Annotated in this window: 126 protein-coding genes and 1 tRNA gene; 29 read left to right on the top strand and 98 right to left on the bottom strand. The window is 44.6% G+C overall.

Annotated elements, in window-relative coordinates:
- Positions 1–131 precede the first annotated feature (131 nt).
- From QY97_RS04170 to QY97_RS04180, 3 genes are all read right to left on the bottom strand, one after another.
- Positions 132–2555: a penicillin acylase family protein gene (locus tag QY97_RS04170; RefSeq protein ID WP_039233131.1), complete on the bottom strand. Its 2424-nt coding sequence runs from the start codon at positions 2553–2555 to the stop codon at positions 132–134.
- A gap of 370 nt (positions 2556–2925) precedes the next feature.
- Positions 2926–3471, bottom strand: a complete 546-nt coding sequence (locus QY97_RS04175) for an HD domain-containing protein (protein WP_039233133.1) — start codon at positions 3469–3471, stop codon at positions 2926–2928.
- Complete coding sequence (locus tag QY97_RS04180; RefSeq protein ID WP_046128483.1) at positions 3468–4058, bottom strand: GNAT family N-acetyltransferase; 591 nt, start codon at positions 4056–4058, stop codon at positions 3468–3470. The genes QY97_RS04175 and QY97_RS04180 overlap by 4 nt, the downstream gene beginning before the upstream one ends.
- 182 nt (positions 4059–4240) lie before the next feature.
- Between QY97_RS04180 and QY97_RS04185 the strand changes: the two genes are divergently transcribed.
- Entirely contained in the window at positions 4241–5182 is a 942-nt protein-coding gene (locus QY97_RS04185; RefSeq protein ID WP_039233138.1) for an aldo/keto reductase, read from the top strand.
- 53 nt (positions 5183–5235) lie between these two features.
- Here QY97_RS04185 and fdhD read toward each other — a convergent pair whose 3' ends face one another.
- Together fdhD and QY97_RS04195 are read right to left on the bottom strand one after the other, a co-directional pair.
- Complete coding sequence (gene fdhD, locus QY97_RS04190) at positions 5236–6054, bottom strand: formate dehydrogenase accessory sulfurtransferase FdhD (RefSeq protein WP_039233140.1); 819 nt, start codon at positions 6052–6054, stop codon at positions 5236–5238.
- Between the two features lie 12 nt (positions 6055–6066).
- Complete coding sequence (locus tag QY97_RS04195) at positions 6067–6411, bottom strand: DUF2294 domain-containing protein (RefSeq protein ID WP_039233142.1); 345 nt, start codon at positions 6409–6411, stop codon at positions 6067–6069.
- A 251-nt stretch (positions 6412–6662) separates the two neighbouring features.
- Between QY97_RS04195 and fdhF (QY97_RS04200) the strand changes: the two genes are divergently transcribed.
- Positions 6663–9590 carry a formate dehydrogenase subunit alpha gene (gene fdhF / locus QY97_RS04200; RefSeq protein ID WP_039233145.1) on the top strand — a complete coding sequence of 976 codons (2928 nt, stop codon included), beginning with the start codon at positions 6663–6665 and terminating at the stop codon, positions 9588–9590.
- 17 nt (positions 9591–9607) lie between these two features.
- On the top strand, positions 9608–10093 hold the full coding sequence (locus tag QY97_RS04205; protein WP_039233147.1) for a DUF1641 domain-containing protein: 486 nt from the start codon (positions 9608–9610) through the stop codon (positions 10091–10093).
- Positions 10094–10151: 58 nt separating this feature from the next.
- Here the strand turns inward: QY97_RS04205 and sspK are convergent, their stop codons facing one another.
- Positions 10152–10307 (bottom strand): small, acid-soluble spore protein K, encoded by a 156-nt coding sequence (sspK, locus tag QY97_RS04210; RefSeq protein WP_039233151.1) that lies wholly within the window; start codon positions 10305–10307, stop codon positions 10152–10154.
- Between the two features lie 166 nt (positions 10308–10473).
- Here sspK and QY97_RS04215 point away from each other — a divergent pair, with 166 nt between their 5' ends.
- The gene (locus tag QY97_RS04215) at positions 10474–11646 is read left to right on the top strand and encodes an MFS transporter (RefSeq protein WP_039233152.1); all 1173 of its coding nucleotides are present in this window, start codon (positions 10474–10476) and stop codon (positions 11644–11646) included.
- Between the two features lie 79 nt (positions 11647–11725).
- On the opposite strand, the gene QY97_RS04220 is transcribed toward QY97_RS04215, so the two are convergent.
- The 3 genes from QY97_RS04220 to QY97_RS04230 form a co-directional block, all read right to left on the bottom strand.
- Positions 11726–11992, bottom strand: a complete 267-nt coding sequence (locus QY97_RS04220; protein ID WP_039233154.1) for a hypothetical protein — start codon at positions 11990–11992, stop codon at positions 11726–11728.
- Between the two features lie 325 nt (positions 11993–12317).
- Complete coding sequence (locus QY97_RS04225; RefSeq protein WP_039233156.1) at positions 12318–12962, bottom strand: hypothetical protein; 645 nt, start codon at positions 12960–12962, stop codon at positions 12318–12320.
- A 41-nt stretch (positions 12963–13003) separates the two neighbouring features.
- A complete protein-coding gene (locus tag QY97_RS04230; RefSeq protein ID WP_039233160.1) occupies positions 13004–13645 on the bottom strand; it encodes a phosphatase PAP2 family protein in 642 nt (213 codons plus the stop codon).
- Positions 13646–13825: 180 nt separating this feature from the next.
- On the opposite strand from QY97_RS04230, the gene QY97_RS04235 reads away from it, so the two are divergent.
- Positions 13826–14656 (top strand): alpha/beta fold hydrolase, encoded by an 831-nt coding sequence (locus QY97_RS04235; protein ID WP_046128482.1) that lies wholly within the window; start codon positions 13826–13828, stop codon positions 14654–14656.
- A 50-nt stretch (positions 14657–14706) separates the two neighbouring features.
- Here the strand turns inward: QY97_RS04235 and QY97_RS04240 are convergent, their stop codons facing one another.
- From QY97_RS04240 to QY97_RS04280, 9 genes are all read right to left on the bottom strand, one after another.
- The gene (locus QY97_RS04240; protein WP_039233164.1) at positions 14707–14913 is read right to left on the bottom strand and encodes a DUF1657 domain-containing protein; all 207 of its coding nucleotides are present in this window, start codon (positions 14911–14913) and stop codon (positions 14707–14709) included.
- A gap of 142 nt (positions 14914–15055) precedes the next feature.
- Complete coding sequence (locus tag QY97_RS04245; RefSeq protein WP_232506240.1) at positions 15056–17251, bottom strand: helix-turn-helix domain-containing protein; 2196 nt, start codon at positions 17249–17251, stop codon at positions 15056–15058.
- A 145-nt stretch (positions 17252–17396) separates the two neighbouring features.
- Entirely contained in the window at positions 17397–18764 is a 1368-nt protein-coding gene (locus QY97_RS04250) for a solute carrier family 23 protein (protein ID WP_039233166.1), read from the bottom strand.
- Between the two features lie 77 nt (positions 18765–18841).
- Positions 18842–19981 carry an acyl-CoA dehydrogenase family protein gene (locus QY97_RS04255; protein ID WP_039233169.1) on the bottom strand — a complete coding sequence of 380 codons (1140 nt, stop codon included), beginning with the start codon at positions 19979–19981 and terminating at the stop codon, positions 18842–18844.
- Positions 19978–20352, bottom strand: coding sequence for a cupin domain-containing protein (locus QY97_RS04260; RefSeq protein WP_052717127.1), 375 nt, complete (start codon positions 20350–20352; stop codon positions 19978–19980). The genes QY97_RS04255 and QY97_RS04260 overlap by 4 nt, the downstream gene beginning before the upstream one ends.
- A 20-nt stretch (positions 20353–20372) precedes the next feature.
- On the bottom strand, positions 20373–21956 hold the full coding sequence (locus QY97_RS04265; protein ID WP_039233171.1) for a long-chain-fatty-acid--CoA ligase: 1584 nt from the start codon (positions 21954–21956) through the stop codon (positions 20373–20375).
- A gap of 111 nt (positions 21957–22067) precedes the next feature.
- On the bottom strand, positions 22068–23246 hold the full coding sequence (locus QY97_RS04270) for an acetyl-CoA C-acetyltransferase (RefSeq protein ID WP_039233175.1): 1179 nt from the start codon (positions 23244–23246) through the stop codon (positions 22068–22070).
- A 12-nt stretch (positions 23247–23258) separates the two neighbouring features.
- A complete protein-coding gene (locus QY97_RS04275) occupies positions 23259–24032 on the bottom strand; it encodes an enoyl-CoA hydratase/isomerase family protein (RefSeq protein ID WP_039233177.1) in 774 nt (257 codons plus the stop codon).
- Positions 24029–24904, bottom strand: coding sequence for a 3-hydroxyacyl-CoA dehydrogenase family protein (locus tag QY97_RS04280; protein ID WP_039233180.1), 876 nt, complete (start codon positions 24902–24904; stop codon positions 24029–24031). The genes QY97_RS04275 and QY97_RS04280 overlap by 4 nt, the downstream gene beginning before the upstream one ends.
- Positions 24905–25103: 199 nt before the next feature.
- Here QY97_RS04280 and QY97_RS04285 point away from each other — a divergent pair, with 199 nt between their 5' ends.
- The gene (locus QY97_RS04285) at positions 25104–25505 is read left to right on the top strand and encodes a potassium channel family protein (protein ID WP_039233182.1); all 402 of its coding nucleotides are present in this window, start codon (positions 25104–25106) and stop codon (positions 25503–25505) included.
- A 75-nt stretch (positions 25506–25580) separates the two neighbouring features.
- On the opposite strand, the gene QY97_RS04290 is transcribed toward QY97_RS04285, so the two are convergent.
- From QY97_RS04290 to QY97_RS04310, 5 genes are all read right to left on the bottom strand, one after another.
- On the bottom strand, positions 25581–26843 hold the full coding sequence (locus QY97_RS04290) for an L-lactate MFS transporter (protein WP_039233186.1): 1263 nt from the start codon (positions 26841–26843) through the stop codon (positions 25581–25583).
- 104 nt (positions 26844–26947) lie between these two features.
- Positions 26948–27505 carry a DUF1641 domain-containing protein gene (locus QY97_RS04295; protein WP_052717126.1) on the bottom strand — a complete coding sequence of 186 codons (558 nt, stop codon included), beginning with the start codon at positions 27503–27505 and terminating at the stop codon, positions 26948–26950.
- The gene (gene fdhF, locus QY97_RS04300) at positions 27498–30455 is read right to left on the bottom strand and encodes a formate dehydrogenase subunit alpha (RefSeq protein WP_039233188.1); all 2958 of its coding nucleotides are present in this window, start codon (positions 30453–30455) and stop codon (positions 27498–27500) included. The genes QY97_RS04295 and fdhF (QY97_RS04300) overlap by 8 nt, the downstream gene beginning before the upstream one ends.
- 211 nt (positions 30456–30666) lie before the next feature.
- On the bottom strand, positions 30667–30945 hold the full coding sequence (locus tag QY97_RS04305; protein ID WP_039233190.1) for a YrhK family protein: 279 nt from the start codon (positions 30943–30945) through the stop codon (positions 30667–30669).
- 59 nt (positions 30946–31004) lie between these two features.
- Positions 31005–31547 (bottom strand): recombinase family protein, encoded by a 543-nt coding sequence (locus QY97_RS04310; RefSeq protein ID WP_039233193.1) that lies wholly within the window; start codon positions 31545–31547, stop codon positions 31005–31007.
- A 185-nt stretch (positions 31548–31732) separates the two neighbouring features.
- On the opposite strand from QY97_RS04310, the gene QY97_RS04315 reads away from it, so the two are divergent.
- From QY97_RS04315 to sda, 3 genes are all read left to right on the top strand, one after another.
- Positions 31733–33196 carry a SulP family inorganic anion transporter gene (locus QY97_RS04315; protein WP_082090124.1) on the top strand — a complete coding sequence of 488 codons (1464 nt, stop codon included), beginning with the start codon at positions 31733–31735 and terminating at the stop codon, positions 33194–33196.
- Between the two features lie 70 nt (positions 33197–33266).
- Positions 33267–33689 (top strand): universal stress protein, encoded by a 423-nt coding sequence (locus QY97_RS04320; RefSeq protein ID WP_039233198.1) that lies wholly within the window; start codon positions 33267–33269, stop codon positions 33687–33689.
- Positions 33690–33968: 279 nt separating this feature from the next.
- Entirely contained in the window at positions 33969–34115 is a 147-nt protein-coding gene (sda, locus tag QY97_RS19795) for a sporulation histidine kinase inhibitor Sda (RefSeq protein ID WP_082090125.1), read from the top strand.
- A gap of 181 nt (positions 34116–34296) precedes the next feature.
- On the opposite strand, the gene QY97_RS04325 is transcribed toward sda, so the two are convergent.
- From QY97_RS04325 to QY97_RS04335, 3 genes are all read right to left on the bottom strand, one after another.
- Positions 34297–35559: a cytochrome P450 gene (locus QY97_RS04325; RefSeq protein WP_039233200.1), complete on the bottom strand. Its 1263-nt coding sequence runs from the start codon at positions 35557–35559 to the stop codon at positions 34297–34299.
- Positions 35560–35695: 136 nt separating this feature from the next.
- Positions 35696–36508 (bottom strand): VOC family protein, encoded by an 813-nt coding sequence (locus QY97_RS04330; RefSeq protein ID WP_039233203.1) that lies wholly within the window; start codon positions 36506–36508, stop codon positions 35696–35698.
- Between the two features lie 176 nt (positions 36509–36684).
- A complete protein-coding gene (locus QY97_RS04335) occupies positions 36685–37470 on the bottom strand; it encodes a dioxygenase family protein (protein WP_039233206.1) in 786 nt (261 codons plus the stop codon).
- Positions 37471–37849: 379 nt separating this feature from the next.
- Here QY97_RS04335 and QY97_RS04340 point away from each other — a divergent pair, with 379 nt between their 5' ends.
- Positions 37850–38107 carry a hypothetical protein gene (locus QY97_RS04340; RefSeq protein WP_125444164.1) on the top strand — a complete coding sequence of 86 codons (258 nt, stop codon included), beginning with the start codon at positions 37850–37852 and terminating at the stop codon, positions 38105–38107.
- A 98-nt stretch (positions 38108–38205) separates the two neighbouring features.
- Here QY97_RS04340 and QY97_RS04345 read toward each other — a convergent pair whose 3' ends face one another.
- The 17 genes from QY97_RS04345 to QY97_RS04425 all read right to left on the bottom strand — a co-directional run bounded on the left by QY97_RS04345 (position 38206) and on the right by QY97_RS04425 (position 57520).
- Entirely contained in the window at positions 38206–39165 is a 960-nt protein-coding gene (locus QY97_RS04345) for a PfkB family carbohydrate kinase (RefSeq protein ID WP_039233210.1), read from the bottom strand.
- Positions 39166–39397: 232 nt separating this feature from the next.
- On the bottom strand, positions 39398–40843 hold the full coding sequence (locus tag QY97_RS04350; RefSeq protein WP_046128672.1) for a sodium:solute symporter family protein: 1446 nt from the start codon (positions 40841–40843) through the stop codon (positions 39398–39400).
- 485 nt (positions 40844–41328) lie between these two features.
- Positions 41329–42396, bottom strand: coding sequence for an ABC transporter ATP-binding protein (locus QY97_RS04355; RefSeq protein WP_039233214.1), 1068 nt, complete (start codon positions 42394–42396; stop codon positions 41329–41331).
- Complete coding sequence (locus QY97_RS04360) at positions 42393–44135, bottom strand: ABC transporter permease (protein WP_039233216.1); 1743 nt, start codon at positions 44133–44135, stop codon at positions 42393–42395. The genes QY97_RS04355 and QY97_RS04360 overlap by 4 nt, the downstream gene beginning before the upstream one ends.
- A gap of 34 nt (positions 44136–44169) precedes the next feature.
- The gene (locus QY97_RS04365) at positions 44170–45201 is read right to left on the bottom strand and encodes an ABC transporter substrate-binding protein (RefSeq protein WP_039233218.1); all 1032 of its coding nucleotides are present in this window, start codon (positions 45199–45201) and stop codon (positions 44170–44172) included.
- Positions 45202–45375: 174 nt separating this feature from the next.
- On the bottom strand, positions 45376–45684 hold the full coding sequence (locus tag QY97_RS04370; RefSeq protein WP_039233221.1) for a 5'/3'-nucleotidase SurE: 309 nt from the start codon (positions 45682–45684) through the stop codon (positions 45376–45378).
- A 375-nt stretch (positions 45685–46059) separates the two neighbouring features.
- Positions 46060–46692 (bottom strand): methanogen output domain 1-containing protein, encoded by a 633-nt coding sequence (locus QY97_RS04375; protein WP_039233224.1) that lies wholly within the window; start codon positions 46690–46692, stop codon positions 46060–46062.
- 108 nt (positions 46693–46800) lie between these two features.
- Positions 46801–48114 (bottom strand): (Fe-S)-binding protein, encoded by a 1314-nt coding sequence (locus tag QY97_RS04380; protein ID WP_039233226.1) that lies wholly within the window; start codon positions 48112–48114, stop codon positions 46801–46803.
- Between the two features lies 1 nt (position 48115).
- On the bottom strand, positions 48116–49525 hold the full coding sequence (locus QY97_RS04385) for an FAD-binding oxidoreductase (protein ID WP_046128674.1): 1410 nt from the start codon (positions 49523–49525) through the stop codon (positions 48116–48118).
- A 19-nt stretch (positions 49526–49544) separates the two neighbouring features.
- Positions 49545–50234 carry a FadR/GntR family transcriptional regulator gene (locus QY97_RS04390; RefSeq protein ID WP_039233229.1) on the bottom strand — a complete coding sequence of 230 codons (690 nt, stop codon included), beginning with the start codon at positions 50232–50234 and terminating at the stop codon, positions 49545–49547.
- Between the two features lie 179 nt (positions 50235–50413).
- Positions 50414–51229, bottom strand: coding sequence for an STAS domain-containing protein (locus tag QY97_RS04395; RefSeq protein ID WP_039233232.1), 816 nt, complete (start codon positions 51227–51229; stop codon positions 50414–50416).
- Between the two features lie 246 nt (positions 51230–51475).
- On the bottom strand, positions 51476–52072 hold the full coding sequence (locus QY97_RS04400) for a phosphonate C-P lyase system protein PhnH (RefSeq protein WP_039233234.1): 597 nt from the start codon (positions 52070–52072) through the stop codon (positions 51476–51478).
- A 305-nt stretch (positions 52073–52377) separates the two neighbouring features.
- The gene (locus QY97_RS04405) at positions 52378–54030 is read right to left on the bottom strand and encodes a CocE/NonD family hydrolase (protein ID WP_039233237.1); all 1653 of its coding nucleotides are present in this window, start codon (positions 54028–54030) and stop codon (positions 52378–52380) included.
- Between the two features lie 73 nt (positions 54031–54103).
- Positions 54104–54766: an ABC transporter permease gene (locus tag QY97_RS04410; RefSeq protein ID WP_039233240.1), complete on the bottom strand. Its 663-nt coding sequence runs from the start codon at positions 54764–54766 to the stop codon at positions 54104–54106.
- Positions 54766–55695 (bottom strand): osmoprotectant ABC transporter substrate-binding protein, encoded by a 930-nt coding sequence (locus tag QY97_RS04415; RefSeq protein ID WP_039233244.1) that lies wholly within the window; start codon positions 55693–55695, stop codon positions 54766–54768. The genes QY97_RS04410 and QY97_RS04415 overlap by 1 nt, the downstream gene beginning before the upstream one ends.
- Before the next feature lie 14 nt (positions 55696–55709).
- Positions 55710–56354: an ABC transporter permease gene (locus QY97_RS04420; RefSeq protein WP_039233248.1), complete on the bottom strand. Its 645-nt coding sequence runs from the start codon at positions 56352–56354 to the stop codon at positions 55710–55712.
- Positions 56355–56365: 11 nt separating this feature from the next.
- Entirely contained in the window at positions 56366–57520 is a 1155-nt protein-coding gene (locus QY97_RS04425) for a betaine/proline/choline family ABC transporter ATP-binding protein (protein ID WP_039233251.1), read from the bottom strand.
- A gap of 244 nt (positions 57521–57764) precedes the next feature.
- Between QY97_RS04425 and QY97_RS04430 the strand changes: the two genes are divergently transcribed.
- Complete coding sequence (locus QY97_RS04430; RefSeq protein WP_039233255.1) at positions 57765–58337, top strand: GbsR/MarR family transcriptional regulator; 573 nt, start codon at positions 57765–57767, stop codon at positions 58335–58337.
- Positions 58338–58485: 148 nt separating this feature from the next.
- Here QY97_RS04430 and QY97_RS04435 read toward each other — a convergent pair whose 3' ends face one another.
- The 16 genes from QY97_RS04435 to trhO all read right to left on the bottom strand — a co-directional run bounded on the left by QY97_RS04435 (position 58486) and on the right by trhO (position 72993).
- A complete protein-coding gene (locus QY97_RS04435) occupies positions 58486–59256 on the bottom strand; it encodes a PhnE/PtxC family ABC transporter permease (protein WP_082090130.1) in 771 nt (256 codons plus the stop codon).
- A gap of 44 nt (positions 59257–59300) precedes the next feature.
- Positions 59301–60086: an ABC transporter permease subunit gene (locus QY97_RS04440; RefSeq protein ID WP_039233492.1), complete on the bottom strand. Its 786-nt coding sequence runs from the start codon at positions 60084–60086 to the stop codon at positions 59301–59303.
- The gene (gene phnC, locus QY97_RS04445; RefSeq protein ID WP_039233260.1) at positions 60076–60864 is read right to left on the bottom strand and encodes a phosphonate ABC transporter ATP-binding protein; all 789 of its coding nucleotides are present in this window, start codon (positions 60862–60864) and stop codon (positions 60076–60078) included. The genes QY97_RS04440 and phnC overlap by 11 nt, the downstream gene beginning before the upstream one ends.
- 37 nt (positions 60865–60901) lie before the next feature.
- Positions 60902–61948, bottom strand: a complete 1047-nt coding sequence (gene phnD, locus QY97_RS04450) for a phosphate/phosphite/phosphonate ABC transporter substrate-binding protein (protein WP_039233264.1) — start codon at positions 61946–61948, stop codon at positions 60902–60904.
- A 129-nt stretch (positions 61949–62077) separates the two neighbouring features.
- Positions 62078–62788 carry a phosphonate C-P lyase system protein PhnL gene (locus QY97_RS04455; protein WP_039233267.1) on the bottom strand — a complete coding sequence of 237 codons (711 nt, stop codon included), beginning with the start codon at positions 62786–62788 and terminating at the stop codon, positions 62078–62080.
- A 41-nt stretch (positions 62789–62829) separates the two neighbouring features.
- Positions 62830–64008: a phosphonate metabolism protein PhnM gene (gene phnM / locus QY97_RS04460; RefSeq protein ID WP_039233270.1), complete on the bottom strand. Its 1179-nt coding sequence runs from the start codon at positions 64006–64008 to the stop codon at positions 62830–62832.
- Positions 64009–64035: 27 nt separating this feature from the next.
- Entirely contained in the window at positions 64036–64881 is an 846-nt protein-coding gene (locus QY97_RS04465; protein ID WP_039233273.1) for an ATP-binding cassette domain-containing protein, read from the bottom strand.
- Entirely contained in the window at positions 64868–65737 is an 870-nt protein-coding gene (locus QY97_RS04470; RefSeq protein ID WP_039233276.1) for an alpha-D-ribose 1-methylphosphonate 5-phosphate C-P-lyase PhnJ, read from the bottom strand. Before QY97_RS04470 ends, QY97_RS04465 begins: the two co-directional genes overlap by 14 nt.
- Positions 65721–66857 carry a carbon-phosphorus lyase complex subunit PhnI gene (locus tag QY97_RS04475; RefSeq protein ID WP_039233278.1) on the bottom strand — a complete coding sequence of 379 codons (1137 nt, stop codon included), beginning with the start codon at positions 66855–66857 and terminating at the stop codon, positions 65721–65723. The genes QY97_RS04470 and QY97_RS04475 overlap by 17 nt, the downstream gene beginning before the upstream one ends.
- The gene (gene phnH / locus QY97_RS04480) at positions 66857–67453 is read right to left on the bottom strand and encodes a phosphonate C-P lyase system protein PhnH (protein WP_039233280.1); all 597 of its coding nucleotides are present in this window, start codon (positions 67451–67453) and stop codon (positions 66857–66859) included. The genes QY97_RS04475 and phnH overlap by 1 nt, the downstream gene beginning before the upstream one ends.
- Positions 67454–67467: 14 nt before the next feature.
- Positions 67468–67893, bottom strand: a complete 426-nt coding sequence (gene phnG, locus QY97_RS04485) for a phosphonate C-P lyase system protein PhnG (protein ID WP_039233286.1) — start codon at positions 67891–67893, stop codon at positions 67468–67470.
- A 165-nt stretch (positions 67894–68058) separates the two neighbouring features.
- Complete coding sequence (locus QY97_RS04495; RefSeq protein WP_039233291.1) at positions 68059–68760, bottom strand: GntR family transcriptional regulator; 702 nt, start codon at positions 68758–68760, stop codon at positions 68059–68061.
- A 118-nt stretch (positions 68761–68878) separates the two neighbouring features.
- Positions 68879–69535 carry a DapH/DapD/GlmU-related protein gene (locus tag QY97_RS04500; RefSeq protein ID WP_039233294.1) on the bottom strand — a complete coding sequence of 219 codons (657 nt, stop codon included), beginning with the start codon at positions 69533–69535 and terminating at the stop codon, positions 68879–68881.
- Positions 69536–69562: 27 nt separating this feature from the next.
- Positions 69563–70420: a PHP domain-containing protein gene (locus QY97_RS04505; RefSeq protein WP_039233297.1), complete on the bottom strand. Its 858-nt coding sequence runs from the start codon at positions 70418–70420 to the stop codon at positions 69563–69565.
- A 188-nt stretch (positions 70421–70608) separates the two neighbouring features.
- Positions 70609–71817 carry an MFS transporter gene (locus QY97_RS04510; RefSeq protein WP_039233300.1) on the bottom strand — a complete coding sequence of 403 codons (1209 nt, stop codon included), beginning with the start codon at positions 71815–71817 and terminating at the stop codon, positions 70609–70611.
- A 207-nt stretch (positions 71818–72024) separates the two neighbouring features.
- Complete coding sequence (gene trhO / locus QY97_RS04515) at positions 72025–72993, bottom strand: oxygen-dependent tRNA uridine(34) hydroxylase TrhO (protein WP_039233304.1); 969 nt, start codon at positions 72991–72993, stop codon at positions 72025–72027.
- 165 nt (positions 72994–73158) lie between these two features.
- Between trhO and QY97_RS04520 the strand changes: the two genes are divergently transcribed.
- Together QY97_RS04520 and QY97_RS04525 are read left to right on the top strand one after the other, a co-directional pair.
- Positions 73159–73857 carry a YetF domain-containing protein gene (locus tag QY97_RS04520; protein WP_039233307.1) on the top strand — a complete coding sequence of 233 codons (699 nt, stop codon included), beginning with the start codon at positions 73159–73161 and terminating at the stop codon, positions 73855–73857.
- 90 nt (positions 73858–73947) lie between these two features.
- Positions 73948–74244, top strand: coding sequence for a DUF6958 family protein (locus QY97_RS04525; protein ID WP_039233311.1), 297 nt, complete (start codon positions 73948–73950; stop codon positions 74242–74244).
- A gap of 37 nt (positions 74245–74281) precedes the next feature.
- Here QY97_RS04525 and QY97_RS04530 read toward each other — a convergent pair whose 3' ends face one another.
- From QY97_RS04530 to QY97_RS04595, 14 genes are all read right to left on the bottom strand, one after another.
- Positions 74282–74884 carry a class I SAM-dependent methyltransferase gene (locus QY97_RS04530; protein WP_039233313.1) on the bottom strand — a complete coding sequence of 201 codons (603 nt, stop codon included), beginning with the start codon at positions 74882–74884 and terminating at the stop codon, positions 74282–74284.
- A gap of 74 nt (positions 74885–74958) precedes the next feature.
- On the bottom strand, positions 74959–75735 hold the full coding sequence (locus QY97_RS04535; RefSeq protein WP_039233315.1) for a sulfite exporter TauE/SafE family protein: 777 nt from the start codon (positions 75733–75735) through the stop codon (positions 74959–74961).
- 50 nt (positions 75736–75785) lie between these two features.
- Complete coding sequence (locus tag QY97_RS04540; protein ID WP_039233317.1) at positions 75786–76013, bottom strand: sulfurtransferase TusA family protein; 228 nt, start codon at positions 76011–76013, stop codon at positions 75786–75788.
- 38 nt (positions 76014–76051) lie between these two features.
- Complete coding sequence (locus QY97_RS04545) at positions 76052–77179, bottom strand: MBL fold metallo-hydrolase (protein WP_039233318.1); 1128 nt, start codon at positions 77177–77179, stop codon at positions 76052–76054.
- Positions 77180–77226: 47 nt separating this feature from the next.
- On the bottom strand, positions 77227–77622 hold the full coding sequence (locus QY97_RS04550; protein ID WP_039233319.1) for a DsrE/DsrF/DrsH-like family protein: 396 nt from the start codon (positions 77620–77622) through the stop codon (positions 77227–77229).
- Positions 77623–77656: 34 nt separating this feature from the next.
- Positions 77657–78229: a sulfurtransferase TusA family protein gene (locus tag QY97_RS04555; RefSeq protein ID WP_039233320.1), complete on the bottom strand. Its 573-nt coding sequence runs from the start codon at positions 78227–78229 to the stop codon at positions 77657–77659.
- A gap of 49 nt (positions 78230–78278) precedes the next feature.
- Positions 78279–78575, bottom strand: coding sequence for a rhodanese-like domain-containing protein (locus QY97_RS04560; RefSeq protein ID WP_039233323.1), 297 nt, complete (start codon positions 78573–78575; stop codon positions 78279–78281).
- Between the two features lie 16 nt (positions 78576–78591).
- The gene (locus QY97_RS04565; RefSeq protein WP_039233326.1) at positions 78592–78951 is read right to left on the bottom strand and encodes a rhodanese-like domain-containing protein; all 360 of its coding nucleotides are present in this window, start codon (positions 78949–78951) and stop codon (positions 78592–78594) included.
- Between the two features lie 45 nt (positions 78952–78996).
- On the bottom strand, positions 78997–79476 hold the full coding sequence (locus QY97_RS04570; protein WP_039233329.1) for a DsrE/DsrF/DrsH-like family protein: 480 nt from the start codon (positions 79474–79476) through the stop codon (positions 78997–78999).
- 64 nt (positions 79477–79540) lie between these two features.
- Entirely contained in the window at positions 79541–79768 is a 228-nt protein-coding gene (locus QY97_RS04575) for a sulfurtransferase TusA family protein (RefSeq protein ID WP_039233332.1), read from the bottom strand.
- 86 nt (positions 79769–79854) lie between these two features.
- Positions 79855–80115 carry a metal-sensitive transcriptional regulator gene (locus tag QY97_RS04580; protein WP_039233335.1) on the bottom strand — a complete coding sequence of 87 codons (261 nt, stop codon included), beginning with the start codon at positions 80113–80115 and terminating at the stop codon, positions 79855–79857.
- Between the two features lie 29 nt (positions 80116–80144).
- Positions 80145–80471: a hypothetical protein gene (locus QY97_RS04585; protein WP_039233338.1), complete on the bottom strand. Its 327-nt coding sequence runs from the start codon at positions 80469–80471 to the stop codon at positions 80145–80147.
- A gap of 127 nt (positions 80472–80598) precedes the next feature.
- Positions 80599–80841, bottom strand: coding sequence for a DNA alkylation repair protein (locus tag QY97_RS04590; RefSeq protein WP_039233342.1), 243 nt, complete (start codon positions 80839–80841; stop codon positions 80599–80601).
- A gap of 74 nt (positions 80842–80915) precedes the next feature.
- Positions 80916–81677, bottom strand: a complete 762-nt coding sequence (locus QY97_RS04595; RefSeq protein WP_039233345.1) for an SDR family NAD(P)-dependent oxidoreductase — start codon at positions 81675–81677, stop codon at positions 80916–80918.
- A 199-nt stretch (positions 81678–81876) separates the two neighbouring features.
- Between QY97_RS04595 and QY97_RS04600 the strand changes: the two genes are divergently transcribed.
- Both QY97_RS04600 and QY97_RS04605 read left to right on the top strand, forming a co-directional pair.
- Positions 81877–82326 (top strand): hypothetical protein, encoded by a 450-nt coding sequence (locus tag QY97_RS04600; RefSeq protein WP_039233348.1) that lies wholly within the window; start codon positions 81877–81879, stop codon positions 82324–82326.
- Entirely contained in the window at positions 82314–82604 is a 291-nt protein-coding gene (locus QY97_RS04605; RefSeq protein ID WP_039233350.1) for a YxcD family protein, read from the top strand. Before QY97_RS04600 ends, QY97_RS04605 begins: the two co-directional genes overlap by 13 nt.
- A 48-nt stretch (positions 82605–82652) precedes the next feature.
- On the opposite strand, the gene QY97_RS04610 is transcribed toward QY97_RS04605, so the two are convergent.
- A complete protein-coding gene (locus tag QY97_RS04610) occupies positions 82653–83897 on the bottom strand; it encodes a benzoate/H(+) symporter BenE family transporter (protein WP_039233352.1) in 1245 nt (414 codons plus the stop codon).
- Positions 83898–84082: 185 nt separating this feature from the next.
- Positions 84083–85012, bottom strand: a complete 930-nt coding sequence (glsA, locus tag QY97_RS04615; RefSeq protein WP_039233355.1) for a glutaminase A — start codon at positions 85010–85012, stop codon at positions 84083–84085.
- A 328-nt stretch (positions 85013–85340) separates the two neighbouring features.
- On the opposite strand from glsA, the gene QY97_RS04620 reads away from it, so the two are divergent.
- Both QY97_RS04620 and QY97_RS04625 read left to right on the top strand, forming a co-directional pair.
- On the top strand, positions 85341–85556 hold the full coding sequence (locus tag QY97_RS04620) for a hypothetical protein (RefSeq protein WP_039233358.1): 216 nt from the start codon (positions 85341–85343) through the stop codon (positions 85554–85556).
- 215 nt (positions 85557–85771) lie between these two features.
- Positions 85772–86341 (top strand): DUF7010 family protein, encoded by a 570-nt coding sequence (locus QY97_RS04625; protein WP_039233359.1) that lies wholly within the window; start codon positions 85772–85774, stop codon positions 86339–86341.
- Positions 86342–86374: 33 nt separating this feature from the next.
- Here QY97_RS04625 and QY97_RS04630 read toward each other — a convergent pair whose 3' ends face one another.
- The 6 genes from QY97_RS04630 to QY97_RS04660 all read right to left on the bottom strand — a co-directional run bounded on the left by QY97_RS04630 (position 86375) and on the right by QY97_RS04660 (position 91338).
- Positions 86375–86548, bottom strand: coding sequence for a hypothetical protein (locus QY97_RS04630; protein ID WP_039233362.1), 174 nt, complete (start codon positions 86546–86548; stop codon positions 86375–86377).
- A 161-nt stretch (positions 86549–86709) separates the two neighbouring features.
- A complete protein-coding gene (locus QY97_RS04635) occupies positions 86710–87600 on the bottom strand; it encodes a cation diffusion facilitator family transporter (RefSeq protein WP_052728921.1) in 891 nt (296 codons plus the stop codon).
- Between the two features lie 54 nt (positions 87601–87654).
- On the bottom strand, positions 87655–88230 hold the full coding sequence (locus QY97_RS04640) for a TetR family transcriptional regulator (protein ID WP_039233366.1): 576 nt from the start codon (positions 88228–88230) through the stop codon (positions 87655–87657).
- Positions 88231–88965: 735 nt separating this feature from the next.
- The gene (locus tag QY97_RS04650) at positions 88966–89898 is read right to left on the bottom strand and encodes a D-2-hydroxyacid dehydrogenase (protein WP_039233372.1); all 933 of its coding nucleotides are present in this window, start codon (positions 89896–89898) and stop codon (positions 88966–88968) included.
- A gap of 23 nt (positions 89899–89921) precedes the next feature.
- Positions 89922–90932, bottom strand: a complete 1011-nt coding sequence (locus QY97_RS04655; RefSeq protein WP_039233375.1) for an LLM class flavin-dependent oxidoreductase — start codon at positions 90930–90932, stop codon at positions 89922–89924.
- 333 nt (positions 90933–91265) lie between these two features.
- Positions 91266–91338, bottom strand: a tRNA-Val gene (locus tag QY97_RS04660).
- A 150-nt stretch (positions 91339–91488) separates the two neighbouring features.
- Between QY97_RS04660 and QY97_RS04665 the strand changes: the two genes are divergently transcribed.
- The 4 genes from QY97_RS04665 to QY97_RS04680 all read left to right on the top strand — a co-directional run bounded on the left by QY97_RS04665 (position 91489) and on the right by QY97_RS04680 (position 93638).
- Positions 91489–91713, top strand: a complete 225-nt coding sequence (locus QY97_RS04665) for a hypothetical protein (protein ID WP_039233378.1) — start codon at positions 91489–91491, stop codon at positions 91711–91713.
- 163 nt (positions 91714–91876) lie between these two features.
- Positions 91877–92602 carry an alpha/beta hydrolase gene (locus QY97_RS04670; protein ID WP_039233380.1) on the top strand — a complete coding sequence of 242 codons (726 nt, stop codon included), beginning with the start codon at positions 91877–91879 and terminating at the stop codon, positions 92600–92602.
- 91 nt (positions 92603–92693) lie between these two features.
- Positions 92694–93209 carry a YjcG family protein gene (locus QY97_RS04675; protein ID WP_039233383.1) on the top strand — a complete coding sequence of 172 codons (516 nt, stop codon included), beginning with the start codon at positions 92694–92696 and terminating at the stop codon, positions 93207–93209.
- A gap of 6 nt (positions 93210–93215) precedes the next feature.
- The gene (locus QY97_RS04680; protein WP_039233386.1) at positions 93216–93638 is read left to right on the top strand and encodes a GNAT family N-acetyltransferase; all 423 of its coding nucleotides are present in this window, start codon (positions 93216–93218) and stop codon (positions 93636–93638) included.
- 60 nt (positions 93639–93698) lie between these two features.
- Here QY97_RS04680 and QY97_RS04685 read toward each other — a convergent pair whose 3' ends face one another.
- From QY97_RS04685 to QY97_RS04710, 7 genes are all read right to left on the bottom strand, one after another.
- Positions 93699–93968: a hypothetical protein gene (locus tag QY97_RS04685; RefSeq protein WP_039233389.1), complete on the bottom strand. Its 270-nt coding sequence runs from the start codon at positions 93966–93968 to the stop codon at positions 93699–93701.
- A gap of 83 nt (positions 93969–94051) precedes the next feature.
- Positions 94052–94309 (bottom strand): stage VI sporulation protein F, encoded by a 258-nt coding sequence (locus QY97_RS04690; protein WP_039233392.1) that lies wholly within the window; start codon positions 94307–94309, stop codon positions 94052–94054.
- Positions 94310–94796: 487 nt separating this feature from the next.
- Entirely contained in the window at positions 94797–94928 is a 132-nt protein-coding gene (locus tag QY97_RS19800) for a YjcZ family sporulation protein (RefSeq protein ID WP_083965782.1), read from the bottom strand.
- 67 nt (positions 94929–94995) lie between these two features.
- A complete protein-coding gene (gene spoVAE / locus QY97_RS04695) occupies positions 94996–95352 on the bottom strand; it encodes a stage V sporulation protein AE (RefSeq protein WP_039233393.1) in 357 nt (118 codons plus the stop codon).
- A gap of 29 nt (positions 95353–95381) precedes the next feature.
- Positions 95382–95858 carry a stage V sporulation protein AC gene (gene spoVAC / locus QY97_RS04700; RefSeq protein WP_039233397.1) on the bottom strand — a complete coding sequence of 159 codons (477 nt, stop codon included), beginning with the start codon at positions 95856–95858 and terminating at the stop codon, positions 95382–95384.
- 12 nt (positions 95859–95870) lie between these two features.
- A complete protein-coding gene (locus tag QY97_RS04705; RefSeq protein ID WP_039233400.1) occupies positions 95871–96323 on the bottom strand; it encodes a YhcN/YlaJ family sporulation lipoprotein in 453 nt (150 codons plus the stop codon).
- Positions 96324–96669: 346 nt separating this feature from the next.
- On the bottom strand, positions 96670–97023 hold the full coding sequence (locus QY97_RS04710; protein WP_039233403.1) for a DUF1360 domain-containing protein: 354 nt from the start codon (positions 97021–97023) through the stop codon (positions 96670–96672).
- Between the two features lie 120 nt (positions 97024–97143).
- Here QY97_RS04710 and QY97_RS04715 point away from each other — a divergent pair, with 120 nt between their 5' ends.
- Entirely contained in the window at positions 97144–97710 is a 567-nt protein-coding gene (locus tag QY97_RS04715; RefSeq protein WP_039233406.1) for a CotY/CotZ family spore coat protein, read from the top strand.
- Positions 97711–97803: 93 nt separating this feature from the next.
- Here the strand turns inward: QY97_RS04715 and QY97_RS04720 are convergent, their stop codons facing one another.
- Positions 97804–98328 (bottom strand): CotO family spore coat protein, encoded by a 525-nt coding sequence (locus tag QY97_RS04720; protein ID WP_039233409.1) that lies wholly within the window; start codon positions 98326–98328, stop codon positions 97804–97806.
- A 171-nt stretch (positions 98329–98499) separates the two neighbouring features.
- On the opposite strand from QY97_RS04720, the gene fabI reads away from it, so the two are divergent.
- Entirely contained in the window at positions 98500–99279 is a 780-nt protein-coding gene (gene fabI / locus QY97_RS04725) for an enoyl-ACP reductase FabI (protein ID WP_039233412.1), read from the top strand.
- 47 nt (positions 99280–99326) lie between these two features.
- On the opposite strand, the gene QY97_RS04730 is transcribed toward fabI, so the two are convergent.
- Positions 99327–101180: a monovalent cation:proton antiporter family protein gene (locus QY97_RS04730; protein ID WP_039233415.1), complete on the bottom strand. Its 1854-nt coding sequence runs from the start codon at positions 101178–101180 to the stop codon at positions 99327–99329.
- A gap of 113 nt (positions 101181–101293) precedes the next feature.
- On the opposite strand from QY97_RS04730, the gene prpE reads away from it, so the two are divergent.
- A complete protein-coding gene (gene prpE, locus QY97_RS04735; RefSeq protein WP_039233497.1) occupies positions 101294–102034 on the top strand; it encodes a bis(5'-nucleosyl)-tetraphosphatase PrpE in 741 nt (246 codons plus the stop codon).
- A gap of 91 nt (positions 102035–102125) precedes the next feature.
- On the opposite strand, the gene QY97_RS04740 is transcribed toward prpE, so the two are convergent.
- The 4 genes from QY97_RS04740 to QY97_RS04755 are packed head-to-tail and all read right to left on the bottom strand — an operon-like array spanning position 102126 to position 104885.
- Complete coding sequence (locus QY97_RS04740; protein ID WP_039233419.1) at positions 102126–103022, bottom strand: RluA family pseudouridine synthase; 897 nt, start codon at positions 103020–103022, stop codon at positions 102126–102128.
- 2 nt (positions 103023–103024) lie between these two features.
- Positions 103025–103819, bottom strand: coding sequence for an NAD kinase (locus QY97_RS04745; RefSeq protein WP_039233422.1), 795 nt, complete (start codon positions 103817–103819; stop codon positions 103025–103027).
- A gap of 29 nt (positions 103820–103848) precedes the next feature.
- On the bottom strand, positions 103849–104481 hold the full coding sequence (locus QY97_RS04750) for a GTP pyrophosphokinase (RefSeq protein ID WP_039233424.1): 633 nt from the start codon (positions 104479–104481) through the stop codon (positions 103849–103851).
- Between the two features lie 26 nt (positions 104482–104507).
- On the bottom strand, positions 104508–104885 hold the full coding sequence (locus tag QY97_RS04755) for a UPF0738 family protein (RefSeq protein ID WP_039233426.1): 378 nt from the start codon (positions 104883–104885) through the stop codon (positions 104508–104510).
- A gap of 149 nt (positions 104886–105034) precedes the next feature.
- Between QY97_RS04755 and QY97_RS04760 the strand changes: the two genes are divergently transcribed.
- The 5 genes from QY97_RS04760 (at position 105035) to QY97_RS04780 (ending at position 108579) form a co-directional block, all read left to right on the top strand.
- Complete coding sequence (locus tag QY97_RS04760; protein WP_039233429.1) at positions 105035–105628, top strand: CYTH domain-containing protein; 594 nt, start codon at positions 105035–105037, stop codon at positions 105626–105628.
- 10 nt (positions 105629–105638) lie between these two features.
- Positions 105639–106301 carry a lytic transglycosylase domain-containing protein gene (locus tag QY97_RS04765; protein ID WP_039233433.1) on the top strand — a complete coding sequence of 221 codons (663 nt, stop codon included), beginning with the start codon at positions 105639–105641 and terminating at the stop codon, positions 106299–106301.
- Between the two features lie 150 nt (positions 106302–106451).
- A complete protein-coding gene (locus tag QY97_RS04770) occupies positions 106452–106850 on the top strand; it encodes a globin domain-containing protein (RefSeq protein WP_039233435.1) in 399 nt (132 codons plus the stop codon).
- A 23-nt stretch (positions 106851–106873) separates the two neighbouring features.
- A complete protein-coding gene (locus tag QY97_RS04775) occupies positions 106874–107704 on the top strand; it encodes a ClpXP adapter SpxH family protein (RefSeq protein WP_046128676.1) in 831 nt (276 codons plus the stop codon).
- Positions 107705–108342: 638 nt separating this feature from the next.
- Positions 108343–108579, top strand: a complete 237-nt coding sequence (locus tag QY97_RS04780) for a hypothetical protein (protein WP_039233438.1) — start codon at positions 108343–108345, stop codon at positions 108577–108579.
- Between the two features lie 64 nt (positions 108580–108643).
- On the opposite strand, the gene pepF is transcribed toward QY97_RS04780, so the two are convergent.
- The 4 genes from pepF to spxA form a co-directional block, all read right to left on the bottom strand.
- Complete coding sequence (gene pepF, locus QY97_RS04785) at positions 108644–110461, bottom strand: oligoendopeptidase F (protein ID WP_039233440.1); 1818 nt, start codon at positions 110459–110461, stop codon at positions 108644–108646.
- A gap of 63 nt (positions 110462–110524) precedes the next feature.
- The gene (locus QY97_RS04790; protein WP_039233442.1) at positions 110525–111670 is read right to left on the bottom strand and encodes a competence protein CoiA; all 1146 of its coding nucleotides are present in this window, start codon (positions 111668–111670) and stop codon (positions 110525–110527) included.
- 105 nt (positions 111671–111775) lie between these two features.
- Positions 111776–112438 (bottom strand): adaptor protein MecA, encoded by a 663-nt coding sequence (mecA, locus tag QY97_RS04795; protein WP_039233445.1) that lies wholly within the window; start codon positions 112436–112438, stop codon positions 111776–111778.
- Positions 112439–112901: 463 nt separating this feature from the next.
- Positions 112902–113297, bottom strand: coding sequence for a transcriptional regulator SpxA (gene spxA, locus QY97_RS04800; RefSeq protein ID WP_039233448.1), 396 nt, complete (start codon positions 113295–113297; stop codon positions 112902–112904).
- Between the last annotated feature and the right edge of the window lie 252 nt (positions 113298–113549).

A 113549-nucleotide genomic window follows, 5' to 3' on the forward strand; every position in this document is an offset into this window, starting at 1 on the left:
AGCGTCTGGAATGGAAATCAACAACCCCGTTTACGGGCAAAATAAAAAGACTGTAGACGCTCGATTTCCATCGAGTTTGTCTACAGTCTGAGAGTACGCCAGTGCGGGCGTACTCTTCCTTTACCTTTCCATTATTCACTAACATTCAAATCAGTGATCGACACAGCTGCTTCTCTCACTTCTTTTCTATCAAATAAAAACGGTTTGAATTCCCAATTTGCAAACATCTGCACTTGATCCTCATAGTGTTCACTCACAGTACCGTCTTTATGGATAAAACCAACTTGGCCTGGCGGTGTAATATTAAACCCTTTCGGACCGCTTGGTGTCATTTCAAGGTAGTGATTTTCACTGCCGCGGTTCATTTCAATAATCGGCGTATCCGATCCGTAACCATGCTGAACACCGATTAATGATGTTTCTCCAAACGTCATCGTATCGATTGGCATGCGCCAGTTTTCCGCTTTCGTCCCCTTCTCTTCATGAAGCTCGGCTAGCGCTTGATCAGCGCTGTTGATTATGATCTGTTCCGCTTCCTCTTTGCTCATCCATGGATAGTTCGTCTCTTCACCAGCTAGAATTTTATAAGCAAGAGTAGCACCGTACCGATGGTCCGTTATTTCTTGCGTTAGGTTGGAGACCGAGCCTAGTGGCTGAGCAAACAATTCATCGTGTGTGATGCTCCACCACTTATCAAAGAAGGCAGCTACTCCGGCATCATATAAGCCGTCTTTATTTTTATCTTCCTTCAAATTATTCCATTGTTCCAGCTGCTTGATTAAATAAGGATAGCTTTCATTGTCTGATTGGTTCTCCTTAAGCACTTCTATTAACAATGGCTTAAAATAATGTGTACGCAGCTGGGCGAAGCTTGCTGTGTAGTTAATCTCATTTAGATCTTCGAGGTCAACCTTCTCTCTTTCTTCCATTCCGTTAATAAACTGCTGAACACGGTTATCTTTTCCCCAATAGAAGCTTCGTTCCCCGTTTCTCCATTCTTGTGATGGCTTGTTATTCCAATTCACTACGTAGCCATTATCAGGATTTACCGCTTGTGGATTCTGCTCGAACGGCTGGAAGCCTTGCCAATCATATTCTCCTGTTCCTGGCGTCGGCAATCTCTCGTCGATCTCTTCGTTCCTCACTGGTTGTTTACCTGCATGGTAATAAGCAATGTTCCCTCTTTTGTCAGCATAATACCAGTTTAGCGACATTGTGTATTCACTGGCTGCTTCCTCGAACTCTTTCAAGTTCTTTGCCCAGTTTGCTTTCATGTACGCCTGCATACTTTGGGCTTCCGTCCCGCGGAATGACCAAGACTTACTGTAAGCTACTCCTCTCTCTTCGTCTATACTAATGACTGGGCCATGAACTGTGCGATAAAAGACGGTCTCCACTTGCTCAGGCTTGCCGTCCTCTCCTCGAACGGTAAATGTTTCTGTTCGTTTCTCCATCTCTCTCCACTCGCCTTTATAAAAGTACTGAGTAGGATCGTTCGGATGAAGCTTCTCTTCAAAGATATCAGTGACATTTCCATAGCCAGCGGTTGCTGTTAGGGCGATATGTTTATTAGCCCCAAACATAATGAATGGATACCCTATAAATCCTGACCCCTCCATGTCAAAGCCGGGGGCGTGTAAACCAACTTCATATAGAAATCCTGGTGCGACAAATCCGACTTGCGGACCGCTAAATAATAAAGCATTTCCCGTCTTGGACTTGTCCTCTCCAACAATCATGGCGTTACTGCCAATCTTCAAAGGCAGACCAAGCTCTTCAGATGACTCTACAAATTCATCTCTTTCTGCTTCAATTTCCTTAGAGGCATTAATAACAGCTGAAGATAATGGCTGAACAGCCTTGTCTCCTTCCTTCTCCTCTTCAGCCTCATCTTCTGCTTGAATACTTGCCGGTGCTTCGGGATCATTTTTCCACACTAAATCATCGAACATTTTCTCTGCCTGTTCCTCACCATATGTCTGTTCTAGCTTGGCTAGAATTTCAGCATTGGTCAGTTCTTGATGATTATCCATGAAATAAGTCATTGACACGAGGTATAGCCGAACCACGTCCGTCGCATCCCATTTTCTAGGAAGGAACTTGTAATCGTGAAACTCTTTAGAAAGCTTTTCATCGGGATTCTTTAGTGCTTCCTGCACATATAACGAGATACCTTCTGCAAATTGTTGAATATATGCTCTCGGCTTATCCTCTAGATCATTGAGCATTTCCTTAATTTCTTCATCGCTATATCCGTCACGCCTTGATTGCTCATCCTTAGCTAAATACTCCTCGCCGAAGACCTCTGATACTGTACCTTCATTTCCCCGGCGAAACATTTCCAGCTGGAACAGACGATCTTTGGCCATTACATACCCATATGCTTTATACAAATCCTGCTTATTTTTAGCATATAGGTGAGGCACGCCGTATTGATCACGAATAACTGTTACATCCCCTGCCTTTTCATATCCTTTTGCCATTCCGACACTTTGCGGAAGAATGAGCACGATCATCATCACGATCGATACTAGCCACTTTTGCTTCTCCATCATCGTATGTCTTCCCCCTTGTTTTATACTACACTTACAAAACGAATTATAATTTCCTAGTTATACAATTTCATTTTATATTTGAATTTTTAGAATGTTTGATCTGAAAGTAAGTTAGCAAGCTAATTACTTCGCCTATCTTTTCCCCTGTTTTTATAGAAAAAGGGGCAAAAACAGGAGAAGGTACCCTAGTTACTTAACACTAGAGTACCTTCTTGCAACTATAAGTTAGAATCGTTATTTTTTTGAATGATATATGCTTCTCTACAATCATCATGTATAACAAAAACAAAACGAACTGTTGAAAACCTGTTCTATGTCACCTTTTAGAAAATCATTTTTTGTGGAAACTTATTCTTATTGAATTATGCTATCAAGACTCAGCAAACAGCTGTTTCACTTCCCTTTCAAGCTCTTCAATCAGCTTGAACTCCGCCTTTCTTGGTGCCAGCTTCTTCAGCACCTCGGAGTAATACCAATGCTGCTGTTTCTTCCCCCGGTTGAACCTCTCCCATACGTTCACGCCAGCCTCTTCTGCCGATTGGCGAATGCTGCGAATGTTGTGCAGTTTATCACATACAATTACCTGAAGCGCTTCTTCTGTCATAAATGGCAAAGCCTCAATTGTTGCCTGCTTTCTCTCCTCCCATGGCAGCGATTTATCCTTTTCAGATACTGCTTGGACAATATCAGCTACCCTCTTGCCAAACTCCTTTGTGAGTTCCTCATATGTTGCCTCGGTATCCTCCAGCGTATCGTGAAGAATCCCCGCTGCAATAACCTCTTCCGTGCTGCCTTCCTTTTGAAGCATCATTCCTACTGTAAAGGGGTGGGTCACATATGGAATGTTCGAACCCTTTCTAACCTGCCCCTGGTGTGCTGCAGCAGCAAATGTAATTGCCTTCTCAACCAATGTCATGACCTTTCCTCCCCTCTTTTGTGTGCATACCCTTTCTTCGATTTTCTCTTCTTCCATTCATCCTTTAGCAGTCCATAGACGACATGATCGACATAATGGTCATATAGCCACTCCGCCTGTCTGATCGTTCCTTCTTCAACAAAACCTAACCTCTCGGGAATCCTTCTGCTTCTCTTATTCTCAACAGCAGCCCGTATTTCTACCTTATTCATGCCCAGCTCCTGGAAGGCATAATCAGTTAACGCACCGGCCGCTTTCGTCATAATGCCTTTTCCTTGATAGTCCTCCCCTAGCCAGTAACCGATATAAGCAATTTTGTTTGCCCAATCGAGAGAGTTATAGCTGGCTACGCCCACAGCCTGCCCATTAAGCAGGATCATTGTCGTCATGCTTTTATTTTCCGCAAGGCCCTTTAAGGCATGCTGAATAAAGGCTTCCGTATCCCCAATTTTCCTTGTCTGGTCCAGCCACGGCAGCCAATTCCGCAAATATGGCCTCGACCGATTGGTTAGCTGGAAAATGCGGCTGGCATCCTTCATTTCTATCAGCTTTAAAGAGATCTCTTCATCAACCGTATAAACAAACATGCTTCTCCTCCTCTTCCCCATTTGCTGTTTATTGTAGCAAACCGTATCCATTCATTTTACATTTTTTCAATAATGCTATATTTTTGAAACTTCTCTTCCCTGCATGTTATTCTTTCCATGGACCGTGCCTCATTTCAACGTTCTCTAAGGCACGTATTATGTATAGAGGAGATGGTGATAACATGGCAGCAAAGCAAGTGCAGCTAGGCAAGACAGATTTATCCGTAAATCCGATTGGTCTCGGCACCAATGCAGTCGGCGGTCATAATCTCTACCCTAATTTGGATGAAGAGGCAGGAAGAGACTTGGTACGAGCAGCGCTTGATAATGGAATGAACTTCCTAGATACAGCGTTCATTTATGGTCCCGGGCGCTCAGAAGAATTAATCGGGGAGGTCTTGAAGGAGAGAAAAAACCGCTCTGAAGCAGTGATTGCTACGAAAGGCGCGCATAAATTTGCTGGTGAAGAGGTCGTATTTGATAACTCTCCCGCTTTCTTAAAGGAAGCGGTTGAAGGCAGCTTACAGCGTCTCCAAACCGATTATATTGATTTGTTCTATATTCACTTTCCTGATGAGAACACACCTAAGGATGAAGCGGTCGGTGCATTGAAAAAGCTGAAGGATGAGGGAAAAATCCGTGCCATCGGCGTATCAAACTTCTCTATAGAACAATTAAAAGAAGCGAATAAAGACGGCTATGTCGATGTTTTCCAAGGTGAATACAACCTGCTCAATCGTGAAGCAGAGAAGGAACTGTTCCCGTATGCAAAAGAGCATAATATCTCCTTCGTTCCTTATTTCCCGCTTGCTTCCGGGCTGCTGACAGGAAAATATGATAAAGATTCTCGATTTGATGACCTTCGTCAAAACCTTCCTTACTTCAAGGAGGGCAATTTTGAAAGAAACTTAGAGAAGGTTGAGCAGATCCGGTCAATTGCAGAAGCTAAGGATGCTGAGCTTGCTCATATTGTCCTTGCCTGGTATTTAACTCGAGATGTAATCGATGTAATCATTCCTGGAGCAAAGCGGTCAGAACAAGTCACCGCCAATCTGCGGACTCTGGATGTACAGTTAACCGAGGAAGAGATTCAGCAGATTTCCCAAGTGTTTCAAGCAGAATAATATCCAAAAAGGTGCCAGCCCCTTAAAGGGAGCTGGCACTTCTCTCACTTGTACTATTTCTCGCTATGCCCCTCATGAACCTGCACATGAATGCGCTCCGGATGTGTATATACATTCATCGACTCGTGACGAATAAAGCCTACTGCTGTGATACCCAGCTGGTCCGCTAATTGAACAGCCAGCTCCGTTGGGGCAGACTTCGTTAGAACAACCTCGCATCCGATTTTTGCTACCTTCAACAAAATCTCCGAGGACAGGCGGCCGCTGAATACGAGCACTTTATCGTTGATGGAAATATCGTGCCGAATGCAATGTCCGTAAATTTTATCAAGCGCATTGTGCCGGCCGATATCCATCCGGCTTAAAATAATGCCTTCCTTATCACACAAAGCGGCGTTATGAACGCCCCCAGTCCCGTGAAATAACTCAGCGGACTGCTGCATCTCGCGCATCAAACGATAGCAATCCTCCGGAGAAAGAGCAACGTGCATACCGGTCATCTTTTTGGCAGTCATTGCATCATTGACAAACACGAAGCCCTGCCGGCTCATACCGCAGCAAGAGGTTACATACCTCTTGCTCTGAAAGTTTTGAGTGTAAGGATTCAGCTTGCTCGCCTTCACATGGATAAAGCCTTCCTCTTCCTGTATCCACATATCCTCGATATCCTCGTAGCGGCGGATCAGCCCTTCAGAGGCCAAATAACCAATCGCCATATCTTCCATATACTCCGGTGTACATACTAATGTGACAAACTCTTCTCCATTGATTTTAATAGTGATCGGATGCTCAGTGACAATACGGTCTTCCGTATACCGCGCCTTTCCGTTCTCCACCCGGAGAATGCTGCGCTTCACCTCTGTCTCCTTCATTTGCCTCCTCCTTTACTCAATATGTTTATCAAAAATAAAGACTGACACGGCGATATCTTCCTCTACCTTAATATCAGAAAACAAATGGATCAGCTTTGCACCGACAAGCTCCTCTAATCCTTCAGGCGGATGGTCATCATAAACATCCTGAATCAGCTTCGTCCGCGCTGCATGAACCATCTCTTTGCCTTCAGGCGTCTTGGCAATAAATTTCTCCGTCGGCGTTAAATTGCCATACAAAGTAGAGATCGCCATATTCTCGACGAACACGCTGTGAATGCGTTCCGGTCCCTTTCCAAGCAATTCCTTTCGAAGCTTGCGGATGATATCATTGAATTCGTGAATTTTTTTAGACATGCTATATTTCTCCCTGCTTCTTTCGTTCTAGTGTTAGTATATCTTGTTTCTTCAGGTGATAACTACTATAATAATAGAAAAGATGGGAACGGGATATTGTCAAATGTTCTGCTCCTCTCGACTACATATAACAGTGGATTGGCTGTTTAGTATGGATTGCTAAAAAACTATTCCACCATGATAGCAAAATGTCTGCCATGCAGACATAGCTTCATGGTGGATTTTTTTATTCTCAAAAAGGAGGAAGACACATGGTTACCATTACGATTAACGGCAAAGAGTATACGGCTCCCTCTGGCTCTACCATTCTGGAGATCATCAATCAGCAGGACATGGCTCATCCTCAAATCTGCTACGTGCCAGAAGTGGACCCTATTCAAACATGTGATACGTGTATCGTAGAAATGAATGGAGAGCTCGTCCGTTCCTGTTCGACAGTAGCGGAAGAGGGAATGAATATTTCACTTTCCTCCCCTCGTGCGAAAGAAGCACAGACAGAGGCAATGGATCGTATTTTAGAAAACCATCTGCTTTATTGCACTGTCTGCGACAATAATAACGGAAACTGCAAGCTGCATAACACAGTTCAACAAATGGAGATTGAACATCAAAAATATCCATACACACCGAAGGCGGCCGCTTGTGAAGTCGATATGTCTCATCCATTTTACCGGTATGACCCTAACCAGTGTATCGCTTGCGGTCAGTGTGTAGAAGTGTGCCAAAATCTTCAAGTCAATGAAACTCTGTCCATTGACTGGGAAGCCGATCGTCCCCGCGTACTCTGGGATAAGGGAAGCAGCATTAATGACTCCTCCTGCGTCAGCTGCGGCCAATGCGTCACCATTTGCCCTTGCAACGCTTTAATGGAAAAGTCCATGCTGGGTGAAGCCGGCTTTATGACGGGCATGAAAGAGGAGGCACTTTCTCCAATGATTGACCTTGTAAAAGAAGTAGAGCCGGGCTACAGCGGCATTTTCGCTGTCTCTGAAGTGGAAGCAGCCATGCGGGAAACACGCACGAAAAAGACAAAAACCGTATGCACTTTTTGCGGGGTTGGCTGTTCATTTGAGGTGTGGACAAAGGGCCGAAAAATATTAAAGGTGCAGCCATCATCTGACGCACCGGTTAATGCAATTTCCACGTGTGTAAAAGGAAAGTTTGGCTGGGACTTCGTTAACTCAGAGGAGCGACTAACTACTCCTCTTATCCGTCAGGGAAATGAATTTGTCGAGGCGACATGGGAGGAAGCACTGCAGGTTGTAGCCGGCCGTCTAGGTAACATCCGTGATCAATACGGCCCAGGTTCTGTCGGCTTTATCTCTTCATCCAAGATCACGAATGAAGAAAACTATTTAATGCAAAAGTTGGCCCGGCAAGTATTCGAAACAAATGATGTCGACAACTGTTCCCGTTACTGCCAGTCTCCTGCAACCGACGGCTTGTTCCGGACCGTTGGCATGGGCGGAGATGCTGGAACCATTCAAGATATCGCTAAAGCGGGACTCGTCATGATTGTGGGGGCTAACCCTGCAGAAGGCCACCCCGTTCTGGCAACACGAGTAAAGCGTGCTCATAAGCTTTACGGGCAGAAGCTGATCGTAGCCGATGTGCGCAAGCATGAAATGGCGGAGCGTTCAGACTTATTTATTAGTCCTAAACAAGGAACTGACCAGGTATGGTTAATGGCTGTAACGAAATACATGATTGACCAAGGCTGGCATGATGAAGCCTTCATTCGGGAAAACGTAAATTTCTTTCATGAGTATAAAGAAGTGCTGGAGAAATATACGCTTGAATATGCCGAGAAAATAACAGGTGTTTCAAAGGCTGCTTTGATCCAAACAGCAGAAATGATCCGGGATGCAGACGGTACATGTATTCTTTGGGGCATGGGCGTAACCCAAAATACAGGCGGATCAGATACATCAGCGGCCATTTCTAACCTTCTGCTGGCTACGGGGAACTACCGCCGCCCGGGAGCTGGTGCTTATCCGCTTCGTGGACACAATAACGTGCAGGGTGCCTGTGATATGGGGACGCTCCCTGGCTGGCTTCCGGGTTATCAGCATATTACGGATGATGCTGCCCGGGCGAAATTCGAACAGGCTTACGGCTCCAAAATCCCCGACAAACCAGGCCTTGACAACATTCAAATGCTGCAATCCATCGATGCCGGCTATATGAAAGCGATGTACCTCGTTGGAGAAGATATGGCGCTTGTCGATTCTAACGCCAACCATGTAGATGAAGTGCTGTCCAAGCTTGATTTCTTTGTCGTTCAAGACGTCTTCTTTTCGAGAACAGCCCAATATGCTGACGTTATTTTGCCAGCCGCTCCTTCCCTTGAGAAAGAAGGAACCTTTACGAATACAGAACGACGTGTGCAGCGCTTGTACCAAGTTCTCCCAACGCTTGGCGAATCGAAGCCGGACTGGTGGATCATCCAGGAAATTGCTAACCGCCTAGGTGCAGACTGGCAATACCATCATCCAAAGGATATTTTCGAAGAAATGGCTAAGCTTACTCCGTTATTCAGTCAAGCAACCTACAATACACTTGAAGGCTGGGGCAGCTTCCTTTGGGGAAGCCATGATGGCGCAAGCACCCCGCTTCTTTATACAGACGGATTCAACTTTCCGGACAAAAAAGCGCGTTTTGCTTTATCTGATTGGGTTCTCCCAGCCGAATTTCCGGCCGAGTATGACCTGCACATAAACAATGGACGGATGCTTGAACATTTCCATGAAGGTAACATGACGAACAAATCGAAGGGCATTCAAGCGAAGGTGCCGGCTATCTTTGTTGAGGTATCACCTGAGCTTGCTAAAGAACGCGGTGTAAACGATGGGTCGCTTGTTCGGCTAATTTCACCGTTTGGCGCTCTGAAGCTCCCTGCTCTAGTCACTGACCGGGTTAAGGAAAAGGAGCTGTTCCTGCCGATGAATTCAGTTGATAAAGACTCTGCCATCAACTTCCTGACAGGACCTGCTGTGGACCAGCGCACGAATACACCGGCCTACAAGCAGACGAAGGTGCGAATGGAAGTGCTTCATGAAAAACGCGCCAACCCGCTGCCGCAAACAAACCCGCGCAATAAAAAACGCCACCCGCAAAACGGGGTTGAAGTAGAGCGGAAATGGGCGCGGCCAGGCTATGTCCCGCTAACAACAAAATAAAAAGGAGTGAAGTTTGAATGGCTGCCCCTATTACTTCTATTCGGAAACGCGAACAAACAGAGGACGAACGTACACAGAAGAAGCTGAATGATCTGCAGGGCCTCCTGGCGGATAATGAAGAAGCTTTGAACAGCATATTCAGCATTATTGGCGAACTGAATAACATGGGTGCGCTTGAAGCCGCTAACTCGGCGCTTCAGGCAAAGGAAGACATCATGGACATTGCTCTGCATCAAGCTTCCCGCGAGCCTGTGACGAATGTGCTGAATCACCTGTTAAATACAGCCGGTATCCTATCAAGCATGGATCCGGAAATGATAAGCAAGCTTGCCTCCAGCATCACAGCTGGCATAGAGGAAGCGAACGAACAGCTCCATAACAATAAGCCGCTTCATATGCTAGACTTGTTGAAGGTGCTGAAAGACCCAGATATCAACCGGGCTGTCCGCTTCGGCCTTCACTTTCTGAAAGGGATGGGCAAGGAGTTAAAAGAGGAGGAATGAAGAATAAGCTGAGAGTGTTCAAGCTCTCAGCTTCCTTCTTTTCCATCAGCGAAGGATATTACGACTCTCTCTTATTGGAAGCTCGCATCCGTTCCTGTGGGTGGGTATTTGTTGTTCCATCAGCCCGCTTGGAAGCGTAGCGTGCTTTTGCTCGTGCTTTTTCCCCTTCTCCTTGCATATTGTCATCAGGAAATCCTTTTGCTTTGTTTCTCATGTATATCCCTCCAGTTCGGTGGATTACGCCAGCTGCGTATTTCTATTATGAGTAGAAAGAGCAAAAGTATGAACAAGAGAACGAGAAATCCTCTAGACAATAATAGTCGGAAAATATACACTATTCATACTTACCTAAGCAATAAAAAGGAAAGGAGGCCATCACTTTGAATAAGAAATGGATTGTCTATATTGTCTCATTTGCCGCTTTTTTCGGCCCGTTTACTCAGACTATTTACACACCGCTTATTCCCGAAGTCCAGCAGCAATTCCAAACCTCTGAATTTGTTATTAATTTAACTATTTCTGTTTTTACCTTTGTGCTGGCCTTAATGCAAATCGTCTACGGTCCTCTTGTGGACCAGCTGGGAAGGCGAAAGGTACTATTGCCAGGTATACTTATCTACATAGCGGCCTCTGTTGGAGCAGCATTTGCACCTTCTGTCGGCCTCTTGATTTTCTTTCGGGCTCTTCAGGCAGTCGGTATTGCTGCTGGTTCTGTAGTTGCAACCACTGTGATCGGTGATTTGTTCAGCGGGAAACAATTGGGCCGCTCTATGGGCACCTTCCAAATGATGGTGTCTCTTGGCCCTGTAGCAGGTCCTGTCATCGGCGGGGTGGTCGGAGAACTCTCTGGCTTTCACGGTGTATTCTGGGTGCTGAGCGCTACTGGTCTGCTGATGTGGTTTGTGAATTACCGCTTTCTTCCCGAAACAAAAACAAATGATGAGCAGGGCAGCCGGGTTTCATTGCGGGACTTCGGCTTCATTTTAAAACATCCGATTGGCTCTTCCGTCATTCTGCTCGGCTTTGTGCAATACTTTTCCTTTTATCACTTTTTAGTATTTATGCCTTATCTTCTTGAAGACTTTTATCACTTATCAGCCAGTGAAAAGGGACTGGTTTTTCTGCCTATGTCGCTCTGCATCGTCGTTGGAACCTTTCTCGGCGGACGTCTGCAGGAGCGTTTTAATGCCAAGAAGTTTCTGTTATTCAGCTCCTCCTTGAATGTAGGGGCCATCCTGCTATTCGTACTGCTCTCTGGCCTGTCGCTCTCTATACTGGTGGCTTGCATTTCTCTATTCGGCCTTTGCCTTGGTGTATCACTTCCAGTTCAAACCACACTGTTGACACTTGCCTTTAGCCGTAACCGGGCCACAGCGATTGGCACCTATAACTTCTTCCGCTACCTCGGTATGGCCGCAGGCCCCATGATCGGCTCCTTCTTTTATGAATGGGGCGACCGGGTGGAATTCATCTTTGCAGCTGTGCTTTTCGGTGCCATTGTACTGTTCGCCGGCCGTCAGTTTATCCGGCAAGCCCAGCAGCTGTCTGCGTAAATATGTATTTGAAAAAAGGGTTCAACAGCTTAGCTGTCGAGCCCTTTTTTCAACCCTTCACCTCATATTGACCTGATTCTTACTGCGGAATTTCTTTCATCCGTTCTGTTACTTCCATGAACCATTCTTTCTGTCCTAAATCAATAGTTAAATTGGCCAAATCAAACAACTCATCTGAGGTTAGCTCATCATCCATCAGTGTCAGCTGATGATAGCTGTATCGGTACTCGCCTGCTGGCTCTCCATTTTTAATCACAAACACCTTCACACCGTGATAGCTCGATTCCAATACATACCCGATCGCATTCCGGTTTTTTACTTTCACCCAAGCCCCTGGTTTGTACATATCAATGCCCCCATATCCCGCTTATGCGGGGTTTGTTTTCCTGTCTCTTCCCCCGGCACAATAAGCAGCACCCTTTCTCTATACTATTATTGTATTCACTTCGTTCTCTCCGTGACTGCTTTTCCTACACTTTTTCAGCCAAAATTTCCTACCCTTTCATTCTCCAATCTGCTATTGATCTTTTTACTATATATATTCACTTTTTTGCCTTTTTTTACACCTGAATAAACAATTCGCATTTTTTCGCCTTTTCACCTTATCATGACATCAACAAGCCTGCTCCCGGCTATGACCGAAGCAGGCTTTGCTTTCCTATACTCATCCTTTATCGTAAGTGCTCTTCACTCAGTTCACTCAGCGAATCGGCATGGCTGGCAATCATGGCAATGATCGTGTTTGCCTCTTCTTTGCTGAAAATAAAATTAGTTTCATCTTCGAGCAGCTCTTCATCGGCTGTCTTTACCCTGTTAATCCGACGAAGAACGCCATCTCCCGTTTCCTCGACAACACCGAATTGATACGTTACCTCGACCTCATCTTCATAAGCATAGGCCGTAACTTCTGGAGTTGTCCACTCTACATCTATCTCCTCTACAGTCTCATCAGCTTCTACATAGAGCCCTTCGTCCTCCCATTCCTCGTCTTCCCATTCATCACTGCCTTCGAGGTATTGATGGAAGCTCTCATGCACTTCATCGATGATATCTTCTATGTCCTGCAGAACAACTTTAGATAAATGTTCAAAATCCATGTCCATCGTTTTAATGTAGAATTCCTCGTTATACGGATCAAAGAATAAAGCACAAAAGTGTTCGCTCTCATCCTCTTCCGTTTCTACGAAAAACTCGATCCGGGGATGCTTGGCCGCTCGGTCTATCGCCATATGGCCTACTTCATCATATTTATCACAAATTGATTCTAGATGATCGTGTAACTCTTCGCTCACTCTGTCAAACCATTCTAATGACATACAGCATCCCTCCCTTTCGTTTGATCAGCTTTAGTATGCATCTAAGCGAGCTTTCTATCCTCTTTCCAGGAGGTTTTCTTACCCGTGAGCCGTTCATACAGCGAAATCAGCAGAAGGACGATCACCAGACCCGCACTTATTCCAGCAATAATATCTGTTAAGTAATGCACACCTAGATACACCCGGCTTAAAGCAATCAGAATAATGACCGTCACTGTCACCACGGTCCAGACAAGGGAATGCTTGCGGCCAAGCTTAAACATATGTATAAGCAAATAAAGCAAGAAAAGGAGGAAGGCAGTTGAATTCATAGCATGCCCGCTTGGAAAGCTGTAGCCTCCCGCTTCAACGACCTGGCCAAAGGAAGGCCGCTCTCGCTCAAACAGTTCTTTCAGTAAACGGTTTGCCCCCCTTACTGTCCAGAAGACAATCATGATAAACAAAGCTTCCCAGTAACGCTTTCTCCACAGACCGATAATTGAAAGGACAAGGGCGAAAGGGAATAATACCTTAAATGAACCAAGCTCCGTAAAAAAGATAAAAAATCCAGTGAGGAACTTCGTTCTGATCGCTTCAAAAATAAAAATAACCTGTCGATCAAATGCTTCGACGGCAGGCAGTCCCGTGACTCCCATCAATATAGCCAAAATCATCAAGCTAACCCCAAAAACGACCGTTCTCATCCCTCAACGCCTCCTGTCGGCCTAGTTTGTTCTCTTTATTTTTAATAGAATCTGTGCTCTTATTCAACTATTAGCTCTTTGGCAGCCGATGAATGAGATGGATAATTAAACGAAAACTATAAATAATATTGCATAATGGCATCATTTTCTTACTGTACTATTAAGCCAGGAGGTGTTTTCATGCCAATACTGCCATTAAACGGAGTGAACCTTTATTATGACACGAGAGGAAGCGGAACACCGATCGTTTTCATCCATCCCCCTCTGCTGACCAGTCAGAACTTTTATTATCAAATGAACGAGCTATCCAGAGAGTTCCAAACTGTTGTATTCGACATCCGGGGACATGGAAATAGCTCATTCTCCGAAAAACCGATCACTTACCCGCTGATCTCACGAGATATAAAGCAGCTGCTGGATCACTTAGGAATACATAAAGCATTTATTTGCGGTTATTCAACCGGCGGAACCATTGCTCTCGATTTCCTGCTTTCTTACCCTGAGCGCTCTTTAGGCGGCGTCCTGCTAGGAGGCATGCCAGGAGCAAACGACCGGCCTCTAAGAAGTCAAATATCACTCGGGGTGACGCTCGCCAGCTGGAAGGCTGTCCATCCTCTCGCTCTATCGATCTCCCGCACCAATTCGGATACTCTCAGCACCTTCAAAAAGCTGTATACGAGTGCGGTAAAGGGACAAGCGGAAAATATCGAACAATATTACCGCCACAGCCTTGAGTACAACTGCACTTCAGGGCTTTCGAATATCAGCCTGCCTGTTTTGCTGTTATACGGGCAGAAGGACAGGCGTTTTCGGTCCTATGCTCGTCTTCTCAGCAAGAAGCTGCCGAACAATGACTATTTCTTAATCGGGAATGTTAAGCATCAGATTCCGACTAAAACAGCTGCAGACGTCAACCGGTTAATCAGGCGGTTCATTCACAGCTGTACAGGCATATCACAGCCTGCCTCTAGCTCTCATTCAATAACACCCAGTAACACAAAGAAGCTCTAACGAATATTAGAGCTTCTTTGTGTTAAGGGCTGGCGAGATTTCTCTTGTCTTTATTGCTGTTTATATTGCGGCTCTTCCTCTTCCATTTGCTTGATGCGGGGAGAAATAGAATCGATAAGCTGCTGAGTCTGCTGAGCTGCATTTTGATATAGCTGCTTCGCTTGCTCGTTCTCTGTTGCAAGCGCGAAGGTTTCAAAGCTTGCCTGTGCGCTTTTTAGTCCTGCCATTGTTTGTTTGACATTGCTGATGACCGTCATGAGCCATTCCTCCTTCTTGATTGTAACAACAGTTTTAGAATGGAGAATTTGCCGCTTGCTTATGCACCTCAAATGTATCCAGTTCGCACAAAAAATTCATCGCTTAATCATCAGCCAATCCCGCATAATAACGCAGGGACCTTTATGACGGAGATATGGTACCAACATCAAACAGACTGTACAGCTTATAAGCCATCATCAGCTCAAACCTTACCTCACCGTTATTTAAATCCGCCTGCAGCAGGTCAGAAATCCGTTCGAGCCGATACTCCAGCGTGCTGCGGTGTATGTACAGCTCTTCTGAAGCTTTTCTGAGATTTCCGTTATGCTGCAGAAACATATAGAGCGTGTACAATAAATCAACCTGGTTATTCTTCGAATACTCCATTAACGGGCCAAGCTTTTTCTTAACGAACAGCTCTGCCGTTACTTGGTCACTTGCCTGGCTTAGTATGCTGTAAGCCCCTAAGTCATCATAGAAGGAATAGCCACCGCTCCGGCGATGCATCGTCACACTCGCCGCCTTTGCCGCTTCCATATAGCAAGCGTAATACTCCTCTATTCGTTTCGCTTTGCCGCCAATGCCTATATAAACCTGAGAAGAGGGGCTTTCCTGCTTCATTAGTTCAATGACCCTTGTATAAATGCCCTGCCAATAAACAGCTGGCGGTGTATCATTCACTTTTACAATCATGATAAATTCGTTATTCTTCCGGGTGAAAATAATGTTAGGATCATAGGAGGTCAACCGGGTCTTTATCTGCTCCCATAGCCACGATTTATATTCCTCCATCATAACCACGTCCCGGTCGTTCTCCTCCATCGAGAATGTCAGCACAGCGACTCGATGAGGCTCCATGATGTTCCAGTTCGTTAAAGCGGCATACTGGATAATTTTCTCTTTATCCTCCATTCGTTCCTCAAACAGCTGATTTACAAAGCTCTCTTTTACCTGCTCTGTTGCATCGAGAACCAGTTTCTGCTTAATGAATTCAATCGCAAAAGTATTCAGCGCATGGTCCAGCGTTAGCCGCCATACCCGATCGACTCTTCTTTTCTTGCTGTTGAGAACGGCATAGCCAAGCACATCACGGCCGCCGACAATCGGCCAAACGACACATGGCGTTTCTTCACTTTCATCAAGCCACATCTCTTTCGACCTCAGCTGCATAACCTGCTTTTTCTGAGCAGCGACCTTTTCTTCTATGATCGGCTGAAGAGAGGATTTCCCCTCCTCAAAGTGATGCGAAATTGGCTGCAAAAAGCGGTCATATAACATGATAGAACTTTCAAGCATAGAGCTGATCGTCTTAGTAATATCACTGATATCTTCCCCATCCACCATCTTCTTAACAAGCTCCTGATGATGGGCCATAATCCGTTCGAGACGCTTCTTTCCTTCTAACTCCTCTTTGTAGAGACGTGCATTCTCGATTTGCATGGAAACAAAGTCAGAGACAAATGTAAGAAATTCCAGGTCTTCATCGGAGAAGGGCTCGTCTTCTTTATAAACATACAAGGCCCCGATGGTCTTCAGATGTACAATTAACGGAACGGTAAGCTTCATCCCGCCTGTCTGCTCTACAAATGGGAAATGGCTGTTCAGCGACATTCCTGCTTGCCATTTTACGTTCTCTAGAAGATCTGCTTTCCCATAAGCCGGCGGATGAAAGATAAATTGACTATTGTTTTCGTCAAACAGATAGACAGCTGCCATGGTCGCCTGTGTGCCTTTTCCCGCTCGCTCTACCACCTTCTCAATAACCTGTTCAATGGAAGAACCCGGAAAGATGTTTTGCTTGATCCACTCCATGCCCTTAATCTTTCGCTTTTGTCTTTCCTTCTCGCGTGCCGCGTGCAGCGCAATGGCTACATCATGGCCAAATTGAGTAAAGATTTCCTCCGCCTCAATAATTAACGGCACAAATCCTCGGAAGCCAATCACGCAAATGCCGAAGCTTTCCTGTTCATTCATTAAAGGAACCGTGAACCAAGTGGATAAGCTCTCTTTTTGCATAGCTTCGTGAAAGGCACAGGTGACCTGCTCTTCTTTATGATTTGGCCACCAAAGCGCGTCCCTCATTAAATTGGGAGAACAACTGTCTATGTCAAGCTGCAATGTCTCTCCTACCTTGAAACCTTCGCCGATCCAGCTTTTAGGGACAAGACGCCCCTCCTCATTCAAAACAACGGCTACTAAATCACAGGTGAACTCTTTATAAAATGAATCAAGTAAATAGTTCAACGTTTCTTGAACGGTATCAAAACTAATCAACTGACGGGTGATACGACGAAGATGCTGATCAATCTTTTTCTTAAGCTTCTCCTTTTTATCCACTATCGACAAAGAAACTCCCCCTTGTTTCCCTTCATTTTCTCCCCAATAAAAAAACACCCTTTTTACTATTGTAGGTGTCTTTTAGCTTTCCTACAATATAAGGGCGTTTTTTCTATCCAAGGCGCCAGATGCACCTGTGAAGTGTTTATCCTGTTTTCTCTATCTCTGTCTTCTCTTGTACTGGCGTCTCTTTCGTTCCCGTGCGCTGAATCAGCAAGTAAAGAACTATGCCGGCAACGATGGCATACGTCGCTCCGTAGGCAAATAAAACAATGGCCATTACTCCGCCTACGCCACGCTCCATAGGACTTCTCAGCTGTTCCATTCCGACGGAAATACAAAGGTAACCAGTAATAATTAATGTTAATGAAAGCGCGATCGGCAATACTGGCTGAAAAAGACTGACAAGCGGCAACAGCAGGTTAGCTAGCAGCATCGCTAGCAGCAAGGAAGCGGATCCCGAATACACACTGTCCATTGCCGTTCTTCCATATTTATAACGCTCTAATACAGACGCCGTTCCAGCTGTAAAGATCGGTCCTGCTAAGCCAGGATGAGGAGCAAATAGTGCATGGATCATGTTTCTGACGAAGGCCAAAATATGCAGACGGCTCAAGTCCAGGTGAACGTTCTCATCATCCCGGGTCTCGCTTGCCTTTTTAAATAACGACTCTCCGACAACAATATCTCCATAGGCAATGATATAGGCAATTAAAGCGGTTGGTAACGCCATCAAAAAGACATCAATACCAGGAAAGCCAACGGTAAATGGTGTGAACTTCCAAAGCTCAGCCAGATCTGGAATAACAATCCCCCATTCTACCTTCGGAGCTGGGTATTCTTTGGCAAGCCAGCCGATAGCAATAGCTGCGATAATAGCCGGCATAATCCCGTAGTTTCCAATCACCTTGGCTGCCTTGCTGGATTGATATAGACGCTGGAATGATTGAGAAAACATAATATAGAAGCAAATAGCTGTACCGATAATTAATGAAATCGGCGTCGATGCCAGCCGGCCGCCGTCAATAATCTCCCCATGTATAGCAGCAATTCCGGCACCGACTAATATACCTCCCTTTAAAGAATGAGGAAGCTTTGTAACAATCAGCTTGCCTAATCCTGTAATCCCCAGCAATAGAAAGATGACGGCTATAGAAATTTGAAGAGCAATGAGAGCTTGAACGGCTCCCGGTCCAGGCTCAAAGTTTCCTAAGAAGATCACAATGAGCGGAATGGCTGCGGTAATAAAACCCGGCACCAGCGGTACACCAAACACGGGGCCCATAAGCATGGTGACGAGATAAAGAATTGCCGCGGCTAATGCCGCTTCATAGGAAAAGCCTACATTGTTTTGCAGCAGAGGGATAATTGATAATCCAATGGAAAACAAAACAAACCCTTGAATGATCTCTGGAGCTTCAAGCCGAAAGTGAATAAAGGGCAGCCTTAATTCAAATGGTCCCAGCTTCCAATACGGCGGCACTTCCCCATGTTTCCGCTTATAAATGGCCATATTCTTTTCTCCTTTTAAAAGAATGATAAGATCTTGCGGCAAGCTGACTTTTCTTTACTCTTGAACTGTCTGCCTGATCAGGAAGAAAGGATTTCCTTTGCAATGACTACTCGCTGAATCTGGTTCGTGCCTTCGTAAATCTGCATGATCTTCGCATCCCGGAAATATTTTTCCACCGGATAGTCGCGGATAAAACCATAGCCGCCAAAGATCTGAACGGCATCTGTGGCTACGCTCATTGCTGTGTCAGAAGCAAAGCACTTTGCGAAAGAGGCATGCTGAGCAGATGGGCGTCCTTCCTGAAGGAGCCCGACCGCTTTGTGGACAAGCAGGCGTGCTGCTTCAATATTCATCGCCATATCTGCCAGCATGAACTGGATCGCCTGCAGGTTGGCGATAGGCTTGCCGAATTGCTTTCGCTCTTTTGCATAATCGATAGAGGCCTCATAAGCAGCCTGCGCAATTCCTAGTGCCTGGGCGCCCACCATCGGCCTTGCATGCATTAAAGCCTTCATGAAGATTTTAAATCCTTCACCTTCGGCCCCAATCCGGTTAGAGGCCGGTACAACGACCTCTTCAAAAATGACAGATGCCGTGTTAGATGACCGTAACCCTAACTTTTTTTCCTTCTCTCCAACCGTCACACCCAAAGATTCGCGGTCTACAATGAAGGCTGTGAAATTTTTGTCTTTGCCTTCCTCCTTGAGGTTTGCTAACACGACGAAGAAGTCAGCGTAACTGGCATTCGTGATAAAGCATTTTTCCCCATCGAGCACATATTCACTGCCGACTCTTCTCGCTGTTGTGGACAAAGAGCTGACGTCGCTCCCGGCTCCCGGCTCTGTCAGTGCAAAAGAAGCGAACTTTCCTTCACGCGTCAGCTTAGTTAAATATTTCTGTTTGAGCTCTTCGCTCGCCCCTACTAAAATCGGATAAGACGATAAGGAGTTTGCCTCTATGCTTGTGGCTACTCCTGCGCATGCTTTCGCAATTTCCTCCACGATGATGGCATGCGACATCTTATCGATCCCAGGGCCGCCATACTGCTCTGGAATCGCCAGATTAGCCAGCCCGTATTCCCGCATTTTCTGAAACAGCTCTACTGGAAAGGCCTCTTCTTCATCATATTTGCTGGCAGCTGGAGCAATCTCATTCGCCGCGAAGTCCCTTGCCATAGCTTGGATAGCTTCTTGTTCATCAATCAATTGAAAGCTCATTGTTTTTCACCTCGTGTATTCTTCTCCTTCTTTAAAAACTCCAGCGCTTTCGAAGAACGAGCAAAGAGAATGCAGCCTTCTCTCGTAAAAGGAGCATGGATCGTCTCTTGCGGCGTGAAAAGGTAATCTCCTTGTGAAAGCTGGTACTTTCCGACGCGCACTTCTCCCTCTATGACATACACCTCTTCGTCAGCAGGATGTGTATGTAAGGGAAAGGAGCTGTTCGGCTCCATTTTGATTAATACTGTACTTCCTCCCTCTTCAAATCGGTAAAGCGTTTTCAAAAACACTCCTTCAAAAGGCAGCGGCTTCCACTCTTTACTTGCTGGCACATAGCGGCTTTCCCGCTGCTGTACAGCTTTTTCGCTCATATTCTCCCCTCCTTTGCTGCTTAACGAAGCTCGGCACTAAGCTGTTTCTTCAGCTGTTCCTGCAGAGCAACCTTTTTAATTTTTCCGCTCGCTGTCATTGGCAGCTCGTCAACGATCAATATACGATCCGGCACTTTATAGTCAGCGACCTGCGGCCTAATGTAGTCCAACAGCTCCTGTTCACTAACAGCAGCCTTCTCTTTCAGCTTGATACAGACACAGGACACTTCTCCAAGGACGGTATCAGGCAGACCGATTACGGCAACCTCCATAACACTCGGATGTTTATAATACAGCTCTTCTATCTCTCGCGGATAAATATTGTATCCCCCCCGAATAATCAATTCTTTCTTGCGTCCGATGATGCGCAAATACCCTTTCTCATCAAGAGTGCCGAGATCTCCCGTATAGAGCCAGCCCTCATGATCAAGATCCTCCGCTGTTTTCTCCGGCATATTATAATAGCCTTTCATTACGCCAAATCCACGGCAAGCCACTTCCCCCACCTCACCTGCAGGGACTTCATTTCTCTCATGGTCTACCACCTTCACTTCTGCGCCTGGAGCGACTCTTCCGACCGTTTCCGCCCGTGTCGCATCATCGTCATCAAAGCTTGTTAGCGTGAAGGTCGCTGATGTTTCACTTAAGCCGTAAGCCACAATGATTTCACACCCCATCTGCTTACGGATTCTCTTCACAATTTCCTCCGGACATGGCGCCGCCGCAATAAGGCCTGTACGCAATGAAGAAAGATCATAGTTCGCAAACTCTGGATGGTTCAATTCAAGAATGAACATCGTCGGAACGCCGTGCTTAACAGTAATCTTTTCCTTTTCTATTATTTCCAGCGCCCTTTTCGCCTTGTACTCCTCCATTAGCACCATACGAGCCCGGGCAGCGATGGTCGTCATAATACTCGGTACCATTCCAAAGACATGGAAGACAGGTACGGCGACTAGAAAGACATCCTGCTCTGTGCATTTCATTTCCTGTGCCGTAATCACTCCTGTTTCCACGAAGTTTGCATGCGTCAGCATCGCTCCTTTTGGGGCACCGGTTGATCCAGACGTATACAGAATGGAGAAGACATCCTGCTTCGGCGTAATTGCCTCCCCTATAAACGGCTCTTTTCTTCCTCTATCTATTAACTCGTCATACCGGGGCAGTCCCTCTTGGTGGAATCGAACGGTAATTAGCATATCCAGTGCGGGTACCTGCTTCTTCGCTTGTATGAATTGCTCAAGATGAGACACTCCGCCAAATTCCTTCGTGAAAAAAGCGGCTTTTGCCTCTGAATTGCGTAGAATATATTCTACTTCCTCCTGCCGGTATCTCGTATTAAATGGCACAATAATCGCACCAATGTGAGCAATAGCTAAGTAAGTAATGACAAATTCATGCCAGTTCGGCAGGCAAACAGCCACTTTATCTCCTTTTTGAATGCCCAGCTGCTTAAGAGATGCAGCCAAAGCAGCGGATTCATCCCAAGCTTCCTGGTAGGTCATTCTACGATAATGGTCGTAGAGGAATTCCTTTTGAGGTTCTTGCTTGCAGGCAGCTTGCATCAACTGGGAAACATTTAAATGACGAAGTTTACTGTACATACACCCTTCCCTCTCCTTTAGATTTGGATAGAAAACCAGAAAGCTAGATTCTCATACTGCGAAACGAACCACCAGCAAAGGACTTTTTCTTTACTGATGGAACGATTCAGCTTACAGCACTTCCCAAATAGCGGCAATGCCTTGTCCGCCGCCGATGCATAACGCAGAGGCGCCAAACCTCTTGTTTCTTCTTTTTAGCTCATAAATGAGCGAAAGGCTGATGCGGGCACCGCTGGCACCGAGCGGGTGTCCTAGCGCGACCGCGCCGCCGTTGACGTTACCAATTTCAGGATTAAAGTCTAACTCTTTCTGACAAGCAAGGTACTGGGCGGCAAAAGCTTCGTTGATCTCAATTAAATCTAAATCTCCAATGCTCATGCCCGCTCTTTTCAATGCCTGCCGGATTGCCGGGGCCGGCCCAATTCCCATGTATTTTGGATCCACGCCAACGACGCCCCATGATACAAGCCTTGCGAGTGGTTTTAGGCCGCGCTTTTCAGCATGCTCACCTGAGGCAAGAACGAGAGAAGCCGCCCCATCATTGATGCCGCTGGCATTGCCTGCTGTCACGACACCGTTTTCCTTGAAGCGGGCCGGCAGTTTGGCAAGTGTCTCGAGCGTGGTCGGGCGCGGATGCTCGTCCTGCTTCACGACGGTTTCTTTCTTGCGATTCTTTACTGTATAAGGAACAATTTCCTCCGAGAAGTATCCTTTTTCGATGGCGTTTAGTGCTCTTTCATGGCTCCGAACAGAAAATGCATCGATCTCCTCGCGGGAAATATTGTATTTTTCGGCAAGGTTCTCTGCCGTTAACGACATCGTGCATTTTCCATACGGGTCGTACAGCGCTTCCCACAAATAATCTTCCATTGGAGCCTTGCCAAGAGGAATTCCCCAGCGTGCACCGCGAATGACATGCGGTACTTGACTCATGTTTTCAGTACCACCGGCGACTGCTACATTTGCTTCGTCCAGCTGGATCATTTGGGCTGCGTTCACGATAGCCTGAAGACCCGATCCGCATAAACGGTTGACTGTTAAGCCGGGTACACTCTCTGGAATGCCCGCCTTTAAGCCGATATGTCTAGCCATATAAATGGCATCACTGCTCGATTGAATGACATTTCCCATAACTACGTGGTCCACTTCCTCGGGATCTACCTTCGAGCGCTTCATTGCTTCCTCCACTGCAGCCGCGCCTAACTCTATCGCTGACACATTGCGAAAGGAACCGCCAAACTCCGTAAAAGCTGTACGGGCTCCGTCAATCACTACAATTTCTTTTGACATCCCTACTCCTCCTTACCTGCCTGTAAACTGAGGCTTTCTCTTATCTACAAATGACTGCATACCCTCTTTGCGATCCTCGCTTGCAAAAGCATTGCCAAAGCACACTGTCTCTAAATCCAACGCCGCCGGAAGACCCATGTCCGCTCCTTTATTGACAGATTTTTTCACCATGCTCATAGCCACTACAGGCTTTTGTGCCAGCTTCTCCGCCCATCTGACCGCCTCTGACATGAGATCCTCGAGCTCGGTTACTTTATTGGCAAGACCGATTTCCTTCGCCTTCTCTGCATCAATCATTTCACCAAAATACAGCAACTCCTTCGCTTTGGACTGACCCACTAAGCGAGGCAGGCGCTGCGTTCCGCCTCCTCCAGGAATAATGCCCAAATTGATTTCCGGCAGACCGAATTTTGTATTCGATGAGCAGATACGGAAGTCACATGCTAACGCTAATTCACACCCGCCGCCGAGGGCAAGGCCGTTCACAGCGGCAATGACCGGCTTGCTGAGCGCTTCCACTTTGTCATAGGCCTCCCTTGATACACGCGACATTTCTGCCATTTCTACATTCGACAGGTTCATCATTTCATTGATGTCAGCCCCCGCTGCAAAGGCACGATCCCCTTTGCCGGTGATGATAACGGCGCGTACCTCCGGATTTTTCTCAAGCTCCTCAAACAAAACAGATAGTTCTTGGTATAACTGCGTATTCAACGGATTATATGGCGGGCGATTTAAATAGACTGTAGCGATATGATTCTCAATAATATAATCTACTGTATTCATTGCTTAGCCATCTCCTTTTCTTTGTTGTAATCGTACCAGCCTGCACCCGTTTTCTTGCCAAGACGGCCAGCTCTGACAAGGTTTTTTAGTGTGAGTGGAGCGGCAAAGCGGGAATCCTTAAATTCTTCATAGAAATAGTCCATCACATGCAGGCCAATATCTACACCGGCGAAGTCCTGAAGTGTAAATGGCCCCATTGGGTAATTCAATCCAAGTGTCACCGCTTTATCAATATCCTCAGGAGAAGCTACCCCTTCTTCCACTAAACGGATCGCCTCTATAAATTGGGGAATCATAATGCGGTTAACAATGAACCCTGGCGTGTCCTTCTTCACTTCAATCGGCTCTTTGCCAAGCTCAACGGATAACTTCTTTAATTCCTCTACTGTCTCATCGTTGGTTTCATAGCCCCTTACCACTTCCACCAGCTTCATTACCTGTGGAGGGTTGAAAAAGTGCATGCCGGCCACACGGCTTGGACGGTTTGTTGCAGCCGCAATATCAGTAATTGACATAGACGATGTGTTGGAAGCAATAATCACTTCTTCAGGTAAGATTCCATCCAATGTACGGAAAACTTCTTTCTTTGCTTCCAGATCTTCAATAATCGCTTCAATGACTACATCGCACTCCCGCATATCTTCGAGGTTTGTTGTGAAGAGAATACGCTCAATTGTTTTATCCTTCTGCTCTGGAGAAAGTTTACCTTTCTGAATGGCTTTATCCATGAACTTCTCCATACGCGCCTGCGCATTCACTAAGAATCTTTCCTCCACATCACGCAATACCACATTGAACCCTGACAGAGCAGCTTGATGAGCAATTGCTCCTCCCATTGTTCCTGAACCTACTACACCGATTGTTTTTACCATGCTTTTCCCTCCAGTTCTTTTTATCCTGATTAAATAGTACAACTTTTCTGAATATTAATTCTACATTAAATGTAAGGAATCTCATTTTCTTTTTCCTTACATTTAAGGAAAAGGTAGAAACATGAGCTGAAATCATGTTTTAAGATTGGCAGTTTAGGAGAAAGTAAAGTAACAGCCTTATACTTGAGGAGGTGTTTTTTTGTCAACGTTCCTCATCGTAGCGGCTCTTATTTTTATCGGGGCGAACGTTTATTATTTCTTCAACAATCAGTCCTATAAAAAGAGTTCGTTTAATCATGCTCTTTTCCTTAAGCTCTTTCTCGTTTTAACGAGCACCGCTTTTGGATTTGCCGTGATTTATTACGTATTATCCTTGGAAAACGTTATTCTCCGAGTCAGTTCCCCAGAAGGACCTCCGGCCAATGATTCCTTTTTAACACTGCTCTACTATAGCGGAGTCAATATCCTGTCTATTGGATATGGTGACTATGTTCCCGTAGGAAGCGCTCGCTTCTTCTCCCTTATAGAAGCTGCTATTGGCCTTTTATTGCCAACGGCTTACTTTATGCAGTCAATGAATTCATCTAACAAAGATAACTAACGAACAAAAAGCATGGCGGCTCGAAAGGAGCCCCATGCTTTTTCGTTTACCCTTTTCTAATATGAAAGTGTGAAACTATGCTTTCACTATACGTTGTTCATCTTGATTTTCGTTTCGGATTTTACGGATATTCATTCTTACAAGAAGGGATACTGCAAGTGCTACAGCGAACGCCCCCGCAAAAATGTAGAGCGTCAATGAATAACTGTTGGTGGCCTCACGGATATTGGACACAACAATAGGTCCAACGAGCCCTGCCGCTGCCCAGGCCGTCAAAATGTAGCCATGAATAGCCCCTAGCTGTTTTGTCCCGAACATATCTCCAATGTAAGCCGGAATAGAAGAAAATCCTCCGCCATAGCAGGACAGAATAATAAAAATCGTCAGCTGGAATAACCATGGATTCGTTAAATTCGGGAGAAGCAAAAAGGCAATAAGCTGAATAACGAAAAAGGTTGTATACACATTAGGCCTGCCGATATAATCAGAGATCGTCGCCCAGCCAATTCGGCCAAAGCCATTGAACAGTCCCATGATCCCCACCATGGTGGCTGCAGCTGTAGCTGTTAAACCGGCGATTTCCTGCCCCATCGGCGAAGCAACGGATATGATAGCAATGCCGCATGTTACATTGATGAACAGCATGACCCAAAGCGCCCAAAAACGAACGGTCTTTATCGCTTCATTCGCTGTCAGCTGGGATAAGTCAGCTGGTCTCCGGCGTTCCTCGCTGCCTTTCTTGCCTGTCCCCTCAGGCTGCCATCCGGCAGGAGGCGGAGCCAAATACAAAGAAGAGAACAGCATAAGCAGAAGATAAATGGTTCCCAATGTATAGAACGTGTTACTAATGCCAACTGCGTTGATGAGCCGGTCAATGATTGGGCTGGCAATTAACGAAGCAAAGCCAAACCCCATAATAGCCAGGCCGGTCGCTAGCCCCCGCCGGTCCGGGAACCACTTTACAAGTGAGGATACCGGCGTGATATAACCGATTCCAAGACCAATCCCTCCCATGACACCATAGAAGAAATACAATAAATATAATGAACCAATGCTATTAGCAAACCCTCCGCCAATCATACCGATAGCAAAAAAAGCGGTCGCGATTAATCCGGATGCACGTGGACCATACTTTTCTACGAAATGTCCCATGAACGCAGCTGACAGACCGAGAAAAAAGATAGCGATGCTGAAGGTTAACGAAACCTCTGTTAATCCCCAGTCATGTTCTTCACTCAACGGGTTTGTAAATACACTCCATGAGTAGACAGAGCCAATTGAGATATGAATACCGACCGCTGCCGCAGCAATGAGCCAGCGGTTCTTCACCTTTTCCATATTTCACTCTCCTTCATGTACCAGTTTCATGAATCGCTGTATTCTTCCTTCAAAAAAGAAGGCCGGTACCCGTATATTCGTGGATACCGGCCTTCCCTTGCCTTCTAACCATTTCTTTTTTTAGCCAGAACCGCAGCACCAGCCAAAGATACTCCTGCAGCGATGGCAAACCATCCTGCTTTTCTTTTAGCAGAGGCAGGTTCCTTGCCTGCCTCACTTGCTCCCTTGAAGAAAGAGAGCAGGAAGAGGAGAGACTCCTTCCAATTGACATCTCCAAAAAGACGAATAATCGAGCGTTCTCCCTCACTCCATTGCACCGCTTTATCCAGCCCTCCGTTCAGCTTCACGATAATCGGTTCCAGCTTCTCCATATCAATCTTGCCGAGCATTCCGATAAGAAGAAGACTATTTCGCAGCATCTTTGTCGCACCAGGCGTGTAGGCAGCCCTCACAAGAACGTCCATTACTTCATCCTTCTGATCAAACAAGCCAGCAGCGAGTTCAATCCCCCCGCTCTTATTGGCTTTATCAAGCATATCGAGAAAGGCTTTCAAAGCTTCTTTATGCTCGATCAGAAGGTTTTCCACCTCTTCCAAATCGCGGCGACGCTGCTCCTCCTCGCTAATCTCCATCGGCCGTATTTTCGTAATCGCTTTAGCCACGTGCCTTCTCCCCCTTCTTCACAAGATCTCCAGGAAAGATGTAATCCGCACGTGCCCATTTTCTCTCTACCTGCACACCAATTTGAGGCTGTGGATTGCCATAGCGATGGTTGATACGCGGCAGCGGATTAATCCCCTCTTTCTGCAGAATTTCCAGCTTAGCTTTAACCTCTTTGTAAGCGGGCGTATCTGTATCCTTGTCCGCCCGGCTGCTCGTTAAGTAGTTAATGGCTGCTTCACCTTGGCTGTTCATCGGCAGATATACTTCTTTCCCTCTTACACGACTCGTCACAACACATGGCGCTTTAACGCTGCCGTACGGCGAAGTCAGGCGAACGACTGTACCGTCTTCCAATCCCCGTTCTGCTGCCAGCTCCGGTGATACCTCTAAAAAGACGCTCGGTGTTTTTGAAGAGATCCCTTCAGACTGGTACGTCATATTACCTTCATGGAAATGCTCCAGCAGCCGGCCATTGTTCACGTGAATATCGTATTCTTCGTCATAATGGATTGGTTCTGTCCATTTCACCGGGAACAGCCTTGCTTTTCCGTCCGGGAATGGAAACTTGTCAATGAAGAGGAGCGGAGAATCTGTTCCATCCGGCGCCACCGGCCATTGCAGGCTGTTATAGCCTTCTAAGCGCTCGTATGTCACGCCCGCATAAAGCGGCATCAAGCTCGCAGCCTCCTCCATAATCTCACCCGGGTGCTCATACTTCCAATCAGCCCCTAAGCGGTTTGCCACTTCCATAATAATTTGCCAATCTGGCTTTGATTCGCCAAGCGGCTCAAATACTTGGTACAGACGCTGGATGCGGCGCTCTGTATTCGTGAAGGTTCCTTCCTTCTCAAATGATGGGGCAGCCGGAAGAACAACATCCGCAAATTGAGCCGTTTTGGAGAAGAAGATATCCTGTACAACAAAGAAATCCAGCTTTTCAAATGCTTCATGCACATAGTTTAAGTTGGAATCAACAAGTCCCATGTCTTCTCCTTTTAGATACATCACTTTCACATCTCCGGCATGAATGCCTGCTACCATTTCGTGGTTGTTCAAGCCTGGCTTCTCTGGGATTTTCACTCCCCAGCCTTTTTCATACTTCGCTCGCACCTTATCGTCTGCTACCTTCTCATATCCAGGGAAACGGTCCGGCATGCTGCCAAAGTCGCTTGCCCCCTGTACATTATTGTGGCCGCGTAATGGATAGCTTCCGGCGCCAGGCTTTCCATAGTTGCCCGTAACGAGCAGCAAATTAGAGATAGCTGTACTCGTATCGCTGCCGCCGAGATGCTGAGTAACGCCCATCGCCCACAATATAGAAGTCGTCGGAGCTTCGTGTACAGCCTCTGCAATCGTGATTAGCTGCTCTCTCGGAATGCCAGTTACCTCTTCGGCGTATTCCATCGTATAAGGATCTAGACTGCTAATATACTCATCTACGCCATTGACACGGTTCTTTAAAAACTCTTCATCTGCCCAACCCTGGTCAATGATGTATTTTGTTATAGCTGAAAGCCAGACAATATCCGTTCCTGCTTTCGGGTGAACAAATAAATCTGCCCTGTCTGCCATCTCGTGCTTGCGAATATCCGCGACGATCAGCTTTTGGCCCTTCAATTTATGAGACCGCTTCACCCTTGTCGCTAATACCGGGTGCGATTCAGCTGTGTTTGAACCGATGATGAGCACAAGCCCCGCCTGCTCGATATCTGTGATAGAGCCCGAGTCACCGCCATAGCCGACTGTCCGGAACAATCCCATCGTGGCTGGCGTTTGACAGTAGCGCGAGCAGTTATCAATATTATTCGTTCCGATAACGCCCCGCGCAAGCTTCTGCATTAAGTAAGATTCTTCGTTCGTACATTTGGACGAGCTGATAAAAGCAAGCGAATCCCGTCCGTATTTTTCTTTTGCCTCCTTGAATTTCTGCTCAATCAGGTCGAGAGCCTCGTCCCATTCTGCTTCACGGAATTCCTCGCCTTCCCTTATAAGCGGCTTCGTCAGACGTTCCTCTGAATTCACGAAATCCCAGCCGAATTTTCCTTTCACACACGTGGAGATGCCATTAGCAGGTGATTCTACCTGCGGCTCTACTTTCAGGATTTTCCGATCCTTCGTCCATACGTCAAAGCTGCATCCTACACCGCAATACGTACAAACGGTTTTAGTCTTCTTGACGCGCGCTTCCCTCATAGCTGCTTCTACATCAGACACGGTCAAGATGGAGCTGTAGCCAGTCTCTATTCCTTTTGTCAGTTCAATCATAGGACGGAGTGTATCCTTAGGAATATCTGTTAGGTAGCCAGCTTCCCCTTCCATTCCTTTCTCCATCATGGCATTACACGGACAAACGGTAGAACAGTGCCCGCACGATACACAGGAAGATTCGTTAATCGGCACATCATGATCCCAGATAACGCGCGGTCGCTTTCTTTCCCAATCAATAGATAACGTCTCCGTTACTTGAACATCCTGGCACGCTTCCACACAGCGTCCGCATAAAATGCATTGGTCAGGATCATACCGGTAAAACGGGTGAGAGTTATCAACCTCATACGGTTTAGGCGTAAATGGCTCGTTTTGATGCTCGATCTTCATTTCCTTGACTGTATTATGTACTTCACAACGGCCATTATTGTAGTCACACACGGTGCAATAAAGCTCGTGATTGTATAAAATTCGGTCCATTGCAATTGTTTGCGCCTTCTTGACATCTGCCGATGAAGCATCAATGACATCTCCATCCTGGATCGCCGTTGAACAAGAACGGACAAACTCTCCGTTTACCTCGACGATACACGTATCACACGTTTCAATCGCCCCAAGCGACGGATGATAGCAAACATCAGGAATCGTCATCTCAAGATCTTTAAGCACCTGCATCACAGATGCTTCCCCCGAAACTTGTACATGCTGGCCGTTCACTGTCACATTGATATAGCCTGACACAGAAAAACCCCCTCTTTTCCTACACAGAATGTTCTAGAGGCCACCGAAACTTAAAAGAACATTCTGTTAATTGAAATAATCCTCTTACATCTACCCTTTTTCATCCCAACTAAACCAAAAGACAGCATATGAAGATGCTGGTTTATATACAGACTTCTTCATATGCTGTCTTATTCCTTCTATATTTATGTAAGAAAGCCGCCTTGCACATTCATTTATCCTGAGAAAAGTCAGGGTCTCTCCGCAAGGTCATAGAGTGAATGATTTTGAGAATCGGACGGATCAGCAGCTGCGTGCTTCCGATAATAAAAAGGATGGTCCCGATTAACTTTGTTTTTTCAGAGAGAAAGAGAAAGCTTCCTGCTACAAACCACAGACCTGTCATAATTTCATTCGCCAGGGCTATAAGATGGTAATTCCTATTAAAGAACAACCCATATTTCCCAAACTTGACCTCTACATAGTCTTTTTCCTTTTTAATTTCCGGCATACCGAATCCCCCCTGCCATTCCTCTTCCCACTATAAAGGGCTGTAAACAGGGGGAACACTCAGCTTTCTAAGTAACGGTACAACGTGGATTTGCTGATGCCTGTTTTCTCTTTGATTTGTGCTAAACTGTATTGTTTGCTCTCATACATCGCAATGGCCCGCTGGACATTTTCATCTGGTTTTCTCGGTCTGCCTGGAGCGGTTCCATTTTGCTTAGCTTTTGTTAAGCCTTTCTTTGTCTTATCACTGATCATGTCACTTTGAAAGTCAGCAAGATGCTTCACGATATCACTGAATGGGTAGCTGTTTGCTTTGTCCGTATCAATGCCTTCCTTCAAAGACTTTAGACAAGCTCCTTTCTCCTCTATGACCTCCAGCAGTTCAACTAAGTGGCGAGTCGAATCAGCCAATACAAACAGCTTCGTCACCACAATTTGATCGCCTGATTGAAGGAAATCAATCATTCCTTCCAGTTCTGTTCTCTTTTTAGCCGATGAATGCCCTTCAATGAGAATTCTTTCACAGCCCTCTTTCTTTAAGCACTTTAACTGGAGCGCACAGGCCATGTCCTCTTGAAACGGCCGCATATATCCTATTTTCATTTTTTTCTGCTCCTAACTGTATAGAAGTTTTTCATCTATTTGCTTCATATCGAGTTTATAAGAAAAAGTTCCAAAAAAGGTTCCATTTTGGGACAAGAGGTGTTAGACTGATTTTTGTTCGTATTGGACGGTGCTTTCGGAAAAAAGCTAAATAAAAAAATAACATAAATGAGGTGCAAAATAAAGTGGCAGAAAAGATAAAAGCAGAATGGTTCTCTAACATCAGGGGGGATGTCCTCGCCGGCATCGTCGTAGCCTTGGCGCTCATTCCTGAAGCGATTGCCTTTTCGATTATCGCTGGTGTCGATCCGATGGTCGGCTTGTATGCTTCCTTTACAATGGCCGTAGTCATTGCCTTCGCCGGCGGCCGGCCAGGAATGATTTCAGCAGCGACCGGTGCAATGGCCTTATTAATGGTACCGTTAGTAAAGAATTACGGAATTGACTATTTATTAGCTGCTACTATTCTAACTGGTATTATTCAAATTCTTTTTGGTGTATTTAAAGTAGCTAAACTGATGAGCTTCATCCCCCGAGCTGTGATGATCGGCTTCGTGAATTCATTAGCCATCTTGATTTTCATGGCGCAGGTACCCCACTTCATCGGCATTTCAACGATGACCTATGTATTTGTCGCCATCACCCTGCTAATCGTATACATTGTTCCTCGCTTCTTCACAGCGATTCCTGCCCCGTTAATTGCAATTATCGTATTAACAGCAGCGGCAATTTACTCAGGAGCAAAATTGCGTACAGTAGGTGATTTAGGAAACATCACTCAAACCTTGCCATCCTTTCTCATTCCTGATGTGCCATTTACATTAGAAACGCTAGCAATTATTTTTCCTTACTCTATCGCCCTCGCGATTGTTGGTTTATTGGAATCCTTGCTGACAGCTTCGATCGTCGATGATATGACAGGAACGGAAAGCCGCAAGAATAAAGAAGCAAGAGGACAAGGGATTGCTAACATCGTCACAGGCTTTTTCGGCGGCATGGCCGGCTGTGCCATGATTGGTCAGTCTGTCATTAATGTAAAATCCGGCGGACGCGGCCGTTTATCTACATTTGTCGCTGGTGCTTTTCTGATGTTTTTAATTATCGTTCTAGGCGACTTAGTTGTACAAATTCCAATGCCTGTCCTTGTCGGTATTATGATTATGGTATCCATCGGCACATTCGACTGGTCTTCCTTCTCTTATTTAAGAAAAGCTCCTAGAACAGATGCAGTAGTCATGCTCGTCACCGTGATTATCGTTGTCGCTACACACGATTTATCTAAGGGGGTTATTGCCGGTGTCATCTTAAGTGCCATCTTCTTCGTCGCTAAGATTTCGAAGATTAAAGTAACCGAACAGCTCGATAAGGAAGGCATTTCCTTTACAGTAGAAGGCCAGCTGTTCTTTGCATCTGTAGACAACTTTATTGACGCCTTTGATTTTTCTGTGGAAAACAAAGATATTGTCATTGATTTTACAAGTGCCCATATTTGGGATGACTCCGCTGTTGGCGCCATTGACAAAGTCGTAATCAAATATCGTGAAAACCACAATCATGTCATCATTAAAGGGTTAAATGCATCAAGCCAGAAAATGGTGGATAAGCTGGCTATATATAATAATGAAGGTGCAAACTTATCAGCGCACTAATTCTTGAGAGCAGACAATATTCTTTGTCTGCTCCTCTAAGCTGATCAATCAATTTTTTCGAGGTGAAAATATGTACGAAAAAATCTTACTAGCTGCAGACGGCTCAGACAACTCCGTACGGGCAGCAAAGGAAGCTGCCAAAATTGCCGAGCTCATTCCTTCCCCATATACTCTTGAAGTCGTCTATGTAGCTGATTTCTCTAAAGCAAAGAATGATGTGCTTCACTCACAAGGAAAAGAGGAGTTGGAACTCTCCCGCCGGCAAAAGATACTGCCTATAGAAGAAGCTTTAAAGGCAAAAAATATTTCTTACGAAGTTACGATTTTACACGGAGAACCCGGCCCAACAATCGTAGAGCATGCGAACAGTGAACAATTTGACTTAGTGGTCATTGGCAGCAGAGGCCTGAATGTGTTCCAGGAAATGGTCTTAGGCAGCGTGAGCCACAAGGTAGTCAAGCGGGCGAACTGTCCTGTCCTTATTATTAAATAGCTTAACATAGGCAGGTGCACAGAATTGCACCTGTTTTTTTTACATGCTTCCCCCTCTATTCTTCTTGTCTTCCGCAGGTGTTTTATTCCGTTTACTAGGAACATCCAGAGAAATTCATGAATAAGTATCTAGGTAAACAACTTTATTCCTATTTATACTTGTGTCTTTTCAGCCTTTCTTCCTTTTTTAAAAAGTGGCGGTAAAAGCAGGTTTGAGGCATGAATTATGAAGGTATTAGAGAGATAATGATTATCTACTGATCAAAGGAGACGGGAAAGCATGAGACAACTTACAGATGAACTGCTGCTCCTTTCTTATGAAAAAGCCGTTGACTATTCTCTGGAAGAAGAGTTCATTCATCTTCTAGAAAATGAAATAGAACAAAGAGGGCTAGCAGACAGACTAATCGAATTGAACAGCGAATAAAGCGCCTTATACATAGGGCGCTTTATTCATGTCTCAAACTAGCTACGCCTTTTATTGCTGTCACCACAGGGACTCGTCTTTGTTTGTAAATACTTTCTTACACGAAAGGTGAATCGATTGAACAATGGGAGCAAAAATCCTCTCCTTTTATTGCCACTCGATTCACCTTCTTTAAGACTCTTTATTCACTTAAACGCTTCACATTCCTCATTATAAACCGGCTTTTCGGGATCGCTGGAATCCGGCCCAGGTCATAGTTCAAGTTTTGAACCGGTACTTCATACGTGATCTCATTGGCTAAAAATGCGAGGCTTTCCTTCATAATCATGACCGTTACCCATTCTCCTGCACAGCGGTGTCCCAAATAATAGTCGCCGCCTCCCTGCGGAATAAATGAGAACGGGCTCTCTTCCCAGCCCTTGAAGCGCTCGGGTTTAAATTGATTGGGCTCCTCCCATAAATCCGGGTGACGGTTCGTGCCATAAATATCTAAAATAACAAGCGTACCCGTTTCAAAGGAATAGCCTTTCCAAATAAAATCCTTCCTGACTCTCGCACCGACGAAGGGGCCAAACGGATAAAACCGCCTCACTTCCTGAACAAACATTTGTGTGTAGTTGTCTTTATCCTCTCTAACCTTTTCCTTTGCTTCGGGGTAATCGTGCAAAGCTAGAGCTCCGAATGTGACAAAGCGGCCAACTGCCACAATGGGCCGCAGAATATTAATCAGCTCAATAGCTGCCATGCGGTCATCCAGCCTGTTTCCGTCAAGCTCACGGTGGGAGCCGATAATATAGGCGGCACTGTGAGCAGGAGGAGCTAGCTCACCTTTACGGATCTTTCGGATCACACCTTCAATCCATTCCTCTGTCCGGCTGCGCGCTTCCTTCCCTATACGATACTTCTCACCGACGGAAGCAAATGTATCCACCATAGCACCAAGGTCTGCTGCTCTATGAGGGGCTTCCTCGTCCGTCAGCGGAACACCTGCCCAGCGACAAGCGATCCGGCACATGATGTCTTCTGCTTCACGGAATAGCATGAGCTCTTCTCGAGCCGTCCACTCACCTAGTTTCTTTCTCCACTCTTCTCTTGTGATAACGGCCAGGTCATCTAAACGGCTCGGAGTCATCATCGATAAGAACATTCGCTTGCGGTGCTTATGCTCCTCTCCATCTAGTGTCTGAATCGCGTTCTCACCAAATAGTGTTTTCTGCACCCGTTTCGGTGCTGCACCTTTCCTGGTAAACAGCTCTTCATCGTAGAAGAGAGCAGCTGCTTCTTCACCGGCCAGACAAATCGCCTTTTGGCCAAGGAGACGTGTCTGAAAGATATCTGAATTTAATTGCTGACGCCTTCCTGGAACGAACTCATAGCCTTCTGAAAGCAAAGCAAGTGTGTGGTCAAGTCCTGGATCTGCAGGGATTGGACGGGTTGAGGCCACATTGATCAGCTCCTTTACTGAATATCTATGTACAATGGTACCCGCTCTAATGATTCAGCCTCTTGCATGTCTAAGGTTTAAATAGCACACCAAATTCTATCTTACCCTAGTTGTTCGATCATAAACCTCTCAGCCCCTATGCCTCTTCCATCCTGTATAAGCCGCCGCACACCTCAAATGTGCCACCTGCTTCTCTGCCGGCCAATGTCACTAGGAAGGGGCGTTCTCCTCGCTCCCGAAGCACATCGAAAACCGTTCCTTCTCCAATTGGACTGCTAAATACAAGCTTTATTCCATCTATGTCAATTGCTTGACACTTCGCCTGAAGAGTTTCATCAATAAATACCTCTTCTCTAGGCCGCTCAAGACAGCTTGACCAACGCTGGGCTGTTTGCTCGGCATCCTTTACGGCAAAGGTAATGCGAGAAAGCTTCGCACCTGATGAATGCGCCCGAATCGCCTGGCGCTCCGTTAATTCCTTTCTTCTCTCTTCATCGCTTTCCTTCCATTCAATAATGAAGGGAAGCTCCAGTTCCTCATTTTGATCACCTACATAAAGAAGCTGCCATTCAATCACGCTGCCGTCCGGACGTTTCCGCTGAAAAGCCTCTGGGCCTATGACGGTCAAGCCCTGTCTCCGAAATTTCCGGGCTGCTTCCTCTATGTTCGTCGTGCGGAGAGCCACACGGGAAAAGCCTTCCGTAAACCCTTCCTTTACCACGGTGTCCAGAAAGCTATGGGGAGGGTGTTCCGTCCTTGCTACTAACTCCTTGTCATATGTACTTAACAGTTCGATATAGCTTAAGTCAAAATAGCTGAGGAAATTGTAGGTTCCCCGCTTTTCATGTCTGCCCCCTTCCACCGCATGTATTCCTTTTTTCTCCAAAAGAGAAATAGCTTCCTCTGGTGCTTCCACGTAGTGAACCACATGGTCAAAAGCAACATTCATGTTTGTTCCTCCATTCCTTTTTGTTCACTCTATCCATTCGATTTTTCTTTGTTAAATTCCTTTTCCGTTCTGCCTCCGCATAAAAAGACCCGCACGGCGATTGCCACGCAGGCTATGATTAATATTCAGGCTCCGCCTGACAAACCTAACACCATAGCGTTTCCCATCTAACAGACTTATGAACCGAACTGCCAGACGGAATGACTTAAATTGCCGTATCGGTAGCTTCTGTGCAGCAAAGCAGCCGTACGCTCATCGTCTGCTGCTCCCATGGCATAAAATAATGGAATAAAGTGCTCGTTTCCATAAGGTGGAACGGCGTATGACGCTAAAGGTGCCAGCGAATCGTACTGGAAAAGCGAGTCAAGATCCCAGCTGTTGACTCGCCGGGCAAGCCATTCATCAAATCCGAGCGCCCACTCATCTGCTGTCCCATTATCCTTCATCATATTGACGGCCGCCAAATTGTGCACGGTACCCCCGCTGCCGATAATCATGACCTCTTCCTTCCTTAAAGCTGATAATGATTGTCCAATTTTATATTGTTCTTCTGGTGTAAGAAGAGGATTCACCGACATAGAAATCACAGGAATATCCGCCTCCGGATACAGCTTTCGGAGAATAACCCATGCCCCGTGATCCAGCCCGCGGCTTGTGTCCACTTTATAAGAAATCCCCTCCTTCGAAAGAAGCGCTCCTATTTCTTCAGCCAGCTTGTGATTACCTTTGGCCGGATATTGAATACGGTATAAAGCTTCCGGAAAGCCGCCGAAGTCATAAATGGTACTGTATTCCTCCACGTCACTGACCTGCTGCTCCTTGGATGTCCAGTGGGCAGAAAATAAAATAATGGCTCTCGGCTTCCGCCATGTCTTCCCTAACTCAGTTAGAAACTGGGTATATTCGTTCTCTTCAATTGCTAAAAGCGGTGCCCCATGGGCGATAAAAAAAGCAGGCATCATAAGCCATATTCCTCCTTCATTATTCCTCTCAGCTGCTCCTTGCGGCCTTTTCCTATATAGTTCCCCGCTTAAAAGGAAATTCCCCTAAAGCGAGTATTTTCTCATATGAATAGTTGTTTCCTAAAACGTAACAGACCCTCTCACCGTTCGTCAATGCAGACAGGAGATACATTTAACGGGAACAGTATTGTTCCTCATTTGGAAATAATTAAAGCAAGCTCGTGGACTTTTTTTCTCAGATACAGTCAGCTCCCTGCATCTTTAGTGGCAGCCAGCCAAATATTTACCGGAATAAATGACGCCAGGTTCCATAAAGCTAAAGATGCTTCTTTCTTTTAGAAGCGCTTCTCCAGAATCCAACAAAGAAAGGGCGGTCTTGATGAATAATCAACGTACAGTTATGACTTCATTGCTAGCTGCCGGAGCGGCTGGCGCAGCCATCTACGGTATTTCAAGAGGCATGCGGAATGGCACCATTCAGCAGATGACACAAAATGTAACGAGTGCTTTAACGACTAACCAGCCTATGCAGCAAATAGCTAATACTGTATTAAACTCAAATGCGTCAGGATCGAATAAAAATCAAGGGCTCGCCCAGCAGAAAATGGCTCGCCAAGGCGACGATTTACTTTATTAAGTCTTCAATAAAAGCCGGCTTACATAATGTAAGCCGGCTATAATAAAAGATCTATCCCCGGGCGAACATGCTCTCGCAGACGTTAAGACCAGACCCTGTTAGCGCTTTAGAACCAAATGGACCTCCTCCAATGTTGGCAAGGCAGTCATCGCTCCTCTAGCTGTAACAGCCAATGCCCCGCAAACATTCGAAAACTCCACCACTCGCTTCATTGCTTGCTCGTTCTTGAGCAGCTGTGAGAAAGACTGAGAGGAAAGCTGGTATAACAATCCGCCTACAAAGGCGTCTCCTGCTCCCGTTGTATCAATTACCTGCATATGAGGAGCCGATACTTCTCCTGAATAAATGCTCGTGTAATAGCTGCTTCCTCTCTTTCCTCTCGTAATGATAACGAGCGAGCTACCTGTATGTATAAGCCGGCGGATAGCCTCCGCTTCATAAAGGCCTGGAAATAAAAAGCACAGTTCTTCCTCGCTCACTTTGATGATATCTGCAGCAGAAAGCAAGGAAACAATCATGGACCTGGCTTCTTCTTCCGCCTCCCAAAAGGACAGCCGAATATTCGGATCGAAGCTGACGAGTGCCTTCTTTTCTTTCGCAAGCTCAATCGCCCGGACGGTTGCTTGACGACTTTCTTCATAGGCTAAGGAGTTGGAGCTGAAATGAAAAACCGTTTCTTCGTTAAACCAAGCTCTTTGCACTTCTTCCGGGGCAAATAACATGTGGGCAGCAGGAGCACCGTAAAATAAAAAATCCCTCTCTCCCTCTTTAGTTAAAGAAACGAAGGCTACCGCCGTTTGGGCCTCCTTCGTAAAAAGAATGTGATCCACACACACGTGAGCTTTCGATAAGCACTCACTTGCGAAGCGCCCGAATGCGTCTTCTCCGACTTTCCCGATAAAGTAACTTGTTCCACCCAGCTTCGCTACAGCAGCCGCTACATTTGCCGGCGCTCCTCCAGGCATCTTCTGAAAAAAAGAGGTACGTTCCAGGCCCAACCCATTTTCTGTCGGGATAAAATCAACTAATAACTCTCCAAATGATATGACTTTCTTCATTTTCTCACCTCTGCCAATTTATCCTGCACTCTCTCCTGCTCTTCTTATTATAAAAGAAACGGCTTTTTCCTGCTTTCATTAAAAAACTGGCTGCAATGCCTAGTGAGCATTGCAGCCAGTTTTTTAATCTTTCACAGAACTCTTTTCTTTCCTATGGGATAAAGCAGTCTTTTTTACTCACCTACTTGTGAACAGGCATACCTTTATACTTCTACGTTCTTGAGCGTCGTTCTCACTCTGCTATAGAATCGACCTCTGGCACAGCTTCTACTTCTGGTCCCTTTGTTAAGAAAGAAACAATTACAAGAGTTACAATGGATACCGGCAGGCCGATAAAGACAGGGTGCCAGCCGAGTGGATGTCCCATTAACTGCCAAGCTGTTGCGACACTAAGGCCAAGCCACATAGAAATAATACCAGCTTGCCTTGTTGCTCCCTTCCAGAACATTCCCAGCAATACAGGAGCTAATAAGCCCGATACAAGCATCGCTGTGCCCGTAATCCAAAGAGTCACTAATTTTGGAATATACAATGCAAGGAAGAGAGAAATAAAGGAAACAATTACTACGCATAGTTTGCTGTATTTCAGCATTTTTTCGTCATTGAAATTCTTCGCTTTTGGCTTAATTATATCATTAACGATGGACGAAGCTGCGGAAATAAAGAACGAATCCGCTGTAGAAATAACTGTTGCCAATAGGGCAATGAGCATCACAATGACCAGCGGGAAAGGAAGAACTTGTCCTATAATTTCATAATAAATTAATGAAGGATTAGCTATGTCCATTTGCATTCCGTATTTGCTCATTACCCCGATAGCTACACAAACCACACCAATGGCAGTGGAGAGCACGATAGAAATCAAATAGCCATTATTAGATGTTTTTAAGTCTTTTGCTGCCCAAACACGCTGCCAAACATCCTGTCTAACAAACTGATACGCACCAACCGTCAACATAAAGACAAATACTTCAGCTGGAGCGATGCTGAATATGCTCAGGTGACTGCCTTCCCCCATAGATTCAGCATAGCTTGCCATGCTGCCCCAATCCCCTGCAAGCACTAATACAACAACAAACAAAGCGAAAATACCAAGCGTTTGAATGGTTCCATGGATAGCATCCTGGATAATGACCGCTTCCATGCCTCCGAAATATGTTTTTAGTGTCAGTAATATCCACCCAATTAAAATACCGGAGGTCATACTCATCCCGAGTGTTAAATTTAAGATTGTTGCAATCGCTACGAACTGCATTCCTGTAATCGCGCAATAAGCAACAAGCATGCTGATTGCTGTCGGAATACGGGCCCCTTCACCATAACGCATGGCTGTGAAATCACCGATCGTCACCATATTATGCTTCTCACCAAGCATACGAATGCGCTTTGTTAAGAATAGAATGAAAAGAACCGACATCCCTCCTACTGCAACATTCATCCATTGCTGTCCCATCCCCAGGATATAGCCGTTCGTCATATAGCCTAGCAGAATCGATCCGCCTATTGCTGTTCCGACAAATGTCAAGATTAATGGAAAAATGGAAACAGATCTTCCAGCGACGTTGTAGTCATCATACGTTTTTACTTTGCGGCCAATATATACAGAAAGACCAAATAAGAAAATAAAATAAATAAATACGATAACCCCTAAAATCAGCTTTTCTTGTTCGTTAAACATGTTGTACACCCCTTTGTCATTTGTATCCGCTTTCAATGGCTTTTCTAAATCTCATTTAGAAATAAGTTAATTGACCTGTCTCCCTTCCTCATTAAATTTGAACTTCCGCAAATATTAATATCAATTCTGAATATTTTATATAATTTAATTAATGCAAATTTTGAGCCTAGTTTCAATGACAAATTGTCATACGTTCATTCTGCACCTAGCAAAAAACAACGTTGAACCCTTGTCCTGCTTAGCTTTTAGCCGCCTGAAAATTTTTTGTCAGAAAATCTTTCTTCCTGCCTGCTTTCGACCTTTTACGCCTAATTCTTCAGATCCGTTGAGATATCCCAAGAAAGGCTGGTAAAATCTTTACCGCATTGGTAAATAAATTTTTACTAATTCATTCATAACGACAATACTGAAGACAAAATAAAAAGAACAGCCAGCTAGTATTTGTCAGCTGGCTGCCCCTTCTAAATAAGATAACTGCCCTGTTCTTAGACGAGAGCAGCTTCTCTTGTTTCAGCGAAGGAACGCAAGGAGAGGCTTACCTCGTCCCCCACATAAAACCGAGGAGAGTAAACAGAGTCATGCACTTCCCATTCTTCATTTTCTACTTGAATGGTATAATGAATTTCTTTTCCTTGATATTGAACGAGAGTCACAATTCCACCTTCTCCCCTTTCTCCACCCGGTGCTAGTCTCCATTGTTCCGGACGCACCGGATAGAAGCCTTTCTTCTTCAGCTTTACTGAAACACCATGATCTTTCCACCTTTCTAGCGGGAGCTTCTCCGGGATAAACACTCCCTCCTCCCATGTTCCTTTCATCAGCTGGCATTTGCCAACAAAAGCAGCAACGAACTCAGTCTCCGGTTTAGTATAGACTGCTTCCGGGGTCCCGACTTGCTCAATTCTTCCTTCGTTCATAACCACAATTCTATCCGCCATCGCAAGGGCCTCGCTTTGATCATGGGTGACGTAGACGATTGTCGACTGGGTCTTTCGGTGAATGCGCTGAATCTCTCTTCTCATCTCCATCCGCAGCTCTACATCAAGCGCACTGAGCGGTTCATCCATAAGCAATAAGCGGGGCAGAGCAGCCACGGCACGGGCTAATGCTACCCGTTGCTTTTGACCGCCCGATAGCTCTGCCGGATACCTGCCAGCCAGTTGCTTTAACCCTACCAGCTCCAATACAGTCTCTACTCTCTCCCTCATGTTCTTCTTTAAATCTTTTGCTGTAAAACGGTGATGAAGCAGCGGGAACATTACATGCTCTCTGACTGTCATATGCGGCCACAAAGCAAATGATTGAAACACCATACCGATATTCCGTTCTTCAGGCGGGGTCAGCTGGCGTGGTGACGCAACCAGCGCATCATCTATGATCACCTCTCCACTTGTCGGCTTCATGAACCCCGCCATCAGCTTTAATAAAGTCGTCTTTCCACACCCTGATGGTCCGAGGATGGCAATGAATTCCCCGTCTTCTATCTCTAAATCTACTGATTGAAGAGCAGTGAAAGAATCATATACCTTCTTTAAATCTCGCACGCTGATCATTCTTCTTTTCTCACCTTTCTCTCCCATAATTGGTTGAACCATGTGAACAGTAAGCCGCCAATTAAGATTCCGCATACAATTATGCTAGCAAATGCGGTGGAATAAATCGTATAGCCAGCTTGCTGGTAATTAAAGATCACCACCCCGATGGTTTCGGAACCAGCTGACCATAATAGACTTGATACCGTTAGCTCCGTCAACACCATCAAAAAGACGAGCAAAGCTCCGCCAATGAGACCTGGAAGAATCAGCGGCAGCAAAATTCTCCTCCATTTTGTCCACCCTTTTGCACCTGATACCCTTGCTGCTTCCTCGATCGACGGATCAACCTGCAGGAAGGCTGCATAGCTGCCCCTTACCTGAAGGATGAAGAACCTTGTAACATATGCAATGAATAATATCCAGACAGAGCCGTATATCCCCGGGTTCCAGCCTGGAATGGGCTGCATCCAGGCAAGGATCATACAAAGAGCGAAGACCGTGCCAGGCAAGGCATAAGGCATGGTAATAAACAGCTCCATCAGCTTTGTCACACTGCCCGGCCTTGTATACCTCACATAAGCAATCGCTGTTCCTGCTATTAAGCAAATGACCGTCGTCAAGAAAGCAAGCGAGATGCTGTTCCACCAGGCTGTCCCAGTCTTCGGATCCGTCAAAAACACATATTCATAATTTTTCAGCGACAGATTCTCTAACTCAAACGGCAGGCCATATGCTTTAACGAACGACAATGCCCCCATGCATATAAAAGGCACTAAGCTCGTTATCAGAAGAAACGCCCAAACACCGGACTCTATTACTCTCCTTCTCATGCCTGTTATGTATATCCTCGGTTCGGTGTCTCTTGCCGTTGTCTCTGTAACCCGGCTGCGCTTTAACAGGCGCCATTGAATGAATGTTCCTGCTAAAGCGATGATGCCTAACATTACAGATAGAACAGCTGCTCTTGAAAAAGCAGAAGGCCCAAATCCTGCAACCTGCTCATATATGTACGTGCTTAACACTCGGATGTTGGCTGGTATACCTAAGAAAGCAGGAATGCCAAAATTATCAAGGTTCGTTAAGAAGGCAAGCAGCCCCCCGCTTGCTATGCCAGGTAAAGCCATCGGCAGGACAATTCTTCTTAACACTTGACCTTTAGTGGCACCCGATGTCTTAGCCGCCTCTACAAGTTCCCTCGGGATCTTGCGGAACACATCCACTGTAAATAAATAGACTAATGGATAATGAGAAAGACCGAGAATAAAAATAATGCCTCCCATACTGTATAAGTTCGGAACAGCCAGACTGCCTGGAAGCCAGTTGAGGAGGCCGGCCACTGGCCCGTTATGGCTGAACAGCTGAATCCAGGCGAGTGTCGTAATATAAGATGGAATAATAAACGGCAGAAAGATAAGCAGCTGCATCCACCGCTTCCCTCTTATATTCATATAAGCCATCATCCAGGCCAATGTTACGCCTAAACCAAGGGACAGAGCCGTTGAGCCTAGCACAATCACTATTGTGTTCCCGACAGTCGTCCATGTCGCCTGCTCCTGTAGGACCTCTCTATAATGGCCCAGCGTAAGTGTGCCTTCCTGGACGAAGCTCAGCCAAATGAGCCGCAAGATCGGCCAAACGAAAAGTATAAAAATGAATAACAGCCCTACGAGGGCATAAAGTTTTTTTCTGCTCAAAAACAAAGAGAAGGAGGGAGACTTCTTCATCTCCTCTCCTGCAAGTTGACCATTAGAAAGCATTATCCTCTCTCCTTATCTGCTTAGCCTGCCATCATCACTGTTGGCCGAAGATCTCTCCAAACTGCTTTTTATCTTCCTCGCGTGCCTTCAGTAATTCAGGCGTATCTGCCTGCAGCACCGTCATTTCACCTAATGTCTGTAAACCTTCAGGAGCTTCTACTCCCTCACGGATAGGCGTGTAGCCTAATTCTGCTGCCAGCTGCTGTCCTTCTTCAGAGAGGGCAAAATCTACAAATGCCTGAGCTGCCGGTTCATTATCCGTGCCGTTCATAATGCCTATCGGCTCTGTAATCACCGGTACCCCTTCCTTTGGATAGATAAATTCAACAGGAGAGCCCTCTTTCTTCGCACGGGCAGCTACATAATCCACAACCATCCCGTAGGATTTCTGCCCCATAGCTACCGCTTCGAGTACACCGCCATTTCCTTTCGTAACACTCATTTCATTCTCTTTCAATTTCTCATAGAAATCCCATCCGAAATTGTCTTGCCGAGTAAAGATTCCCAGATTATAGGCAGCTGCACCTGAGTAAAAAGGACTTGGCATCAATGTTTTTCCTTGAGCCGCCTTTTCGGTTAAGATCCCCCAGCTATCGGGTATCTCTTTCACCTCATTGGTATTGACAACAAGTCCAGTAGCCATTACCTTCGTACCCGTATAAGCCCCGTCTGGATCAATAAAGGTGTCTGGAATATGCTCAGCTTCAGGAGACTTATAAGGAAGCAGCATCTCTTCCTCTTTTAAACCTTCAAACGTCACCGAATCCGCTACCAGCAAAACGTCTGCCTGGACACTTCCTGCTTGTTTTTCTGCTTGAATTTTCGAAATGACCTCTTCAGTGCCCGAGCGGAATGTTTCTACTTCTACATCCGGATACTTCTTCTGAAAAGCATCCACTAGTGCCTGTGCATCGGCATCAGGCTGAGAAGTGTAAAAGCTGAGGGTCCCTGAGACGCCTCCCGCTGTTTCTCCACTTACTTCATTTGACTGTTCACTTCCATTGCTGCATGCCGCTGTTAGCACAGCCGCGACCAAAATCATCATCATAAAAGATAACTTGCGCATGTGTCTGCTCCTCTCCTCCACAATCATTCATCGGTTAAAGCCAACGCTCCGCCCGTTCCACTTTTCTTTCTACTAAGGACAGGACTCTGCTAGTGAAACGGTTATGTATACTTCCTTAAACCTCTTGTCATCATTTTCTTTAGAGCTTCTGTAGGGAAGTCTAATTGCTGCCTGTCACAGCACAGTCTCGATTCGATGTATTCCTGGAAACTGCACATTAGGCGGTTTTGTTAATAGTGATTTTAGTCCGCGTTTCATACAATCAGCTGTAGTTTCGTTGACTGTCCAACCATGCTGCACAGCCGAAAGGATACCGCCCTCACTAGCCTTGGACAAATGCCGCACTGTAAAAATGGAGTTTGCGCCCCATCTCTCTTTGCCTGCGTGCACGATCCTTGCTTCTTCAAAATGCTGCAGCACCTTTGTCAATACCGAACCTCCAGCAGCGAAAACGCTCTCATCATTGGCGACTAAAATTCTCAACAAACCAGCCTCCTCCCATGGTAAGAAACACATGAGCCTGGCCCAAAAGTCAGACTGCCAGCTCTTTGATCTCCCTTCTTTGCGAAGGTGGATCTCTTATTATATTAGGGGCCATTTATGAATAAGGCATGAAAGCGGTATTAATGTTATGTTTTGTTTTTGTTAAGGAAATGTCTAGAAGGACGCACGCCGTTTTCAAACTGGCAAAAGGAGCTATAAACAGAGGATAAACTGCCTATATACATGGTACGAACCTGGCCCATGGATCAGGGCAAGAAGCAAAACGGCACAAAAAAAGCCCCGGCTAAGAGTTTCCTTTCTCTCTTAACCGGGATCGGTTTAATGATCTTATCTATAGAGTCAGCATGGGGCTCGCTATTTTCCTTGCTGGACCTGTCCGCGTAACTCCTCTAACTCTTCTAACAGCTTCATAACCAGCTCGTCACTTTGCTTAAGCTGTTCATGCAGCAGCGCGATGGTCTCCTCTTCCCAACTGAAGGGATCGCCTTGATCGGGCGTATGCTGAAGGTTTTCATATACGTCTCCCTCTTCCTTCTCCGTCGGCTGGAAGTAGATCGCTACTTCACAACCCAGGTCGCCTAAAGCAATTCGTTCCCGCAGAGACACTTTACTATATCCAAACTTACGGGAAGCAATCCCTCCAAACACACTAGAGGTCATATGACATAAATGAGGAGCGTCCTTTACCGCTTCTCCGAACGGACACTTTCTCGCCTTTACAACCACGTGGTCAGGATACACAGCAGAAATATAAAAATCACCGCCGATTGAATTCTTTAAATCAACAATGACCTCAGCGTAGCGGTCCACTGTCCATTCATGATTTCTATCGCCATAGAACCCTTCAATCCATTCGCCTGTTCTCAGGCCAAGCTGGCGAATGTACTCGTCTGCCGTTTTTCCTACTGTTTTCTCATGGATGTGAGCGTACTGTGAAATTAATTTTGATAAGAACACAGTACCTGTCAATGAAGCTTCATTTTTCAAGTTTGGTCTCCTCTCAAGATGATACAAGTAAAGTCTACTACTTTTATCGGCTTTCCATCTTCTTATTATATCCGGAGTTTGGGAAAATGGAAGCAAATTTTTTCAAACTCATTGAACCGGCTCAGCGATTTCCGCCGCTTCAGCCAAATACTCTACGAGATGGAGCACTCTTACGGACGAAGCCAACCCTTCCTTTTCGACACCGAGCTTCATTTGTAAAAGACAGCCCGGATTGGTTGTTATGATGACAGAAGCATTTGTACGCTTCGCCTCTTTCATCTTGTGATCTAGAATCTCCATAGAGGCGTCATAATGAACGAGATTGTAGATACCTGCCGATCCGCAGCACATATCTGCCTGGTTCATTTCCTTCCATTCAATGCCTGGTATACTTTGGAGCAGCTCAACCGGTTCTTTCGTGACTTTCTGCACATTCGTCATATGACAGGAAGGCTGGTACGTTACCGCTTCGCCTTTACGCGGCCGCATATCAGGCAGCCCGCATGCCATGAGAACTTGGCTAATATCCTTTACCTTCCCAGAAAAAGCCCGGGCTCTCTCTGCCCACGCTTCCTCATCCGCAAGCAAACGGTCGTACTCATAAAGCATGGCTCCGCAGCCGCCGGCATTGTTAACGATGAAATCGGCTTCTGTTCCCTCAAAGGCCTGAATGTTCTGTCTAGCTAAGCGACGGGCTTCTTTCTGCTCGCCTGAATGCGCATGGAGTGCTCCGCAGCAGGATTGATTGGATACGACTGTAACCTCACAGCCTGCTCTGGCCAGCAGCTGAATAGATAGCTGATTCACCCGGTGGAACATAGCATCCATTACGCAGCCAGTAAAGAAGGCGACTTTATACTTTCGTTTTCCTTCCGCTTTTACCCGCTTTGGTGCTTTGAATCTTTCAAGCGGGGAGACCGGCTTAGGCAACACTTTTTCAAATGCTCCTAAGTGATAAGGCAGCTTATCTATTACTCTCGTTATGCGCCCTGCTTTCTGAAGGCCGCTCTTCTGATAGATCCATGTGGAATGACCAGCTATATTCATCATTCTTCGGCTCGGGAACATTTTGCGAAGCATGGCCTTCTTTAACGTTCGGGCAGGTACTGAAAGGGTTCGTCTCTTCCCTAAAGCAGCGCGTGCCGCCTCCAAGATCTCTCCATACTCTACACCTGTCGGACAAGCTGTTTCACAGGCGCGGCAGCCGAGACATAAATCGAACGGCTCCTCCAAAGCGGATAAGTCCGTCAGCCGCCCTTCTCCGGCCATCTTTATCAAGTTAATCCGCCCTCGCGGTGAATGAGCCTCGTTTTTAAAGGCTGTATATGTTGGGCAAACAGGCAGGCAATAGCCGCACTGTACACAGCTGGCTGTGCGGTCGTATTTGAGTTCCTCTTGTAATTGCTTAAGTGACAGATTCATTTCAACTCAGCTCCAGCTTTTGTCCAGGCTCCGGAAAGATCTTCCCTGGATTCATAATGTTGTTCGGATCCCACGCAGCTTTAATACGCTTCATCATATCTAAGCCAGCTGCTCCAAGCTCCATTTCCATAAAAGGTGCCTTCATGAGCCCAATCCCATGCTCTCCTGAAAGCGTGCCGCCAAGCTCAACAGCTGCCTTGAAAATCTCTTCAACTGCCTGCTCAACACGCTTCATTTCCTCGGTGTCATTCTTATCGCAAATAATATTCGGGTGAAGGTTGCCATCCCCCGCATGACCGAAGACGACAAGGTGAATGCCGTACTCTTCCCTAATCTTCTCCAGCCTTTTGCACATGTCAGGAATTTTGCTTCTTGGCACTGTCGCATCCTCTGAAATCTTAGTAGGCTTGATACGAACGATAGCCGGGGATACGAGCTTCCTTGCTTTCCACAGCTCCGCTTCCTCACTTTTATTTTTCGGCATCCGAACTTCTCTTGCACCAACCGACTGACACAGCGCAGCCGCCTCATCGGCTTCCTCCTGTAAAGCAGCAGGATGTCCATCTAGCTCAATCAAAATAAGCGCCGCGGCATCCACCGGCAAACCGAGTGGTTCAAACTGCTCAACCGCAATAATGGAAGCTTGGTCCATCAGTTCCATTTTTGACGGAAGAATGCCCGCAGTCAGCATGTTAGAAATAGCTTTGCCCGCATCCGCTAAGCTGTCAAAGATAGCCATCATAGTGGTGGAGGCTTTCGGTTTTGGAATTAATTTCAGCACAGCCTTTGTAATGATACCTAGTGTACCTTCCGACCCTACAATAAGTTTTGTCAAATCATAGCCGGTCACATTTTTCACTGTGCGCCCTCCGGTTTTTATGATTTCTCCTTCAGGTGTAATCACTTCAAGACCAATGACGTAGTCCTTGGTTACTCCATATTTCAAGCCTTTTGGGCCGCCTGAGTTTTCAGCCAGGTTCCCGCCAATCGTCGATACATGTGAGCTGCTGGGATCTGGCGGATACATAAGGCCTCTTTCTTCAGCAGCACGATGAATATCCGCAGTCAATACACCCGGAGAGACAACAGCAACAAGGTCCTCCTCATGAACCTCCAGTACGTGGTCCATGACTGATAAATCCAGAACAAGCCCGCCCTTCACCGGCAAGGGACCTCCACTCAAACTTGTCGCCTGGCCCCGCGGATAGAGAGGAATAAGCTCACGGTTGGCCAGCCGCACTAAAGCGGCGAGCTCTTCTACACTCTTTGTTTGTATGACAGCATCTGGAAGAAAGGTGCCGAATGAACCATCGAATGAATAGCTGAAACGGTCGCTCTCTTTTGTCAGTACACGACCTGTTTTAACAATCGATTTTACTTCTTCTAAATGAATTTCGGTGAGCGCTCTCACTGTTCGATCCCTTCTTTCCTTAATCTGTGTATCCTGGCAGCAGTACACTGAGCTTTTTCTCTGCATTTTTTAAATGCAGATCACTAAGCACCCTTGCCAGCTCCGGCTCTTCTGCTTCGATGGCTTTGAAAATAGCCTCATGCTCCTGATAAACCAGTCTTCTTTTCTGTTCAAGCGCTTCGTTCGGCCGCAAAGTCTGAGTTAATACACGCTCATAAAGAGAGGCAAGATGATCGATCACCTGGGTAAGAACCGTGTTTTGCGCGGCAAGGACTAAGGCGCGATGGAAGGTAATATCCGATTTCTCTGATTCCTCCTGCTTCAGACATAATAGAGCCTTTCTCATTTCTTCCAGCTGCTCCGGTGTCCTTCTTTTTGCGGCTAATGCGGCTGCCTCCGGCTCTAGCATTCTTCTAACTTCGAATAAATATTTAATCGTTCCCACGTCGTTGCTTTCCAGGTGAAGGCTGTGCAGCAAAGCCGGATGGATAGTTTCTTCCACATAGCTTCCGCCGCCTTGCCTTGACGTGACTACGCCCGCTGCCCGCAGCATGCTTAACGCTTCCCGGATCGGCATTCGGCTGACTTCGAATCTTGCTGCTAGCTCCATTTCCGTCGGCAATTTAGCTCCAGGCGGAAATGTCCCATCTTCAATCATCCCAAGAATTTCTCGGGAGACTCTTTGAGAAATTTTTTCTTTCTTTTTCATTTCGTTCTCCTATATTTGTATGACAAAAATTTCTACTTAAAGCTGATAATTTGTATTATAGAATGGATTTTACTGAAAATTCAAGTTTTTGTATAACAAATTTTTAAAAAACAAATAAAAAAGAGAGCCCCCCAATTTCTCAACGAATGGAAAGCTCTCTTATAAGCATCATCACTTTGTTATGTTAAACTTTCTAGCGCCTGCTTCACATAAGCAAAAGTCGGAATAGAAGACATATCGATGCCGCTTCTTACAACGGCCTGAGCAAGCTCAGGTCTCATTCCTGTAACAATAAGCTGGATGCCCAGCAAACGAAAAACATTTTCTAATTGGTATAAATAGTGAGCCACTTCGTCATCAAGAGTCAGGATACCGGAAAAGTCAGCAATCAAGTAATTGATTTGCAGTTTCGCAATTTTCGGAACTACTTTATCCATAATATAAGCTGCACGATAAGGGTCAATTTCTCCAATCAATGGAAGAATAGCTACATGGTCCTTTACCGGCACAACAGGGGCAGATAGCTCAGCCATTTCCCTCTTTGTTTGATCCATCATTTGATCGGTCGAACGTTCGTAAGCAAAAACCGACTCATTCAAGCTGATATCAAGTATATTGTTTACCTTTTTAATAACGAAGATAGTTTCCTTCTTAGGAAGCTCAAACTCTTCACTGATCTCTGTAAGCAAATCTGAAAAGACATCTCTTGTTGTAGGGTAACGCACAATAATAGTGGAAATCTTCTCTCCGGTCTGGGCCTGTCTTTCTCCGTTCCCCTTGCTCCAGCTAATAAGCTCCTCGGGTATACCGTCTCGGTCCTCAATGAGAGAGATTCCCAAAAAGCCCATGAGCTTCTTATACATGGCAACGGCTTGCTCTTTCTCCCACTCGGGGATCTTCAGCTCCATCCGGTGCAGAACTTCCTCCACCACCTTCAAAGCCAAAGATTCTGTGTTCTCAATTAAGTAGTTGCCTACCTTCGACAACAAAGTCATTTCGCTCTTCCTTCCTCAACAGCTTATTCATTACTTATAGTTTACTATAGAGAATAAGCAGGTGCTTCGGCAATACTTTTTTCTAACAACCTCGTATGCCTCATACGAATCTATTTTCCTCTGATAGAATAGCCTTATTGTAAAAAAAAAGACCCCCTTCAAACGGAAGCCTTCTCTGCCTAGCCGACAATCTATTTCTCCATGCAATTCTTCTTTCCACCTGTCAAAGCAAATTCATAAAAACACTTATACTGCCGCTGCCTCTCTCACCTTAACGTTTTTCGGCAAATACAGAATATAGCCAAAGCTGTCAGCCAAAATAAAGTCTATTCCTAACGACCTCTCCTTATTTTTCTCCTCCCGGCTGTCCATCCACAGATCCGCATTCGAAACTCTAATCAAACGTTCCTCTTTGTCATCTGATTCTATTAAATTCACTTCTTTTCCGAGACTTAAATAGTCTGTTTCTAAAATTAATACAGCCGAGTCATAAGGGTTCCCTGAAGTTCCTGCTTTGGCTAATGCAATAGCCTCCTCCACCTGTGCTTTCTCCGCGCTAGCCAGAACAAACAGAAAGTCAGCCTTTTCCGGCTTTACCCATTTCGCTCTAGTCTGGTTGCCGATCCATTCGGCCGCCTTTTCTGCACAAGAAGGGAGTACGCTGAATGTTGCCTCCCTGTTCAAGAGCATCAGGGCCAGCATAGACGTAGAAGAAAAACTTTCAGTATCATTATTAATTATCTTTGCTTCATAGCGAATATCCGAAATAGTGCCTGGTCTTGACATCGAATCGATCAGCTTTCGATAAGCCACCTGCACATCATGGACTAAGTCTGTTACCATCTTCTGTCTCTCCTTTAATCCACGTTCTCGTTAAAAATTCCTTGCAATTATAAGGATATCTGTACAATGGGCTGAATAAATTAACGTCCAGTTAAGATTTTGTAAAAACTTTATAAAGTCTTTGCCGAAAATGATGATGACTCTAATTGTATGCATATCCTCCAGTCAGCAGGCATATAGTGTTAATAAGCGCGGATATCGCTAAGTTCCTAGCTTCTTATACAGCAAACAATGATCTATGGCGTTCTCACCTCGGAATACCAATATTCAAAAAAGCTTGAAACGCTGCCGTTTCAAGCTTTTTCTTATACGATGGAAAGTGTAATGCTAGAGGCTGTGCTTCCTCCATGATAGACATGCTCATAGGCTATTTCTCCAGAAGCAGCCGTTTTTGTTGTTTGTCCATTATTCAAGTTTACATCATAGCGAGGTGCATTGCTTGCAGCAATATCCAGGCGTAAGCGATGTCCTTTCTTTAATAAGTAAGCTGTATGGCCGACCTCCAGCTCTATACATACCGGTTGATCATCTTCTGCCTCCTGACGGTGGAAGGTGTCAATCACATTAAATACCTTCCCAGCTGGTTCAACATCTGATAAACGAACAAACAGATCAACGAGTGGAGTCGGAGAAGATATCCAGATAGTTGCCGTCACCGTACCTAACAGTCGTAGATCTGCCTCTAACGCAGCCGTCGTGTAAACCAGTACATCCTCACGCTCTTGAATATCGCCAATATCAAACATGCCGGATGAATGGCCGGCTATGAGTACGCCTCCCCCTCTTGTTGGAACAGGGTGCTTGGGGTCGAGCTTTAGCAGACTGGCAGTCGAGGAGTCAGCTGGCACATCCGTCAATCGGCCGTCTCCCTTTCTTGACTGCGATTGTCCCTCACTGTCGAGAAACAATACCTGTGTCCGGGCGGGAGGCGGCCATTCTTCATATGCCGACCAACTTTTTTCCCCCATTAAATACAGGTGAACAGGCTTTCGAATAGACAGCGGTTCTCCCTTCAGCCAATGATTAAACCATTGAATGTGAAGCTCTGTCGGATCAAGTATTTGGTCCACTCCGATATGCTTCGCTGCCTTTTCAAAAAACTTCTCTCCAGCTCTTCCGCTCATTTCCTCGTGTGTCCACGGACCGACCCAAAGCATCTTTGTGCCCCCATAGGCTTTATAAGCTTTTAATGTTGGTGTAAGCAAAGCGTCAAACCATCCCCCAATGAATAGGGCAGGAATCTCAAGTTTCGGCAGCTTCCCCATTAATGTCATCTGTTCCTTAAAGGCAGTATCTACCTTGCCATGCATGACGTCAAAAAAGAAGGAATGCGGATCCAGCTCTTTCATCGGCGGCCACTCATCAGCCGGGGCATAGCGCTGCCATTCTTCCAGTTGATCTATGTAGCCTTGCACTTTTTGAGCTTTTGGGTCGTTTCGGCACTTTAACTGATCCTCAACAATTGATCCAAGCGTCCACGTTTCGAAGTTGCTGATACTCATGGCTCCTTCGCCATTTAATAGATCCACCCATGGATCTGCCATCGTCATAACCGGGGCGATCGCTCGTAAAGAAGGAGGACGTTCGGTGGCAGTAGCAAGCTGAGTATATCCGTGGTAAGACATGCCGAACAAACCTACTTTTCCATTCGAATACGGCAGCCGGGCAGCCCATTCTACTGACTCATAACCGTCCTTTCCCTCATGAATAAAAGGATAAAATTCGCCCTCAGACGCAAACCGCCCGCGCACATCTTGAAGAATCACCACGTAACCGGCTTGAACCATGCGAGGTACTTCTAAGTATTCATCATAATAACGCCGGGCTGTTTTATCATAAGGCAGCCGGATCATTAAAACAGGGTATGTTCCATTTTTATCTGGCCGGTAGACATCCGCACGCAGGATGATGCCATCTGATAATATGCACTCTATATTTTTTTCTACTATTATACTCATCCTCTATTTCGCTCCCTTCTTTATATAAATATCAGCACCTAGCTTTGGCTAAGTGCTGATATAAACGTAATGATTAAGCTGTCCGTACTTTAGAGGCTTTCACCGGGTGCACTTTCCGTTCAATCCAGCCCATCACTAAATCAGCAAGAATGGCCATGAGGGCAGTTGGAATTGCTCCGGCAAGAATAATGGCTGTTCCGTCCGTTGCATTTGTACCGGTAAGAATAATGGCTCCAAGCCCGCCTGCTCCAACGAAAGCACCGATTGCCGCAATTCCGATCCCTACAACAAGTGCTGTCCGCAGTCCTGCCATGATGACGCTGATCGCAAGCGGCAGTTCCACCATGCGTAAAAGCTGGAATCGCGTCATGCCTGAAGCATAGCCTGCTTCTACGATATTTTTATCGACTTCCTTCATGCCCACATAAGTATTTTGAGTGATCGGAAGAATAGAATAAAGCATAAGTGTAACGATCACCGTGTTTGCTCCCAGTCCCAACGCCAGCATCAGTACAGCCATCGCTCCAAGTGCAGGAATGGTCTGAATAATACTGCCCAGCGCGAGAACCCAGCCGCTCATCCTGCTGTATTTGGCGATAAAGATGCCTAACGGGATAGAGATGACCGCTGCGAACAGCACACCGTAAGCGGCCATTAAAAAGTGCCGGACAAACTGCGTCCATATATAGCCGCTGTTTTGACTTACATACATGACAAGCTGTTCCCATGTTTCCATTACTCTCCTCCTCCCTTCGTCTCTTCAAAATAGTTATGCTCCTTAAGGAATTTTTCAGCTACTTGTCGAGGGTTCATAAGCTCAACATCCGCTTGATAGTTCAACTTCTGCATCGTTTCTGTTGAAATAGCTCCATGAAGGCGCTTTGTAATGTCCCTGATTTCGGGATACTTCTTCAGTACGTCATTTTGAATAACCGGGGAAGCATCATAAGGAGGGAAAAATTGCCGATCATCTTCGAGTACCTTCAAGTCAAACTCCTGAATCCGACCGTCCGAGGAGTATGCAAGAACAACATCCATATGACCGCTTGCTGCTGCCTGATACACAAGCCCAATGCTCATCGGATACACTTCCCCGAATGGGAAATACGTTTCCTGGAAGCCGTCATATCCGTCTCCCTTGCGATTAATCCATGAGTTATCAACACCAAATCGCAGCTGATCAGCATAAGGAGCTAGGTCAGAGATCGTTTCAATATTATGTTCCTCTGCGAATTCTCTTGTAACGGTAACAGCATAAGCATTTTCAAATCCATACGGCTCTGCCCATGTTTGATGGAACCGCTTCTGAAATTCCTCCTGCACAATGTCCATCGCTTTATCCGGATTAGTAACAGGTTCCATGCCAAGAGATCCTGATAGGTCGGTTCCTGTATAGCGTGCAGCTGTGATGTCAAGGTCGCCTCTTGTCATCCCTTGGTGCTGCACGATAGAAGAGCCAAGGTGAGTGACAAGCTCCGTCTCAGCATCCGTCTCCCTTTCAATCATAATAGAAAGCATTTCTGCAAGAATTTCAGCTTCAGATGTGCCTAACGCGCCAATCTTAATCGCCTCTTGTGATGTACCTGCCAGGCCGGGCAAAGAACAGCCGGTGAGCATCAGAAAAACAATCATCGCTACGCCCAGCTTTTTAGCTTTTTGTTTCATCCCTCTCACCTCCGTTACGTTGTTTGATATGTTTCTTTAAAGCCTTTTGGCGTTAATTTCTTTTCAAAAAGAGCCAGTGCTCTGTCTGCCAGCAACGCCATAATCGTTGCTGGAATCGTTCCGGCAATAATCAGCTCAGGCTGATAAAGATTCAAACCATCAAAAATAAAGTCACCTAATCCACCGCCGCCGATAAAAGCAGCCAATGTTGCCCATCCAATTAAATAAACAGTCGATAAGCGGATTCCCGCCATAATCACCGGTAAAGCCAAAGGCAATTCAATTTTAAAAATCGATTGCCAGGCATTCATGCCCATACCTCTCCCCGCTTCCCGCACGCCTTGGCTCACGTTGCAAATCCCTGTATACGTGTTTCGCAAAATAGGCAGCAAGGAATAGAAAAATAGAGCAATAATAGCCGGTGTTTTCCCTACACCTAAGATTGGGATAAAGAAGGCAAGAATAGCCAAGCTTGGGATGGTTTGAAGCACCCCCACAAACGAAATGAACCGGTCAGCTGCGCGGGGAATGCGTGAAAGCAGCACACCAAGCGGAACAGCGACTATCACCCCAAGCAAGGCCGCTGCCAGTGAAATATATAAATGCTCCCATGTCTTCACGAGCAGTTCTGTGCCATGTGAAGCAAGAAATTCATTCATGTCTCTCCCCCCTATTCATTCAAAGTCTCTGCTTCCTCAATTTCGATGCCGTCCCCCCAGATCGCATCATAAACGACATTCGCCAGCGTTGCCCGTGTCACGATGCCGGCAAGCTTCTGGTCCTCATCCACGACAGGAACATACTTTACGCCGCGACGTAAAATCTTGTGCACAGTATCGCGCAGAAGACTCTCTTTTGAAACGGAGAACACTTTTTTCTCCATTACTTCGTCTACGGTTTTAGCCTTTTTGTAATGGGCATTAATAATCTCAATATCAATAAAACCTCTTAGCCTGTTGATAGAATCAACTACGAGAAGAGAATCCACCCGATTATCCTTCATAATAGAAATCGCATTCTTCAACGTTTCATCCATTTGCACCGTAATCGGCGAACCGCTCATAATCTGTTCCACCGTTACAACATCCGGGCGTCCTTGAATTAATCGCTCTTTTCCAATAAACTCTTCGACGAATTCATCTGCCGGGTTGCGCAGAATCTCATCCGGTGTATCTGCTTGAACAATTTCACCATTGCGCATAATAACGATTCGGTCTCCCAGCTTTAGCGCTTCATCCATATCATGAGTAACAAAGATGATGGTTTTGCCTAACTCTCTCTGCAGCTTCTTAAATTCGTCCTGCAATGAATCACGTGTAATTGGATCGAGTGCTCCGAACGGCTCGTCCATTAGAATTAATGGCGGGTTGGCTGCAAGCGCTCTCAATACACCAATTCTTTGCTGTTGTCCGCCACTCAGCTCGTGAGGATACTTATCTAAGTATTCATCAGGAAGATCAACAAGCTTAATTAATTCACGAGCCCGCTGATCCTTCTTTTCTTTCCGCCATTTCAAAAGCGTGCCAACAAGCACAATGTTCTCTTTAATCGTCATGTGCGGCATCAAGCCGATTTGCTGGATAACATAACCGATGGAGCGACGCAGTTCCACTGGATTTTGCTTATTAATGTCCTTTCCATCTACCAGAATCGTTCCTTCCGTTACATCAATCAGCCGGTTCACCATTTTCATTGTTGTCGTCTTTCCACAGCCACTCGGACCGATGAAACAGACGAACTCACCTTTTTCAATTTTTAGGTTTAAATTATTCACAGCTGGTCTTCCGCTGTTATATCTCTTCGTTACATTTTTAAACTCTAACAATCCAAACCCCCCTATTCCACTTTTTTGTCAAACCCTTATTAAGTATAAAGAACTATTTCGAATAATAAAAACGACATAATTAAGCATAAACTTTGAAAAATACGTACAATATTTATTTTATAAAGTTTATATTGCCTTTATCTTAGTTTTCCTCCATAATACTCCCGTATAATGCATGATTCGTCTTTTTGTTTTTCTTTATGGAAATGATACAATACTTATGTAAAAAATTAGGAGGGAGTATATGGGGAATTTTTCAGAACAGTCGATCAACAGGGAAATTGAACGAGCGGAGACTCAAATGTTTGAGCGCATGGCTGATAATATGAAAACCTTCGGGGTTTCTCCCACAATCGGTCTTCTGTTCGGCATCCTTCACTTTAAAGAGGAGCCAATGACACTTGATGAATTAGCGGAGGAAACCGGCATGAGCAAGACACGCATGAGCCAGGTGATGCGCGAGATGCTTGCTTTAAACATCGCTGAAAAAGAATTTGTAAGAGGCAGCCGGAAGGAATATTACAAAATAGAAGGGGATTACATTCAAGCCTTCCTCTCCATTTTTACAGCTAATTGGAAAGAAGCAGCAATGAAGAATGCCCAGCTGGCTAGACGCTTAAGCAGTAAGCTGGCTGAATTAAGAGCAGAATATACGGAAGCTCCTTCTGAGGAAATTCAGGAAAGAATAGATAAGCTGGAACAGCAATTAGCAGAGTGGGCGGCTTACTACAAATGGATAGAGCAGCTGGCAGGTTTTTTTGAAAGCGGAGATGTTCTTAAATATGTCCCTGTTGAACCAAAGAAAAAAACAAAATAACGGAGGACACACCTAGATACCACCACCTCACATATGGTGCTGCCGCTAAATTCGGATAAAGTCCTTGAGACATTAAAAAAAGAGGTTCGGAATGGAAGCAGCCGAACCTCTTTTGTGAACAAATTATAGTCTCTTTCTCTAAGAAAATTTACACTTCAGCTGTCTTTAAATTCTTCTTTACCCTCGTAGCGACTAATTCTAGTAAAATAGCAAATATGAGAATAAAGTACGTGATCATTCCTACTTCTTGAATGTCATAGTAGAAACCGCTTGCCATGAACATCTCAAAACCAATGCCGCCTGCGCCTGCAGCAGCGCCCATCGCCACAGCTACAGCAAAATTAATTTCAAATCTTAGAAATGTCCATGATACTAAATATGTAGCTGTGGAAGGAAGAACTGCCTGGAAGATAATTTGCCACCAGCCTGCCCCGCTTGCTTTAAGCGCATCAATCATCCCCTTATCCACTTCCTCGAATGCTTCAGAGTATGCTTTAATTAAATACCCGACTGAATGGAAGGTCATTCCAATAACTGCAGCCACACTTCCAAGACCGGCAGCTACAGCGAAGATTAATACCCATAGAACGGTCGGAACAGATCGGATAAAAGCAACAACCCCCTTAATGACAGCTGATACTGCTTTATTCGTTAAGTTTTGTGCTGCGAATATACCAAGAAACAAGGCTATAGCTGCTCCAAATACAGTTGTCAGAAAGGCAAGACCAAGAGTGATGGCCACCTGGTAGAGAGCTTCTTGAAAAGTAAAGTGACTAAAATGGGGTTCTATAAACATCATTTTGACATTTTGCAGAGTTTGAATAGATGCTTCAACAAAATTAACATCCTTGTAGTCAAAGCTGTAAAATCCATATACGGTTAACAGAACAAGTGACAGCAGCGTCCCGTGTATCACCATAAAAGCTTTGTTATAAGGCTTTACTCTCACCGATTTAACCTCCACTATAAAATCACCCTTCTAACATAATTTGAAACCCATTCAATGATAAAGATCGCTGCAACAATGACAAGGACAACGAGACTGGCAGCATTGTAATCCAAACTCTTATAATACATGCTAAAAGCAAAGCCGATTCCTGTTCCCGTTAGGATACCTATTAGCGTGGCACTGCGAATGTTTGTTTCAATCATAAATAGTATCCAGCTGATCATTTGAGAAATACTGGACGGTATCACTGATTGGAAAATAATCGAAAAATACCCCGCCCCCGTTGCTCTTAACGCTTCTACAGAGCTATCCCCTACTTCATCAATCGATTCGATAAACGCTCTCGTCAGAAAACCGAAAGAACCAAAGAATAGAGCAAAATAGCCGGTAAAGGCACTTTGCCCAAAGGAAAACAATAATATCATCGACCATACTGCCATATCGATGTTGCGAAACACAGTAGCAATGGTCCGGCTGACTTGACCGAGAAAACGATTAAACTGTGTGGTGCTGGAGCCGGCAATAGCAAACAGCAATGCCAAAGCCGCTCCAGAGGTTGTAGCTGCAACAGAGATTAGCACTGTCTCAACAAGCTTCTCAAAGATATCCGGAAACTTCTCCATTGATTCGCTGTCTGGGTAGAAATTACTTAATGCCCATTGTATAGCTGCTGGAACAGAGGAAAATCCTTTGGCGACATCATATTCAGTTAAGATAATGGCACCAAGGACCGCTGTTCCAAGAAGCAAAATAAATGATAAATTATGAAGCTTCTTCTTTAAAAAAATATCAACCTGCATTTCTTTCTCCCGCTTCAAAGATTAAATCACCTGTTTCTGAGCCGTAAATCTTATGGATCATATCCGTTGTTAATTCACTTGGCTTACCGTTAAACACCACTTCGCCCTTATTTACTCCAATGATACGGTCGGAATATTTCAATGCTACATCGACCTGATGCAGATTGACTAAACAAGTAATTTTATAAGAGGCAGATATGTTTTTTATATGATCCATGATGATCTTAGATGAGCCCGGATCCAGCGAAGCAATCGGCTCATCACACAATAGCATCTTAGGGTTTTGAATTAAAGCACGAGCAATGCCTACACGTTGCTTTTGTCCGCCGCTCAACTGATCAACCCGCTTATACATGTGCTGGCTAAGCCCTAGCTCTTCAAGCAGTCTGATTGCTTGCTGCTTCTCCTCTTGACTGTAAATACCCAGCATGCCTGCAACGGCAGACTTGTATCCTAGTCTGCCATGCAATACGTTTTCAATGACAGTCAATCTAGTGACTAGATTGTAGTGTTGGAAAATCATCCCTATTTGGGTTCTTGTCTCTCTTAACCCCTTCCTGCCAAGTTTCCTAATGTTAGTCCCGTTGAAGACGACCTCTCCGCTGCTCGCTTCAATCATTCGGTTGATGCAGCGAAGAAGTGTAGACTTGCCTGCCCCTGATGGACCGATAACGGAGACAAATTCCCCTTCTTCTATAGAAAAGTGAATATTTGATAACGCCGCGATATCTTTACTATAGTACTTTGATACGTTTTTAAGTTCTAATAGCGTTGTCATTGTTAACTCCCTTTATATCTATTTTTCACACGGCACCTTACTTAGACAATTCTCGAATCGGGTCAAACCAAGCGTCCTCTACTTCAACAAGGCGTTCCTTGCCAGATACTTTTGAGAATAGGCCAGAAAATTCCGAACCCTCAGGAACGAATACCTTCTCATTATTCGCTATTTCGTCACTAGTCAATATTTCTATTAGCTCCTGTCTTTCTTCCTCACTAACGTTATCTGTGTTTACAACAAAAGGTGGGTTTAACACAGGTGTAGCCGAGATGATAGAGAATTCTTTTCCAGAAAGTGCGCTGAATGGTGCGCTTGCATTCTCTTTCACCTTATAGAGAGCACCAGGTTTATTTTCTTCTCCTTCAGCTAACTCTACGTAGTTTTCTACGCATGTATCACAAAACGCTGCTACATCTGCTTTTCCAGTCAAAAGATTAACCGCAGACCCTTGGTGTGATCCGCCAAATAAAACCTCACTGAAAAACTTTCCTTCTCCGCCCTCAAGCAAATCCTCAGTCGTTAAATCGCTGTATTCTTCCGTTTGACTGAAGTGATCAACAATGCTTGTGGATGGGACTTGAAACCCTGAAGTAGAACTGTTAGACACGAAGGAAAACTTCTTACCGGCGATTTGATCGATCGTGAATTCCCCACCGTTCTTATATTCTTCTTCCTCCCCTTTATTAACTGACAGCCAGCTGTAATAAACAGCATCCTCGAGCGTGCCAGACTCTCCACTCGGTACAACGAGCGGCTGGACTTTTTCATTTTTATTATTCGCCTCAATATAGCCTTGAGCTCCTAAGAAAGCCATGTCAACATTGCCATTAGCAATAGATTCAATAGCGATAATATAATCAGTCGTCGTCTGATGCTCTACCTCTTTCCCTGTTTTTTCTTCAATGATTTCTCCGATTTCATCGCGAGCTTCTTCTAGATCCGCACCAGATTCATTGGGCAGCCAGGCAATAGTAAGAGTATCATCCCCCTTTGAACCAGCAGCTTCTCCTTCCTGATCCGCGGAACACCCCACAGCAAAAATGGTCAAAGCGGATACAGCAGCTAATAGCGTCTTCTTCATTCATTACATCCTCCTGATTTTCGCCTAAGTTTTTTGATGACTGCTTTTAAGACATCTTTACTATACGAAAAGAATATCCTTGTACTATGAAAATCATTTAAAAGTTTGTTAAGAAACTGTAAGAAATGTTTAAGAGTTAGTCATGACTAAAGACTCGCCCTGCTGAATGTTATATTCCTGATGGCATAAATCCTTCATAAACTCCAAGTCATGGAAAATACCAATCATAGTTGTGCCTTCCTTCATGAGCTGTTCGATGAGCACCTTTACTTTTTGCTTCGAAGCATCATCCAGGCTTGCTGTTGGCTCATCTAACAACAGCAACCTCGGACGCTTTACCATAGCCGTCGCAATATTTAACCGCAGCTTTTCACCGCCTGAAAAGGTTGATGGATAACTATCCCACAGTTCACTATCCAGTTCAAAATGTTTTAATATTTTTCCGGTCTCTTTAACCGCAAATTCCTCAGAATCTCCCATTTCAATAATAGATTGCTGAACAAGCTCTCTTGCAGTCGTTCTCGGCATTACATTTAGAAACTGTGAAACATACCCAATTTCATGCTTTCGCAAATACACCATTTCCCGTTCTGTTGCAGCTGCTAAATCAATCAGCCCAAACTTCTTTGACCTATACCAAATTTCACCTTGAACCGGCAGGTACGTACGGTAAATGCACCTTAGGATCGTTGACTTTCCGCTGCCGCTTTTCCCTGTGATCCCAATAAACTCTCCTTCTTTTACAGATAAATTGATGTGTTCAATAGCCTTGATCTTCCTATTTAAATGATGAAGAGTAAAAGACTTGGCTAAGCCTTTGATCGTTAATATATTTTCCACACGCTCACCTTCTCTTATCGATTTCACTCGTATTGCTGTATTCACATACGGTAGTTCGTTTTTTGAATGATCTTTCCGTCTACCATGACTACCGTAATTGCTGGAAAGTCGGACTGGATCTTCTCAATAATGAGCAAGTCCGCTTTTTTTCCTTCTTTAATAGAGCCTATTTCATGGTCGACCTTAACTGCTTTGGCCGGGTTAATAGTAACAAGCCGGAACATCTCCGCTAAATCCAATCCGTAGTCTTTATTCAACTTAAAAATCGCATGCAGCATAGCAGCCGGGTAATAATCACTGCATAACACATCAATCGCCTGCTCCCGAATGGCTTCAGCCGCTGATAAATTCCCACTGTGAGAACCGCCAAGAAGAACGTTAGGAGCACCGGCAATTGTGTACATGCCAAGCTCCTTTGCCTTTTTAGCAATTTCCATGGTAATGGGGAATTCGCTGATTCCAGCACCCAAGCCTTTGACAAGCTCTAGCTTCTCAATGGAATCATCATCATGTGAGGCAATGGCTATGTTATTTTCTTTTGCTGCAACAGCAATCTCCGCCAGTCCTTCCACTGCTACTTTTTCTTTAGTAAGATGGCGAGTAATAATGCTGTCAATCTCTGCGTCGCTAATGTTGTTGTATCCTTTGACTGTATCGCGGTACATTTCGAGATCACGGTATTGCCCCTGGCCAGGTGTATGATCCATAAATGAAACGAGGTGGACTTTATTTTCCGCGATATATGATTTCAAATTCTCCACTTCTTCTAAATTATCAATCTCAAACCTTGCATGGAAACGATGGCGTACTAAATGCTGACTCGTATGAGTATTGTTAATTAAATCGATAAACTTCTTTACATTTTCAGGCTCGCGGATTGGCTTGTAAGCATACTCTGTAAATTTGAATAAAGAAAGGGAATGATACATCGTCGTAATTCCATGAGAAATCAATTCTTTTTCTGCCTCTCTTAAACTTAGCTGAAAATCCATTAATGCCGTTGGGCGCGGCGCCGCCATATGCTCAATATAATCAGAATGAAGATCAATAAACCCTGGTGAAATGTAACCGCCATTCGCATCAATCACTTCTGTATGGTCATCTATTGAAATTTCACCGGTAAAAGCAATTTGTTCGATGCGGTCCTCTTTAATCAACAGGTCAAACCCTTCTAACACAGCTGCTTCCATAATGATTCGGCCATTTGTAATTAAGTACATTCGTGTCCCTCCGTTATTCTCTTATCTTTAAAGAAGTGAGTGTACCAGCTGTTGAGTGTATGGGCTTTGTGGATCCTCTAAAATTTGATCTGTCAGCCCTTGTTCAATCACCTTTCCATCGAGCATGACCATGGATCGGTCCGCCAGCATGCGAATGACACCAAGATCATGAGAGACAACAACCATACTGATATTCATTTCTCTCTGTAAATACTTAATTAAATCTAATACACTTGCCTGAACGGACAGGTCGAGCCCGGTTGTCACCTCATCCAACAGCAGAATGGGCGGGCGATTGGAGAGTGCCTTCGCGATCTGTACACGCTGCTGCATCCCTCCAGAGAAATTCTTTGGTGCTTCTTTCATTCTGAAAGCCGGAATGTTCACGTACTCCAGCAGTTCTCGTCCCCTCGCTTCCATTTCTTCCACGCTCCGGCTGCCCGCTGAAATCAATTTTTCAGCAATATTGCCGATAGAAGTAAAATCCATTTTCAAACCTAGTAAAGGGTTTTGGTACACCTTCCCCATTAAGTGGTTTCGAATGTATCTCTTTCGTTGCGGTGATTCCTGAAATAAATTTCTCTCTCCATGTTCATAGGTGCTTAAAATGGCCTCTCCGCTCGTTACTTCCTGATCGAAATAAAGACATCTCATTAAAGTTGATTTTCCGCTGCCGCTTTCTCCGACGATTCCTAAAATCTCACCTGGATATAAATCAAAGCTAATGTCCTGGCAAGCGTAAACCGTTCCACAGACCGGACAATAGTTTTTTATAAGGGTGCTCTCTTTTTGGTTCTGACAATGGTTGCATCCCGGGCCAAACTGTTTATTCAAGTTTCGAATAGATAGAACAGGATATTCAAACTTGTTCATTGGATGTCCCCCCAACCGGCATGTTTTTATTCATCTGAGCGAGACAATAACTGGTGTCATTACATTGATAAACGGCTTCTCCGCTTTGGTCATCTACTATTTCATCCATGAATACACCGGTTGACCCGCACAGACGGCAGCTTTTATCCTCAAACGATTCCACTCGAAACGGGGAATCATCGAAATCAATGGACTTCACCCTTGTGTACGGCGGAACAGCATATATTTTTTTCTCCCGGCCAGCCCCAAGCAATATTAACGCTTTAGAATGATCCATTTTCGGGTTATCAAAACGGGGAATGGGGCTTGGAGCCATCACATAACGGTTATGTACCATCACTGGGTGATCGGCTCCCGTTGCAGCAGTTCCGTATTTCATGATGTGCTCAAATAACATCACCCAGGCACCGCTGTATTCCTTCTCAGCGTGGAGCTTCTTTGTCTCTAATTCGCTTGGCTCATATACTCTTAGCGGCTCTGGCATTGGAACCTGCAAGACAAGAATTTGCCCACTCTTTAATGGAACTTCCGGAATTCGATGTCTCGACTGAATAATGGTGGCCTCCTCTGTTTCCTCCGTTGACCTGATGCCAGCTGTATGCGAAACAAGCTTTTTGATATTCACCGCATTCACCGATTCATCAGACCCTTGGTCAATGACCTTCAGTACATCTTCTTTTCCAATCAAAGATAAGGTTAGCTGAAGACCTCCTGTCCCCCAGCCTCTTGCGATCGGCATTTCTCTCGAAGCGAAAGGCACTTGATAACCAGGAATAGCAATAGCTTTTAAAGTAGCTCGTCTGATTTCCCGTTTTGACCCTTCATCGAAAAAGGCGAAGTTATAATGTGATTTCATCTTTCTGCCCCTCTCTCACTTTTTCTGTTTGCTTGGTTTTTCTTGCGCTGTCTAACTTTGATTGGAACGTGACGTAGTGAGGCATCTTTAAATGAGAAATAAAGCCCGTTGATTCAACAGAATCGATATGATATAGCACAAACTCCTCGTCCTGTGTCGGATACCTCGCCTCACCTTGCTCCAGGCTGTTGTCCAGAATGCCCATGGCGATCGCCTTTGTCTCATTCTGTCCGTAGCAAATACCATAACCGACCTCAAACTCAACTTCTTCTATTCCTCGCTCTTTTTCTACGGTCACAGGAACAAGCATCTCTGCTTCCGATACCTTAACGTCACCGATGTAGTACGACTCCTCTTCCTCCTGAGACTCGTTTACTGGGTCATCAATGTAAACCGGCAGGCTGCCTACCCGCAGTTCACCAACCGTAGGATGCAGCGTCCCATAGCCGCGTATGACCGCATAGGCTAAAGAAGTGACGGCTCCGGTTTGCCCTCTTGTTAAAATTTGCAGGCGCTGGCTGCGGCTGCTTGGGAATTTTAAGCTTTTCTTCGTCACGTCATCCGGCTCTGTATCATCTATCTCACATATTTCCATCAGTCCTTCTTTCCGCAAATAATCAAGGACTTTCGGAAAATATTCGGAAGGCACTTTTTCATCGCTACGGAAGCTGTCCTCATAAAAATCACTAAGCCAGCGCTGCACGGCTTCTTCCGTTTCTGACATAAGTTCAAAATCAAGAAGCCGATGGGTGTAATCCGTTGTAGCTCCAAGCACCTGGCCTCCTGGAATATCTTTGAAGCTGGCTGATATTCTTCTTTCGACTCTCATCCTTTCCGGCTCAGCCACTCTCGAGTAATGCTTTCTCGGTAATGTGGATCGATAAGCGCGAAGAAGGAATACAGCTTCCTCCGGGCTTCCCTCTGCCTGTTTAATCGCCAGTGAAGCAAGGAGCGGGCTATATAAGCTGCTCTCCGACATGACCTGATCGATCAAGCTTCTCATGCCACCTTCTATCTGCCCTACATCCAAAACCGTTCCATTCTTTAACCTTTCATATTTCAGCCGCTTGATCGACTCCTCAATGGCGCGTGTGCCACCCTTTACAGCTACATATCCCATTACATCATCACCTTCTCTCTAACTTGCGTAGTCCGGGGCAGGCATAATACATATCCCTCTGCATCAGTAAAGATGAAATCAACACCAAGAGGGTACTCACTATTCTTCTCTTCACGTTTATTCATCCATGCACTTGCATTCGGCACGCTTATGAGCTGTTTTTCTTGAATGCCCGGACCTGTTAACACAAGCTCTGTGCCCGCATTCAGTTCATCGGTCTCCATAATCAAAACTGCTGATTCATGAGGATTCATCAATGTGCCGGCTTTAGCCGCGTCAATAGCAGTTTTCATTTTCACTTCATCCGCATCAGCCAGGACGAACAGGAAATCAGCTTCATCCGCTTCTACTGCTTTGGCATATGTCCAGCCGTTTATCCATTTCGTCACTTCCTCTTCGCGGCGGGAAAATACTTTAAACGTTACTTCTGTATCAAGGAACATTAACGCTAAAATGGCTGTAGAAGGAAAGCGGTCTGTCTGAACAGCAACCTTTGACGCTTCATCGCTAATATCGGAAACCGTACCGGGTCTTGACATGGAATCGATGACTTTCCGATAGGCCGTTTGTATATCATGAACTAAATCTAATTTCATCCTTTTTCCCTCCTTTAACTAATGTCCATCGTTTCGAAGTCGACTTTTGTTTTCATTACGTGAGCCATCTGCTTTACCCGTTCACTCTTGATCGCTTTTTCTTCTTCTAAAAGCTGTTTATCCCAGTCTTTTGTTTCTTTTAACCTTGCTTGGTAAGCTGCATCAATAACAGCAAGGTGAAAGGCAAGCTCCTCCTTATGCCCAGCAACAATACCAATCCCTGCAGAATCATGAATACGGACTTTGCACTCAGTCACCAATACCTCACCTATATAAAACAAGCTTCTCTTCGCTGATTCTCTCACCTTCACCATTACAAGCCCGTCATTCGGTTCTTCTACCTGTATTACTTCATACCGGCTTATAATTTCATCAGCTAGCTTAGCTGCCAGCTTTTCTGAACCATTAATTAAAATTTCTGTTCTTCTTTTTCTCTTCACCGATTTGCCTCCATTCCTTCGCTCTTTCTTACTTCTACTCTATCTTGTTGCCAAGTTAGCAGATGTAAAGTATCTGTTAAAAGCTCTAACCTTTCGTAAATACTCTGTAAATGGAAAAGAAAAATATAAAGGAGCCTCCGTCTGGCGGAGGCTCCTGCACCTGGTTTAAATTTCATAAATAAAGCGGTCGCTTCGATAAAAGATATTCGTGTATTCTAAAACGGTTCCTGTCTCCTGATCTACACACCCGGACTCTACGGTTAAGAGAGGAATCAAGCTTGTACATTCGAGGACTTCCCTTTCAAATTGGGCAGGAAATGTAACGCTCAGTGTACTGGAGAAAGAGGTAAAAGCAGAAAAACCATATCTTTTATAATATTCAAACATAGAAGAGATAGAGGAACCATCCTGTTCAATATCTTGAAAAACGGACTGATTCACATAAGAAACATGAAGAGCAACTGGCTGCTCATCTATCAATCTCAACCGGCCTACTTTAAACACTTTATCCTCTTCTTTTGCCTCTAGAAACTGAAAAACCTTTGCATTGTAGATGATTGGTGCGCAATGGATATTCACTGATTCGAACCGGTATCCTTGTTCACGCATTTTCTCACTAAAAGAAACATCCCCAGACAATACGAGCGGAATTCGATTGCGTCTGTCCTTAACAAAGCTTCCTTTTCCTTGCCTAGAATAAATCATGCCCATTTCTTGCAAACGCTCATATGCTTTGCGGATCGTCATCCTCGGTACGTTAAACGTGTAAGCCAGTTCGTTTTCCGAGGGCAGCTTTTCATTGGCGCCGTATTTACCTGAACGGATATCCAGTATTACTTTATCAATTACTTCTATTATCTCAGTCATTCCTATCCTCCCGACAAATTCTTTTCTACTAGTAGTATAGCGGATACTAGGATGAGAATAACGAAGAAGATAAGTATAGCGGCACCTCTATCCAGATGTGCCGCTGCTATATGGCTGGTTAAAGTGGCTGATTCACTTGCACTTTTTCATATTTCTCTATGAATTTTTCTAAGTGATTCAACTCACTAAAGCGACGTTCTAATACCTCGCGCGGCCACTCCCACCAAGCGATCCTTTGCAGCTTCTCTGCTGTTTCTCTCGTGAATCGCTCTTTTATGAACCTGGCAGGCACTCCTCCGACAATGGTATACGGTTCAACATCTTTTGTGACAACCGTTCCTGAAGCAATCACCGCTCCTGTTCCAATGGTTACTCCTTTCATAATAATCGCTCCATGCCCGATCCAAACGTCATGTCCAATTATTACGCGATGGGAGCGACGCCAATCAAAAATTTCCTCATCATCTATCTCTGCCAATTGATAGGACACTCGACGATAGGTCATATGATGCTGGGTCACACGGTCCATTGGATGATTAACTGGGTTAACACATACGTGAGAAGCGATCGAACAATACTTGCCGATTTCCGCGTAATTAATTGTTACATCATCCATAGTATATGTGTAGTTATCAATGGTAGATTCAATGATTTTATTCCTTGGACCAATGGATGTCCATTCTCCTGCATAGCTATCACTGATCACGCTCGTATCATGAATGCTCGGCTCCGGCGACAATGTTTCATGGCGAGGCGGTTGATGAATATGTTTCATCTGTTCACTATCCTTTCTCTTCTTAGATTATTTTAAAATGAGTTCCTTCCGCTTCTTCAGTTCATCTACACAAGCAACCCCTGGGCTTTTTGAGCCAAGCAGAATCTCTTTTTCACCATAAAAACCATGAAAATCTGTGCCCCCTGTCATAACTAGATGAAATTCCTCAGCCAATTGTTTAGCCTTCTTTTCATCTTCCTCACCATGTAGAGGATGCCAGACTTCAATTCCTTGCAGGCCGGATTCAACCAGCTCTGGCACGGCTTCAAAACTATCATATTGACCAGGATGAGCAAGAACTGGGACTCCCCCTGCCTCAATGATCACCTGTACGGCCAGCTTCGCATCTACATACTCGACCGGCACAAAAGCCAAACCAGGCGCTTCGCCATTCTTTCCTCGCGAGAACAGTTTTTTATATAAATCTCCATAAATAGAAGCTGTGTAACCATTATTAATTAATGCATGCATAATGTGCTGTTTGTAAACCGCTGTGCTATTTTGTGCGTATGTTTGCACATGCTCCCAGGAAATATCGTAGCCCGCTTCCTTTAGCTGGTGAACCATTTTATAGGAAGCTTCATGACGCTCTTTTAAGAGAGGAGCACAAAGCTGCTCGATCGCGTGATGCCCTGTTTCCACATAATAACCCAGTACGTGAATTCTTCTATTTCTATGAAAATCGTAAGCTGAAATTTCAACTCCAGGGATAAATTCTACCCCCGCTTCATCCGCAAGTATACCCATCTCCTCTAAACCGATGGTTGTGTCATGATTAGTGATCGCTAAATGACTAACATTCTCCTTTAAAGCCCTCTTTAATACTTCTTCAAATGAAAAAGAACCATCGGAAATATCCGTATGACAATGAAGATCTACTTTCATCTTAATTCCCCCATTCTAAATTACTTCCTATATCTAAAGTAACTTGATGCCAAGCTGAACAGGTTAACGCACAGTTAAGGTTTTGTAAAAACAATATAAAAAGAGCTTGAAGCACCCAGCTAAGGGGCCTCAAACTCTTTTTACATGACGAAAGGATAAGAACCGTTACTATAATTGTTTGATAAAAATTAAGAATGAACCGCTTCAGTATAAGACTGTTCTGCTTCCTCTCTTTTGTACAGGGCTCTTGTACAAATTGTCGTTACACACAGAACAAGTAAAGAGCCGACAACTACACCCGACCAGCCAAACGCTGGCCACAGCCAGCCGAAGTAGACACTTCCCAGACTCCCTCCTAAATAATAGGCTGTTAAATATAAACCCGAGGCACTTGCTTTCGCTTTTACTGCGTGCCTTGTCACCCACGCACTGGAGGAGGAATGTGCAAAGAAGAACCCGAAACAAAGCAGAAGGAGTGCCACAATAACAACCGGGAACGATGGGATCAGTGTGGCAAGAATGCTCAGGACCATGCAGAAAATCCCCATCAGGATGCACGAGGTCTGTTTCCACTTTTGTGAGGCTTTGCCCGCCAGTGTAGAGCTGACTGTTCCGGCGCTATAAGTTAAGAATAGCAGGCCAAGAACAGCGGTCGACGCATGAAATGGTTCCCCGTGCAAATAGTACGTAATAAAGTTAAAAATGCCAATAAACACAAGAAAGTGCAAACCGCCTATCACATAAGCAAGCGCCATTGTCGGGTTTGCTAAGTGCTCTTTATTGTTGATCAGCATTTCCTTTAGTCGAAACGGCTGCGGCTCAAAATGGCGGGACTTAGGTAAGAGAAAGTATACACCCGCAAAAATCAGCAGGCTAATCACTGTCATGACGATAAATGCGCCCCGCCAGTTCCACACATCGGTCAGTATACCGCTAATAACACGGCCGCTCATGCCGCCGAAACTGTTACAGCTTATGTAAATCCCCACGGCTACCGTCATTGCCCTCGTCTGATACTCTTCACTAATGAAAGCCATTGCCGCAACAGGAATGCCCGCAAGCGCTGCCGCCTGAAATACCCGGGCAGCCAGCAGCCATTCGAACGTTGGAGCAAAGCTGATCGCCAATGTGCCAATTGTACCGAGTGCCATAGCAATCAGGATAATATTTCTCCGACCATATGCATCGGAAAGAGCCGTGTATAAGAAGAAGCTTACACTTAATACGAATAAAGCTACCGATATAACCAGACTGGAGACGGTCTCCGACACACCAAATTCCTTCGTAAATAGCGGCAATAGCGGCTGCGGAAAGTAAATGTTAGCAAAAATCAGCAAGGATGCTGCTCCTAGAGCTGCTGTTGCCCGCCAAAACTCCTTCGTTTTTACATCAATCACTGTAAATGCCTTCTTTCTTTGATGTCTTTATCTACCATCCTATCATTTACTGAGATTTTTTCACTTTTCTCTCTGTTTCGGACGGCCAGCATCGCACGCCATTACAGACCCTAGATATACACTAAACGGGAACAGCTGGCAAAAAAGAAGCACTTTCCGCCCTAGTACATTAATGACTAGAACGAAAAGTGCTCTTATACTTACCGTTTAAGCTTCTGCTGTCTCTTCCTCAAGCTGTTTCAAGCGTGCCTGAACATCTTCCTCTGTCAGCTCATGCTCCTGTACGTAAAGGTTCTCTGGGTGCACACGGCATTCATGCGTGCAGCCTCTCAAATATTTATGCTCGTTCTCTTCCGTACAGAAGATACGCTTATCACATTCAGGGTTTGCGCAGTTAACATAGCGCTCGCAAGGCTCGCCCGTGAAGTGATCCCGACCAACAACAACGTGTTCTGTCTGGTTAATCGGCACACCGATCCGTTCATCAAACACATAGCATTGACCGTCCCACAGCCTGCCTTGAACGTCAGGGTCTTTTCCATACGTGACGATGCCTCCATGAAGCTGGTTCACGTCCTCAAACCCTTCCTTCTTTAGCCAGCCGGAGAATTTCTCACAGCGAATCCCGCCTGTGCAATAGGTAAGAATCTTCTTGCCCTCAAGCTCTTCCTTATGCTCCCGAACCCAATCCGGAAGCTCTCGAAAGGCTTTAATATCCGGGCGGATAGCCCCTCGGAAATGACCTAGATCATATTCATAGTCATTTCGCGCATCAATGACGATCGTATCTTCCTCTTGCATCGCTTCAAAAAACTCCTTCGGGCTTAAGTAGTTGCCCGTTAACTCCTGCGGGTTGATGTCTTCGTCTAATTGAAGCGTCACAATTTCCTTTCTTGGACGAACGTGCATTTTCTTAAACGCATGGCCTTCTGCTTCGTCGATTTTAAATACCATATCCACAAAACGGGGATCTTCCTTCATTACCCTCATATATTGATCAGTCTGTTCGACTGTTCCGGATACTGTACCGTTAATTCCTTCTTCTGCTACTAGAATCCGCCCTTTCAGCCCAAGCTCCTTACAAAGCTTTAAATGCTGCTTTGCAAATGCTTCCGGATCCTCAATCGGCACATACATATAATAAAGCAATATTCTATATGGTTTAACTTCTGTCATCTTATTTTTTCCACCTATCTATTTATATTTGCAGGATATAAATACATTAAGGAATATACTCCTTAAATGTATTTCTTGCAAGTGCTGCTCCAAATCATACCGCATAAAAATAAACCAAAGAACAGATAAATAAATTATGAAAAAATACTAAGGACTGGTGATTGAATGGATATTTTTGAGCTTATACTCCGCATTTCCCTCGGCTTTATTGCTTTATTCGTTTTAACAAGAGTTATGGGCAGGAAAGAAATCAGCCAAATGACATTTTTTAATTTTGTGTCGGCGATTGCGATCGGTTCCATCGCCGCTAATTTCGTGGTCAATCAAAATGTAAGTATCCGCAACGGCATAATCGCTTTAGCTGGATGGGCAGCTTATACACTTCTCATGGATTTCATCGACATTAAGTCAAAACAAGGCAGAAAGATCCTTACTGGCGACCCAATCATTGTGATCAAGGAAGGCAAAATCGTTGAATCTGCCATGCGGCAAAGCCGGCTTGATTTAGACTCTCTAAATGCTATGCTCCGACAGAAAAATATTTTTTCCGTCGCTGACGTAGATTATGCCATATTTGAGACGAACGGCCAGCTTTCGGTGTTGCCAAAGGAACCCGTTCAGCCGTTAACAAAAGGAGATAACATGGTTATGCCAAAGGCAAAGGTATTTCCGCTTGCTACTGAAGTTGTATCGGACGGTACTGTGTTAACTGATAACCTGAATAAACTAAAGCTTGATATGCAATGGCTGGAACAGCAGTTAAAGAAAGCCGGGGTCAATTCTGTTTCAGATGTTTTCTACGCTGAAGTACAGCAGGATGGCACTCTTTTCGTCGACACGAAGCAACAGCGCCCTCTTCACTGAAGGAGGCGCTGCTTATCGTTCTTTTATTCTTTTTCAAGGGAGCTCCCATCATGTTACAATCGCTAATATGAAACATAGCGAGGTGCTTCCATGGCAGAAAAAATTCAGCTATTAAACCCCAATCCTTCTAAAAAAGGGGCGACCATTGATTTAGATAAGTACGAGAGGGTCAAAGAAACGATCTTGAATATCGTCCGTGAAAGAGAAAGCATTACATTTAAAGAATTAATGAACGAAGTTGTCCATCAGCTGCGCGACACCTTTGACGGCTCTCCCTCCTGGCATTGCACAGCCGTCAAACTGGACTTAGAAGCGAGAGGCATTATCGAGCGTGCAGGAACAACAAGTCCGCAGCGTTTGCGCTTAACACAGCAGGCGAGTAATTGATGAAGCATGGAAGGCGGGTAGAAAAAGCCTTCCATGTTTATTTCGCTGGCTTCTGCCCGACAAATTGAATGACATGAGACAAACCGTTGTGCAGTTCCCCTTCGTGGCGAACCACCTCTCCCATGAAGAAATGCACAATACGCCAGTCAGAGAACACAGTCCAAAATTCTTCTGGAGTATATAGAAGCTCTATTTCCTTCGGGCCTCCGCTTTTATAGGGAAGCTGGTGAATAGAATACACTTCTGTTACAAAGTAGCCGCCCGGCTTTACCGCTTCCTTCACGCCTTCTAATGTTTGCTTTCGCAAGTCTCTCGGAAAATGTCCGAAGACACATATTACTTCATCCCACTGGTTTCTTCTCCATGTCGCTTTATTCAGATCAACGAGTTCTGTATAAAGTGTAACGCCTCTAGCTTTCGCAAGCTTTTGCGTTTTCTCAAGTCCTGATTCTGCGTAATCCCAGGCTGTTACATTCATCCCTTGCTCTGCGAGAAACACGGCATTCCGGCCTTCTCCTTCTGCAATAGCTAATGCATCACCAGATAAATGAAGCTTCTTATGAGTCTCTGCGATAAACTCATTCGGTTCTGTTCCATACACATAGTTTTCATTACGGAACCGCTCATGCCACATATTCATTTAGCACCCTTCCTTTCCACAACAGCTTTGTCACTATTGTCACATGTAATAAGAAAAGAGGCTATTATATAGCCTCACAAAATATCAACCCAAATTTTTATTGCCGTCGCTAATATGAGTACAGCTAACAGCATCTGCAGCACTTTTGTGTTCATCTTTTTGCCGATCGCTGCTCCGAGCGGTGAAGCGATTAAACTGGCAACGACCATAATCAAAGCGGGAAAATAATCCACTTGGCCTGTTGTGAGCTTTCCGATTGTTGAGCCAATAGAAGAAATGAATGTAATGGCCAAAGAAGAAGCAATCGTCATTCGTGTAGGTACCTTTAAAACAACAAGCATAATAGGTACTAACAAGAAGGCGCCAGCTGCTCCGACAATGCCCGCACCAATCCCTACGATGAATGCCAGAAGTGCTGCCAGCCATTTATTAAACGTTACTTGATCAAGAGGAATATCATCTATTCCTTTCTTCGGGATAAACATCATGATGGCTGCCGTTAATGCTAATACGCCGTACACGATGTTAATGCCGCTTTCCGGCATAAATTTAGAGCCGTATCCGCCGACGAAGCTGCCGATCAAGACGCTGATACCCATGTACAAAATTAAGTTCTTATTTAAATATTCCCCTTTGCGGTAAGCCCACACGCCTGCAATGGTTGCGAAAAACACCTGCACAGCTGAGATTCCGGATACTTCATGGGCTGTAAAGGCTGTAAACCCGAGTAAAGGAGGAATGTATAAAAGCATTGGATATTTAATGATCGATCCGCCGATTCCTACCATTCCGGAAAGAAATGAGCCGATAAAGCCAATGAGAAAAATAGTTATAATAAAGCCAATATCCACCGTGCGGCCTCCTTTCTAAAGTGCAGCCGAAGACGGCTGCACTTTTCTTATTAGCCTTTTTGAATCCAGAACTTTAATACATCATTTTCTTCCTCTTGCTTTAATAGCTCATGCCCGCCTGATTGAACCCAGGCAGTAATATCATTTTTTGCTCCTTTGTCTGTCGCATGAACTTCCAACACCTGGCCGGATGACAATTCATCCATTGCTTTTTTTGTTCGTACGATCGGCATTGGACAAGCCAATCCCTTTGCATCTAAAAATTTATCTGTGTTCATCTTTCTGCACTCCTTTTTAATTGAATTAGAAGGTACGATTAACGGACCGCGCAGCGGTTTGGTCCAATTTCCATTTCACGCTGCTGCTCTGTATCAGGGGTGGTTTTCCCCATATTTGTTTTACGAATCTCTTGGTAAGCGTTTGGCTGAGGCGGCAGGTTCTCGGTTACAAGCTTTCTAAACGCTGCCTCATCTGCTACATTCAGACCATGGTTCTTGGCGTATAGCACACCGAGCTTTTCAGAAACAGAGCCATCTTCATTTAATTCATCAATGATCATGAAGTGTGCAGGAAGAACCACAAGCTCCTCAGACAATTCTTTATAACGTGTATACAATGTTTCTCTCAAATCTCCTACCCAATCTTCAGCTTTGCCGGCTAAGTCTGGTCGGCCGATGGAGTCGATAAACAGGATATCGCCTGTCATTAAGAATTGATCATCCACAACAAAGGAAGTGGAGCCAATTGTATGGCCTGGAGAGTACATGGCATGAATGCGGATGGGTGTGCGGCCAACCATCACTTCATTGCCGTCCTCTAGCGGTTCGTAACTGAATACTACTTCCTCTGCATCCTTTGGCGGCAGCCAGTACGTCGCTTTCGTTTTTTCCGCAATCATTCTTCCACCAGAAATGTGATCGGCATGCAGGTGTGTATCAAATACGTGTGTAACAACAGCTTTCTTGCTTTCTGCAAAGTCTACATATACATCTGCCATCCGAGTCGCATCAATAATCGCCGCTTCTCCATTTGAAATGATCATGTAGGATAAACAGCCTTTACCGATACGGACGAACTGGTAAAGCTCCCCGCCATCCTTTAAGTCCGCTACTTTCACAGGCTCTAAATACTCACTCCATGCTTTCATTCCGCCTTGCAAATAAGAAACGGTTAATCCAGCTTCAGACAACATTTCAGCTACCATAACGGAAGATCCTTCTTTCGCACATACAACTAGGATGTCTTTATCTGCTGGAAACTTGCTCAAGATCTCTTCCACGCCATCCAATAGCTCAAAATATGGGACATTTAAATATTGGAAGTTAGCTCCTTCAATCTTCCAATCCTGAAAATCACTTTCGTTGCGCACGTCCAAAATAAACAATTCTTCTTTGTTAATCACTTTTTTTGTTACTTCTTCTGGTGTCATTACATGTACAGTCATTTAATTACCCCCTATGGTATATTTTTATTTAAAAAAATATTAGATGATTAAAATGTTAATGTAATATCAGCATCTTTTGCGTACTCTAGGAATGTGACAGCTCCACCAACTTCTATTCCGTCTATAAGCTGGTCTTTTTCTAGCCCCATGACATCCATGGTCATTTGACAGCCGATGAATTTCACGCCTAACTCTTGAGCCATCATTGACAATTCAGGAATCGTCGGAACGTTCGCTTTCGTAAAACCTTCTTGAAAATGCTCTTTTCCTGCAGGGATTGGCAGCTCCTCTTGAGCTTCTTTGTGGATCAGGTTTAATCCCTCAAAGGTAAAGAAAATTGTAACTTCCTGCTCAGTCGCAGCCGCGGCTGTCGCAATGTTAAATACTTTGTAGGCATCAAATAACCCGCCATTGCTTGCAATAATCGCTACTTTTTTTGACATACTGTATTCCTCCTATACCTTGGTTCTTTTCTCATTACTCAATACTTTCAGTTTCGCCCGTCCACTCGCTCATGCCGGGTACGACGTTAATGACACGTTCAAATCCATTTTCAGTCAGCTTTTGAGCAGCAAGATCACTGCGGCTGCCTGTGCGGCAAACAACATAGATTTCTGCTTCTTTACTGAGTTCATTCATACGTTCCTCCAGCTTACCGAGCGGAATAGAAATGGCGCTTGGAATGTGATTAAAGGCATATTCCGCGGTTTCCCGTACATCAAGCACCACCAGGCTGTTATTCTCCTGCAGCTTCTTCTCAAGCCCCTTATTATCGATGACATTCGGATGTTTTCTCTCAACTGCTTCTTCCTCGGAGGATTTACGCAAATAATGCTTTAATACATCGCCTTCTTCGATTGTTCCTAAATATTGATGACCTGTGCTTTCTGCCCATGCCTTCATATCTGCCTTGGATCCTTTATCAGTTGCCTGTACCTCTATCACCTGACCAGGTTCTAAGTCCTTCATAGCTTTTTTTGTTTTTACAATCGGCATTGGACAAGCTAATCCTTTTGCATCTAGTTGAACATTTACTGTCATATTTTCCATACTGGAACCTCCTATTTATTTTCTTACGGGTATTTATACGCGTAAAAAGTTATTCCGTTTTTCCTTCCCAGGAAAGCATGCCGCCACTCATATTAATTACCTGAAACCCTCTGCTTTCAAGAAACTGAACAGCACGGCCGCTTCTGCCCCCTGAACGGCAAACCATTACATACTCTTTGGATGGATCCAATTCATGCATACGGAACTCCAGCAATCCTAATGGAATATTCTCAGCCCCAGGGATCTTCCCCGCTGCTACTTCGTCTGTTTCTCTTACATCAATAATGTTTAAGTCTTTTCCTTCATTAAGCATCTGTTCTACTTCTTTTGCAGTTAGTTCTTTCATTGAATAGTCTCCTTTCTTAAGACCAGGCACTCATGCCGCCTTTTACATTCGTTACTTTAGTAAACCCTTGTTTCCTTAGTATTTTGCTTGCTTTCTGGCTTCTCATTCCGCTTTGACAAATGACTATAACTTCCTTTTCCTTAGAAAGCTGCTGTGCTTTATTCGAAAGTTGATGAAGGGGAATATTTTTGAACCCTCTAATATGGTTCCCCCTGAATTCTCCAGGTGTTCGCACATCTATGAATTGCTTAGCGGAATCTTTCAGCTCACTTTTCAGCTCGGCCGTGGATATTTGTTTAATTCCCTTCCCCGGCATAACACGCTGAATGATAAAGAACGCTAAGAAAGCCATTAGAATATAATTGATATATTCCACGCCTATCTCCTCCTTCCAAGAAGTGTCCTGCTATGAATGCAGCCGCTAGATGAATAGGTTAACATTCCCGTTTTCTGCATCCGCTAAATAAGCTGCTACTCCTGCGTACTCCACGCCGTCTAATAGCTCCTCTTTTTGAAGACCTAGTAAGTCCATTGTCATTGTACACGCGACTAATTTAATGTCCTGCTCTTGCGCCATTTCCACCAGCTGCGGAAGCGTCATGGCGTTGTGCTTCTTGATCACACCTTTGATCATCTTCGGACCAAATCCTGCGAAATTCATTTTCGAAAGTGCCATTTTATCTGCACCACGCGGCATCATCTTGCTGAATACTTTCTCCACAAATCCTTTTTGCACAGGGATTTGTTCGTCCTTTCGCAAAGCATTCAATCCCCAAAATGTATGGAAGATCGTTACGTCATGATCATAAGCTGCTGCTCCATTAGCAATAATGTAAGCCGCCATCGCCTTGTCATAATCTCCGCTGAATAAAATGATATTCGTTGTTTTTTTCTCGCTCATTTGTTGTCCTCCTAATTATTAATTTTACCATTACCTGTAGGGGTATAAAAATTACTAAAAAAATTTACCCTTTTTGAATCCAGAACTTTAATACACCAGCTTCTTCTTCGTGTTTTAATAAGCTGTGTCCACCTGATGCTGCCCAAGCAGTTAGATCGTTCTTTGCGCCTTTATCTGTGGCATGAACTTCTAATATTTGACCAGATGACAGTCCATCCATGGCTTTCTTTGTTCTTACAATCGGCATCGGACAAGCTAGACCTTTTGCATCTACTAATTTATCTACGTTCATTATTCATTCCTCCATTTGTTATTCAACCCTAATTACCTATAGGGGTATATTAACTGTTAAAAAAAAGAATGTCAACTTTTTTATTTTTATCTGCTTTTCACAAGAAGATTAACCGCTTCTGCAATGAGCTCGTCCGCTTCCCTGCCATTCTTGTCTGCGTCCTTTACGCATTCAACTAAGTTAGAGCTGACGACAACACCAATGGTCCGATCGACTGCCGAACGAACCGCTGACAGCTGGGTAATAACCTCTTTACAATCTTTCTCTTCTTCCATCATTCTTAAGACTCCACGAAGCTGACCTTCTATACGTTTTACCCTATTTTTCATTTGATCGTTGTATTCCATAGAGAATTCCTCCATTCTCGACTATACTCTTAATTCATTAATGTATAGCTAGTTACGTGAATGCCTCTTTTCCTGAAGAAGCGTATGCTCATGTTTTTTTCTAATTCATCGGCAGCCACTACATGAATGTTTTTTCCAGCAATCTCATGGTAATTCCGCTTCATATAGGCAATCGGCATATTCACTGCTTCTACTACCGGGTCCTTGTATGATTCGTTATAATCTCTGACATCTACAACTTTCACAGATTCTTTATCAAGACTATTGACATCTGCGCTTTGAACACCTACAACTGGGATATATCTTTTATAATAAATAACTGCTAGAATAAGCAAAGTAAGAATCATGACTACCATTTTTGCCTGTTTTCCCTCCCGATAATTTTCAAGGATTTTTTAATTACAGACTTATAATATACCCTCATAGGTATGTTGTCAACAGTTTATATATAAATTAAATCCCGCTTTCTTTATAGAAGCGGGATTATTTCTCACCGAATTTAATAAATGTTATTTCATCTTCAATTAACCCGCAAGAGCCGCATTGTACTCTCCGCTCTGGTCCATTGTAAGCCGCGTGAAATGGACCCGGGCTTTCCGATCCCTCAAACCGTTCCAGCACCTCTCCTGTCTGAGGATCGAGTCTGACGGCTTGAACCGCTTGTTCAATGATGTTAAATCTTGACCGGTTCGTCCGGCAGTTCGGGCAGCAATAACGAATGCTCATAAAGCTCCTCCTCTATGAAGTAGTGTTCCTTATCCTGCCCCGAACTGCCTGGTTCTATTCACTATAGCTTCTCTTTAGAAATTCATCCTTGATTGTCCGCCATCCACGTTAATGCTGGCACCGACAATCCAGGAAGCCTTCTCTGACGCCAAAAAAGCCGCCACATTGGCTACTTCCTCTGGTGTTCCAAAGCGGCCAGCTGGAATTTCGTTTTCCACAAATGCCTGAATACGCTCTGGATTTTCCTCAAGGCGCTTCTTCCAGTTTCCTGTCTCATGCAGGATACTCCCCGGGGCAATACTGTTTACGCGAATCCCATCCTTAATCACTTCATCTGCGAGTGACTTCGTAAAGCTGATCAGAGCCGACTTAGCATTATTATAAGTAGCCTTTCCGCCGCTTTCCCTGCCAAAGATGGACGTAATGTTAATGATTGCTCCCCCGCTTTTACGTCTCATTTGTTCCACAGCCAGCTTGCTTAAATGAACAGCCGAGAAATAATTCAGCTCCATGGCCCGGTAAAAGAGTTCCATGTCTGTTTCTGCGGCCGTGCTGCCTGTACTGCCGCCTGCATTATTAATTAGAACATCTATAGATCCGTGCTGTTCGACAAATGAGTCGATAAGCTTTTCCCGTTCTCTTGCACTTGACACGTCCGTCTGGATGATCGAAACGCGCCCGCCGAGCTCTTCCTTTGTCCTCTCTAATGCACCGATGCCACGGGACGCAATCGCAACATTCGCTCCCTCGGCTAAAAAAGCTTTTGCGATCGCTTTCCCAATCCCTTTCGATCCTCCAGTAATTAATACGTTTTTCCCTTTCAATTTCAGATCCATTCTGCTACCTCCTTGTCGTTTACTCCTCTTGATGAGCCATTAAATAAATCCAAATAAAAAACGAAAAAAATGTCGAAAAAGATGAAACTTCTTTCGCTTTCATCCGTAAATATTGTTAGACTGATAGAATAGAGGAAAGTGAATTCAGTCTGACCTGTTTACACACCATTATTTTACTTAATATATAGGGGGAAAAGAAATGAAAAGACTGTTTGCAGCTTTACTTGCAACAACTATTATGTTTGCACCAGCAGGAGCAGAAGTATTCCAGGATCATGCAACAACCGTTGAAGCGAAATCTTACAAATCCGGCAAGAAGAGCTTCAATACTAACAACAGCGGCATTAATAACAATAACTCCAACTTCCAGAATAAGAAAGAAGATACAGCTGCCACGAATAAGTCAGCGGCAAACCAAAAACAAAAAGGCGCCTTTTCATCTGGCGGCCTGATGAAAGGCCTGATGCTCGGTGGACTAGCTGGCCTTCTATTCGGCGGCTTGCTGGCTAATATGGGTGTGCTTGGCTCTCTTCTTGGACTGATGGTTAACGTGTTAGCTGTAGTTGCTCTTATTATGGTCATCCGCAAAATTGTTGTCTTTTTCATGGATAAGAAGAAGAAAGAGGATCCTAACCCATGGAGAAGCTAATCATTCCTGAGCAGGATATTATCAATTCCGTTTGTGTCTATATCGCGCGCAAAAAACAGGTAAAGCCTGAAGACGTAGAAGTCGAGCTTATGTATGACGACGATTACGGCTTCTCGGCTGAAACGTTTGTGAATGGCCGAAAGCAGATTCTCGTTATGAGCAACTTAATTGAAGCACTGCGCATTTGGCTCGCTGAATATTTGAATAGAGATCCGTATGAAGCTGGGATCGAACTGCTGCTAGACGATGAAGAAGGAATCATTGCAGCCATTAGATAATGAAAAAGCTGTTTCCGTTTTTGGCGGGAACAGCTTTTTTCGTTACTATTACGCACTGGATCGCTCCGAAGCTTCCTTCTCTTCCGATTTCCGCTCAAAGTGTTCTCTTTCCATAATCAGTGATACCGCCAAACTCCCAATAATAGCCCAAAACGGAGCGCTGATACTGAGAAAGTTCACTCCTGACATGCCGATAATCATGGCAAAAAAGGCTCCCATTTGAAACTTGCTGTCCGAGAAAGCCATCTTTAAAGAGCTAAGCAATACGCCAATCATGGCAAGACCGGCAATGGCACTGATAATCGCTGCAGGCATAGCGGCCACAAACGGAACAACGAAAGCTGCAAACACCCCAAATACCGCAAACACCCCTCCATTCACAACGGCGGCTGCATATCTGCCTTCCTTTTTCCCAGACTCATCCGATGCACAAATTGCTGTCATAGGTCCGGCCGTATTGACCGCATGCGCACCAAAGAAGGAGGCGATGAATCCGCCGATTCCGCTCCATATAGCCATAGCGCTAACGGGCGGCTTGTACCCCTGTGCCATTAATATACCCGTCGACTGAGCATTCTCCGCACAAATCACAAGCAATGCGAGCGGCAGCCCAATGGATATGATTGCTTCTACGCTAAAGGCTGGCATCAGAGGCTCAGGAACTAAAAAGGTGCTATCCATTCCTTGAACGCTAAACTGCTTTATCACCACTGCTAACAGCATAGAAACAAGGAGAGCGGAGAGCACAGGCGGGAACCTCTTAATAAACCGGGAAGATAGCAAATACGTCACCACTGCTGATCCAGCCAAGAGCGGGGCGGCCTCCACAGCTGTTACCATTTCTGTAGCAAACCGAATCATCACCCCAACAATCATCCCCATCACGATCGGGACCGGGATCCATTGCATCGCTTTTTCGACAAGACCGGTTTTTCCAAGCAGGAAGACAAGAGCTCCGGCTGCGGCATATGCTCCGGCTGCTTCGCTTAGTGAGAAATGCGTTAATGCTCCCGCCACCAGCACAGCCCCGGCAATTGAATAGGCTCCAGCGATCGGCTGCCGGTATTTTAAAGATAGATACATTCCCAACAGCCCGCCGAAGAAGTAAACAGCAAACAGCCACGAAATGGTTTCTGTATGAGATAACCCGCCGGCTTCCGCTCCGCCTATAATAATAAGTGCAGGCCCTGTGCAGCCAAATACAGCAGCCACTAGTCCAGCGCTGGCTGTATTGAGATTGAGATGCTTCGTCATGTCTCTTATCCCTGAATGAATCCGATGATTTTTATCCATGGCCCCTCCTTAAGAGCAAACCAGCCAGCTTTTCCTCCCCCGGCCGCTCTGTCATTTATTCATGTAGGCTCATTATACAGAAGGGCGCTCTCGTTATTCAAGATAGTTATTTTAATTTTCTTAATAATTAATCTCTTTTCTTTAAAAAAAGAGGTGTATCGGCTGCACCTCTCTCTTTCGCTTATCTAAAACATGCTGAGCTTATAGTTGTTAGACAGCATTTCTAATAGCTTAATTCCTGCAATACTATTTCCGCGTTCATCCAGCGCCGGTCCAAAAATGCCAATTCCAAATCTTCCCGGTACGGCTCCCATGATTCCTCCGGATACCCCGCTTTTGGCAGGGATCCCAATTTTGATTGCAAATTCACCTGAAGCATTATACATGCCGCAGGTCACCATGAAGGTCTTGCAAATACGGGCTATATCTTTCGGAAGTACTTGTTCACCTGTCTGTGGATCAACACCATCCATTCCAATAACCAGTCCTATCCTTGCTAGGGCAAGGCAATTCATCTCAATAGCACACTGCTTTGTATATAAGTCCATCAGCTGCTCGACATTCTCGTTAATCACCCTGTGCTCCTTTAAAAAATAGCAGAGCGCACGATTGAGGTTCGCTGTCTCAAACTCCGAGCGCGCCACTTCTTCAGAATAACCAATTGATGAATCATTCGCCATTTCCCGAATAAAGCTCAATAGCCGTTCAAACCGTTCCTCGACTGAATCTCCTTTAATCATATGGGTCACAACAAGCGCCCCTGCATTAATCATGGGATTCAGCGGCTTAGCAGGAGCCATTGTTTCCAGCTTGGCAATTGAATTGAAAGGATCTCCAGTGGGCTCCATGCCCACTCGCTTAAACACGCAGTCAGGCCCTCTGTCTTTTAAAGCAAGCGCAAGGCTGATGACTTTTGAAATACTTTGCAGTGTAATCTCCTGTTCAACATTCCCAGCAGATATACAACGGCCATCGGGATAATAAATCGCAATCGATAGATCATTAGGGTTAGCCTTTCCAAGCGCCGGGATGTAGCTTGCTACTCTTCCATTGGGCGTATGCTTCTTCGCTTCCTCCACTAACTCCTTCAGCTCTTCGCTAGATTGACACGGCATGCTTATCCCCCTTAGTTGTTTAAGTTACATGCTCTTATATTACCCCAAAAAGATAGGCATAAAAGGTTCTCTCTTTACTTTTAAAGAGTTTATTGAATGAAAGCTGCTGAGCTGAAAGTGAAAAATTTTTTAGGAATACTTTTGATTAGGAGTGCCCATATTAGAATTGTGAGCAGCACTCCATCAGACCCAAACGGCAAGTCAGAGCGGGACATATCAACCTTTCTGCTTTAAAGACAGAGTTGGCTAATGATGAAATGCTGCTCCGGGCCTGCAAGCAACCTAAATAGCTGAGTATCAAAAAACAAACATTCAGGAGGAATTTACCATGAACAGAGACAACAACTTCGACCGTAACAACCGCAACAATCGTAATAACCGTAATAACAACAATGATAACAACCAAAACAGAGAGCTTGATGTAGATAATTTCAACCTTGAATTCTCTGTTGATAACGAATTCGATGAGTTGAACAACAACAACAATAATAATAACAACCGTAACGACCGCAATGATAACCGTAATAACCGCAACAATCGCTAATTAACTGTATCGGCCCAATCCGCTGACGATTGATTTCAATCGGCTGGCGGGTTTTTTGCATTTATTCTTTCTCATAAGTTACAGTTATTCTCGCCTTCCTCCCTACGTATACTTTCTAAGAAGTGCTGTTCCTTCTTAACTGTCTCTATTCACTTATGTATCCTCATGATAAAATGTAATAGAAAGAAAATTTTGTAAAACAAGGAGGTAGATACATGTACCAGGCACTCGAAAAACTGCAAACCGACATTGCCCGATCGTCTAAAAAAGGTTATCCTATTCTTCTTTCAGGCGCTATTATTTTTCTTCTGTTTGCACTCATGCCAATCATCCTGCCAATGACAGCTGTCCATTTAATATGGGTCATTGGGCTTGGAGCAATCTTTCCTCTCGGATTACTGATCGCTAAGCTGCTGAACATTCAGCTTTTAACGACGGATAATCCGTTGGCTACATTAGGAGGAATTGTTGCCGCTCCACAAGCCTTTTTTATTCCTGTATTCATCATTGTCTATATGTATATCCCTGAGTACCTGCCTTTTACAGTCGGACTCCTGGGCGGCTCTCACTTTCTTCCGTACATGTGGATCTACAGAAGCAAAGCCTATTTATTCGTCACCTTAGCCACCTGCTTATCTTCTCTCATTTTAGGCGGGTTTCTCGTCGACTATGCCTTTACCCTTGTTCCGCTAGCTATTGTGGCTATATACGGCAGTGGTGTCTGGCTGATTATAAAAGAGCTTAAGCAGGAAGCCGTTTCACAAAAAGACCGTCTGCTAAAATGAGTAGCCGGTCTTTTTATTATGCTTGCCTGAGCTTTAACGACGATGCTCTACGAGGTCAATAGCGCCTAGTACGACGTGGACCATTCCGAAGCCAAATAACATGTCAGCAACAGTGTGATTGGCCTGAGGTCTTTGTTTCATGGCGTCCCCCGTAGCTGTCACAGCTGAACCTAATACAGTTGGAATTAAGCCTTCACGAATATCCATTTCTATCCCTCCGCATCGAAGTTAGTAGGTGCATAACACCCAATCTTAATATGACCTAATGTATGAATAGTATGTACATCGCTACATATTCCCTATCTAAAAACAAAAGCACCCAGGGCATGGTTGCCTGAGCGTTCTCGTCTTAATTCTTCAATTTTCTATTACACCGTCCATTTTACATCTTTCGTAAAGGATACAGTAATCCACTTTTCAAGCGGAATGCCTGCGAGCTTCTCCTCTAGTTCTTCCCTCACCTTATCCATCTCCTCAACTGTGTACACTAGCGATCTCTCGCTGACGACTACATCGATTTCCACATAAAGCGTCTTGCCAATCTTAGAAGTTCTCAATACTGCCTCCTCCATCCGGTAAGAGGATTTAACTGCTTGAACGGCTGACGCAATCTTTTCGCGTATGTCCTTGCTTGGCGTCATTCTCAGAAGCTCACGGCCATTTGTTTTTATCAATGAATACGGAACAGTCAAGAAGTAGCCTGAGACAATTAGCACCATGAACGGATCAATGTAAGGAACAAGGAAAATCAACGGCGTTTGTCCGAGCACCCAAGCGATGAAGAAACCAATCAGCACCACAGCACTAAGCCACGTATCCATCAGCCATTGTGCAGCCTCCGCTTTAATAAGCTCTGATTGGCTATTTGTTTTCATTAACCGGAACACAGCATAACAACCAGCTGTTGAAAATGCTGCATACCCGAGAGCGTGGCTTAACACCACTTCTCTCCCGCCAGCAGCTATTTCAGATACAGAGGAAATGATCGCTAACAGACATAGTACGCTAATAATCACTGATTTAATAATAACAACCAGCGGTTCGATGCTCTCCTTTCCATAAGGAAAGTGTGCTTGGTCTTCCTTTTTTAAATAACGAAGCGACAGTAAAGACAAAAGAGCCAGAAGGACGCCAATCATTGAATACGCTCCATCAAACAAAATCATCTGCGAAGAACTGATCATTCCCCAAACAAGCCCAATAACTGCAAAAGCAAGTGCTCCCCATACCGATGTGTGCAGCACCTTAGATACTTTCATGCCTACTCTCCTCCGTATGAATGACTGTCAGTCATTATTATATGAAAGGAACTCTTATTTCATAAGAGCTCTTTTAATAAATTCAATTGTTTCCTGCTTATAAATCTCTGCCTGTTCGTCATTGTCATCAAATAAGTATAATTGTTCGGCTGCCTCTTCCATTAAGCCAATGAGCAGCTTAGAGGTCACGCGAATTTGCCGGATATTCGACCTGATCTCCCCCCGGTTCACCGCTTCAGCCAGCAGCTGATCCACCCACTCATAATACGGCTGATACAGCTTTTCCCAGGTGATGAGCCCGCCAATCGCCAGCCCTGAATAACACAAAGCCAGCACTTGCTTATAGCGCTTCGTGACAGTGAAGGTCGCTTCCACCATACTTTGAATTTGATCTTCAAATCTCGTCTCGGGAGTGATTTGCTGTTTTATGTAAGCGAACTGCTCCTTTAACAGCTGTTCTGCAATAGCAGGTACTAGAGACTGCTTTGACGAGAAATAAAGATAAAACGTCCCTTGAGCTACTCCAGCCCGTTTAACGACATCGGAAATTTTCGCCTTCTCAATGCCCGATTCGGAAAACACCTCGATCGCTGCAGCCAATATTTTCTCTCTTTTCGTCGGGTCTGCCATCGTACATCTCCCCCTGCAAAATACGAACTAATGAATGACTGTCATTCATTTTATCAAATAACTGGCTAAATGTCTAATTCCCCTAAAAAATTGGTCAGTATTTCATACATGATTCATGATACAACCATCACAAAGTGTAAGGATCCGAATGAAAGGAACCTTATCGCCTAGAAATAACCCGTGACTGTAATATTTTTTAGCATATGCCCTTTCATTCCAGTAACCATACAGCAGGGCATTCCCTTTTAAATACTTCAAAAACCCTGCTCCCTCCCCGATAACAGCTGAGTTATGAAGAGTAACCGTACATGTTGACGTACGTAGCAGATCTTTTTTATCTGCCACTGTCCCTCTTTCTTACATTTATGAATGCTGCTCTGTTTTGCTTGCTAAATAACTTAATAAATGTCTATTTGCCCTTCTAAGACAGTATTACTAAAAAAACACTTTAGGAACCCTTCCATAGCTGGTTTAGAAGTTCTGGTATAGCGTTTTGGATTGAGCTATTGATCGCTCAGCCAATAACAAGAGCGGCAATGAAAAAATACACGCAAGGCAAGCCAACTAGACAGAGAATGTAAGTTTATAACAGTTCATTGATAATTACAGTGCTTTCATCCTTCTTTTGCTAACGAATGCCTTCATTGAGTGAGACATTATTAAAAAACGCTCAGACTTTTTTGGTCTGAGCGTTTTTCTATTTCAAAGCCGGGCTGCCGGAGGGCGTTTTCGGTGTCAAAACCCTTTATGAACATCAACCTTATTAGGCAAGGGCTGATTGTTCTCAAGGTTCTTTAAAGTATCAATGAAGCACTCTGCCCCCTCCTCCGGTGTAGTTACGGCTGAAATATGCGGAGTAATAAATATACCTGGATGCTCCCAAAATTCATGTGTTTCAGGGAGAGGCTCTTCTTTAAACACATCAAGAACGGCAAACCGTACATAATGCTGATTGAGCGCGTGCAGCAAGGCTTTCTCATCTACTGTTGCTCCCCTGCCTACATTTATAAATCCCGCTCTGTTCAACTTATTAAATATGTGTTCATTAAACAAACCCTCTGTCTGCTCAGTAAGCGGCAGTGTGTTAATAACATAATCCATTTCGCTTAACCGAGCGTGGCAGGATTCCACTTTCACGACCTCTTCAAAGAAACGTTTCTGTTTTCCGCTTAATGACACACCGTGCACCTCTACACCAAGCGACGACAGAATCTCAGCTGTTTTTTGGCCAATTTCTCCCGTACCAAAGACCATGACTCGTTGCTCACTTAACAGCCCTGGTGTGTATGGCTGCCAGCTCTTCTGCTTTTTCAATGAATGAAATCGGTTATGCTCTTGCAGGTCTTTTAAAAGATAGCTCAAGCAGTATTCCCCGATTCTCTGTCCAAATGAGCAGATAGTTCTCGTCAGAAGCACATTTTCAGGCCACTCTCTCCTATATAAGAACCGATCCACTCCTGCTCCAAGAGAATGAACCCATTTCAACTGCCCGTAATCAAAGTCATTCTTCATATTAAAAGAGACGAAAGCATCCGCCCAGTTTACATCATGCTGAGTGACCTCGTCATCCGAACAATAGCGGAATTGATAACTCAACTCTTCCTTTTCGATAACACGTCGAATTTGTTCATGCATAGGACTTGCAATGACGATATTTTTTATATTCATGTGTTCCTCCCTCCTCTTCTCCATCAACCGGTATTCAATCCAAATGCTTCTGCCAATAATTTTATTCCTTTCATTCTGTTTTTGGCGTCGTAAAATTGCGGGATAATCGTTATCTCGTCTGCTTGATACATGTGAGCAACTTCTTCTATCCCCGCCTTCACCTGTTTAGAATCACCGATTATCATACGTGTTCGATTTCGAATGGCTTTTTCCTCCTCAAAGATGCTCAGCCTGCGTTCCCTAGCTGTTTGAATGGATGGATAGTATGGAGGCTGGTGGCTGGACTCAACAGAAAGCAGCCATAAATCAAATGCCCGGGCGATATCCTCCGCTTCCTCGGTTGTTTCAGCGATAATCGCAAAGACGGCAATCATAACTTTTGGCTTCTTAAGTAAAGAAGAGGACTGGAACTGTCTTTGGTATTCCCTGACTATTTCCTGGCCGTTTAAGTTAGGGCGAGGGGCAAAATGAGCAAATGCGTAGGCAGATCCACTTTCCGCAGCAATCCGTGCACTTCTTGGCCCGCTGCCAAGCAGCCATATTTGCGGAGTTGTTTCGATGACCGGTGTTGCACTTAACTCTCTAAAGCGATGCTCTTCGTTTGTATTGTCTGTCAGGTATTTATATAGATCTTTCACCTGCTGTTCATATGGGATTCGTCTGTCTTTCGCTTCATTTAAGGCCCGGTTAACCATTCGAAAGCTCGGTGACCTGCCTATCCCCAAATCAATCCTATTTGGATGAAAGGCCTCCAGCATGCGGAAATTTTCGGCCACTTTGTAAGGGCTGTAATGCGGCAGCATGACCCCGCCTGAGCCAATTCGTATCCGACTGGTAGAAGCAGCCAATTGCATCATCAGCATCTCTGGAGTGCTTCCTGCAACAGAAAACACTTGGTGGTGTTCTGCCACCCAGTACCGGTGGTAGCCTAGACGGTCTGCCAGCTGTGCTAAATCCCTTGTATGCAATAACGCTTCCCGAGCAGTGGTGCCTTCAAATATCGGCGAGTAATCAAGTATATTTATTAAAACCAATGTCACACTCTCTCCTTTGGCAGCATGGTGACTTAACTGTATCTTCATTATAGGAAAAAGGGAATTAGATGAATAACAATCTGTTTTTATTTCGGATGTTTGTTAATTTAGCTATCGTATTTACCAGAGCCTCTAAGTAACTCCTGCCATCTTCCAAAATAGTGGAGTATACGGACACAGAAAAAAACCCCGGCCAATGTTGGTAGGGGGAATATGCGCCATTACTGAATTTCGTGACCAACACGATATAAACACAAAAAAACACCACTTAAAAAGTGATGTTCTGTAGGAAAACCCCTGTTCCAGAAGGGTTTTCGAGGGTTTGGCACCCAATGATTCCGACTGGGTTCGAACCAGCGACCTCTACCCTGTCAAGGTAGCGCTCTCCCAGCTGAGCTACGGAATCGTTTATTCAACTGACAAGTTCTATCATACGAAAAGTAACGGGGAATGTCAATAAATATTTTTGTGACTCTTAGTTGTCTTCCCTCTTTCACCTTGTTTCTTATTGATTAAAGAACATTTGTTCGGTATAATATAGGTAAGGAGGAATCGTATGGACCATTTATTCATAAGAAGCCGGCAGGAACAACTGCCGCTCATTATTATATACCAAGCGCAAGATGGCACCATCACACAGAGGAAAATCGTAGTGAAGTCCACGACGTCTTCTTCTGTTTATGCATACTGTTTCTATCGGAAGCAAAACCGACGTTTTTTGCTTTCAAATATTTTAGCGGCTTACCCTGCTCATTCCCGCGGAAGCAGCCGGACAGCTTAACATCTCCTTTAGGGATAAAAATGCTCATTTAGGGCATTTTTTTAATGGGAGCATGCTTTCTTTCAGCAAGCGTCACGATAAGACTCTTCTCCCTTTTTATGTTAATATACTTCTGTAATGAGGTTGGATGATGTTATTTATTCACCATGAGGGGAGGAGCGCAATGTCAAACAAAACTGGCACAATTGAGGACGCTGTCATTTACTCGAAGGAGCTTGAGGAAGAAATCGAGCTGCTCGTCTACTTGCCGGCAAACTTTTCACCGCTTTATAAATACGCCTTGCTTATTGCCCAGGATGGAAAGGATTATTTTCAATTAGGACGCATTCCAAGGGTAGCCGATCAGCTGCTGGAAGAGGAAGAAATCGAAGACTTGATTATCGTAGGCGTGCCATACCGCAATGTGGAAGACCGCTGGGAAAAGTATCATCCAGACGGTTCGAAGCAGGGAGCCTACATTCGTTTTCTGGCTCACGAGCTTGTTCCTTTCCTGGAGGAACGGTATCCACTGCACAATGTTAGTCATGGACGCGGACTTGCAGGCGACTCACTAGCAGCGACTGTTTCATTAATAGCAGCTCTTCAATACCCGCATACATTCGGAAAGGTAATCATGCATTCGCCGCATGTAGATGATAAAGTGATGAATGCTGTAGAGCAGGCGGAAGAATATAAACACTTAAGTCTGTATCATGTTATTGGTCTTGAAGAAACCGAGGTTGTTCGAACCAACGGCCAGGTTGATGATTTTCTTTCGCCTAACCGAGCACTTCATGACCTTCTTTACCAAAAAGGCTTCGATATGTTCTATGAGGAATTCGAAGGCGGTCACTCCTGGAAGTACTGGCAGCCTGATTTAAAACGTGCTCTTTCTATGATATTTGAATAATGCAAGACCATTCCCTACCGAAGCGGCAGAAAATTTGGTATAATGGGAAAAATAGTTTTGATTCTTACCATTTTAAGGAGTGTGAATCATCATGAAATTAGGCGTCGTTATTTTTCCTTCTAAGAAACTTCAGGACTTAGCAAACTCTTACCGGAAGCGTTACGACACTCATTATTCCTTAGTTCCTCCGCATATTACAGTAAAGGAACCATTTGAGGCGGAAGAGAGTGATTTAAAAGACTTAACGGCACAACTATCTGAAGTTGCTAAAAAACATGCACCATTTAGCTTCCATGTAAGCAAAGTGAAATCATTCCATCCTGTGAATAATGTCGTTTACTTTAAAGTTGATCCAATTGATCAGTTAACTGCTTTACATGAGGATTTATCTTCAGAAAGCATGATCGGCGGCAAACCGCAATACGCATTCATTCCTCATTTAACGATTGCACAGGATCTTTCTACTACAGAGCATGATGATGTGTATAACTCATTGCAAATGCTTTCGATTGACCATGAAGAAACAACAGACCGCTTCCATTTACTGTATCAATTAGATAACGGTTCTTGGACAGTGTATGAAACATTCGTATTAGGAAAGGGTTAATTTCTCGTGAAAGTCATTACAGTTCAATCACCTAAAGAGCGGCAGGACGCATATGAAGTGCGTAAGCGTGTATTTGTAGAAGAACAGCACGTTCCGCTCGAATTAGAGATCGATGAGCACGAAGAGGAAGCGGCACACTTTGTGCTGTACGATGAAGGCAAGCCTTGCGGGGCCGGCCGCTTTCGTACAAAAGACGGTCTGGGAAAAGCAGAGCGTATCTGCATTCTTCCCGATTATCGCAAGAAAGGTGCTGGCCGGCTAATTATGGAAGCTCTTGAGACTCACGCGAAAGGGCAAGGCCTGCCTGGTGTTAAGCTTGATGCCCAGGTGCATGCCATTCCATTCTATGAGAAGCTTGGCTATGAGATCATTTCGGATGAATTCATGGATGCCGGTATTCCTCACAAAACCATGAAAAAAACATTTTAAAAAGAAAAAGCTGTCTACATAAGTTTCCTTATCAGGACTTATCAGACAGCTTTTTCTTTTTTATGTGCGCTGATCCAACCGTTCCCCCTTGCCGCTGAACTTTGCAAGATGTTTGTGGAAAAGCTCATGCTGCTTTTTCTTCGGTAAACGACGGGGTGAGGTCTGCTTTTCAGGAGTGATGGATGCGGCATATCTCTGCTGATCAAGAGCCTCTTTAAAATCAGCCTTTTCTATGGGGCTAACTTGAGAATAGCGTCTGCCTGTATCATTCGTGACACGCTCGCGGTATTGGATGTATTGGTATTGCGGAACCGGCAGGATATATCCCATCATCTTCCCTCCTTCTCACTCAAAATAAAATTTTTTATTTTTACCCGTCTTTTTCCAAAGATAAACCTATTTCTAAAATATTTTTATCTTTTTTTGTTTAACATGTCTGAGATCGTCTGAAAATCAAGCCTGTTGCCATCTTTCACAATCGAGTCAACGATTTGATCCTCTAGATGACCGGGCACTGGTTTGTTTGCTAAAGCAGCCACCCGCTTGATGATATGTCTCACCGTTCGTTCATCTCTAAAGTCCGCGTTTTGCAGAGAGTTAACGAGGTCCATGATGTCTGTCATCCGTACACCTGTTTTCTGCTCAATATTCTTGAAAAAACCGTTTTCCACCTTCTTCTTCCCCCCTCCTTCTATGCTTTCATCTTATGCAGCTCTATGGAAAAGGTGTAATTCATGAAAAACAAAGCTCTGCTAAGCACCACTGACTCTTTTCCTTCACTAACGAGGCCGTGCAGTGAGAAAAGAAGGGATCTTTGCAGGAAGATCGAAGCTGTTAATATACATGAAGTAATGGAGGGATTCATATTAGCAAATTTATGGATGATTTAGCCGGGGCTATCTATGACTTCTTTACGTTTATTTTTACAAGTATATGTTATGTTTTTGCTGGTATGTTGATTGTCGGAATCACCCTTTACCTAGTTGTATTAGCATTTAAAATATTTTAATGAGCAGGTACATTAATTTAATAAGAAAGCCGGGATATCAAAACTCGCTTTTTTCTTTGGTTAATACATTAACTACAATATTTAACAGAACCAAAAAAGAAAAAACTGACGAAAACGATGCTCCTTCGTTTCCGTCAGTTCACTGGTTATTAACAGTAAAAGCTTGCGCCAACAATAATTAATAGGATGAACAAAACAACGATCAACACGAATGTTGATGTGCCGTGTCCGCCGTAGCCGCCGCCGTAGCCACCGCCGTAGCCGCATCCGCCAAAGCCCATGAGATTCACCTCGCTTTGTCTGTCTTCAATACTACTATATGTAGACGTCGAGGATTCGTATGGGCATTTATCCCTTAGGCTTAAATAATGCGGCTCCGATAAATCCAAAAACAATGGCTGCAGAAATACCGGAGCTCGTTACTTCAAACATGCCGGTCAACACACCGACCAGCCCATGCGCTTCAGCCTCCTGCATGGCCCCCATCACTAGTGAATTGCCAAAGCTTGTAATGGGAATCGTCGCCCCTGCGCCTGCAAAATCAATTAACGGTTCGTATAATCCAAAGCCCGAAAGTATCGCTCCAGCTACAACCATAGCACTTAGCGTGTGCCCTGGCGTCAGCTTGCCGATATCCATCATTAGCTGGCCGATTACGCAAATCAAGCCGCCGATCACAAACGCCCAAAAGAACATACCAAGCATAGAAGGACCTCCTTTCTGCTAGTAAACAGTTATAGTCCGCCCCATTGGATTAAAATGGTTTTAATGAGCGCTACCACAAAAGCGGAAAAGACACCGAACAGGATAACAGACCCCGCCAGCTTAAACATATTGCCGCCAACCCCGAGAACAAACCCTTCCGTACGATGCTCAATCGCGGCTGAAATAACCGCATTTCCGAAACCGCTCACCGGTACAGCGCTGCCCGCTCCGGCATATTGACCTAAATGGTCATATACGCCAAAGCCGGTTAATAGCATGGATAGAAAGATTACCGTGGCAACTGTCGGGTTGCCGGCCGTTTGTTCTGTAAAATTGAAAAAATAAATATAAAAATAAGTAATCGCCTGTCCAATAATGCAAATAAGACCCCCTACAAAAAACGCACGCAAGCAGTTTTTAAGAACCGGCCGCTTAATTTCATGCTTTTGATTCATCTTGTCATACTGCTGCTGGGCAGGTGTTTTCTTCTCATTGTTGTTTGCCATTTCTCTTCTCCTTTATGTCCGTTCTTTCTTTAATCTGATTAACTGGTGAAGCCGTTTATCTGCTTGTTTATCGTTGATTTTTCCTGAGTCAATGTCTTCCCGCAGCCGAACAGCCTCTAAGAAGATTTTATAATCGCTTGAAACAACAAACGTTTCGTCCTTATATTTGCCCTCTAGATGCTTCTTCAATTCTTTCTCAATGCTTTTCATACGAAACCGGTCAAGATGCCGCACTTTATAAGCGACGAGCGTATTATGATCTCCTTTAATGACCGCTGCGTCATAGATTTCATCTACTTGATTGACTTCATTGCGGATCCCTTCAACAGAGGCTCCATCCTTCTCAATTTGGATCGGTTCAGGATTGGTCGTTTTAATTAGGGCGAGCCTGCTGTCCGGTCCATCATCTGGCATCTTGCAGCCGACTAAAAAGAGAATGGCTAATATATAAACGACTGCTTTCATCTTTCTCCTCCATTCTGTTGCCGTTTATGAATAGTTTTTTCTGTTTTCTCGTTTTTATTTATCAAAATGCTCCTCGCTTTTGCAGAACAAAAAAAGAACGCCTGTTTAGACGTTCTTTTACAAGAAGCAAATGACTTGCAATAAACCCGCTGACCCGCATTCGCTTTCTAAGAAGAACAGCCGCCAAATGGCCCTGATGAGCTGTTTACTTCTTTGGCTTCTTCTTGGGTGAACAGCCACAGGATTTTTTTCTCGGGCGGCTGCTTTGAGGTGAGGATTTCTTCATTGCTGTTTCACACCCTTTTTTCTCCTCTTTCTTTAGAATATGCAAATAGACGGCCATTCGTTAATCCATCCGTTGCTGGACAGCTAACTCAATTAAAGCCGCTCCGCCAGCCACTGCCAAAATTAGGAGCAGAAAGCCTCCCAAAACAGGCATAGCCGCATACAATATACAGCAAAATGCCGAGGCCCATACGCCTGTACACCAATAGCAATTTAAAGCTCTTCCAATCCAGCCCTTCACCCCGTGCTTCTTCGGCACAATGTATTCCTCAGCATCGCCTGCTTCTGATACCTCTACGATTTCGTTAAAAAACGGCGCTCTCAACTTCTCCGTAATCTCATCAAATACAATCAGCCGTGTCAGCCGAAACGAAGCAAGCATTAGGATTAACAACTCTACTAATGAAATAGTCATCTTCCCTTCCTTTTAGAAAAAATAAATTTTTATTCATAAATCCACCAATTATGCGTACCCATTTTTTCGTGCCGCCATATGTTAGTAATGTAAGAATGAATTTAAGAAAGGAGTTTTACAATGAGCTGCTTCAACCATGATGAAGATCGTCATCATCACAGCGGCTGTGTATGTGATGTCCTTAGGGCCATTAAAGACTTGCAGGATGAACGAGTCGATCACGACGATTGTATAGACTGCAAAGATTGTTTAATTGCTCCTCTAGGTGATTTAGCCGGACGTCACCGTCGCGATGCCGATACACGGGTATTTACTCTCACCACTCTAGATGGTTCTCTATTCTTCGCTCTCTTCCACTTAAATAAGCACCGGGACGATCGCAAAGGTAGCGACGATTCATCTGGTGGCTATCAGTATTGTGATGACTATGATGAATCAGGTGTATCTGTTTTCTTCCGGGTGGAAGAAGTATTCAACAACTGTTGCGCACGCCTTCGTGTACTAGCGCCGCTCGAAAAAGATCATGATGTAGCGGATATTACTGAAGACGGCGGCATTGATCTTAAGAAAGCGGCTAAGATCAGAAAATTCCGTGCAACACAGAACTGTATTACTGTCGACTTAACAAGACTGCTCTCTGTACAGTGCATCCGAGATGTTGACTTAAACATTGGTCGCCATCGTTAATAAACAAGCAGCGGTTTATACCGGCCGCTGCTTTTCTTATTTGTAATAGCCTGCTTGTTCATGTCACGTAAAACCATCCTTACATCATTCCGCTTAAAATGAGCCAAGCAATCGAATGTGCTTAAGGTCTTTGCGCTCAATTGTCACCTCGCCATCGTTGTGTGTCTGAACTCTTATTTGATCTGGTGTGACGCCCACAAGCACGCCTGCATGCGACGCTTCGCCACATTCAAATAAACACGGGAGCTTGGCAAACTGTTTAGTGAGATACTGGAGCTTTTCGTCTATATGCATATCTTGAAATCGCTTCAGAGGCTGGATCTTCATCCAAGATGGCCGCTCTTTCCGCCTTTCTTCATGTACAGGCTCTTCTTTTCCTTGTTCTGGCTGTTCAGTAAGCTTATCGGCAATTGGCTGCTCAGATGATTCATCTGGCTTTAGCTGTTCCTCTTTTACTTGCTCCACCTCTAAAGCCGGCAGTTCTTTCTCCAGCTTTTTCAATTCCTCATCTTGCCCGTCTTTAATATGATAAGTACTTTGCATAACAGGATCTGGAAAGGTAAAATCAGGCTGCTGAATATACAGAAGCGGCTCGCGCTTTTTTTTGTTCTTTTCCATAATGCACCTCCTAAAAGGCTTTCAATTATTTATATGCTCATCCTTTCTTCTTCATGAAAACAAAACCTCCAAGAAATATGTAAGGAAAATCCCGTTCACATATAGTAACAGATACTAAAACTAGATATAATGTATAGAGGAAGAATAAAATTCGTGTACTGGAGGAAGAAGATGGAGGACTTACTGAAATTAAAAGGAAAAAATATCGTCGTGATGGGTGTAGCAAACGAACGGAGTATTGCATGGGGGGTAGCGAAATCTCTCTATAAAGCAGGCGCTAACGTTATTTATACATACCGTCTAGACCGCTCCTTGCAGAAGCTCACAAAACTGCTTGAAAAGTATGAGTATCCATCCGACCTGGTGGTTCAATGTGATGTAAACGATGATGAAAGCGTTCAAAACGCCTTCAGAGAGATTGGCGAAAAGGTTGGTGTCATTCATGGCATCGTCCACTCTGTTGCTTTTGCTCGTGCAGAAGACTTAAAGGGCGACTTTATTGATACATCTAGAGACGGTTATGCATTCGCGCAGGATACAAGTGCCTACTCGCTAATAGCTGTAGCTAAGGCTGCTAGGCCATACATGACAGAGGAAGGCTCGATTGTAACGATGAGCTATATTGGAGCAGAGCGTGCTGTACCAGGCTACTCTGTTATGGGAATCGCGAAAGCCTCACTTGAAGCATCGGTAAGATACTTGGCACTTGATCTTGGTGAGAACGGTATCCGCATTAACGCCATTTCAGCCGGACCTATTCGGACGCTTGCTGCGAAGGGCGTCCCTGGCTTTAACGATATCCTAAGACTGATCGAAGAGAAGGCACCATTAAAGCGGAACGTCACTCAGGAGGAAGTCGGCGACATGTCGCTTGCCATGCTTAGCCAGCTTTCCCGCGGCGTAACTGGAGAAGTGATTTATGTAGATTCCGGCTACAACATTCTCGCATAAAGAAAAAACCGTTTCTGCCATCAGTTAGACTGGCAGAAACGGTTTTTTTATTCATCAAATTCAAGTTCACGTTTTAATTCATCTACGTATTCCTTCGAACCGGTAACAATGAGCCGGTCATGCAGGTGCAGCTCCGTATCCCCATGCGGGACAATTGAATCCTTTCCCCGGAAGATCCGCACAAAGATCACATCGCCCGTAAATGGGAAATGTCTAAGCACGACACCTTCGTAAGCTTCATTCATTAATTCAATTTCGTATAGAGAGGTTTCCTTATTCGTTAAGATACTGATGATACTTGGGGATTCGATCATCGCTCTTAACAGCGCCTTCGCTGACAGGAAGTAAGAGAACGTTTCAACTTCTCCCTCGATCATCTGCTTCTCTACTTCCTCCCTTTCTACATGCGCAATGACACGCTCCACCCCTTTTGCTTTGGCTGCCAATGCCAGGCTCGCGTTTTGCTGCTCATCACCTGTAGCCACAACGACAATATCCGCCGCAAACACGCCTTCTGCCTCTAGAAATTTCTCCGTTAACTCTTCAAGCTCAATCACATCAAAGGCCGAGTGACTGGAAGAAGACGCCTCATTTTGTCTCTTTCGGTAAACGACCGTTTCATATAGAGAGGATTTTAACTCTTTAGAAATAGGCATCGTATATTGATTAGCACCAACAAACACAACCTTCAGCTGTCTTTCAGCTTTCATGTGAGGCGGGAAAATCTTTTTGAAAATAACCGGTGTAATTAAACAAGTAATTACAGCCACTAAGATAAGTAAGCCGCTCATTTGAGAAGTGATGATACCGCTCTGTTCAGCAATCTTAGCAGCAGCAATGACAAGTGACAAAGTAGAAGTTAGTAAGAAAGCCGAAGCAGCGACAGTCTTTGTATCATACCATTTTCTCAAATAAAGCATAGGCAGCGCTTTAGAAATGAAGAAAGCGATCATCAGCAGCGGGATCAATATAAGCATATTCCGGTCACTGAGCATCGACCAAATGTCAAGCTCCACTCCGACCATAACGAAGAAAATTGGAATAAGGAAACCATATCCAAATGAGTCCAGCTGACGGACAAGCTCATGATTCGGTGCGAGCAGTGAAACAAGCACCCCTGCCAAGAAGGCGCCAAGAATATTTTCCGCTCCTACATATTCCGATAAAGCAACGAGAACAATCATTAACGTAAAGACGGCCCGAGTGCCAATTTGCACGGTTCCCGTAGACAACGTCTCAAATAAAGGTTTATTCTTAAAGCGTTTGGCTATGAAATAAAGAATAACGCCCGCTGCAAACAAGACAAGCAACAGCCATAAGTTGCCCCCACCTTCACTGCGGATGGAAACGAAAATGGCGAGAAGAATCATTGTCACAAGGTCGGCAATAACGGCGACAAGCAGTATAATTTGTCCAATGACGGTTTTCATTAAATGAGCTTCCTTTAATGTCGGCACGACGACACCGAGAGAAATCGTCGAGATAATGAGCGTCATCAGGAAAGCATCTTCGATTAGACCAAGAAGAACGAAGATATAAGATAAAACAAATGATAATATGAGAATTCCCGCGAAGACCACCGTCGCTACCATGAAGGCGTTAGGTTCCTTTCTGCCTGGCAGCATTCTTGAAGTTTCCTTCTTTTTATTGGAAAAAGCAGTAAAATCTATCTCTAGGCCGCTTAAAAACATAAGAAAGATAAAGCCGAGTGTTGACAAGGTTTCAAGCCACACATCTTGAGAAACAATATCAAAGCCGCTCTTTCCGATTACTAAACCAACAATAATTTCCGCGATGACCACTGGTATGAAGTTTAATTTCATTCGATGAAGAATAATAGGAGTCAAAAACGCGGCCACAATAACAATAACGAGTGAAAATAACGAGGCATGCTCTTCCATCAAAGACCTCCTTCTTTGAAATAATTCTTTTTTATTATATAGCAAACAGATTAAAAGAGCTTGCTCAAACTCTACCCGCCCTTATTTTTTTCAATGAAAGGACTGAGGCTGTAATGAACATTGATATCATTGGAGATATTCACGGATGCTTTGCTGAATTTGAGGAACTAACCAAACGGCTTGGCTATGCTTGGAACGAAGGCCTTCCCATTCATCCTGAAGGAAGAATTCTTGGGTTTGTCGGCGACTTAACAGACCGTGGCCCAAATTCTGTCAAAGTTATCGAAACTGTCCATGACCTATGGGAAAGGCAGCTTGCTTACTATGTACCGGGAAATCACTGCAATAAGCTCTACCGAATGTTTCTTGGGAATAACGTAAAGATTAACAACGGGCTGGAAACAACCGTTGCCGAGCTGAACGAACTGAATAACCGGGACTACAAGCGGGTGAAAAAGAAGTTTATGACACTGTATGAGCAGTCTCCCCTTTACCAGGTCCTTGATGACGGCCAGCTGATTATCGCGCATGCAGGCATAAAGGAAAGCTATATCGGCAAATACACCTCCAAGGTAAAAACCTTTGTCTTGTATGGGGATATCACCGGAGGAACTGACCCCGATGGCTACCCAACCCGGCGTGATTGGGCTAAGACTTACAGCGGAAAACCTTGGATCGTTTATGGACATACCCCTGTAAGAGAAGCACGATTTGTTAACCATACAGCTAATATTGATACAGGTGCTGTGTTCGGCGGGCAATTATCGGCTTTTCGCTATCCCGAGAAGGACGTCCTATCTGTCTCTTCTTCTATGCCGCATGTTCCTGAGAAGTTCCGTCCCATCCCAGATTAAAAAAATAAAACAGCCGTGCTAGCTGAAAGAGAGAATGTTGCGTTGTCTTCCCTCCTGCAGCAGGGCTGTTTTTTCATAAGGTCTTCCTAGATTACTCCTCCAGCTGGTCGATTACCTGCTTCATATCCTCTGGAAGAGGCAAAGAAAAGCTCATCTGCTCCTTTGTCATTGGATGCTGAAAGGAGAGCTGTCCACAATGGAGAGCCTGCCGGCTGATCTGCCCGGCAGGTCCGCCGTATAGATCATCTCCCAGCAAGGGATGGCCCATATAGGAAAGGTGAACACGAATTTGGTGAGTGCGGCCCGTGTAAAGTTTGAGGCGTACATGCGTGCAGTTCCGAAATACGCGAACAACCTCATAGGCTGTGCAAGCATATTGCCCATCCTCTCTGACCTCTCGTTCAATAATGCTGGACGGCTTGCGCCCGATTGGCTCCTCAATGACACCTTCCCGCCTAGCAAACATACCATCAGCTAACGCTTCGTATGCACGTGAGATTCTTCCCTCTTGCTGCATTTGCGAACATAAGTGGTGAACATGCCGGTGCTTCGCAATGAGTACAAGACCTGACGTATCCCGGTCCAGCCTCGTAACGATATGAGCTGTCGCTTGTATGCCTTGCTTCGCATAATAACCGAGCAGGCCATTCGCCAAGCTTCCTGCAGGATGCTCCCTTGAAGGAATGGTATTCATCCCCGGCGGCTTAGCGATAACAAGAAGGTAATCATCTTCATAAACGACGGAAAGCGGCAAATCTTCCCTTTGGATACCCTCACTCGGTCTTTCTTCCGGAAAGATAACCGCTACTTCATCTCCTTCCTGCAATACATAGCGCACATTCACTTCGCGTCCATTAACAGAGATTAAGCCGCCTTCAAATTTAATATCCGTCAGTGCCCGTCGGGAAAGCTGCTGTTCAGCCAGAAACTCTCGCAGCAGCTTTCCCTGATCACTTGCTGACGCTTGCCATGTTAATTGAAAGCCCATGATTAATTGCTGACAAACGAATCGTGCACGCGCTTCCAGAATGGGAATGGGCGGAAGCGGGCGAATCGGATTTTTTCATTCGCAACTCGATATTGAATCGACTTAACATCCTTATGGAGCAAGGTCAAATGGTCAATCGTCACAAGGAAGTCACGGCGGTTGACCGGCTTCAGCGTGCAGGTGTGATGGGCGGGCAAGATGAGCGGTGAACCGACAGTCCGAAACACGCGATTATTAATGGAGGCCATTTCTGCAAGCTGCAAAGCACGGATGGACGGATGCAAAATAGCGCCGCCTAACGCCTTGTTATAAGCTGTGCTGCCTGATGGGGTAGATACACAAAGCCCGTCACCCCGGAAGCGCTCGAAATGCTCCCCGCGAATTTCCACGTCCATAACAAGCGTGCCATCTACACTTTTGACTGTTGATTCATTTAAAGCCAAGTAACGCGTTTCCTTCCCGCCGCCTTGGTAGCGGATAATGGTTTCTAGCAGCGGATATTCAATAATCTGGTATGGCGTACGCGCGATCGCAATGACCAGTTTTTCAATTTCTTCAGGCACCCAGTCAGCATAAAAACCAAGGTGGCCAGTATGAACACCGACGAAGGCCGTTTTATCCAGCCTTCCGCTATAACGGTGAAAGGCATAGAGCAGCGTGCCATCACCGCCGACAGAAATGACAATGTCAGGCTTTTGTTCATCATATGTCAATTTAAAATCCAGTAAATATGCGCGGATCTTATGCATTAACGCATTGGATTTGCTGTCACCTTTGGACGTGATCGCAAATTTCATCAGACCCCACCTTCTTTCTCTTTTTTTATTTAGCAATCATCCGTTTGTTCTTTTTTCTTTGAAAAAAAGGCTTGGGCTTCTTTGATTTCTTCACGGATGAGCGACATCTCTTCATCAAGACGGAAGGCTGCTTCTGCTGCACGCTGAAGCCTCGTTTTGATTTCTTCAGGGAACTGCCCTTCATACTTATAATTCAATGAATGCTCAATCGTTGCCCAGAAGTTCATAGCCAGTGTCCGAATTTGAATTTCTGCAAGAATTTTCTTTTCTCCGTATACTGTCTGCACGGGATATTCGATAACCATATGATAAGATCGATAGCCGCTTGGCTTGTTGTGAGAAATATAATCCTTCTCCTCTACTACCTTAAAATCTTTGCGCATACGAATTTTCTCAACAACTTTTTTGATATCATCCACAAACTGGCACATAATGCGCACACCGGCAATATCCTGCATCTCTGCTTCAAGGCGTTCAAGCGGAATATTCTTTCGGCGCGCTTTATCACGGATGCTCGCTACCGGCTTAACACGACCTGTCACAAACTCGATAGGCGACTGCTCATCGCTGCGCTCAAATTGGGTTCTTAGTCCGCGAAACTTCACCTTCAACTCATCTACCGCTTGTTTGTAAGGCAGTAAAAATTCCTCGCAATCTCTCATTGTTCTTCCCTCTCAGCCCGACTTCTTTATTGCTCTTGCAAAAATACAGATTCGACTTTGCTGACCATTTCATCTCCATAGTTGCTATTTCCTTCAATGTTGCTAATTAAATAGGAGAGTTCTTCCTTCCAGCCTTCAAGCTCCAATTTTCCCTCTGTTCCTTCTGCAAACAGGCGAGCCTCCTGATCAAGCGCTTTCTGAAGCTCCGTCCAGGTTGATTCATGTATGTATAGATAAATAAACTCATCGTTTTCTTCTGCTAAATAAACAAAAGCATAGGCATCGGAATCAACAACCATCTGTCCCGCCGCATGTACCTCTGATAAGGATACTGGAGAGTCTGCCTGCAGTATAAGCTGTTCACCCTTCCAAGCCGCTTTTGTAAAATGTAATGTTTTTCTCACTCACTCTTTTCCCCTTTCATTCTTGCTGTGCTAAAATAATCGTGAAAAATTGTTTAACAAAGCGAGTTATTTGTCAAAAAGTCACTTTATATTTTAACATTCTACACCTTCCAAATAAAAGGTTTTAAATTAATTGAAGAGGTGAAACAATGAGCCAGGAAATAGAAATTGAGTTTAAAAACGGCGTAAATGAGATAGAGTTCCACCGTTTAATGGATGCTTTTCATGTTCAGCCAGAGGATTTCGTTCTGCAGCATAATCATTACCTTGATACACCGCAGTTCGAACTAAAAGAAAGCGGGTGTGCGCTTCGTATTCGTGAAAAAAATGAACACTTCGAATTAACATTAAAAGAACCTGCCGATGAGGGACTGCTGGAAACGAATGAGACCCTTACCCGCTCCCAGGCAGATGCTCTGTTAAAAAAAAGCATCTTCCCTGAAGGAAACGTCAAAAATGCTGTTCAATCATTAATAACCGATTTTAAGGCATTGAAACATTTCGGCACGCTGTCGACTAAGCGGGCAGAGGTTCCATTTAAAGGAGGTACGCTCGTTTTCGATCATAGCTTCTATTTGAATAAACAGGACTATGAAATCGAGTATGAAGTAACCGACCGTAAAAAAGGAGAAGAAATCTTCTATAACTTATTGAATACCTATCAAATCCCCGCCAAGCCAACCGATAATAAAGTCAAAAGGTTTTATATGGAGAAAATGCGCCAGTCCTCTGGCGATGAATAAGGAGAGAATTATGAGCAGTGATTTACTGAAAACGATGCTTGGCACAAATACACTGCAGTCTATTCCTGCTTATGCCAATACCTACCGTTCATTCACTACATCCCCACCGAGTCAGGTGTTCGGAGCAGTGTTGCAGCAGGCTCTTTTGCAAGGTTTGGAGCTCGAAGGGGGCGGATCAGTTGCAGCTTCTTTATCCGGACTATCCGCACAGCCCGACAAACCCTACTCTTCACCAGCCGCTGTTCTACCGACAAACCCGGGAGCGGATATTGTGCAAAAGGCCAGCCCGGCACCGAAAACAGACTTTGATGATATTATTACCCGGGCCGCCGAAACATATAATGTACCAAAGAAACTGATCCAGGCGGTCATCCGTCAGGAATCAAACTTTAATCCAAATGCTAGAAGCCATGTAGGTGCAGGCGGTCTTATGCAGCTCATGCCAGCCACCGCCCGCGGCCTTGGTGTAGGAAACGTATATGACCCTGAGCAAAATGTATTCGGCGGTACAAAATACCTCCGCCAAATGCTGGATCAATTCGATGGCAATATCAAGCTTGCTCTCGCTGCTTACAATGCAGGCCCAGGCAATGTTAAAAAGTACGGAGGGATTCCGCCATTTAAAGAAACGCAGAACTACGTTCGCAAAATCACCTCCAGCTACTACGCTTAATGTCAAATGGAAAGCAGACAAGCCGTCTGTTTTCTGTTTTTTCTATCGTCCATAAGACCCTGTAAAAAATAGCCATAGGCAGTTTGTTTGTATTATAACAATCCCCTTGTTAAAATGATTGTACAATACAGGAATAAAGGAGTTATTGGTATGGGCGAGAAATCAACAGTACCATTTGACTACATCGGTGAACAAAAGCTTTCAGAGCTCGTTGATGTGTTTTATTCAAAGGTTGCTCAACACCCTGATTTATTTCCAATTTTCCCTGATGACTTAACGGAAACTGCCCGCAAACAAAAGCAATTTTTGACTCAATATTTAGGCGGGCCTTCTCTATACACTGATGAACATGGCCATCCGATGCTCCGAGCACGTCACATGCCTTTTCCAATAACAGCAAAGCGCGCTGGCGCCTGGCTTTCTTGTATGAGAGAAGCTATGAATGAAGTAGGTTTGGAAGGCGACATCCGTGACTTTCTCTACCAGCGTCTTGAACTGACGGCTAACCATATGATCAATCAGCCTGAAGAGCCGGGTGAGAACCATTGAGATCACCGTTGCTAATTAACGAAATGTGTCCGGCCCATCAAAAACCATTGGAAATCTATGTGTTCGTGGACCCTCTTTGTCCAAATAGCTGGGCAATGGAGCCTGTCCTTCGAAAACTTTATATCGAATACAGTCAGTATTTTCGCTTGAAGCAGGTGCTGACAGCTGACCTGAACTCTTTGAACACCAAGAAAAGCAATAACGAATCCCTCGCACAGAAGTGGGATGAAGCTGCCGCACGATCTGGCATGTCCTGTGATGGAACGCTTTGGCTTGAGGATTCAATCTCGGCTCCATTCTTAGCTTCCATTGCGATCAAAGCGGCTGAGCTGCAGGGTCGCCGAGCAGGAAGCCGGTTCCTACGGCAGATTCAGGAGGCTCTTTTCATTGACCGCCAGAATATTTCTGATATTCAAGTTCTGACTCACTGTGCCAAAGAATCCGGATTGGATGCGGAAGAGTTCTTAAATGATATCCACTCCTCTAGCGCGGCTAAAGCCTTTCAGTGCGACTTAAAGATTTCAGCAGAAATGGATGTTGATGAAACACCGACACTCGTTTTCTTTAATGAGAATATCGAAGAAGAAGGCATTAAGATTACAGGGCTATACTCATATGAAATTTACGTGCAGATTTTAGAGGAAATGCTGGAGGAACTGCCTGAACCGAAGTCTCCTCCCCCGCTGGAAGAATTCTTAAAGCAATTCCGCTTTACAGCAACGAAGGAGATCACCGAAGTCTACAATTTAACTAAAAGCGAAGTAGAAAAAGAAATGAAAAAGCTTATTCTGCAACGCAAGGTACGTAAAGTGCCAGTAAAATTCGGTTCCATATGGGAGTATATAAGTGAATAGAAAAGAGCCGCTGTATCAATGGATACAGCGTTTTTTTGCTTTTAATTGAAAACGCTATCATACACATACAGAAGAAGAGGCCTTGACAAGCAAGGCCTCTTCTTACGAACAAAGGGGATGGGAGAAATTTTTCACGGTCAAACAAAGGGGTATATGTTTGCTTGTGATCAACTTCACGCTTTTATATTATCATTTCCCCCGCCTAATCACAAGAGTTTGTTCTGCTTTTCACACATTTGTCATAAGAATGGAATAGTAAGCGTAAACTAACATTTACTGGAACCAACAGGAGGTTTCCCGATGAGATGGATCGGCGTCTGGCTTTACCTTTTGCTAGCTGTATGTGCCCTTTTTTTTAATCTTTTAGGCTTACTGAATTTATACCCTGTTTATGTGACAGCACCAGCATTGTTCTTAACTTTATTCATTCCTGTTTATTTACTCAACAAACAAAGAAGAAGGGCTAAATGAACCCATGATAAGAAGCCAGCGTACTGCCGCTGGCTTCTTATGTTCCCTCCGTTGTTTTCATCTACCTGTCTTATAACAGATTCCCGGTATATTGAATCAGTGCTTTACAGAAGGTTAACTTTCTCTATAATAAGCCATATATCTATCTATTAGTGCGGGGTGATTTCTTGCTTAAAATAGTACTGATTGGCATCGTCTCATTTATATGTGTGAGCACGCTGCTCGCTAACATTGGCTATTCCTTTAATATTCAATGGCTGAAGCCCTACTTCTATGAGGAAACAGAAGCAGGCTTTAGGACCGGCGGGTCGATGGCAGCGATGGCTGGGGGACTAGCTGTCAGTTTCTTATTTACTCACTACTCTTACAGAAAACAGCCAAAAAGCTTCCATCACAAAAAATAAAGGGTGTAATAAGTTAGCCCGCAATAAAAAAGTCCCTGGTAACCGCCAGGGACTTGCTTCATTATTAGGATAACAATTCTTCCATTTCATTCAGCTTTTGTTCGAACACTTTGCAGGCTTCTTCGATCGGCTGGGCTGTAGTCATGTCTACCCCTGCTTTTTTCAATACTTCAATTGGGTAATCCGAGCTTCCTGCTCTTAAAAACTCATTGATATAACGGTCTACCGCCGGCTGGCCCTCTTCTAAAATTTGAGCACTTAAAGCAGTGGCGGCACTGAAACCAGTCGCATATTGATATACGTAGTAGTTGTAATAGAAATGCGGGATGCGCGCCCACTCCAACCCGATCTCTTCATCAATGACCATGTTCTCGCCAAAATACTTCTTATTTAGATCGTAATATTCCTTCGTCAGCATTTCCGCTGTTAATGCCTCGCCATTCTGCGCTTTCGTATGAATGATATGTTCAAATTCAGCGAACATAGTCTGGCGGAAGACCGTAGCACGGAACCCTTCTAAATAGTGATTTAAGATGTACAACCGTTCCTTCTCATCCTCTAAGTTCTTCAGAAGGTAATCATTCAGCAGAGCTTCATTACATGTAGAAGCAACCTCGGCAACGAAAATTGAATAATCGCCGTATACGTAAGGCTGGGAGGAACGCGTAAAATAGCTGTGCATGCTGTGGCCAAATTCGTGAACAAGCGTAAACAGGTTATTTACGTTATCCTGCCAATTCATCAAAATATATGGATTAGTGCCGTATGCACCAGAGGAATAAGCGCCGCTCCGCTTTCCTTTGTTTTCTACCACATCCACCCATCGGCTATTCAGGCCTTTTGCTAGAATGTCGTTGTACTCTTTCCCAAGAGGGGCGAGCCCTTTTAGCATATAGTCCTTCGCATCCTCATAGCTGACTTTCATCTTGACATCCTTGACAAGCGGTGTATATAAATCATACATATGCAGTTCATCTACACCAAGCACCTTTTTGCGCAAATCGACATAGCGATGCAGCAGCGGTAAATTCTTGTTAATGGTATTAACTAAATTATCATAGACAGCCTCAGGAATGTTATTGCCTGACAGCGCTCTTTCTCTCGCGCTCTTATAGTTGCGTACACGCGCGTAAAAATTGTCCTTCTTCACCTGACTGCTTAATGTGCTTGCGAAGGTATTCTTGAACTTGCCATAGGTAGAATAGACCGCTTTAAAGGCATCTTCTCTTACCCGACGGTCGCTCGATTCTAAGAACTGAATATAACGGCCATGCGTCACCTGCACTTCTTCGCCGTTCTCATCTTTAATGACAGGGAATTCGAGATCAGCGTTGTTCAGCATGCCAAATGTGTTGCTCGCCGCAGATGTGACTTCAGAAGCCTGGGCAAGCAAGTTCTCCTCAGCAGCTGACAAAACATGAGGGCGCTGCAGATTGATCTCTTCAATTGCGTGCTCATAACGCTTCAGACCTTCATGGCTATTAACGAACTGTTTAAGCTTATCCTCATCCATAGCCAGGATTTCAGGCGTCGCAAATGAAAGAGCACTAGCAATTTGCGTGTATAAGTTCTTTGCTCGGTCGTCCATTCCTTGATAATGAGAATTTGTCGTATCCTGATCGTAACGCATATGGGAATATGTATACAGCTTTCCCATGCGCTCAAGCAGTTCATCTTCATAAGTAAAGAAATGGTAAAGGTTCTCCGCACTTTCACTTAGCGTTCCTTGATACGTTCCCGCTTTTTCAGACAGCTGCTTGACCTCTTTATACTCGTCTTCCCAGGCACTGTCTGTCTCAAAAATATCCTCTAAGCGCCATGTCAGCTCTGCTGGCACTTCCTCTCTTGCCGGCAGCTGCTTTACTCCTTGCTCATTCGTCATCTGCAAACCCCTCCAGTTCCAATTTCTTCTTCCTCTTTATCATATTATTGTATGCCGAAAAACTCAAAACATAAGCCGGCGTTTCACCAGTTCGCCAAACTCAGCAGCAAAGGCCTTCTCCTTTTCAGTCTGCTCGAAGGTTGTACGGCTTAGCAATGGTTGTTCCGCTATTCCGGCTTCTTTTAAAAGTTCTATGTACTCCTCAATCATCCCTTCTACCGTTAAAGAAGAAATGAGCGGGAAGACATTTATCTGCAGGTCACCCTTCAATATACGCCTTGTCAAAGCCTTAGCTGCCTGCTTTACAGTAGTTTTTCTTGTGCGAGAAAGACAATCATGCCACAGATAAAACTGCCACTCAATCGGATGGCTTTTCATTAAAGCCATACTGCGCACAGGCAGTCCTATCCAAACAGGCAGCAGGAGCGGATGGTGTCCCGCTTCATACACAAAACGAAAAAACGGATCGGATATACCTTTTCGAAAGTATAACTGCCTTTGAAGCCATCTGTGTTTTTGTTGAAACCAGCTAGAAAGAGAAAATGAAGAAGTAAAGGAGGGTGAAAAGGCTGGAGGATACGTCATTTTATGAAGCGGAATTTCCTGAACGGAAGCATGGTAAAGAGAGGATTGAATAGGAATCAGCTTTGAGTAGAAGGAAAACTTTTCTGTACCAGGCGAGTAGGCTAAGAACCAGTAACCAAATGAAGAAGAGTATTGAAAGAACAGACGGTGAAATGGGGTGAAGGTATACAGCTCGCCCCGCTTCTTGATGGGCGGGCCGCCGTAAATCCAAAGAGGAATGTAGCCGTTGGCAACATAGCCATTTGTTCGCTGTATAAACAGGTCAGACGCTATAGAGGAGCATTGGAACTCTACAGCTATTCGCATATCTACCAGCAAATCCGGACGCTGGGAAATTTCAGGAAGGAAGGCCTCCAGCTGCACCTCTTTATACAGGCTCAGCCATCCATAAAAGTCGGATTTCCCTTTTAAATGCTTTGCCGATTCCCCTTCAGAGAATGACTGGCAGATTTCGGACTGCTTATGGGCAAAATGTGGAACCTTTATAGTCCCAGCTTTAAAAATTACCGGGTTCTGGCAAGCCGGGCACAGATAAACGCCGTTTTTCAGCTCCTTGATGCGTTCGACTTCTTCTTGAGCTGCAGCCCTGATCAGCTCACCCTTCTCGTTCATTGCAATAAGCAATTTATCACTCCTTTCTCTCTTTGCTTATTCGCCCCTATTTCCTTGATCTCCTGCCGGTATTTTGGCAAATAAAAAAAGCACTGATTTTTCATCAGCGCTGAGTGGTTAATTAAAATATTGACGGACCGTTTCGAATACATTGCTTTCAATCACACATTTACCGTACTCACGGAGACGGTGAACGGTCATTCCTGACTCGCCTGCATATTCAAGTAATACGCTTAATGTATCTTCTATAGACTCTTCATCAAACTCATCTTCTGGGAACTCCACATATAAGTAGTAGCGGTTCTCGAATGAGTACAGTTGTGTAGTTAAACCTTCAAAGCCGGCACGCTGGCTTAATTGGATCACATCTTCAAAGTCTCTAAACGAAAGCAGAAACTCCATTGGGAGATCTTTCTCCTGATCGTTCTCTCCGTTTGTACGAAGATGTTCATCCAGCAATTCTTCTAACTGATCATCTACTGGGAGGTCCCGATACTTATCTCCGGGCAGCGGCAGTTCGATTCGTTGTCCATCCTTCGTTAAACTCGCTTGAGTAACTAGTATCTCAAGACCTTTATCCAAAGCTTGGACTTGAATCCAAAGCGGTCCATCAACAGTGAATTCCTCTGCATCATGAATTTCTTCCATCATATCCCAGAAAAGTTCTTCGCTCCGTTCGCGATTATACCAAATTTCTTCGCGATCGAATCCCCTTTCCTCTATATCCAAGTACGAAATGTACAGCTTCACAGTGTTATCGTTAATACGCTCGATTTCCATAACTACCTCTCTCCCTTCCATTTAAGGGTCCCTGAGGGAGGATTCCCTTGTTATTAGGCATTTCCCTGAAAAGCTCAACGATATGCATGTGCCTACTTCTATTGTATGATAAACATCTAACAAATGAAAATAGAAAGATTCAAAAACGAGAAGGTATCTCGTTATTTTACCTGAATGGCATAAATATTTCAAGGTGGGCTCGGAATCCTTCCTTGCAGGCAGCGCTTTCGGCACTTAGAAAGCTGAACGAAGCCTATCATTGCTTTACTTATTATTTAATCAGGTGATGTAATAAAAAACCCCCATACCGCTTTGGCTGGAGGTTTACAGGCTTATGTGGAGATATTACATGCAACAAGCATTGCTTCCGCATGTTCCTTATTTGGCCTGTTTGTGTATGCATAATGGAACTCGTCCATCATTGAAAGCCTCTATGCTGTTCCGAGATTAGGCTTTCTCTTCTTTAGTTGACAAGCCGTTGGGCCTCCCGCAATTGATAAGTTCGTACTTTTCTAGGAAGGAAGCGGCGAATTTCATCTTCGTTATAGCCAACCTGAAGACGTTTCTCGTCTAGAATAATCGGCCGGCGAAGAAGTCCTGGATTTGATTGGATAAGCTCAAACAAATCCTGCAGTGGAAGCGTTTCAAGATCTACGTTTAATTTCTGGAAGATCTTTGAACGTGTAGAAATGATCTCATCTGTGCCATCTTCTGTCATTCTTAGTATTTCTTTAATTTCCTCAATGCTCAAAGGCTCAGAAAAAATATTTCTTTCGACATAGGAAATATCGTGCTCTTCTAACCACGCTTTCGCTTTACGGCATGAAGTACAACTAGGTGAAGTATATAAAGTAACCATTCCTCAATCACACTCCTTAAAGATTAAAATATAATACCCTGCTATTTCATGAGGAATTTCCATTGATGAAGCAGTCTGTTTGAACCGCTTCAAACACACGGCTACCATACAATATGTATTATACATGAATCACTGTCTCATGAATACAGCTTTCATTATTTTGTAATAATAATTATAAAAAAACTTCATAAACTCTAAATAAATATTTCCACAAACTTGGTTGATTCCCTGCTTTAAAGTTGCACTTTTTCT

It is taken from the genome of Bacillus thermotolerans, from assembly GCF_000812025.2.
GTDB lineage: Bacteria > Bacillota > Bacilli > Bacillales > Domibacillaceae > Quasibacillus > Quasibacillus thermotolerans.

Bases quoted from the DNA above. Each gene is read 5' to 3' on its own strand.
- QY97_RS04170 (WP_039233131.1), bottom strand. From the start codon at position 2,555: ATGATGGAGAAGCAAAAGTGGCTAGTATCGATCGTGATGATGATCGTG.
- QY97_RS04175 (WP_039233133.1), bottom strand. From the start codon at position 3,471: ATGACATTGGTTGAGAAGGCAATTACATTTGCTGCTGCAGCACACCAG.
- QY97_RS04180 (WP_046128483.1), bottom strand. From the start codon at position 4,058: ATGTTTGTTTATACGGTTGATGAAGAGATCTCTTTAAAGCTGATAGAA.
- QY97_RS04185 (WP_039233138.1), top strand. From the start codon at position 4,241: ATGGCAGCAAAGCAAGTGCAGCTAGGCAAGACAGATTTATCCGTAAAT.
- fdhD (WP_039233140.1), bottom strand. From the start codon at position 6,054: ATGAAGGAGACAGAGGTGAAGCGCAGCATTCTCCGGGTGGAGAACGGA.
- QY97_RS04195 (WP_039233142.1), bottom strand. From the start codon at position 6,411: ATGTCTAAAAAAATTCACGAATTCAATGATATCATCCGCAAGCTTCGA.
- fdhF (WP_039233145.1), top strand. From the start codon at position 6,663: ATGGTTACCATTACGATTAACGGCAAAGAGTATACGGCTCCCTCTGGC.
- QY97_RS04205 (WP_039233147.1), top strand. From the start codon at position 9,608: ATGGCTGCCCCTATTACTTCTATTCGGAAACGCGAACAAACAGAGGAC.
- sspK (WP_039233151.1), bottom strand. From the start codon at position 10,307: ATGAGAAACAAAGCAAAAGGATTTCCTGATGACAATATGCAAGGAGAA.
- QY97_RS04220 (WP_039233154.1), bottom strand. From the start codon at position 11,992: ATGTACAAACCAGGGGCTTGGGTGAAAGTAAAAAACCGGAATGCGATC.
- QY97_RS04225 (WP_039233156.1), bottom strand. From the start codon at position 12,962: ATGTCATTAGAATGGTTTGACAGAGTGAGCGAAGAGTTACACGATCAT.
- QY97_RS04230 (WP_039233160.1), bottom strand. From the start codon at position 13,645: ATGAGAACGGTCGTTTTTGGGGTTAGCTTGATGATTTTGGCTATATTG.
- QY97_RS04235 (WP_046128482.1), top strand. From the start codon at position 13,826: ATGCCAATACTGCCATTAAACGGAGTGAACCTTTATTATGACACGAGA.
- QY97_RS04240 (WP_039233164.1), bottom strand. From the start codon at position 14,913: ATGACGGTCATCAGCAATGTCAAACAAACAATGGCAGGACTAAAAAGC.
- QY97_RS04250 (WP_039233166.1), bottom strand. From the start codon at position 18,764: ATGGCCATTTATAAGCGGAAACATGGGGAAGTGCCGCCGTATTGGAAG.
- QY97_RS04255 (WP_039233169.1), bottom strand. From the start codon at position 19,981: ATGAGCTTTCAATTGATTGATGAACAAGAAGCTATCCAAGCTATGGCA.
- QY97_RS04260 (WP_052717127.1), bottom strand. From the start codon at position 20,352: ATGAGCGAAAAAGCTGTACAGCAGCGGGAAAGCCGCTATGTGCCAGCA.
- QY97_RS04265 (WP_039233171.1), bottom strand. From the start codon at position 21,956: ATGTACAGTAAACTTCGTCATTTAAATGTTTCCCAGTTGATGCAAGCT.
- QY97_RS04270 (WP_039233175.1), bottom strand. From the start codon at position 23,246: ATGTCAAAAGAAATTGTAGTGATTGACGGAGCCCGTACAGCTTTTACG.
- QY97_RS04275 (WP_039233177.1), bottom strand. From the start codon at position 24,032: ATGAATACAGTAGATTATATTATTGAGAATCATATCGCTACAGTCTAT.
- QY97_RS04280 (WP_039233180.1), bottom strand. From the start codon at position 24,904: ATGGTAAAAACAATCGGTGTAGTAGGTTCAGGAACAATGGGAGGAGCA.
- QY97_RS04290 (WP_039233186.1), bottom strand. From the start codon at position 26,843: ATGGAAAAGGTGAAGAACCGCTGGCTCATTGCTGCGGCAGCGGTCGGT.
- QY97_RS04305 (WP_039233190.1), bottom strand. From the start codon at position 30,945: ATGCCGGAAATTAAAAAGGAAAAAGACTATGTAGAGGTCAAGTTTGGG.
- QY97_RS04310 (WP_039233193.1), bottom strand. From the start codon at position 31,547: ATGAAAATAGGATATATGCGGCCGTTTCAAGAGGACATGGCCTGTGCG.
- QY97_RS04320 (WP_039233198.1), top strand. From the start codon at position 33,267: ATGTACGAAAAAATCTTACTAGCTGCAGACGGCTCAGACAACTCCGTA.
- sda (WP_082090125.1), top strand. From the start codon at position 33,969: ATGAGACAACTTACAGATGAACTGCTGCTCCTTTCTTATGAAAAAGCC.
- QY97_RS04330 (WP_039233203.1), bottom strand. From the start codon at position 36,508: ATGAATGTTGCTTTTGACCATGTGGTTCACTACGTGGAAGCACCAGAG.
- QY97_RS04335 (WP_039233206.1), bottom strand. From the start codon at position 37,470: ATGATGCCTGCTTTTTTTATCGCCCATGGGGCACCGCTTTTAGCAATT.
- QY97_RS04340 (WP_125444164.1), top strand. From the start codon at position 37,850: ATGAATAATCAACGTACAGTTATGACTTCATTGCTAGCTGCCGGAGCG.
- QY97_RS04345 (WP_039233210.1), bottom strand. From the start codon at position 39,165: ATGAAGAAAGTCATATCATTTGGAGAGTTATTAGTTGATTTTATCCCG.
- QY97_RS04350 (WP_046128672.1), bottom strand. From the start codon at position 40,843: ATGTTTAACGAACAAGAAAAGCTGATTTTAGGGGTTATCGTATTTATT.
- QY97_RS04355 (WP_039233214.1), bottom strand. From the start codon at position 42,396: ATGATCAGCGTGCGAGATTTAAAGAAGGTATATGATTCTTTCACTGCT.
- QY97_RS04360 (WP_039233216.1), bottom strand. From the start codon at position 44,135: ATGCTTTCTAATGGTCAACTTGCAGGAGAGGAGATGAAGAAGTCTCCC.
- QY97_RS04365 (WP_039233218.1), bottom strand. From the start codon at position 45,201: ATGCGCAAGTTATCTTTTATGATGATGATTTTGGTCGCGGCTGTGCTA.
- QY97_RS04380 (WP_039233226.1), bottom strand. From the start codon at position 48,114: ATGAATCTGTCACTTAAGCAATTACAAGAGGAACTCAAATACGACCGC.
- QY97_RS04390 (WP_039233229.1), bottom strand. From the start codon at position 50,234: ATGAAAAAGAAAGAAAAAATTTCTCAAAGAGTCTCCCGAGAAATTCTT.
- QY97_RS04395 (WP_039233232.1), bottom strand. From the start codon at position 51,229: ATGACTTTGTTGTCGAAGGTAGGCAACTACTTAATTGAGAACACAGAA.
- QY97_RS04400 (WP_039233234.1), bottom strand. From the start codon at position 52,072: ATGGTAACAGACTTAGTCCATGATGTGCAGGTGGCTTATCGAAAGCTG.
- QY97_RS04405 (WP_039233237.1), bottom strand. From the start codon at position 54,030: ATGAGTATAATAGTAGAAAAAAATATAGAGTGCATATTATCAGATGGC.
- QY97_RS04410 (WP_039233240.1), bottom strand. From the start codon at position 54,766: ATGGAAACATGGGAACAGCTTGTCATGTATGTAAGTCAAAACAGCGGC.
- QY97_RS04415 (WP_039233244.1), bottom strand. From the start codon at position 55,695: ATGAAACAAAAAGCTAAAAAGCTGGGCGTAGCGATGATTGTTTTTCTG.
- QY97_RS04420 (WP_039233248.1), bottom strand. From the start codon at position 56,354: ATGAATGAATTTCTTGCTTCACATGGCACAGAACTGCTCGTGAAGACA.
- QY97_RS04430 (WP_039233255.1), top strand. From the start codon at position 57,765: ATGGGGAATTTTTCAGAACAGTCGATCAACAGGGAAATTGAACGAGCG.
- QY97_RS04435 (WP_082090130.1), bottom strand. From the start codon at position 59,256: ATGGTGATACACGGGACGCTGCTGTCACTTGTTCTGTTAACCGTATAT.
- QY97_RS04440 (WP_039233492.1), bottom strand. From the start codon at position 60,086: ATGCAGGTTGATATTTTTTTAAAGAAGAAGCTTCATAATTTATCATTT.
- phnC (WP_039233260.1), bottom strand. From the start codon at position 60,864: ATGACAACGCTATTAGAACTTAAAAACGTATCAAAGTACTATAGTAAA.
- phnD (WP_039233264.1), bottom strand. From the start codon at position 61,948: ATGAAGAAGACGCTATTAGCTGCTGTATCCGCTTTGACCATTTTTGCT.
- phnM (WP_039233270.1), bottom strand. From the start codon at position 64,008: ATGTACTTAATTACAAATGGCCGAATCATTATGGAAGCAGCTGTGTTA.
- QY97_RS04465 (WP_039233273.1), bottom strand. From the start codon at position 64,881: ATGAACAAGTTTGAATATCCTGTTCTATCTATTCGAAACTTGAATAAA.
- QY97_RS04470 (WP_039233276.1), bottom strand. From the start codon at position 65,737: ATGAAATCACATTATAACTTCGCCTTTTTCGATGAAGGGTCAAAACGG.
- QY97_RS04475 (WP_039233278.1), bottom strand. From the start codon at position 66,857: ATGGGATATGTAGCTGTAAAGGGTGGCACACGCGCCATTGAGGAGTCG.
- phnH (WP_039233280.1), bottom strand. From the start codon at position 67,453: ATGAAATTAGATTTAGTTCATGATATACAAACGGCCTATCGGAAAGTC.
- QY97_RS04495 (WP_039233291.1), bottom strand. From the start codon at position 68,760: ATGACTGAGATAATAGAAGTAATTGATAAAGTAATACTGGATATCCGT.
- QY97_RS04500 (WP_039233294.1), bottom strand. From the start codon at position 69,535: ATGAAACATATTCATCAACCGCCTCGCCATGAAACATTGTCGCCGGAG.
- QY97_RS04505 (WP_039233297.1), bottom strand. From the start codon at position 70,420: ATGAAAGTAGATCTTCATTGTCATACGGATATTTCCGATGGTTCTTTT.
- trhO (WP_039233304.1), bottom strand. From the start codon at position 72,993: ATGACAGAAGTTAAACCATATAGAATATTGCTTTATTATATGTATGTG.
- QY97_RS04520 (WP_039233307.1), top strand. From the start codon at position 73,159: ATGGATATTTTTGAGCTTATACTCCGCATTTCCCTCGGCTTTATTGCT.
- QY97_RS04525 (WP_039233311.1), top strand. From the start codon at position 73,948: ATGGCAGAAAAAATTCAGCTATTAAACCCCAATCCTTCTAAAAAAGGG.
- QY97_RS04530 (WP_039233313.1), bottom strand. From the start codon at position 74,884: ATGAATATGTGGCATGAGCGGTTCCGTAATGAAAACTATGTGTATGGA.
- QY97_RS04540 (WP_039233317.1), bottom strand. From the start codon at position 76,013: ATGAACACAGATAAATTTTTAGATGCAAAGGGATTGGCTTGTCCAATG.
- QY97_RS04545 (WP_039233318.1), bottom strand. From the start codon at position 77,179: ATGACTGTACATGTAATGACACCAGAAGAAGTAACAAAAAAAGTGATT.
- QY97_RS04550 (WP_039233319.1), bottom strand. From the start codon at position 77,622: ATGTCAAAAAAAGTAGCGATTATTGCAAGCAATGGCGGGTTATTTGAT.
- QY97_RS04555 (WP_039233320.1), bottom strand. From the start codon at position 78,229: ATGGAAAATATGACAGTAAATGTTCAACTAGATGCAAAAGGATTAGCT.
- QY97_RS04560 (WP_039233323.1), bottom strand. From the start codon at position 78,575: ATGAAAGAACTAACTGCAAAAGAAGTAGAACAGATGCTTAATGAAGGA.
- QY97_RS04570 (WP_039233329.1), bottom strand. From the start codon at position 79,476: ATGAGCGAGAAAAAAACAACGAATATCATTTTATTCAGCGGAGATTAT.
- QY97_RS04575 (WP_039233332.1), bottom strand. From the start codon at position 79,768: ATGAACGTAGATAAATTAGTAGATGCAAAAGGTCTAGCTTGTCCGATG.
- QY97_RS04580 (WP_039233335.1), bottom strand. From the start codon at position 80,115: ATGGAATACAACGATCAAATGAAAAATAGGGTAAAACGTATAGAAGGT.
- QY97_RS04585 (WP_039233338.1), bottom strand. From the start codon at position 80,471: ATGGTAGTCATGATTCTTACTTTGCTTATTCTAGCAGTTATTTATTAT.
- QY97_RS04590 (WP_039233342.1), bottom strand. From the start codon at position 80,841: ATGAGCATTCGTTATTGCTGCCCGAACTGCCGGACGAACCGGTCAAGA.
- QY97_RS04595 (WP_039233345.1), bottom strand. From the start codon at position 81,677: ATGGATCTGAAATTGAAAGGGAAAAACGTATTAATTACTGGAGGATCG.
- QY97_RS04600 (WP_039233348.1), top strand. From the start codon at position 81,877: ATGAAAAGACTGTTTGCAGCTTTACTTGCAACAACTATTATGTTTGCA.
- QY97_RS04605 (WP_039233350.1), top strand. From the start codon at position 82,314: ATGGAGAAGCTAATCATTCCTGAGCAGGATATTATCAATTCCGTTTGT.
- QY97_RS04610 (WP_039233352.1), bottom strand. From the start codon at position 83,897: ATGGATAAAAATCATCGGATTCATTCAGGGATAAGAGACATGACGAAG.
- glsA (WP_039233355.1), bottom strand. From the start codon at position 85,012: ATGCCGTGTCAATCTAGCGAAGAGCTGAAGGAGTTAGTGGAGGAAGCG.
- QY97_RS04620 (WP_039233358.1), top strand. From the start codon at position 85,341: ATGAACAGAGACAACAACTTCGACCGTAACAACCGCAACAATCGTAAT.
- QY97_RS04625 (WP_039233359.1), top strand. From the start codon at position 85,772: ATGTACCAGGCACTCGAAAAACTGCAAACCGACATTGCCCGATCGTCT.
- QY97_RS04630 (WP_039233362.1), bottom strand. From the start codon at position 86,548: ATGGATATTCGTGAAGGCTTAATTCCAACTGTATTAGGTTCAGCTGTG.
- QY97_RS04635 (WP_052728921.1), bottom strand. From the start codon at position 87,600: ATGAAAGTATCTAAGGTGCTGCACACATCGGTATGGGGAGCACTTGCT.
- QY97_RS04640 (WP_039233366.1), bottom strand. From the start codon at position 88,230: ATGGCAGACCCGACGAAAAGAGAGAAAATATTGGCTGCAGCGATCGAG.
- QY97_RS04650 (WP_039233372.1), bottom strand. From the start codon at position 89,898: ATGAATATAAAAAATATCGTCATTGCAAGTCCTATGCATGAACAAATT.
- QY97_RS04665 (WP_039233378.1), top strand. From the start codon at position 91,489: ATGGACCATTTATTCATAAGAAGCCGGCAGGAACAACTGCCGCTCATT.
- QY97_RS04670 (WP_039233380.1), top strand. From the start codon at position 91,877: ATGTCAAACAAAACTGGCACAATTGAGGACGCTGTCATTTACTCGAAG.
- QY97_RS04675 (WP_039233383.1), top strand. From the start codon at position 92,694: ATGAAATTAGGCGTCGTTATTTTTCCTTCTAAGAAACTTCAGGACTTA.
- QY97_RS04685 (WP_039233389.1), bottom strand. From the start codon at position 93,968: ATGGGATATATCCTGCCGGTTCCGCAATACCAATACATCCAATACCGC.
- QY97_RS19800 (WP_083965782.1), bottom strand. From the start codon at position 94,928: ATGGGCTTTGGCGGATGCGGCTACGGCGGTGGCTACGGCGGCGGCTAC.
- spoVAE (WP_039233393.1), bottom strand. From the start codon at position 95,352: ATGCTTGGTATGTTCTTTTGGGCGTTTGTGATCGGCGGCTTGATTTGC.
- spoVAC (WP_039233397.1), bottom strand. From the start codon at position 95,858: ATGGCAAACAACAATGAGAAGAAAACACCTGCCCAGCAGCAGTATGAC.
- QY97_RS04705 (WP_039233400.1), bottom strand. From the start codon at position 96,323: ATGAAAGCAGTCGTTTATATATTAGCCATTCTCTTTTTAGTCGGCTGC.
- QY97_RS04710 (WP_039233403.1), bottom strand. From the start codon at position 97,023: ATGACTATTTCATTAGTAGAGTTGTTAATCCTAATGCTTGCTTCGTTT.
- QY97_RS04715 (WP_039233406.1), top strand. From the start codon at position 97,144: ATGAGCTGCTTCAACCATGATGAAGATCGTCATCATCACAGCGGCTGT.
- QY97_RS04720 (WP_039233409.1), bottom strand. From the start codon at position 98,328: ATGGAAAAGAACAAAAAAAAGCGCGAGCCGCTTCTGTATATTCAGCAG.
- fabI (WP_039233412.1), top strand. From the start codon at position 98,500: ATGGAGGACTTACTGAAATTAAAAGGAAAAAATATCGTCGTGATGGGT.
- QY97_RS04730 (WP_039233415.1), bottom strand. From the start codon at position 101,180: ATGGAAGAGCATGCCTCGTTATTTTCACTCGTTATTGTTATTGTGGCC.
- prpE (WP_039233497.1), top strand. From the start codon at position 101,294: ATGAACATTGATATCATTGGAGATATTCACGGATGCTTTGCTGAATTT.
- QY97_RS04740 (WP_039233419.1), bottom strand. From the start codon at position 103,022: ATGGGCTTTCAATTAACATGGCAAGCGTCAGCAAGTGATCAGGGAAAG.
- QY97_RS04745 (WP_039233422.1), bottom strand. From the start codon at position 103,819: ATGAAATTTGCGATCACGTCCAAAGGTGACAGCAAATCCAATGCGTTA.
- QY97_RS04750 (WP_039233424.1), bottom strand. From the start codon at position 104,481: ATGAGAGATTGCGAGGAATTTTTACTGCCTTACAAACAAGCGGTAGAT.
- QY97_RS04760 (WP_039233429.1), top strand. From the start codon at position 105,035: ATGAGCCAGGAAATAGAAATTGAGTTTAAAAACGGCGTAAATGAGATA.
- QY97_RS04765 (WP_039233433.1), top strand. From the start codon at position 105,639: ATGAGCAGTGATTTACTGAAAACGATGCTTGGCACAAATACACTGCAG.
- QY97_RS04770 (WP_039233435.1), top strand. From the start codon at position 106,452: ATGGGCGAGAAATCAACAGTACCATTTGACTACATCGGTGAACAAAAG.
- QY97_RS04775 (WP_046128676.1), top strand. From the start codon at position 106,874: ATGTGTCCGGCCCATCAAAAACCATTGGAAATCTATGTGTTCGTGGAC.
- pepF (WP_039233440.1), bottom strand. From the start codon at position 110,461: ATGACGAATGAGCAAGGAGTAAAGCAGCTGCCGGCAAGAGAGGAAGTG.
- mecA (WP_039233445.1), bottom strand. From the start codon at position 112,438: ATGGAAATCGAGCGTATTAACGATAACACTGTGAAGCTGTACATTTCG.
- spxA (WP_039233448.1), bottom strand. From the start codon at position 113,297: ATGGTTACTTTATATACTTCACCTAGTTGTACTTCATGCCGTAAAGCG.